The sequence below is a fragment of the Streptomyces sp. NPDC050528 genome, assembly GCF_044457795.1.
Taxonomy (GTDB): Bacteria; Actinomycetota; Actinomycetes; order Streptomycetales; family Streptomycetaceae; genus Streptomyces.
Map to the genome: position 1 here is coordinate 28,241 of NZ_JBITHH010000012.1, position 115,343 is coordinate 143,583.

91 protein-coding genes and 6 pseudogenes (1 of these 97 cut by a window edge) are annotated in these 115,343 nt (G+C 69.2%); 54 read left to right on the forward strand and 43 right to left on the reverse strand.

Annotated features, from left to right (window positions below):
• Window positions 1-161: 161 nt before the first annotated feature.
• On the reverse strand, window positions 162-347 hold the full coding sequence (locus ACIBK4_RS35510) for a hypothetical protein (protein WP_399001539.1): 186 nt from the start codon (window positions 345-347) through the stop codon (window positions 162-164).
• A 154-nt stretch (window positions 348-501) separates the two neighbouring features.
• Here ACIBK4_RS35510 and ACIBK4_RS35515 point away from each other — a divergent pair, with 154 nt between their 5' ends.
• The 5 genes from ACIBK4_RS35515 to ACIBK4_RS35535 all read left to right on the forward strand — a co-directional run bounded on the left by ACIBK4_RS35515 (window position 502) and on the right by ACIBK4_RS35535 (window position 8,328).
• A complete protein-coding gene (locus tag ACIBK4_RS35515) occupies window positions 502-2,763 on the forward strand; it encodes a tetratricopeptide repeat protein (RefSeq protein ID WP_399001541.1) in 2,262 nt (753 codons plus the stop codon).
• Between the two features lie 217 nt (window positions 2,764-2,980).
• Complete coding sequence (locus ACIBK4_RS35520) at window positions 2,981-3,559, forward strand: hypothetical protein (protein WP_399001543.1); 579 nt, start codon at window positions 2,981-2,983, stop codon at window positions 3,557-3,559.
• Window positions 3,556-5,616 carry a DEAD/DEAH box helicase family protein gene (locus ACIBK4_RS35525; protein WP_399001545.1) on the forward strand — a complete coding sequence of 687 codons (2,061 nt, stop codon included), beginning with the start codon at window positions 3,556-3,558 and terminating at the stop codon, window positions 5,614-5,616. The genes ACIBK4_RS35520 and ACIBK4_RS35525 overlap by 4 nt, the downstream gene beginning before the upstream one ends.
• The gene (locus ACIBK4_RS35530) at window positions 5,606-7,528 is read left to right on the forward strand and encodes a hypothetical protein (RefSeq protein WP_399001547.1); all 1,923 of its coding nucleotides are present in this window, start codon (window positions 5,606-5,608) and stop codon (window positions 7,526-7,528) included. Before ACIBK4_RS35525 ends, ACIBK4_RS35530 begins: the two co-directional genes overlap by 11 nt.
• On the forward strand, window positions 7,423-8,328 hold the full coding sequence (locus ACIBK4_RS35535; protein WP_399001549.1) for a TerD family protein: 906 nt from the start codon (window positions 7,423-7,425) through the stop codon (window positions 8,326-8,328). The genes ACIBK4_RS35530 and ACIBK4_RS35535 overlap by 106 nt, the downstream gene beginning before the upstream one ends.
• Window positions 8,329-8,338: 10 nt before the next feature.
• Here ACIBK4_RS35535 and ACIBK4_RS35540 read toward each other — a convergent pair whose 3' ends face one another.
• Together ACIBK4_RS35540 and ACIBK4_RS35545 are read right to left on the reverse strand one after the other, a co-directional pair.
• Window positions 8,339-9,613, reverse strand: a complete 1,275-nt coding sequence (locus tag ACIBK4_RS35540) for a hypothetical protein (protein ID WP_399001551.1) — start codon at window positions 9,611-9,613, stop codon at window positions 8,339-8,341.
• A 937-nt stretch (window positions 9,614-10,550) separates the two neighbouring features.
• On the reverse strand, window positions 10,551-11,072 hold the full coding sequence (locus ACIBK4_RS35545; RefSeq protein WP_329347233.1) for a hypothetical protein: 522 nt from the start codon (window positions 11,070-11,072) through the stop codon (window positions 10,551-10,553).
• A 546-nt stretch (window positions 11,073-11,618) separates the two neighbouring features.
• Here ACIBK4_RS35545 and ACIBK4_RS35550 point away from each other — a divergent pair.
• Window positions 11,619-11,975: a hypothetical protein gene (locus ACIBK4_RS35550; RefSeq protein ID WP_399001554.1), complete on the forward strand. Its 357-nt coding sequence runs from the start codon at window positions 11,619-11,621 to the stop codon at window positions 11,973-11,975.
• Between the two features lie 83 nt (window positions 11,976-12,058).
• Here ACIBK4_RS35550 and ACIBK4_RS35555 read toward each other — a convergent pair whose 3' ends face one another.
• From ACIBK4_RS35555 to ACIBK4_RS35575, 5 genes are all read right to left on the reverse strand, one after another.
• On the reverse strand, window positions 12,059-13,597 hold the full coding sequence (locus ACIBK4_RS35555; protein ID WP_399001556.1) for a sensor histidine kinase: 1,539 nt from the start codon (window positions 13,595-13,597) through the stop codon (window positions 12,059-12,061).
• Window positions 13,594-14,337 carry a response regulator transcription factor gene (locus ACIBK4_RS35560; protein WP_399001558.1) on the reverse strand — a complete coding sequence of 248 codons (744 nt, stop codon included), beginning with the start codon at window positions 14,335-14,337 and terminating at the stop codon, window positions 13,594-13,596. The genes ACIBK4_RS35555 and ACIBK4_RS35560 overlap by 4 nt, the downstream gene beginning before the upstream one ends.
• Before the next feature lie 48 nt (window positions 14,338-14,385).
• Window positions 14,386-16,644 carry a glycosyltransferase family 39 protein gene (locus ACIBK4_RS35565; protein ID WP_399001560.1) on the reverse strand — a complete coding sequence of 753 codons (2,259 nt, stop codon included), beginning with the start codon at window positions 16,642-16,644 and terminating at the stop codon, window positions 14,386-14,388.
• A gap of 17 nt (window positions 16,645-16,661) precedes the next feature.
• A complete protein-coding gene (locus ACIBK4_RS35570; protein WP_399001562.1) occupies window positions 16,662-17,951 on the reverse strand; it encodes a glycosyltransferase in 1,290 nt (429 codons plus the stop codon).
• A gap of 258 nt (window positions 17,952-18,209) precedes the next feature.
• Window positions 18,210-19,106, reverse strand: coding sequence for a helix-turn-helix domain-containing protein (locus ACIBK4_RS35575; protein ID WP_399001564.1), 897 nt, complete (start codon window positions 19,104-19,106; stop codon window positions 18,210-18,212).
• 118 nt (window positions 19,107-19,224) lie between these two features.
• Between ACIBK4_RS35575 and ACIBK4_RS35580 the strand changes: the two are divergent.
• The 6 genes and pseudogenes from ACIBK4_RS35580 to ACIBK4_RS35605 all read left to right on the forward strand — a co-directional run.
• A pseudogene (locus ACIBK4_RS35580) lies at window positions 19,225-19,788 on the forward strand (DsbA family protein); the annotation flags it as partial.
• A gap of 123 nt (window positions 19,789-19,911) precedes the next feature.
• Window positions 19,912-20,673 (forward strand): nuclear transport factor 2 family protein, encoded by a 762-nt coding sequence (locus ACIBK4_RS35585; protein ID WP_399002173.1) that lies wholly within the window; start codon window positions 19,912-19,914, stop codon window positions 20,671-20,673.
• Between the two features lie 31 nt (window positions 20,674-20,704).
• Window positions 20,705-21,028, forward strand: coding sequence for a MoaF-related domain-containing protein (locus ACIBK4_RS35590; RefSeq protein ID WP_399001566.1), 324 nt, complete (start codon window positions 20,705-20,707; stop codon window positions 21,026-21,028).
• Between the two features lie 115 nt (window positions 21,029-21,143).
• Window positions 21,144-22,079, forward strand: coding sequence for a protein-ADP-ribose hydrolase (locus tag ACIBK4_RS35595; RefSeq protein ID WP_399001568.1), 936 nt, complete (start codon window positions 21,144-21,146; stop codon window positions 22,077-22,079).
• Complete coding sequence (locus ACIBK4_RS35600) at window positions 22,076-22,957, forward strand: NAD-dependent protein deacetylase of SIR2 family (RefSeq protein ID WP_399001570.1); 882 nt, start codon at window positions 22,076-22,078, stop codon at window positions 22,955-22,957. The genes ACIBK4_RS35595 and ACIBK4_RS35600 overlap by 4 nt, the downstream gene beginning before the upstream one ends.
• Window positions 22,954-23,334, forward strand: coding sequence for a nuclear transport factor 2 family protein (locus ACIBK4_RS35605; RefSeq protein ID WP_399001572.1), 381 nt, complete (start codon window positions 22,954-22,956; stop codon window positions 23,332-23,334). Before ACIBK4_RS35600 ends, ACIBK4_RS35605 begins: the two co-directional genes overlap by 4 nt.
• A 412-nt stretch (window positions 23,335-23,746) precedes the next feature.
• Here ACIBK4_RS35605 and ACIBK4_RS35610 read toward each other — a convergent pair whose 3' ends face one another.
• Window positions 23,747-24,115 carry a hypothetical protein gene (locus ACIBK4_RS35610; RefSeq protein WP_399002208.1) on the reverse strand — a complete coding sequence of 123 codons (369 nt, stop codon included), beginning with the start codon at window positions 24,113-24,115 and terminating at the stop codon, window positions 23,747-23,749.
• Between ACIBK4_RS35610 and ACIBK4_RS35615 the strand changes: the two genes are divergently transcribed.
• From ACIBK4_RS35615 to ACIBK4_RS35630, 4 genes are all read left to right on the forward strand, one after another.
• The gene (locus tag ACIBK4_RS35615) at window positions 24,081-24,686 is read left to right on the forward strand and encodes an expansin EXLX1 family cellulose-binding protein (RefSeq protein WP_399002176.1); all 606 of its coding nucleotides are present in this window, start codon (window positions 24,081-24,083) and stop codon (window positions 24,684-24,686) included. The genes ACIBK4_RS35610 and ACIBK4_RS35615 overlap by 35 nt on opposite strands.
• Window positions 24,687-25,895: 1,209 nt before the next feature.
• The gene (locus ACIBK4_RS35620) at window positions 25,896-27,842 is read left to right on the forward strand and encodes an RICIN domain-containing protein (protein ID WP_399001574.1); all 1,947 of its coding nucleotides are present in this window, start codon (window positions 25,896-25,898) and stop codon (window positions 27,840-27,842) included.
• 784 nt (window positions 27,843-28,626) lie between these two features.
• Window positions 28,627-29,328, forward strand: coding sequence for a FadR/GntR family transcriptional regulator (locus tag ACIBK4_RS35625; protein ID WP_399001576.1), 702 nt, complete (start codon window positions 28,627-28,629; stop codon window positions 29,326-29,328).
• A gap of 523 nt (window positions 29,329-29,851) precedes the next feature.
• Window positions 29,852-31,795 (forward strand): alpha-L-fucosidase, encoded by a 1,944-nt coding sequence (locus tag ACIBK4_RS35630; protein ID WP_399001578.1) that lies wholly within the window; start codon window positions 29,852-29,854, stop codon window positions 31,793-31,795.
• 140 nt (window positions 31,796-31,935) lie between these two features.
• Here the strand turns inward: ACIBK4_RS35630 and ACIBK4_RS35635 are convergent, their stop codons facing one another.
• From ACIBK4_RS35635 to ACIBK4_RS35645, 3 genes are all read right to left on the reverse strand, one after another.
• The gene (locus tag ACIBK4_RS35635) at window positions 31,936-34,242 is read right to left on the reverse strand and encodes an ATP-binding protein (RefSeq protein WP_399001580.1); all 2,307 of its coding nucleotides are present in this window, start codon (window positions 34,240-34,242) and stop codon (window positions 31,936-31,938) included.
• Window positions 34,243-34,250: 8 nt separating this feature from the next.
• Window positions 34,251-36,533 (reverse strand): ATP-binding protein, encoded by a 2,283-nt coding sequence (locus ACIBK4_RS35640; RefSeq protein WP_399001582.1) that lies wholly within the window; start codon window positions 36,531-36,533, stop codon window positions 34,251-34,253.
• A gap of 188 nt (window positions 36,534-36,721) precedes the next feature.
• The gene (locus ACIBK4_RS35645; RefSeq protein WP_399001584.1) at window positions 36,722-37,510 is read right to left on the reverse strand and encodes a FadR/GntR family transcriptional regulator; all 789 of its coding nucleotides are present in this window, start codon (window positions 37,508-37,510) and stop codon (window positions 36,722-36,724) included.
• Window positions 37,511-37,878: 368 nt separating this feature from the next.
• Between ACIBK4_RS35645 and ACIBK4_RS35650 the strand changes: the two genes are divergently transcribed.
• The 13 genes and pseudogenes from ACIBK4_RS35650 (at window position 37,879) to ACIBK4_RS35710 (ending at window position 49,836) form a co-directional block, all read left to right on the forward strand.
• Window positions 37,879-39,240 carry an ABC transporter substrate-binding protein gene (locus ACIBK4_RS35650; RefSeq protein ID WP_399001586.1) on the forward strand — a complete coding sequence of 454 codons (1,362 nt, stop codon included), beginning with the start codon at window positions 37,879-37,881 and terminating at the stop codon, window positions 39,238-39,240.
• Window positions 39,237-40,151 carry a carbohydrate ABC transporter permease gene (locus ACIBK4_RS35655; protein WP_399001588.1) on the forward strand — a complete coding sequence of 305 codons (915 nt, stop codon included), beginning with the start codon at window positions 39,237-39,239 and terminating at the stop codon, window positions 40,149-40,151. Before ACIBK4_RS35650 ends, ACIBK4_RS35655 begins: the two co-directional genes overlap by 4 nt.
• A 46-nt stretch (window positions 40,152-40,197) precedes the next feature.
• Window positions 40,198-41,112, forward strand: a complete 915-nt coding sequence (locus ACIBK4_RS35660) for a carbohydrate ABC transporter permease (protein WP_399001590.1) — start codon at window positions 40,198-40,200, stop codon at window positions 41,110-41,112.
• A gap of 71 nt (window positions 41,113-41,183) precedes the next feature.
• The gene (locus ACIBK4_RS35665) at window positions 41,184-43,208 is read left to right on the forward strand and encodes a hypothetical protein (RefSeq protein WP_399001593.1); all 2,025 of its coding nucleotides are present in this window, start codon (window positions 41,184-41,186) and stop codon (window positions 43,206-43,208) included.
• Entirely contained in the window at window positions 43,205-43,618 is a 414-nt protein-coding gene (locus ACIBK4_RS35670) for an L-rhamnose mutarotase (protein ID WP_399001595.1), read from the forward strand. The genes ACIBK4_RS35665 and ACIBK4_RS35670 overlap by 4 nt, the downstream gene beginning before the upstream one ends.
• Window positions 43,615-44,205, forward strand: coding sequence for a hypothetical protein (locus tag ACIBK4_RS35675; protein ID WP_399001597.1), 591 nt, complete (start codon window positions 43,615-43,617; stop codon window positions 44,203-44,205). Before ACIBK4_RS35670 ends, ACIBK4_RS35675 begins: the two co-directional genes overlap by 4 nt.
• A gap of 27 nt (window positions 44,206-44,232) precedes the next feature.
• Window positions 44,233-44,370, forward strand: a pseudogene (locus ACIBK4_RS35680) (hypothetical protein); the annotation flags it as partial.
• 72 nt (window positions 44,371-44,442) lie between these two features.
• Window positions 44,443-46,299 carry an RICIN domain-containing protein gene (locus ACIBK4_RS35685; protein ID WP_399001599.1) on the forward strand — a complete coding sequence of 619 codons (1,857 nt, stop codon included), beginning with the start codon at window positions 44,443-44,445 and terminating at the stop codon, window positions 46,297-46,299.
• A gap of 156 nt (window positions 46,300-46,455) precedes the next feature.
• Entirely contained in the window at window positions 46,456-47,355 is a 900-nt protein-coding gene (locus ACIBK4_RS35690; protein WP_399001601.1) for an amidohydrolase family protein, read from the forward strand.
• Window positions 47,356-47,572: 217 nt separating this feature from the next.
• Window positions 47,573-47,791 (forward strand): annotated as a pseudogene (locus tag ACIBK4_RS35695) (diacylglycerol kinase family protein); the annotation flags it as partial.
• 254 nt (window positions 47,792-48,045) lie between these two features.
• Complete coding sequence (locus tag ACIBK4_RS35700) at window positions 48,046-48,375, forward strand: diacylglycerol/lipid kinase family protein (protein WP_399002210.1); 330 nt, start codon at window positions 48,046-48,048, stop codon at window positions 48,373-48,375.
• 154 nt (window positions 48,376-48,529) lie between these two features.
• On the forward strand, window positions 48,530-48,958 hold the full coding sequence (locus tag ACIBK4_RS35705; RefSeq protein ID WP_399001603.1) for an STAS domain-containing protein: 429 nt from the start codon (window positions 48,530-48,532) through the stop codon (window positions 48,956-48,958).
• Window positions 48,959-49,380: 422 nt separating this feature from the next.
• Window positions 49,381-49,836 (forward strand): DUF5959 family protein, encoded by a 456-nt coding sequence (locus tag ACIBK4_RS35710; RefSeq protein ID WP_399001605.1) that lies wholly within the window; start codon window positions 49,381-49,383, stop codon window positions 49,834-49,836.
• A 13-nt stretch (window positions 49,837-49,849) separates the two neighbouring features.
• Here ACIBK4_RS35710 and ACIBK4_RS35715 read toward each other — a convergent pair.
• The 6 genes and pseudogenes from ACIBK4_RS35715 to ACIBK4_RS35740 form a co-directional block, all read right to left on the reverse strand.
• Window positions 49,850-50,645: pseudogene (locus tag ACIBK4_RS35715) on the reverse strand (IS5 family transposase).
• Window positions 50,612-51,886, reverse strand: a complete 1,275-nt coding sequence (locus tag ACIBK4_RS35720; RefSeq protein WP_399001608.1) for a multidrug effflux MFS transporter — start codon at window positions 51,884-51,886, stop codon at window positions 50,612-50,614. Before ACIBK4_RS35720 ends, ACIBK4_RS35715 begins: the two are co-directional and overlap by 34 nt.
• Before the next feature lie 123 nt (window positions 51,887-52,009).
• Window positions 52,010-52,951, reverse strand: a complete 942-nt coding sequence (locus ACIBK4_RS35725) for an SMP-30/gluconolactonase/LRE family protein (RefSeq protein WP_399001610.1) — start codon at window positions 52,949-52,951, stop codon at window positions 52,010-52,012.
• A gap of 98 nt (window positions 52,952-53,049) precedes the next feature.
• Window positions 53,050-53,700, reverse strand: a complete 651-nt coding sequence (locus ACIBK4_RS35730; RefSeq protein ID WP_399001612.1) for an NADPH-dependent F420 reductase — start codon at window positions 53,698-53,700, stop codon at window positions 53,050-53,052.
• A gap of 38 nt (window positions 53,701-53,738) precedes the next feature.
• Complete coding sequence (locus ACIBK4_RS35735; protein ID WP_399001614.1) at window positions 53,739-54,749, reverse strand: SMP-30/gluconolactonase/LRE family protein; 1,011 nt, start codon at window positions 54,747-54,749, stop codon at window positions 53,739-53,741.
• Between the two features lie 51 nt (window positions 54,750-54,800).
• The gene (locus ACIBK4_RS35740) at window positions 54,801-55,580 is read right to left on the reverse strand and encodes an MBL fold metallo-hydrolase (RefSeq protein ID WP_360530005.1); all 780 of its coding nucleotides are present in this window, start codon (window positions 55,578-55,580) and stop codon (window positions 54,801-54,803) included.
• Between the two features lie 129 nt (window positions 55,581-55,709).
• Here ACIBK4_RS35740 and ACIBK4_RS35745 point away from each other — a divergent pair, with 129 nt between their 5' ends.
• On the forward strand, window positions 55,710-56,618 hold the full coding sequence (locus ACIBK4_RS35745; RefSeq protein ID WP_399002178.1) for an AraC family transcriptional regulator: 909 nt from the start codon (window positions 55,710-55,712) through the stop codon (window positions 56,616-56,618).
• Window positions 56,619-56,714: 96 nt separating this feature from the next.
• On the opposite strand, the gene ACIBK4_RS35750 is transcribed toward ACIBK4_RS35745, so the two are convergent.
• A complete protein-coding gene (locus ACIBK4_RS35750) occupies window positions 56,715-58,061 on the reverse strand; it encodes a jacalin-like lectin (RefSeq protein WP_399001616.1) in 1,347 nt (448 codons plus the stop codon).
• 277 nt (window positions 58,062-58,338) lie between these two features.
• On the opposite strand from ACIBK4_RS35750, the gene ACIBK4_RS35755 reads away from it, so the two are divergent.
• From ACIBK4_RS35755 to ACIBK4_RS35770, 4 genes are all read left to right on the forward strand, one after another.
• Window positions 58,339-59,145: an MBL fold metallo-hydrolase gene (locus ACIBK4_RS35755; RefSeq protein ID WP_399001618.1), complete on the forward strand. Its 807-nt coding sequence runs from the start codon at window positions 58,339-58,341 to the stop codon at window positions 59,143-59,145.
• 2 nt (window positions 59,146-59,147) lie between these two features.
• On the forward strand, window positions 59,148-59,558 hold the full coding sequence (locus ACIBK4_RS35760; protein WP_399001620.1) for a nuclear transport factor 2 family protein: 411 nt from the start codon (window positions 59,148-59,150) through the stop codon (window positions 59,556-59,558).
• 26 nt (window positions 59,559-59,584) lie between these two features.
• Window positions 59,585-60,286, forward strand: coding sequence for an alpha/beta fold hydrolase (locus tag ACIBK4_RS35765; protein ID WP_399001622.1), 702 nt, complete (start codon window positions 59,585-59,587; stop codon window positions 60,284-60,286).
• 397 nt (window positions 60,287-60,683) lie between these two features.
• Window positions 60,684-61,787 carry an aldehyde dehydrogenase family protein gene (locus tag ACIBK4_RS35770; protein ID WP_399001625.1) on the forward strand — a complete coding sequence of 368 codons (1,104 nt, stop codon included), beginning with the start codon at window positions 60,684-60,686 and terminating at the stop codon, window positions 61,785-61,787.
• 70 nt (window positions 61,788-61,857) lie between these two features.
• On the opposite strand, the gene ACIBK4_RS35775 is transcribed toward ACIBK4_RS35770, so the two are convergent.
• Together ACIBK4_RS35775 and ACIBK4_RS35780 are read right to left on the reverse strand one after the other, a co-directional pair.
• Entirely contained in the window at window positions 61,858-63,528 is a 1,671-nt protein-coding gene (locus tag ACIBK4_RS35775) for an FUSC family protein (protein WP_399001627.1), read from the reverse strand.
• A gap of 244 nt (window positions 63,529-63,772) precedes the next feature.
• Window positions 63,773-64,837 carry a Glu/Leu/Phe/Val dehydrogenase dimerization domain-containing protein gene (locus ACIBK4_RS35780; protein WP_399001629.1) on the reverse strand — a complete coding sequence of 355 codons (1,065 nt, stop codon included), beginning with the start codon at window positions 64,835-64,837 and terminating at the stop codon, window positions 63,773-63,775.
• Window positions 64,838-64,910: 73 nt separating this feature from the next.
• Here ACIBK4_RS35780 and ACIBK4_RS35785 point away from each other — a divergent pair, with 73 nt between their 5' ends.
• Window positions 64,911-65,411: a helix-turn-helix domain-containing protein gene (locus ACIBK4_RS35785; RefSeq protein ID WP_218967957.1), complete on the forward strand. Its 501-nt coding sequence runs from the start codon at window positions 64,911-64,913 to the stop codon at window positions 65,409-65,411.
• A 268-nt stretch (window positions 65,412-65,679) separates the two neighbouring features.
• Here ACIBK4_RS35785 and ACIBK4_RS35790 read toward each other — a convergent pair whose 3' ends face one another.
• Together ACIBK4_RS35790 and ACIBK4_RS35795 are read right to left on the reverse strand one after the other, a co-directional pair.
• Window positions 65,680-66,924, reverse strand: a complete 1,245-nt coding sequence (locus ACIBK4_RS35790; RefSeq protein ID WP_399001631.1) for a hypothetical protein — start codon at window positions 66,922-66,924, stop codon at window positions 65,680-65,682.
• 371 nt (window positions 66,925-67,295) lie between these two features.
• Window positions 67,296-67,751: pseudogene (locus ACIBK4_RS35795) on the reverse strand (transposase); the annotation flags it as partial.
• A 510-nt stretch (window positions 67,752-68,261) separates the two neighbouring features.
• On the opposite strand from ACIBK4_RS35795, the gene ACIBK4_RS35800 reads away from it, so the two are divergent.
• A complete protein-coding gene (locus tag ACIBK4_RS35800; RefSeq protein ID WP_399002180.1) occupies window positions 68,262-69,179 on the forward strand; it encodes an NADP-dependent oxidoreductase in 918 nt (305 codons plus the stop codon).
• Window positions 69,180-69,453: 274 nt separating this feature from the next.
• Here the strand turns inward: ACIBK4_RS35800 and ACIBK4_RS35805 are convergent, their stop codons facing one another.
• A complete protein-coding gene (locus ACIBK4_RS35805) occupies window positions 69,454-71,790 on the reverse strand; it encodes a glycosyl hydrolase family 95 catalytic domain-containing protein (protein ID WP_399002182.1) in 2,337 nt (778 codons plus the stop codon).
• A gap of 967 nt (window positions 71,791-72,757) precedes the next feature.
• Window positions 72,758-74,923, reverse strand: coding sequence for an NEW3 domain-containing protein (locus ACIBK4_RS35810; RefSeq protein WP_399001633.1), 2,166 nt, complete (start codon window positions 74,921-74,923; stop codon window positions 72,758-72,760).
• 674 nt (window positions 74,924-75,597) lie between these two features.
• On the opposite strand from ACIBK4_RS35810, the gene ACIBK4_RS35815 reads away from it, so the two are divergent.
• Window positions 75,598-76,074, forward strand: coding sequence for a hypothetical protein (locus ACIBK4_RS35815; RefSeq protein ID WP_399001635.1), 477 nt, complete (start codon window positions 75,598-75,600; stop codon window positions 76,072-76,074).
• Window positions 76,075-76,637: 563 nt separating this feature from the next.
• Complete coding sequence (locus ACIBK4_RS35820) at window positions 76,638-76,898, forward strand: hypothetical protein (RefSeq protein ID WP_399001638.1); 261 nt, start codon at window positions 76,638-76,640, stop codon at window positions 76,896-76,898.
• Here ACIBK4_RS35820 and ACIBK4_RS35825 read toward each other — a convergent pair.
• Both ACIBK4_RS35825 and ACIBK4_RS35830 read right to left on the reverse strand, forming a co-directional pair.
• Entirely contained in the window at window positions 76,865-77,563 is a 699-nt protein-coding gene (locus ACIBK4_RS35825; protein WP_399001640.1) for a response regulator, read from the reverse strand. The genes ACIBK4_RS35820 and ACIBK4_RS35825 overlap by 34 nt on opposite strands.
• Window positions 77,560-78,801, reverse strand: coding sequence for a sensor histidine kinase (locus ACIBK4_RS35830; protein ID WP_399001642.1), 1,242 nt, complete (start codon window positions 78,799-78,801; stop codon window positions 77,560-77,562). The genes ACIBK4_RS35825 and ACIBK4_RS35830 overlap by 4 nt, the downstream gene beginning before the upstream one ends.
• A gap of 132 nt (window positions 78,802-78,933) precedes the next feature.
• Here ACIBK4_RS35830 and ACIBK4_RS35835 point away from each other — a divergent pair, with 132 nt between their 5' ends.
• From ACIBK4_RS35835 to ACIBK4_RS35845, 3 genes and pseudogenes are all read left to right on the forward strand, one after another.
• Window positions 78,934-79,500 (forward strand): class I SAM-dependent methyltransferase, encoded by a 567-nt coding sequence (locus ACIBK4_RS35835; RefSeq protein ID WP_399001644.1) that lies wholly within the window; start codon window positions 78,934-78,936, stop codon window positions 79,498-79,500.
• Window positions 79,501-79,800: 300 nt separating this feature from the next.
• Window positions 79,801-80,037 (forward strand): winged helix-turn-helix domain-containing protein, encoded by a 237-nt coding sequence (locus ACIBK4_RS35840; RefSeq protein ID WP_399001646.1) that lies wholly within the window; start codon window positions 79,801-79,803, stop codon window positions 80,035-80,037.
• Window positions 80,038-80,123: 86 nt separating this feature from the next.
• Window positions 80,124-80,748: pseudogene (locus ACIBK4_RS35845) on the forward strand (transposase).
• Between the two features lie 162 nt (window positions 80,749-80,910).
• Here ACIBK4_RS35845 and ACIBK4_RS35850 read toward each other — a convergent pair.
• Window positions 80,911-81,435 (reverse strand): hypothetical protein, encoded by a 525-nt coding sequence (locus tag ACIBK4_RS35850; RefSeq protein WP_399001648.1) that lies wholly within the window; start codon window positions 81,433-81,435, stop codon window positions 80,911-80,913.
• A 249-nt stretch (window positions 81,436-81,684) separates the two neighbouring features.
• On the opposite strand from ACIBK4_RS35850, the gene ACIBK4_RS35855 reads away from it, so the two are divergent.
• Together ACIBK4_RS35855 and ACIBK4_RS35860 are read left to right on the forward strand one after the other, a co-directional pair.
• Window positions 81,685-81,975, forward strand: coding sequence for a hypothetical protein (locus tag ACIBK4_RS35855; RefSeq protein WP_399001650.1), 291 nt, complete (start codon window positions 81,685-81,687; stop codon window positions 81,973-81,975).
• 388 nt (window positions 81,976-82,363) lie between these two features.
• The gene (locus tag ACIBK4_RS35860; RefSeq protein ID WP_399001652.1) at window positions 82,364-83,026 is read left to right on the forward strand and encodes a hypothetical protein; all 663 of its coding nucleotides are present in this window, start codon (window positions 82,364-82,366) and stop codon (window positions 83,024-83,026) included.
• Between the two features lie 278 nt (window positions 83,027-83,304).
• On the opposite strand, the gene ACIBK4_RS35865 is transcribed toward ACIBK4_RS35860, so the two are convergent.
• Together ACIBK4_RS35865 and ACIBK4_RS35870 are read right to left on the reverse strand one after the other, a co-directional pair.
• Window positions 83,305-83,643, reverse strand: a complete 339-nt coding sequence (locus tag ACIBK4_RS35865; protein ID WP_399001654.1) for a thioredoxin family protein — start codon at window positions 83,641-83,643, stop codon at window positions 83,305-83,307.
• 315 nt (window positions 83,644-83,958) lie between these two features.
• On the reverse strand, window positions 83,959-85,098 hold the full coding sequence (locus ACIBK4_RS35870; RefSeq protein ID WP_399001657.1) for a helix-turn-helix domain-containing protein: 1,140 nt from the start codon (window positions 85,096-85,098) through the stop codon (window positions 83,959-83,961).
• Window positions 85,099-85,185: 87 nt separating this feature from the next.
• Here ACIBK4_RS35870 and ACIBK4_RS35875 point away from each other — a divergent pair, with 87 nt between their 5' ends.
• From ACIBK4_RS35875 to ACIBK4_RS35890, 4 genes are all read left to right on the forward strand, one after another.
• On the forward strand, window positions 85,186-86,241 hold the full coding sequence (locus tag ACIBK4_RS35875) for a ferredoxin reductase (protein ID WP_399001659.1): 1,056 nt from the start codon (window positions 85,186-85,188) through the stop codon (window positions 86,239-86,241).
• Between the two features lie 7 nt (window positions 86,242-86,248).
• Entirely contained in the window at window positions 86,249-87,367 is a 1,119-nt protein-coding gene (locus ACIBK4_RS35880) for a fatty acid desaturase family protein (protein WP_399001661.1), read from the forward strand.
• Between the two features lie 554 nt (window positions 87,368-87,921).
• Entirely contained in the window at window positions 87,922-88,413 is a 492-nt protein-coding gene (locus tag ACIBK4_RS35885) for a hypothetical protein (RefSeq protein ID WP_399001663.1), read from the forward strand.
• Window positions 88,414-88,812: 399 nt separating this feature from the next.
• On the forward strand, window positions 88,813-89,925 hold the full coding sequence (locus ACIBK4_RS35890; protein WP_399001665.1) for an aminotransferase class V-fold PLP-dependent enzyme: 1,113 nt from the start codon (window positions 88,813-88,815) through the stop codon (window positions 89,923-89,925).
• 364 nt (window positions 89,926-90,289) lie between these two features.
• Here ACIBK4_RS35890 and ACIBK4_RS35895 read toward each other — a convergent pair whose 3' ends face one another.
• Window positions 90,290-90,766 (reverse strand): hypothetical protein, encoded by a 477-nt coding sequence (locus ACIBK4_RS35895; protein ID WP_399001667.1) that lies wholly within the window; start codon window positions 90,764-90,766, stop codon window positions 90,290-90,292.
• A 338-nt stretch (window positions 90,767-91,104) separates the two neighbouring features.
• Here ACIBK4_RS35895 and ACIBK4_RS35900 point away from each other — a divergent pair, with 338 nt between their 5' ends.
• Complete coding sequence (locus ACIBK4_RS35900; protein ID WP_399001669.1) at window positions 91,105-91,911, forward strand: dienelactone hydrolase family protein; 807 nt, start codon at window positions 91,105-91,107, stop codon at window positions 91,909-91,911.
• Here the strand turns inward: ACIBK4_RS35900 and ACIBK4_RS35905 are convergent.
• From ACIBK4_RS35905 to ACIBK4_RS35920, 4 genes are all read right to left on the reverse strand, one after another.
• On the reverse strand, window positions 91,839-92,132 hold the full coding sequence (locus tag ACIBK4_RS35905) for a DUF1330 domain-containing protein (protein WP_399001672.1): 294 nt from the start codon (window positions 92,130-92,132) through the stop codon (window positions 91,839-91,841). The two genes, ACIBK4_RS35900 and ACIBK4_RS35905, sit on opposite strands and share 73 nt — an antisense overlap.
• A gap of 39 nt (window positions 92,133-92,171) precedes the next feature.
• Complete coding sequence (locus tag ACIBK4_RS35910) at window positions 92,172-92,666, reverse strand: transposase family protein (protein WP_399001674.1); 495 nt, start codon at window positions 92,664-92,666, stop codon at window positions 92,172-92,174.
• Between the two features lie 233 nt (window positions 92,667-92,899).
• A complete protein-coding gene (locus ACIBK4_RS35915; protein WP_399001677.1) occupies window positions 92,900-93,412 on the reverse strand; it encodes a hypothetical protein in 513 nt (170 codons plus the stop codon).
• Window positions 93,409-94,839 (reverse strand): polymorphic toxin-type HINT domain-containing protein, encoded by a 1,431-nt coding sequence (locus ACIBK4_RS35920; protein WP_399001679.1) that lies wholly within the window; start codon window positions 94,837-94,839, stop codon window positions 93,409-93,411. Before ACIBK4_RS35920 ends, ACIBK4_RS35915 begins: the two co-directional genes overlap by 4 nt.
• Window positions 94,840-94,908: 69 nt before the next feature.
• Here ACIBK4_RS35920 and ACIBK4_RS35925 point away from each other — a divergent pair, with 69 nt between their 5' ends.
• Both ACIBK4_RS35925 and ACIBK4_RS35930 read left to right on the forward strand, forming a co-directional pair.
• Window positions 94,909-95,085, forward strand: a complete 177-nt coding sequence (locus ACIBK4_RS35925; RefSeq protein ID WP_399001681.1) for a hypothetical protein — start codon at window positions 94,909-94,911, stop codon at window positions 95,083-95,085.
• Window positions 95,086-95,325: 240 nt separating this feature from the next.
• Complete coding sequence (locus tag ACIBK4_RS35930; RefSeq protein ID WP_399001683.1) at window positions 95,326-97,464, forward strand: ATP-binding protein; 2,139 nt, start codon at window positions 95,326-95,328, stop codon at window positions 97,462-97,464.
• Window positions 97,465-97,474: 10 nt separating this feature from the next.
• Here ACIBK4_RS35930 and ACIBK4_RS35935 read toward each other — a convergent pair whose 3' ends face one another.
• The 8 genes from ACIBK4_RS35935 to ACIBK4_RS35970 form a co-directional block, all read right to left on the reverse strand.
• Window positions 97,475-98,011 (reverse strand): hypothetical protein, encoded by a 537-nt coding sequence (locus ACIBK4_RS35935; protein ID WP_399001685.1) that lies wholly within the window; start codon window positions 98,009-98,011, stop codon window positions 97,475-97,477.
• Window positions 98,008-100,503 carry a tetratricopeptide repeat protein gene (locus ACIBK4_RS35940; RefSeq protein WP_399001687.1) on the reverse strand — a complete coding sequence of 832 codons (2,496 nt, stop codon included), beginning with the start codon at window positions 100,501-100,503 and terminating at the stop codon, window positions 98,008-98,010. Before ACIBK4_RS35940 ends, ACIBK4_RS35935 begins: the two co-directional genes overlap by 4 nt.
• Complete coding sequence (locus ACIBK4_RS35945; RefSeq protein ID WP_399001689.1) at window positions 100,500-101,048, reverse strand: hypothetical protein; 549 nt, start codon at window positions 101,046-101,048, stop codon at window positions 100,500-100,502. Before ACIBK4_RS35945 ends, ACIBK4_RS35940 begins: the two co-directional genes overlap by 4 nt.
• Window positions 101,041-102,699, reverse strand: coding sequence for a hypothetical protein (locus tag ACIBK4_RS35950; RefSeq protein WP_399001691.1), 1,659 nt, complete (start codon window positions 102,697-102,699; stop codon window positions 101,041-101,043). Before ACIBK4_RS35950 ends, ACIBK4_RS35945 begins: the two co-directional genes overlap by 8 nt.
• The gene (locus ACIBK4_RS35955) at window positions 102,692-105,247 is read right to left on the reverse strand and encodes a hypothetical protein (RefSeq protein WP_399001693.1); all 2,556 of its coding nucleotides are present in this window, start codon (window positions 105,245-105,247) and stop codon (window positions 102,692-102,694) included. Before ACIBK4_RS35955 ends, ACIBK4_RS35950 begins: the two co-directional genes overlap by 8 nt.
• A gap of 7 nt (window positions 105,248-105,254) precedes the next feature.
• Complete coding sequence (locus ACIBK4_RS35960) at window positions 105,255-106,952, reverse strand: hypothetical protein (RefSeq protein ID WP_399001695.1); 1,698 nt, start codon at window positions 106,950-106,952, stop codon at window positions 105,255-105,257.
• Window positions 106,953-107,014: 62 nt separating this feature from the next.
• Window positions 107,015-107,422 (reverse strand): hypothetical protein, encoded by a 408-nt coding sequence (locus tag ACIBK4_RS35965; RefSeq protein ID WP_399001697.1) that lies wholly within the window; start codon window positions 107,420-107,422, stop codon window positions 107,015-107,017.
• A gap of 110 nt (window positions 107,423-107,532) precedes the next feature.
• A complete protein-coding gene (locus ACIBK4_RS35970) occupies window positions 107,533-111,606 on the reverse strand; it encodes a beta-galactosidase (protein WP_399001699.1) in 4,074 nt (1,357 codons plus the stop codon).
• 484 nt (window positions 111,607-112,090) lie between these two features.
• Between ACIBK4_RS35970 and ACIBK4_RS35975 the strand changes: the two genes are divergently transcribed.
• The 4 genes from ACIBK4_RS35975 to dctA all read left to right on the forward strand — a co-directional run.
• Window positions 112,091-112,765, forward strand: coding sequence for a GntR family transcriptional regulator (locus ACIBK4_RS35975; protein ID WP_399001701.1), 675 nt, complete (start codon window positions 112,091-112,093; stop codon window positions 112,763-112,765).
• A 457-nt stretch (window positions 112,766-113,222) separates the two neighbouring features.
• Window positions 113,223-114,089, forward strand: a complete 867-nt coding sequence (locus tag ACIBK4_RS35980; protein ID WP_399001703.1) for an amidohydrolase family protein — start codon at window positions 113,223-113,225, stop codon at window positions 114,087-114,089.
• Complete coding sequence (locus ACIBK4_RS35985) at window positions 114,082-114,978, forward strand: hypothetical protein (protein WP_399001704.1); 897 nt, start codon at window positions 114,082-114,084, stop codon at window positions 114,976-114,978. The genes ACIBK4_RS35980 and ACIBK4_RS35985 overlap by 8 nt, the downstream gene beginning before the upstream one ends.
• Before the next feature lie 104 nt (window positions 114,979-115,082).
• Window positions 115,083-115,343, forward strand: the 5' portion of a protein-coding gene (gene dctA / locus ACIBK4_RS35990; RefSeq protein WP_399001706.1) for a C4-dicarboxylate transporter DctA. 1,044 nt of this gene lie beyond the right edge of the window; only the first 261 of its 1,305 coding nucleotides appear in the window; the start codon lies at window positions 115,083-115,085; its stop codon lies off the right edge, out of view.

Sequence of the window (115,343 nt, forward strand, 5' to 3'; positions counted from 1 at the left end):
GGGGTTGTTTCTCGTGTGGGTGGGGGGGGGGGGGGCGGGGGGGGGGGGCCCGCGCGCGGGGGGGGGCGGGGGGGGGGGGCCCCCCCCCCCGGCGCGCCCCCCCCCCCACGACAAGGGACACGATCCTGCGAGGCAGCTGGCCTCCGTTTCACCGCCTCCTATCACCTGTTGAGACGAGACCCCTTGTGTGCCCGCAGCAGCATGCCGAGGGTGCGGTGAGCAGCAGCGCGGCGAGCGGGACGGCGGGACCAGATGGTGGGGAGAACGACACCGAGATACAGGAGAGCAACGGCAACCAGACCGAGTGTTCCGGGGATGATCAGGCTGATCGACAGGGATGAACTCATGCCCATGGAAAGCTCCTGGGGTTGGTGATGGAGGTGAGGCCCTGGTGTGGCCTGGCAGCCACGCTGTCTGTCCAAGGGCGTGTCCAGCAGCCATTCAGTGACCGGTTGAGCGCATGCGCACAGCAACCCTGCTGAGGAGACGTAGAGTTCGCGGATGTCCAGCTGTGTCGTCTGGGACATCGAGGGGGTGGACAGCACAGTGGATGCAGGTGGCGAGGACGCCTTCTTCGCCGGCCTCCAGCGGCTTGGTGCGATCCATGGCACATATTTGGCCCGCCGGGTCAGTCTGCGGGCCTTGTCGCGGGGCGCTGGTGGGCCGGTAGCCACGACGATCGCGGCATGGCTCGACGGGAGCCGGTTTCCCCAGCAGGTCGACGCTCTGGCCAAGGTGGTGGAGCAGTTGCGCACCGCAGCAGTGGCCGAGGGGTTCGAGCCGGTTTCCTCCGAAGCGCATCTTCTTGATCCCCTGTGGTGGCGTGAAGAGCATGCGGCCGTAGCACGGCACCGGGCGGAGACGGTGCGTGCCGGGGTACAGCGGGCCCAGGCCGAAGCCGTGCTGGGTGAACATCGGGCAGCGGCGGCCGTGGGCCGTGCCATCTCGCAACTGGACCCGTTCGACCTGGAAGTCCACCACAGCGTTGACGCGACGCCCGGGACGAACTGGCTTCAGGACCGGCGTCTGAGTTACGCCGTGTCCTCTCTGCCTGCCCTCACCGCCTACATCCCCCGGGCTCACGATGGGCGTCTTCGTGAGCTGATCCGCCGGGCCGAAGCCGGACACAGCGGGATGGCGATGCTGGTGGGCGGCTCGTCCTGCGGCAAGACCCGGGCCTGCTGGGAAGCTGTTCAGGCACTGGGAGAGAGCTGGCGGCTATGGCATCCCTTCGATCCCACACGGCCCGAGGCCGCACTGGCCGATATGCAGAAGGTCGGTCCGCGCACCGTCGTCTGGCTGAATGAGGCCCAGCACTATCTGCTGCCCTCGACCGGTGCCCTGGGCGAGCGCGTGGTTGCCGGCCTCCGGGCACTACTGCAGGATCAAGCCCGCCGCCCCGTCATCGTGCTGGGCACCATCTGGCCCGAGTACTGGGACACGCTCACCGCGTTGCCCCAGCCTCAGTCGCCAGACATCCACGAACAGGCGAGGAAGCTGTTGGCGGGCACCAACATCTCCGTACCCGCAGCGTTCTCAAAAGCGGACCTGGCCACTCTCCAACGTGACGGCGCCCGCGACCCTCGCCTGCTCTACGCCGCCGCACGGGCCACGGACGGCCAGGTCACGCAGTACCTGGCCGGGGCACCGTCCCTGCTGGAGCGGTACCACAACGCCCCTCCCACTGCACGAGCTGTTTTGGAAGCAGCCATGGATGCACGCCTGCTGGGTAATGGTCTCGCCCTTCCCCACCCCCTTCTCGAAACTGCCGCACCCGGTTACCTCACCGACCAGGAGTGGGACCAGAGCAACGACGACTGGTTCGAGGAAGCCTTGGCCTACACCGCACAGCCCTGCCATGGAGCCCGCGGCGCGCTCACCCGGATCAAGCCCCGGCCGGGACAGGCAGCCTTCGACACCCCTCACTACCGGCTGGCCGACTACCTGGAGCAGCACCGCCGCGGAACCCGGTACGGCAGGAACGTTCCCATGGCTCTGTGGGAAGCGGCGTTCCGGCACGCCCGTCCCGAGGATCTGTTCGCCTTCGGCCGCTCTGCGCGCACCATGCATGACACGGACCACCTGAGGTTCCTCCTCAAAGCAGCACAGGCCGGGGACCACGCGGCAGCGTGGGAAGCCGCAGAGACCCTCAACAATTCGGGCCAACTCGCCGAAGCGCTCACCATGTACCAGCTCGCGGCAGACAACGGCGCCTTCGTGACGGCCCGCAGAAAGGCCGCAGGGTTGCTGCATCAGCTCGGGCGCGTCGACGATGCCTTGGAGGAGTACCGCGCGGCAGCCGCCCAAGGCCACCTTCTCTCTGTGTACACCGTCGTCGATGTCATGCTCGGCCAGGGCCAGTCCGCCGCAGCCGCCGTCTGGATCAAACAACTCGCGGAGCAGACGGACCTCGACATCCTCGACACCGCGATCGCCCTGCTCACTCAAACTGGTCAGGACACCGACCTCACGCAATGGCTGCGCCGCCTGGCCGACCTCGGCCGCCCAGGAGCCCTGGGACGCGCAGCCGACCTGATGCTCAAAGCGGGCCAGGCCGACGAGGCGGTGGCCTGGCTCACTCCCCTGGCCAACGACGGGTACCTGGGAGCTGAGCTGCTCGTGGCCGAGATTCTGGATGAGAGCGGACGGCTCGACGAAGCCGCCACGTGGTATCAGCGGGCCGCCCAGTCCGGGTATCCCAGCGCCCGCAGTGCCCTGATCCGCCTCTCCGCCGGACAGGCCGTGGCGGACGAAGCACGGTGACCGAGCAGCAGAAGCTCTGCACGAGACTCGGAGCAAATCCCCTCACCCCCTGCGCTCATGAGGCGCAAGCGTGCGTAGTGCGTGGTGCCCTGTTGGTGAGGTGTCCGTCCCTGTGACAATGAGCTGTTTCAGGGGTGGGTGGGGCCGCTACACGGCAGGTGGGGCTGCGGGGCCTGTACGCGTATGAAGGGGGAATGTGAAGGCGTGGTTTGAGCGTATGGCGGCGATCCCCGGCATTGCCTTTGCCGGTAGTCCAGGTGTCGTGCGTGAGGCGTTGCCGGGAGCAGGGGTTCGGCCCGATGCGTCGTACGGCTCGCCGATGTGGCCGACCGCCGAGGGCAGTACATCTGCGACGCCAGCCAGTCGGCATGTGCCGTTCGACGCGCACGGGGCCGAGTTGGTCACCTGTGTCTGGGAGGCGTTGGAGCTTCCGGGTGCGGCCATGGACTACCACTTCGTCCTGCAAGGCGCGGTCGATCGACTGTGGAGTGCGCGGCGTGCGGCCCCTGAAGGCCTTGAGTTGCTCGAGGTGTTCGCCCTGCTGGATCTGGAGTTGATGGAGGCCGCCCCGCAGGCAGTGTCCTTCGACGAGACCGCCGATGCTCCGGTGACGTTTGTGCGGGTGACGTCTGTGCCGCGATTGATCGCTCTGCTGGAGCGCGAGGGCGCTATCACGGAAGCGCTCGAGCTGGCACGGCGGCTGGCCCGTTTCGGGCAGGGTGAGGACGTGTCGGTCCGGCTGTCGGAGAAGGCCGGTTCGCTGGTCGCCGAGGCGGCAAGGAGCGGACCGGTATGAGTGCTCGGCTGGAGCGGCTGATCCCCGCCTCCTCCTATCTGGAGGAGGCGTTCTTACGGTGGGTGCTCACACCGGCCGTGGATGCGTCGATCGTTTCGCGGGTGCACAGCCAGCACCCGGTCACCGTGAACGAGCGTGCCTACCGGCTGGATTACCTGATCGCGGGTGAGTCGTTGCGGTTGGCCGTCGAACTGGACGGGTTCGCCTTCCACAGTGACCGGGCCGCGTTCACCTACGACCGGCTGCGGCAGAACGATCTGGCCGCCACGGGCCTGACGGTGCTGCGCTTCTCCTACGATGCGGTCCGCGTGGACACTGCGCGCTGTGTGGCCCAGTTGCAGGCGCTGCTGCGACAGGATCCGCTCCTGGCGCCGCTGGTGACTGCCGTGCCGCGTATCGAGATCCCGGACATGGCCGGCGACCCGATGCGGGCGGCCGATCCGCCCCGCTGTGCCGAACTGCCGTCGGGCGGGGCGTACTTCGCCGGTGTGCGCGCCCAGGTGGACCGGGCGCCGCTGCGGGCGTGCCAGGACGAGGCGTTGGCCGCGTTGGCGAACTACTACGCCTGCGCCGGCCAGCACGCGGCTGCGGTGATGGCGGTGGGGTCGGGCAAGACAGCCCTGGGGGTGGCGGCCGCGCTGTCGTTCAGCAGCCGGCGGGCGCTGGTGGTGACCCCGGGCTCGGTCATCCGGGGGACTTTCGCCAAGGCCCTCGATCCGGGGATGCCGGGTAACGTCCTGTACGGACTGGCGGGCGGACCGCTGTTGCCCGGTGCCCGCCCGCCAGCCACGCTCGTCCTGGACGCGGACGACGGGCAGATCAGCCAGGTCAGCCGTGAGCGGCTGCTGGACGCGGACATCCTGGTCACGAACTTCCATGCGCTGGGCACGGGCGACAGGCACGGGGACCTGCTGGCCAAGCTGGAGCCGGACGACATCGACTTCATCGTCGTCGACGAGGCGCACATCGCGGCCAGCGCCTCCTACCAGCGATTGTTCGCCCACTTCCAGGGTGCGCGCACCCTACTGATGTCGGCGTGCTTCCAGCGTTTGGACGGCAAGCCGATCGACGCCGATGTCGTCTACCGCTACCGGCTGGTGGACTCCGTCGCGGACGGGTCGGCGAAGAACCTGCGGGTGCACCGGTTCGCTCCCGAGGTGGCGTCGACGGTGTATGAGGCGGTGTGGCCGGACGGGCGGCGCGAGCAGATCGTGGGCCGTGATGCTTTGCTGGCCATGCTGGGCGACGAGCGGAAGATGGCACGCATCACCGCGCAGTCCGAGGCGCCGATCCGCCAGGTGATGGCCGTGACGCGGGCGTGTCTGGATGTCCAGGCCAAGCTGCTTGCGCCCGTCAAGCCGAGGGTGCTGTTCGCGGCGATGGGCCAGGCGCATGCTGAGCAGATCGCGAGGATCGCCGAGGAGTACGGGATCCCCTGCGCCACGCTGCACCACAGCATGCCCGCCTCCGCGATCGCCTCCACCCGGCGGCGCTTCGAGTCCGACGCCGGGGATTTGCAGGGCATCGTGCAGCTGCGGATGCTCGGCCAAGGCTACGACTTCCCGCCGATCACCGTGGTCGTGCCGCTGCGCCCCTATGGCAGCTTCGGCGAGTTCTACCAGTTCGTCGGCCGTGGTGTCCGCGTCCTGCGCCAGACCTCGGTGTCTGCCGACCGGCAGTACCTGGACGTGGTCTGCCATGCCGAACTCGGCCTGGAGGAGCATCTGGAGGCCATGTGCGCGGACAACGACATGGATCCCGCTGTGCTCCTGGATGTCCCGCTGATCGACGCCACCACTCTGGAAGGGGATCTCACCGGCGGCGGCGCGGAGGGGGCCGGTGGAGGGTTGGGCGGGGTGGACGCGTTCGTGCTGTACGAGCGGGGACGCGTCGAGCAGCGCGTGGTGCACGGGCTGGATCGTGTGGAGGCACGAAGGAGCGAGCGGGAGATGCAGCTGATGGCCCAGCGCTACGCCGTCTATGCGCAGAGCACTGCTGCGCCGGTGCCGTTTGAGCAGTTCGTCGAGTACATGCGGAGGCTGACCGGTGGCCAGTGACCCGACACGCTGGTGGCAGCCGGCTGTGGAATGTAGTCCCGGGCAGGCACTCGCCCTGGAGCGGGCGGCCGGACAAGAGCAACGGTTCGCCGATATCGACGCCTTGGCGGCCGGACTGCTGGCCACAGGGCTCGCCGGACGGCCGGTGGCCACCGTGGTCCCCGGCCGAGGACGCCAGACGCCGGACACCGCCAAGGTGACGGCCCTCACCCGGGAAGAAGAAGTCTTCTGCGCCAACGCCTTCGGGGCCCAGGAGCAGCAGCGGCTCGGCGCGTGGTACCTGCCGCAGAAACTCTCGGTCAAGGCGGGGGCAGTCAACCTGCCGTATCTGCTGCGTGAACGCCCCGGCCACGCTCTGACGCTGGCCGCCGATGACACCGCCCGCCTCACCGCTGTGGAGGGCTGGGACACGGTGCTGCTGTGGGCGCTGCTGGTGCCGCTGTTCGACGCACTGCTTCAGCCCATCCGACTGCGAGCGGCAGGAGAGATCTTCCCTCGCACAGAACAGCAGCGGTTCTGGGCAGTCATCGAGGAGCGTTACCGGCTGCTGGGCGTCGACGAGAGTGCGCTGGAAGCCTTCCGCTTCGGCGGCGGCTGGCACCAACTGGACCGTGCGGGACAGCAGCAGGCCCGCCTGGATTTGCTGGACACCCTTGCCGCCGCCGACCTCGTGCAGCTTGCTGCACGTCACCGGATCCAGCGGTTGCAAGAGCTGATGGCTGGTTTCGCCAAGAAGGCCAAGACGGGAACGGCCCTGGCGCGCCGGGTGCTGACCAAAGAGCTGCAGCCGGTCGTCTCCGCGTACTTCGGGGGCGACTGGCTGGCTGTGCTGGATTACCTTCAGGCTCCCCCGCACCCGGATGAGGAGATCATCACCGCTCTGCCCGAGCCGCGTCTGTACGTCGGCATGACCGCGCAGACGGCCGGCATGGCTGCCGAGGCGGGGATCGCGGAGGACGAGGTCCATGCGATGCTCGCGGCCTTCCTCGGCGGCGGCAGTGCCGTGTCCCCGGTGGAGGAGCGGGCTGCGGCCCTGCGCGACTGGTGGGCGGGCTTCGACCAGGCGCATGCCGTCCAGTCACGGGGAATGCCGTCGTTGTGGGGCCTGGTCGATCAGGACCTGATGATGCTGTCCAGGATCGAGCAGGGGTTCACCCCCCAGTTGTACCGGCAGCGTCTGCCCGCCGATGTCCTCGAACGGGTGGGGCGGCTGTGGGAGAGGGTGACGCTCCAGCGGTACCCCGGCAGCATCGTCAGCAACCCGCGCCCGCACCAGACCATGGCCCAAGCCCTCGGTCCCGCGGCCGAGTTCTGGCACGGCGTGGCCTTGACCGCGTGGTTCGTGTGTGAAGGTCCCTACTCGCGTACCTCCTTGGACCGTGTCGACCGCTACTACAGCAGGCCGCTGGCCGCGCTGCGCGCGGCTGGATGCCCGGTGGACGCCGTCTTCTTCCGCGAGCTGCAAGCCGCTGAAGAGTTGCTGGGGCCGGAGGAGGAGATCACCGACAGCGAGGACAGTACGGTCGAGACCTCGTACGGGCAGGTGACGTTCACCTCCAGCATGAGTCACGGCGCCCGCCGGGACGGTTTCGAGCGAGTGCGGGATCTCATCACCCGGCACCGACGGGCCTGGGCCGAGCAGTATCTCGGTGCCTTCGTGGAGAGCCGCTGGCGCTCCGAGTTGGAGGAGGTCGCCCACCAGCATCACCGCGTCGTCGCCGCCAAGGGCCTCCCCCCACGCTGGCCCAGTTCGCCCGGTTCGCCACCACGGCAGCCAACCACTGGACGGGCGGTGATTTGGGAGCGTTGTACACAGCCATCGGCGAGCCGGCATCTTCCCCGCAGGAGCGGCCCGCCCGCCTGCTGGCCGGCGACGGCTACGACTTCGCCCGCCGGGTATATCAGGAGCTAGGCGGCAAGCCCGTCGACCACAACACCTGGGTGAACAACCCGGAGGAAACCCAACGGCAGTGGCAGCTCAGCCGCCTGGCCACCGAAAGCCTGCGCTACCTCCAGTTACAGGAGGCACTCGGGCGGCCGCCGACCGCCAAGGAGTTCGGCGCCCAGCGGCTGACCTGGCCCTGGCCTGGCGAAGAAACCAAAGGCTGGCCCGTTCTCCAGCATGTTCTCGCCATGCTCACCCGCACCAGTCCACCCTCGGCCATGCCCCACTCCCCCACCGACCCGCCGCCTCTCACCGAGGAGAACGGCACGCGGCGCCTGCTGGCGAAGGGAACCAACACAGTTGTACACACCGAGCCGACCACGGTCCGCATCACCGCCACCGGCGCACCCGTTGATGTGTCCGCTGTTCTTCTCACCCGCAACGGCAAGGTACGCAGCGACCACGACCTCGTCTTCTACAACCACCCCAGCCAGGACGGGGTCAGCGTCGGCGGGGGCACCGTCACCGCCGACCTGGGCCTCGTCCCTGACGACGTCGTAACGATCGCCGTCATCGTCAGCATTGACCTCGAAGCGCAACCCGTCGCGGTGTTCGACCAGTACACCCTCTGGCAAGCAGGCATCACCCAGGCGTCCGGAGCCCACCTGTCCTTCGCCCCGGGACCCTTCTCCTCGGGTGAGACCGTCACCATCGCGGTGGAGCTCTACCGCCACACAACCGGATGGAAGGCCCGTGCCGTCGGGCAGGGCTACGACACCGGTCTGGCGGGCCTGGCGACCGACTACGGCATCACCATCGACACCTGACAGGGAAGAGCTATGGGCGGTTCCAGCAGTCAACTCCCGGTCCTGTGACGGAGTCGAGGTTGAGCGGATGGCACAAGGGCGCTTGGTCCAGGTGGTCAGCCAGGTCGTCTTTACGGTCGGCCAGTTCGCCAATGACGTCCAGGGCATCGGTTTCTGCCACACCCTGGGAGTACTGGATCTTGTGCCAGTTGCCCAGGAACTCCAGCAGCATGTCGACGACCCCCCGTGCGGCATGTGCGGTCATGGCGTCCGCTGGGGCCGTGAACTGCCCGCGGTGGATAGCACTGTTACGTGTGGCGTAGAGCCACTCGAGCAGTGCGTGAAGGACGTCCTGCTGGTCTTTGAGCCAGCCGGCGAGAAGCTTGGGGTCGGCCAGGCGGGCACGCCATAGTGTCAGGGCGTCCTGAGCGTAGCCTCCGGCCTGCCGGCCCAGAGCGTCGATCGCCGCTTGTGCGTCCAGTACATCGCGCACGGTCTGGGGACGTGGGGGCAGGAGGACGTCGAGCCAGCCGTTGACGTCGAGCATCCAACTGCTGAGGTTGAGCGGCTGGTCGTTGTCACCGCCGCCCAGCAGGACTCTGCGGAGTACGGCAGCATGAGAGGTCACTGTCTGTTCCAGCGCACGCACCGCTTGTTCCTGAGACACCACTTGCTCACGTGTCTGACGTGCCCGCTCGGTCAGTAGTGTGTGTGCTGCGCGTGCCGCGAGTTGGGCGTGCTCCTGCGTGTGCCTCATCGCCCGTTCCAGTTTGGCCAGGGCACGCCTGTCGTGGGACAGGCGCATCTGCGCGGAGCGCAGGTGGTTAAGCGCCGAGTCCGTGACCGTCTGGTAGAGGCCGATGAGTTGCTGGCGGATGGAATGCAGGGCGCAGGCCTTTGCAACCAGTTCGAGTTGTGTGGACTCAACTCCTAGAGAGTCGATGGCGCTCCAGGCAAGCACGGAGCTGGCCATCGGAGCGTCGAGCCGGGCAGCAAGATGCGCGCTGCGCAGAGCCGGGCGCAGAGAGACGGGCCAGTGGGTGGTGAGTGGGCGCGCAATGGATATCGAGGCGCTGGTGAGGTTGTGCTGTTCCAGGCGGGTATCGGCGGCGGCGGTGACGGCCCGACGGCCCACAGTCAGGTCGACCAGCCGCTGTCCGGCGGCGTACTGGTCGAGGGCTTCACTGATCTGCCGCCGCGCCCTGGCGACGGCGGTGGCCGGGTCGCCGGCTGTCACGGGAAGGTCGACCATGACCGCAGGGCCCGTGATGGCCGCAGCATAGGCGGTGAGTTCTTTGGCTCCCACGGTGATGGGGTGGGAGGCATGGAGCGGGCTTTGCCGGGCTCCGGAAAGGAGCTGGTCCAGATGCTCGAGTTGGTGTGCCCCTTCGACGACAACCGCAACGCGGTAGGTACGCGGGGCCGGCCACAGTACTGCCGTGATCGAGGCAGCGTCGTGGACAGCCCTGGATCCCTTCCGGATCAGGTCAACGTGCAGGGAGCGGGGATCTCGTCCCTCCAAGGTGATGAGCGCAGCAACCTCTCCCCTGGCTCGCGCCAACACGTCGGGGGGGTAGAACAGGGCCGTCCCACAGGGAGGTCACCCAGGTACGGATGTGGGCGGCAATGGGGCCGATATGAGCGTGGACCTGCGGAGCGTACGTGGCGGCGGTGGCCTTGCTGGTCGTGCCAGTGAGCAGAGCGGGGAGCGAGGCGAGCAAGTCGTGGGCCTGTGTCGCCTGCTGGCCACCGCCCAGCACCTGGTGGACCGGAAGCCCTGCGTCCACAGTGGAGGCAGCCGTTTTCAGGCACCGTTTGAGGAGTCCGAGTTGCGGCTGTCCGCCGGCTGCGTGGCCGTCCAGGGCTTGGTGCGCTCGAGTCAGGGCAACAACGGTGCTGTTGGCGGTGGAGACATGCTCACTGAGGTAGGCGCCTGGTTCGAGGCAGCGCAGGAGTCCCTCGAGAAAGCTCCTTTGCTGATGAGGCAGCTGCCTGCGATCGAAGTTGTCCCTGATCTGCTTGTCCCACACCGAGTAACGCACGTGGGCACCTTACGTTCCAACTACCCGCGGGACAGCAACGAGACGCCTGAGCAGGGCCCCAGCGCCAAGCTCCGGCACCAAGGGCGAGGCCTGAAGCCTGAGGCCGAGCGTGCGCCGGACACAGCATCCTCAGTGCGGAAGAACGCGTGCCGCGCCGACGGAGTTGGCAGAGCGGCATCAGCAGACTGACCAGGCTTGGGCCTACAGGACGGTGCTGAGGCGTTCGATCAGGACCCGTGCGGTTTCCTCGCCCCCGGTCACAGCCCCGGCTGTGACCGCACCTGTGGCGATCGGCGCAAGGTAGCCCTTGAGCGCGGCCACAGCGCGCCGGATCACGCCACGGTCCGGCTCAGGCTGTACGACCTCGTTGAGTACCTCCTCGCCGACCGCCGAGGCATCTTCCAGGTCCTCGTCCGACACGCCAAGGGTCGGGAGCTGCCTCAACGTGTCCACTACGGCCTGGGCGATGGCCTCGAAGCCCGGGGCGATCGGCTTGCTCTGATCCTGGCTCTGGTTCACGGAGTTGTTGCCCCAGGCCAGTTGGGAACCGCGGACGTCGCCATGGATGACCGGGCCGTTGAAGACGTTCGTGTCACCGAAGGACACATCAGGGTCGGCCTGCACCCTGGCAGTGACCGGGTACTTATCCATCTCTCGCTGGATCTCCCCCATCATCTGCCGGATACCCTGCCTGTTGATCTTGAATCCGCTGCTTCGAGCCACGAGGTATCTCCCTTGCCGATCGTGCTCCACTCCAAGTGTCGCAGGGGTCACTGACAGCAAGGCGCGCTCCGTCGCCCGCCCAAGCCCCCAGCAGCGCAAGGCACTGCCCTCCCAGCCGCACTATCAGCAGGCCCTGAATCCCGACACACGATGACGGAGCGGAGAAAGGGCTGACAGACACCCTCACACCCCGCCTCACAGCGCGCTGCGCCTCACCCCTACCAGAATCACGCCATGGACATGACAGTCCCGACGAGCTCGATCACATCCTCCAAGTTCAAAGAACTTACCTACAGGGTTGCAACATCTTCCGTTTGAAATACCGCACCCCAGGTCAGCAACATGATCAAGTCAAGGACGATCATGTAGTGGCAGGTCACACGGGGTGCAAATTCCAGTCGATACAACTACCGCACCCCAGGTCAGAGTTCTGATGATGTTGCAACTTGACAGGTAAGTGACACCCAAGTACCTCTGGACTGATCCTCTGAGGTCGCCCTCGTAGTGACGCCGGCATCGGAGGGGGGAACGTGGGAGCAGAGCATCGTGATCTTCACCTTCGTCTTAACCATCTTGATCGCCAGGGCGGCGCTTTGGGCAGCGGTCTCCATCCACGCCCTGTGGTCCAGCGTGGGCGCGAGCCTGATCATGGGAGTGGCGGTGACCGGCATGCACTACATCGGCATAACCGCACTCTCCATCCAGCTCACCGGCAAGACCGCGATCGACCAGTCGACCAGCAATCTGAGGTTCCTCATGGTCATGCTCATCGGCCCGCTCGCCGTCCTCCTGATCGCCAGCACCATCGTGATGTTCGATCCCGACATGATGATCACTGACGATGACCGGGCGCGGGCGACACCCGTATCGCGCGGGACCGGCTCCGCCCACCCCATGCAGTAGGCGCCCCGTCACCGATCGGCCTGTTCGACCAACTGGTCGACCACGTGCCGGGTTCGTTCCGGCGGCCGTGTACCGCGGGATCTTCAGCGGGGTTCCTGCCCGGAGTCGGCTGCGGGCAGGACCAGGCGGAAGACGCAGCCGCGGCCGGGGGCCGTGTCGAGTTCGAGGCGACCACCGTGGCCCTCGGCGATGGTCGCGGCGATGGCCAGACCGAGGCCGCTGCCGCCGCGGATGCGGGAGCGGGCCGGGTCGGCGCGGTAGAAGCGCTCGAAGACGAGCTTGGCTTCGACGGGTCCGAGGCCCGGTCCGTCGTCTGCCACCTCGATCACGCTGACCGGCACCCCTGCCGGCAGCGGAGGTGACACCGTGGTGCGTCCGGATCGGTACGTGCCTCCGGTTCCGGGACCCGCCTCGGTCGTGCCGACACGAACCTGGACACCGGTGCCCGGCGGGGTGTGGGTACGGACGTTGGAGAGCAGGTTCTCCAGGATCTGACGCAATCGATGCGGGTCGCCGACAGTCTCCGCGAGGCCGAGTTCCTGAGTCCCGGCGGGATCCGCCGGGGTGCGCAGCGGGCCGAGGGCGACGGGGTGGGACGCACTGTGGACGGCGGCGGCGCTGACGGCGTCCGCCGCGAGGGACAGCAGGTCTACGCGCTCTCTGCGGTAGGAGGGCGCTTTGTCCAGGGTCGCGAGCAACTGAAGGTCGTCGACGAGCAGGCTCATACGTTCGGCGTTCTCGGCGATGAACCGGTTGGCCTCGTTCCGTTCGGGACCCGAGCGCAGTTCAGGGCGAAGAGCGAGTTGGGCGTAGCCCTGGATGGCGGTGAGCGGAGTGCGCAGCTCGTGCCCGGCGTCCGCGACGAACCGGCGCAAGCGGGCCTCCGAAGTCTCCCGGGCCACCAACGCCTTCTGCAGGCGGTCGAGCATGGAGTTCAGGACCCGGCCGAGTCGTCCGATCTCGGTACGCGCATCGGTGTCGGCCAACCGCAGGTCGAGCCGGCCCGCCGTGATGTCCTGAGCCGTCCGTTCCATTCTGGTCAGGGGCAGAAGTCCCAGCCGAACCACCCATCGGCCCAGGGCGATCAGGGCGACGATCGTGACAGCGAGTAACACGGCGTTCAGCCACAGGAGCTTCGACGTTGCGCCGTCGACGGTGTCGAGCGGAAGGGCGACCACCGCGCTCATGCCCTCCGGACCGGAGTTCAGCAGCACCCGCCAACGGCCGTCCCCACTGATGGCGGGCACAGTTTCGGGATGCCCGTCCTGCAGTCCCAAATCCGTCGCGTCATCGGCCAACCGAGGCTCCGGCTTGGTCGCGGAGCCCAGGGAGTTGGGCAGACGGCGCCCGGAGGAGTCGTAGAAGAAGATGTGGAAATCCGAGGGAAGCACGTCCTGTCGTCGTCCCGGGTCCGGGAGCCTGTCCTGGAGCGCGTCGTCATAAGCGGGAGCCGGCGGATGGAACTCGACGAGCTGTTCGTCGACGCGGTCCAGCAGCCAGGAGCTGAGCACCACATAGCCGATCGCCTGGGAGGTCATGACCGCAGCGGTGGCGAGCAGCGTGGCGCCGAGGATGAGGCGCCTTCTCACCGACTTGGGCGGGCGGGGCAGAAACCGGGTCACTCGTCCGACGTCCCTGCCTGGTCGCGGGGAAGTCGCAGGCAGTAGCCGACGCCGCGCACGGTGTGGATCAGGGGCGGCTCGACGCAGTCGATCTTCCTGCGCAGATACCGCACGTACGTTTCGATGATCCTGGCGTCACCGGCGAAGTCGTAGCTCCAGACGTGGTCGAGGATCTGGACCTTGCTCACCACCTGTCCCGCGTTCGACAGGAGGTAGGCCAGGAGCTTGAACTCGGTCGGCGACAGGGCGATGTACTTCCCTGCACGGTGCACCTCGTGGGCGCCCTCGTCGAGTTCGATGTCGGCATAGCGCAGAACACTCTCCACTACCTGCCATTCGTCGGCGGGCGCCGTACGGCGCAGAATGGCCTCGATGCGCAGCAGCACCTCCTCGATGCTGAAGGGTTTGGCGACGTAGTCGTCCCCTCCGGCGCTGAGGCCGGTGATGCGATCGTCCGTGCCGGTGCGGGCGGTCAGGAAAAGGATCGGACAGTCGTTACCCGCCGCCCGCAGCCGTCGAGTCACCTCGAAGCCGTCCAGGTCGGGCAGCATCACGTCGAGCAGGACGAGATGCGGTTGAAGGCGTTCGATCTCCCGGAGGGCCGCCTGTCCGGTGTCGGTGCCGCTCACCTCGTATCCGGTCAGGCGAAGTGTTGCCTCCAAGAGGGTGCGAATGCTGGGCTCGTCCTCGACCACGAGGAGCCGTCGTCGCGGCCGCGCGGCTGTGGGCTGCTCGGTCATTCGTCTGCTGGTCCGTTCTGCCGCATCGCGACGTCGCCCGGGCGACGGCTACTTGACGGCACAGTCGTAGAGCACACTGCTTCCTCCGAACCCCATCGCACCGCCGCCGTTGCTCTGGGACGACGTGCCGGAGGTGCCGCCGTACACCGACGCCGGAACCTTGGTGCAGTGGTCGGCGGTCCAGTCGGAGCGCTGCTTGGTGTATCCGCCGGACAGGCCCGGGCCGCCGCCGTTCGTGCCGGAGCCCAGGATGTAGCGTAGTTCGCCGTCCTTGGTCCACTTCGTCAACTGGGCCACCGACGGCGCGTTGTCGCTGTTGGTGAAGCCGCCCATGCCGATGACGATCTCATCGGTGCCCAGGATGAAGGTGCTTGCTGTGAGGGCCCCGCCCTCGACGGCGAGCTTGATACGTGCGTCGGGTGCGTGCTCGACGGCATACCGGAGGATCTTGCGTTGGTCGGCGGTGAGTTTCGCGTCGCCACCACCACCGGGCCCACCAGGGGCTCCGCCCGAGCCGGCACCCGGGGAGGAGGGTGTGGCGCGGTCGTTCGAACCCGATCCCTCAGGTGCACCGGGCATACCACTCGCTCCCCCTGTGGGTATGCCGGAAGGCATTCCCCCGGCCGGCGGTTCAGCGGTCTGTCCGGAAGAGGCGCCCCCGCCCGGGAAGCCCGGCATGTCAGACGGCATCCCGGACGGCATGCCCGAGGGAAAGCCTCCGTTGTTCGCACCCTGCGGGGGCCTGCCACCGCCACCGCCGAACCCGAGGGTCGTCGGACCGGCCGTCGGGTTGGAGCCACCACCCATGCCGGTCGAGGCGGGTACGGTCGCCGCCCAGACTCCCGGTGCCAGCAGGGCGGATGCAACCGCGGTACAACTGGCGACCGTCAGCAGACGGCCACGGCGTCGCGACAACACCAACAGGGCGACGGCGGCGCCGCCGACCAGCAGCACCGGCCACACCAGCCAGCCGTTCCAGTGGGGCTCGCGGCGCACCAGCACCACGGCCCAGGCCGCGCTCACCACGACCGCGGCGGCGCCCACCTGAGGCGCCCAGCGCAGTCCGGCGCGGTGGACGCGGACGAGGGCGGCCATCAGCCCACCGCACAACGCGGCGATGGCCGGGGCCAGTTGGGTGGTGTAGTACGGGTGGAAGATGCCCTTCTGGGTCGAGAACACGGCCGCGCAGACCACCAGCCAGATCCCCCACAGCAACCAGCCGGAGGCCGGCAGCACCGCGGTGTCGGGCACCCTGTCGCGCCGACGCAGTACAGCGACGACGACCGCGACGATCAGAGCCATCGCGCAGACCGGCAGCAGCCAGCTGACCTGACCGCCCACTTGTGTGTCGAACAGACGACGCAGGCCGGGTTGACCGCCGAATCCGCCGAATCCGCCGCCTGATCCGCCCATCCCCTGGGGCGTCCCGTCGCTGGAGCCGAAGACCCGCCCCAGTCCGTTGTAGCCGATCACGAGGTCCCAGGCCGAGCCGTCCTTGCTACCGCCGATGTACGGTCGGTCGCCCGGCCACAAGGCCACCATGGCGACCCACCACAGGGAGGACGCCGCCAGGATGGCTCCCGCGCCCAACAGACGCCGCACCCGCGGTATCCAGGCGCCGCTTCCTCCCACGAGCCAGGCGACGGCGAACGCGGGAATCACCATCCAGGCGGCGAGCATTTTGGTGAGGAATCCGCACCCGGTCAGGAACCCGCTGACACACAGCCACCAGGTCGCAGCCCGCCCTTCGGGCTGCAACGCACGGGTGAGCGCGTACGCCGCCGACACCAGCAGGAGCACCAGCAGCGTGTCGGGGTTGTTGTCGCGGTTGATGGCCACGGTGATCGGCGTCAGGGTGAGAACCAGTGCGGCGAGCAGTGCCGCCCCCTCCCCCGCCCAGCGGCGCACGGTGCGGTGCAGCACCAGCACCCCGGCCACGCCTTCGAGCAGTTGCGGCAGGATCAGCGCCCACCCGTGCAGCCCGAAGATCTTGCTGCTGATCACCTGAGGCCACAGCGCGGCCGGCGGCTTGTCGACCGTGACGACGCCCGCGGGGTCGAAGGAGCCGAAGAGGAAATTGGTCCAGTTCTTCCCCATCGACTTCACGGCTGCCGAATAGTAACTGTTGCCCCAGCCCAGGGAGTTCAGGGCCCAGCCGTAGAGCACGGCCGCCAGCACGAGGACGGCTCCGAGCGCGGCGGGTGCCGCCCAGGCGGGGAGTCGGCGGGCGGCCGTCCTCGTACTCGTGTGCCTCCCCTCGTCTGCCGATGCCGACGGTGCGGGCCTGATGTGCGCGTGGTTGCTCATGTCGGGATTCGCTCTCATCAACGGGTACGGCTACGGGGAGCGGCGAAGACAGCCAGCCGCAGCACGGCGAAGCGCACGCAGGTGACCGCGACGGACGCCGTGGCGAGGACCGCGGTCTCCGCGGCCGGTGAGGCGCCGGGATCGAGCCACTTGAACCACAGCACCGCCGCGGAGGTGACCACGTAGCCGAGCACGAACAGGCCCCCGGCACCGAGGTGCACACGGACGGGCGGGGAGGCTGAGTGCCGGAAGGTGAGGCGACGGTTCGCCTCGGTGTTCAGGACAGTGAGGACGAACAGCGAGATCAGGTTGGCGACAGCCGGAGACCACCAACCGCGCAACAGCCAGTACAGCAGGGCCTGCCCGGCCGTGGAGAGGACACCGATCGCGACGAAACAGCCGACCTCCCACGACAGCGCGCCGCGTCCCTTGGCAGGTGCGAGAACGGCGTCGGGGTGTTCGGCGGCCGGCTCGGGACGCGGCACCACCTCGACCCGGGCCTCACCGGACGCCTTGAGCCGCGCCATCCGCCACAGGCCGCGCAGGTCCTCCCTGGCGGTGCTCACCATATCCACCCGCGTGTCGATGTCCTCGACCCAGTCGACCGGGACCTCGTGGATCCGCAGTCCGTTGTGCTCGGCGAGCAGGAGCAACTCGGTGTCGAAGAACCACTCGTCGTCGCGGGTCACTTCCAGCAACGGCCGGAGCACCTCCGTGCGGGCCGCCTTGAATCCGCACTGGGCGTCGGTGAACCGGACCCCGTGGGTGAGCCGGATGACGCCGTTGTAGCAACGGGAGACGAACTCGCGGCGGGGCCCGCGCACCGTACGTGCGCCGGGAGCCAGCCGGGACCCGATCGCGAGGTCCGAATGGCCGCTGGCCAGGGGCGCGACCAGCGGGAGGAGCCCGTCGAGGCCGGTGGAGAGGTCCACGTCCATGTACGCCACGATGTCGGCGTCACTGGCCCCCCAGACCGTGCGCAGCGCGAGTCCCCGGCCCTTGCGGTCCAGGTGGACGACGCAGACGCCGGGCAGCTCGTCCGCGAGGCGATGGGCGGTTGCCAGGGTTTCGTCGGTGCTGGCGTTGTCGGCGACGGTGATCCGCCAGGGAAAGGGGAAGCCCTGGGACAGGCGGGCGTGGAGGGTACGCAGGCAGCCGGGCAGGGCGCGTTCCTCGTTGTAGACCGGAACCACGATGTCCACCGTCGTGGTGGCGGCGTGCGGGAGGAGCGAACGTTCGACGGGCTGGAAGGGGGCTGGGCGCTCCACGCGGGCGGCGGGTTCGGCGAGGTGGGGGGTGGGGGTCATGGCTTCCTCAGGCATGAGGGGACGGCAGACTGCGGCTCATGGGCCCTGGTCCTGGGCCGGAACCTCACTGTTGCCGTCCCGCCTGTGGGGGCGGGGGGAGAACACCGAGAACTGACGGGGAGTCAGATCTATGGCCGAAAGCGCCCCCCGATTCTCTGGGAGCACAGCTGCCCCACGGTGCGACGGACAGCGGAGAAGTACGACCAGTAGTCGCGCCGCCGCCCATCGCCGAACTGCGCGTACAGCGGGCGATGCGGCTCAGTCTGGCGTGCGTCCGCGGACCGTGTCGCGGAAGGCGATCGGCGTCTGGCCGGTGCGCTGGTGGAAGTACTTGCTGAAGTGCGTGGCGCTGGAGAAGCCGAGCCGTTCGGCGATGCGGGCGGCGCTCCGATCGCCGTGGGCCAGGAGGCGTTTGGCTTCGAGGACGACGCGGCGGTCGATGAACTCCTTGGCGCCCAGGCCGGTTGAGGCGAGGGTGGCGCGGGCCAGGGTGCGGGCGGAGTAGCCGAGCGCTTCGGCGTAGTCCTCGACCCGGCGGGTGCGGGCGAAGTCCTTCTCCACCGCGTCACGGAAGCGCAGGTAGGTGGCGTCGGGTTCGGGGGCGGGGCTGCCGACGGGCGCGGTGAGGTGGGCCAGGCGCAGCACGAGGACGGCCAGCAGGTGGCGCAGGGCCGCGGTGTGGATCTCCAGGGGCAGACGTCCCAGGGCCCGGAACTCGGCGGCGAGATGGTCTGCGGCCAGTCGCAGGGCCTGGGCGTCCTGGGGCTGGGGGCGGCGCAGAACCGGCGCGTGCGGGTCTTCGGTGCGGGCGCCGGCCGTGGTGGCCGAGTCGAGGAAGTCCTGACGGAACAGGACCAGGGTGCCCTCGGCGTGGGCGAGGTCCCCCCACTGCTGCACCTGGCCGGGCCGAACCCACAGCCATGAGCCGGGTTCGAGGGCGTAGGCGGTGAAGTCGACCGTGTGCCAGAGGGTTCCGCCGGTGAGAGCGATCAGGTGGTGGAAGTCCGGGCGCTGGGGGGCGGCGAGCCTCTCTCCGGGGACGCGGTGGCGCAGGTCGGCGAGGGCCAGCACTTCGACGCCGGCGGGGGTTCCTACGGGTGCCGCGAAGGAGATCTCTGGGATCCCTCGCTCGGCATCATGTCGGTTTTTGACCATCACTAGTCGCCAGCGTATCCGATTCACGCAGTTCAGCAGCCATAACTTGGAGCTGTCAGCCCATCCGGCGTCATTCGATGTCGGAAAGCAGCAAGAGAGCAGTAGGAGAGGAGGCCTGATGCCTTCGGCGGAACGGGCCTCCCTGACGTACGCCTTCGACGCGTACTGCGCCTGGTGCTACGGCTTCGGCCCCACCCTGCGGACCTTCGCGGAGGACAACGCTCACCGCATCCGGATCGGCATCGTGTCGGCCGGCCTCTACACCGGCGCCCGGGCGCTGCCGATCGCGGCCTATCCACACCTGTCGGCCGAACGCGGCACCATCACGCGCCTGACCGGGGTCGCCTTCGGCACGGGCTACGACCGCGCCCTGTCGCAGGGGACGGCCGTGCTGGACTCCGTCGCCGCGGCGGCGGGGCTGGCCGCGCTGCACGATCAGCCCGGCATCAGCGCACTGGACGCGACCGAGGCCGTGCAGCGGGCATGGTTCGTCGACGGCCGCAGCCTGTCCGACGCAGAGGTCTACCGGGAGATCGCTGTCGCGCTCAGCCTGGACGCGGACGCCGTGACCTCGACGTTCAGCTCCTCGGCCGGCCGGGTGAAAGCCCGTTCCGGCTTCCGCACGCTGCGCCGCCTGCGCGTGCGCTCCTACCCGACGCTGCTGCTGGACACCGCGCACGGCGCGGACCAGATGGGCGACGCGGGCTCCACAGCCGCATCCCTGACCTCCGCCCTCGACCAGCGGATGAACACGACCACTCCCCAACTCCCCTTCCACTATCTGCCCCCCGCAAGGAGATCCGTCATGAGCAACGCCAAGAACACCGTCCTGACAGCCGCCGGCGAACTCTTCGGCCAGAAGGACCCGAGCGCGGTGGACCGCTGGGTCGCCGCCGACTACATCCAGCACAGCGCGCTGGCCGCGGACGGCCCGGAGGCCCTGCGCCAGCTGGTCGCCGGCCTGCCGGAAGGCTTCCGTTACGAGGGCGCCCGGGTGATCGCCGACGGCGATCTGGTCGCCCTTCACGGCACTTACCACGGCTTCGGGCCCGATCCTCTGGTCGCCTTCGACGTCTTCCGCGTCGACGCCGAGGGCAAGCTCGCCGAGCACTGGGACGCCCTGACCCCGTTGGTCGAGGACACCGCCTCCGGGCGCTCGCAGACCGACGGCCCCACCGAGGTCACCGTGCCCCAGGAGACCGAGGCCAACCGAGCCCTGGTCGCCGAGTTCGCACAGAAGGTCCTGGTCGGCGCCGACTACTCGGTGCTCACCGACTACATCTCCACCGAGACCTACGATCAGCACAACCCCGAGGCCGCCGACGGCCTCGACGGCTTCGGCGCCGCCGCCGCGAAGTGGGCCGAGCAGGGCAAGAACCTCGTCTACAAGACCGTCCACAAGGTCATCGCCGAGGGCGAGTTCGTCCTGCTCCAGTCCGAGGGCGAGTTCGGCGTCCCCGTCGCCTACTACGACCTCTTCCGCGTCCGGGACGGCAAGATCGTCGAGCACTGGGACGTCATCTCCCCTGTCCCGGCCGAACTGCCCCACGGCAACGGCCTGTTCTAGAGCCGTGCGCAGTCCGCGAGGAGACAACGCGATGAGTGAGCTCACCTACGCCGGGAAGACCTTCGTCTTCCGCGTCGACAACGGGGTCGTCTTCCGCAACACCTACGCGGCCGACGGCACCACCCTGCGCTACGAGACCGTCGACGGCCCGACCGAGGGTTCCGAGGAGACCGTCACCCTTCACACCGCCGAGGTGGCCCCCGGCCTGTTCATGCTCGGCTGGGCCGAGAGGTCCGGCATGACGGTCACCCACGTCATGAACCTCAACGCCCTGACGGTCCACGCCTTCTGGACCTACGAGGCGGGCGACGGCCGAGTCGCCGAGCTCCACGCCGGAACCCTCGAACCCGTCTGAGGGGTCCTCACCCGCCGCCGCGCCTTCACCAACCGGGAGTGAGGGCGTGGCGGCGCGCCACCAGCCAGACCCGTCCCACGACGATCCGTCGCAGGCTCACCGCCCGGAGGACCTCTTGTACCCGACGCCGCTGCCGCTCGCCGCCTACCGGAACGCCATCGCCTTGGACGAGCCGTTCGGGCCCGGCGCCGGCCACGACCCGGGCGACCGGTCTGCCGGCCTGGTACGCGAGGCCCTCGGTCTGCTGGCCGACGACTCGGCGGCAGCAAAGGCCGGGTTGCGCCCCGGCGCCGCGGACGGGATCGACGACGCCGCCGCCCGGCGGCTCCTGCGCGCGGTGCTGACGGTCCGGGAACCCGGACCACTGCCCACCGGGACCATCCAGGTACTGGACACGCTCCTGGCCGGCGAACGCCTGGCGCGCGACACCATCGACGCGACCTCGCTGCCCACCGTCCGCGATGCGCTTCCCCGCACCGCGTACCGGGCGGCCGACCGTACGGTGCTGTGGCAGGGCGACCTCACCACCCTCGACGCGGATGCCGTCGTGAACGCCGCCAACCGCGCCCTGCTCGGCTGCTTCGCCCCGATGCACCCATGCATCGACAACGCCCTTCACTCCGCGGCGGGCCCCCGCCTCCGCGCCGACTGCCACACGGTCATGTCCCTCCAGGGTCACCCGGAACCGACCGGCACAGCCAAGATCAGCCGCGGCTACCACCTGCCCGCCCGCTACGTCCTGCACACCGTCGGCCCGATCGTCGACGGCCCTGTGCTCCCGCACCACGAGCAGGCTCTGGCGGCCTCGTACCGTGCCTGCCTCGACCTGGCCGCCGAAGTGAGCGGCCTACGCAGCGTGGCCTTCTGCTGCATCAGCACCGGCGTCTTCGGCTACCCCAAGGCGCCCGCCGCCCGCACCGCCCTCAACACCGTGGCCGCGTGGCTCGACCTCCACCCCGGGCGACTCGACCGCGTGATCTTCAACGTGTACGCGGACGACGACCACGCCGCCTACCTCCAGGCGCTGACCGAAGGAAACCAGCCCCGATGAGCAAGTCCACCCTCGACCTGGAAGCCTCCGCCAGGACGATACGCACCTGGCTCGGCGAAGCCGACCACGTCCTGATCACCGCCGGTGCCGGACTCAGCGCCGCCGCCGGATACGACTACGGCGACAAAGACCGCTTCCGGGAACTCTTCCCCGCTCTGCACCGCCTCGGCCTCCGCTCCCGCTACCTCGTCGGGGTGCCGCTGCCACCCGAGCTGTGGTGGGGCTACTGGGCCGTCCACATCGACGACATCCGCTTCTCACCGGACCCCAACCCCCTTTACCAGCGCCTGAGTTCGCTCGTCGACGGCAAGGACCACTGGGTGATGACGTCCAACGTGGACGCCCTCTTCGCCCGCAACGGCTTCGACCCCGACCGGATCTTCACCCCGCAGGGCGACTACGGCCGCTACCAGTGCACGGCCCCCTGCACCCCGGCCACCTGGGACACCCAGCCCCTCGTCGCACAGCTCCTCGCCACGTACAACCCGGCCACCGGCGCCGTGACCGGCTCGCTGCCCAGTTGCCCGAACTGCGGCGGCGAGGTCGAGATCAACGTCCGTATCGGCCCCGAGTTCGTCGACGCCCCCTATCTCCCCGCGGGCCGCCGCCTCCAGGAGTGGCTGGCATCCACCGTCGGAACCCGCGTGCTCATCCTCGAATTCGGCGCCGGATTCAACACCCCCGGCGTCATCCGATGGCCGGGCGAACACCTCGCCCGCCAGAACCCCCACACCCGCTTCGTGCGCGTCAACCCCACCCGTCCCGAGACCCCCGCCGACCTCGCCGGCCGGACCCTGTCCGTCCCCGTCGGCGCCGGTCACCTGCTCGACGCACTCAACGTGCCGCACCCGGCACCCGACCCCACGGTGGCATCATGAGCGACCCGGAGAAGAACAAGGCCACGGCTCAGGCGTTCTACGACCTGATGTTCAACCAGTGCCGCCCCGCGGAGGCCGTCGACCGGTACACGGGCGACACCTACATTCAGCACAATCCACATGTCGGTGACGGCAAGCAGGCGTTCGTCGACTACTTCGAGCGCATGGCCGCCGAGTACCCGGGCAAACAGGTGGAGGTCAAGCGCGCCTTCGCCGAAGGCGACCACGTGATCCTGCACTGCCACCAGACCTGGCCCGCCGAGGAGTACGCAGGCATCGACATCTTCCGTTTCGACGCGGACGGCAAGATCGTCGAACACTGGGACGTCCTCCAGGTGATCCCACCCACCTCCAAGAACGACAACACCATGTTCTGACCCGGCACAGACCTCCGGCGCCGCTGCCACGTGCGATACCGACGCACCTGGCTCATCGCCTCCCCGCCGATCCCGTCGGCACACCGAAGGCCGACGGGATCGGCGGCGGGTCGGTGTCGGGCGAGCTGGACCCGCGCGGGCCGTGGTCGGCTCCGGGGCGCGGAACAGGGACGCCGCCAGCGGGCGGGCCCGGAGCACGCCCTTCGGGAACGCACGGCGAACGCCCCTGGTGCCTGCCGTCCGCGACCGGGGACGACGTCACAGCGACCGCGTCGAGTACCTCTCCCCTGTTGTCGACTCCTGGGCCCCGACCCGACGAAAAGTCCGACGGCAACCTTTTCGCCTCCGGCGGCCACAGAGCAGTGCAACACCGACTCGCTCTTCCGAACGGGATGAACATGCAAGAGACACGTCAGGCCGCACGGCAACGCAGACGCAGACACAACCTGATGACGGGCACTGCCGCGGCGCTGATCGCCGTAGGCCTTGCCGTCTGCCTGATCATGACGAACCAATCCGGCCCACAGCCCGGTGCCGCGGGCGCCCCGGCCACAGCCGTCGCCAACGCCCAGGAGACCCACCCGTCGGCATCGCCGACGAAGAAGTCCCCCACACCTTCCCCGTCAGCGGTCTCGGCGTCCCCTTCGGCCAGCGCGACGACTCCGAAGCCTTCCCCGTCCAGGTCGACGGCGCGGCCGTCGGCTTCCCCGCGGAGCGCTCCGGTCACGACTTCCCTTGCCGGGCGGATCAGGCCCAGGACCACGTACCAGGGTGTCGCCACGGTCTACAAGGCCGGGGTCGGGGACGGTGCCTGCTCCTACGGTCCGAGCAGCGACATGATGATCGCGGCGATGAACACCACCGACTACGAGACGTCCAGAGCCTGCGGCGCGTACATACGCGTCCACGCGGCGAACGGCGCCTCCGTCACGGTCCGGATCACCAACGAATGCCCGCTGCCCTGTGCACCCGGTCAACTCGACCTCAGCGAACAGGCCTTCGCCGAGCTGGCCCCCGTCTCCACCGGCCGGCTCACCATCACCTGGAGCCTGCTCAGCCCCGACACGACGGGCACGATCTCGATCCGCTACAAGACCGGGTCCAACCCCTACTGGTGCGCCGTCCAGGCCATCGGTCACCGCAACCCGCTCGCCCGACTGGAGGTCCGTGCCGGCGGAGGCTGGCGCCAACTGGCCCGCACCGACTACAACTACTTCCTCTCCCCCGACGGCAGCGGGTGCGGCGGCGCCATCAGACTCACCGACATCTACGGACAACAACTCACCATCGACGGAATCGCCCTACGGCCGGACGTCATCCAACCCACGCAGGCCCAGTTCGCACGACATTGAGCGCTCAGCGATCTCGGAAGCAGAAGGTCCCTGACACACCACGTCGGCACGTGAGGTGAGACGGGGTCCGGCTGGGCCCAGTAGCCCTTCGTCCCGCTCGAACGGTGCAGCAGACGGGCGCCGGTGCCGAAAGGAGCACTGGCGCCCATGGCCCTCCTGGAACCATCTTCCTGGTGAGCACAGCGGCTGCGAAACAGCGTCTTCGTCGACTTGGGCAGTGGCCCGGCTGCTGGCTGCGGGCACGTCCGCGTCGCGGACCTCAACGACCACGAGCGGCCGGGCCTCGTCGCGGGCTCCGACGCGATGGGCGGGACCCTGACCTTCCGTCATCGGATCGCCCCGTACGACGTCCGCCTGAGTGCGCTGCTCGCCCCACCGAGGCAGCCTCTACGGCTTCGGCTCCGGCCATCTCTCGTCCTACCGCGACCGTCCCACCGACACGGTCGTCCGACTGCGCACTCTGAGGCAGACGGTCAGGCAGCCGGGTCGGGACCGGCGGCCTGGCGCCCTCCCATCTCGCCCAATTGATTGAATACATCCAATGTCTAGGTGATCAATCTCAACGTCTCGCGTATCGATCAGTCACGAAATCAGGCTACTAATCTGGTGATTCGTGTCGACCCTCTAGACAGAGCGCAGACCGATGCCGGTTAATACATCCGATGTCACTCCGCACACAGACGCTGTACGTAAAAGCACTTCTCGGCCAGCATGCCGTCCCGCGAACCGCCAGGAGGAGACCTTCGCCAGAGCCGATCACCCGCGAAGTGGAGCCCGTCGGAACGAAGTCCGCCAACGGCTGCGTCCACCCCTACACCCCGGCCCCGCTCCGAAAAGGACAGCTTGATACCCAGCGGGCGCCGTAACGCCCGCGCCGGACACTCCACTTGGGCCGTTCACGCCGCTCATCGCCGGCTTGCGCGCACGCGACACCACGTCCTACGGCGCGGCTCGCCTCGCGGACGACAATGGCGCGGCCCGACAGTCCGGTAGGCCGACCCGCGCGCCACCCCAATCAGCATCCGATGCCGGCCGGGCCTCCAGGGCGGCCAGGCCTCCAGCGAACACCCGCCCCACGGGCCCGCGTCCCGCCGGAGCACCGTTTTCACAGCTCTTTGCGACCCCGGCCCTTTGTGGGCCACGTCCCACCGGGCGCACCCCCGCCACGTCGTCACCGCAAGCATTGTCGTCGACCCGCAGGAGTTTGCCATGTCCTCATCAGGAATGCGTCGCCGTACGTTCCTCGGCGCGGCGGGTGCGGCGACCGCCGCGACCGCTCTGCCTCTCATCCCCGGCTTCTCCGGTCTTCTCTCGCAGGCGTCCGCCGCGGACACACAGACCAACCTGAGCAAGATGGTCGACATGCGGTTCGGCATGTTCAACCACTTCAGCCTGGGCACCTTCACCAACGAGGAGTGGGCGGAACCCAAGCAGAGCCCCGCACTCTTCGCTCCCCCGAGCGTCAACTGCGCGCAGTGGGCCGACGCGGCGGTCTCCGCGAAGATGAGCTACGGCATCCTGACCACCAAACACCATGACGGCTTCGCCCTGTGGCCGAGCGCCTACGGCACCCAGAATGTCGCGAACAGCTCCTACAGGCACGACGTCGTCCAGGCGTACTGCGACGCCTACCGGACGAAGGGGCTGAAGGTCGGGCTGTACTACTCGATCTGGGACCGCACCTTCGGCGTCGAGGCCTGGGAGAGCCGGCACAAGGTGACCGGACTCGACATCGCCGATGCCATCCAGCCCAGCCACATGACCTTCGTGCTCAACCAGATCACCGAGTTGCTCACCAACTACGGCACGATCGACATATTCATGACCGACGGTTACGCATGGCAGATGGGGCAACAGGCCATCTCCTACCAGAGGATCCGCTCGCTCGTGAAGGAGCTGCAGCCGGACTGCGTCATGCTTGACATCGGCGGGCTGTCGGAGCCCTTCCTCAGTGACGCGATCTTCTTCGAGGAGCCGCTGGGCGTCACCGCGCCCGCGGGCAACACCTACGCCGGAATGCAGGGACAGACCATCAGCAACGGCTGGTTCTGGCACCCCTCCACACCGACCGAGAGCCTCATGAGCAGGGCCGCGATCCTCTCGCACCTCGCCGACCTGGAACCGAAGTACACCTCGTTCATCCTCAACTGCCCACCCAACCGCAACGGTCTGCTCGACACCAACGTCGTCAGCCGGCTGGCCGAGGTCGGCGCGGCATGGAGCCCCGACACCTCCAGGCCGCCACTACCCGTCCAGATACTGCGCGCCGAGCATCCCGTCACGCCGGTCAACGCGTACGCCACGGGCTTCCACACCGGCGAAGGCCCGTTCAACGCCATCGACGGACTCAGCGACAACCGCTACGAGACCTGCTGGTCGACCTGGAGCCTGTCGCTGCCGCAGTCCATCACCATCGACCTGGGCGGCGTGTGGAGCAACGTCTCCACCCTGGAGTACCTGCCCAAGCAGTGGAACCGCACCAACTCCACCGACGGCGACATCACCTCGTACACCATCCTGACCAGCACCGACGGCACCGCCTTCACCCAGGTAGCCACCGGCACCTGGGCCGGTGACAAGAAGACCAAGCTGGTCGAGTGGCCCAACCGGAACGTGGGGTTCGTACGAATCCAGGTCAACGCGGCTACCGGTGGCTACGCCAACATCGGTGGTGTCAGGATCGGCGGCCGGTCGGTCAAGCCGGCACTGGTGTCCACCACACTGCCGGGCGACAACACCGTCTGTCGCCTGGTCGCCCGGCACAGCGGCGAGGCCGCCGACGTAGTGGGCCAGCGCACCACCGACGGCACGAAGGTCCAGCAGTGGCCCTTGCTCGACCAGGCGAACCAGAAGTGGACCTTCGTCAAGACTGGCGATGGCTACTACAAGATCAAGGGCGTGGGCAGCGGCAGACTCCTGGAGATCGCGGGCCTCTCCCGAGCGGACGGCGGCACCGCCGGCATCTGGGGAGACGCAGGCGCCCCGCAACAGCACTGGGCCGTCACACCCACCGGTGACGGACACTACTTCCTGATCAACCGTTACAGCGGGCTCTCCCTCGCCGTCGACGAGGGCAGCACCGCTGACGGAGCCGGCATCGAGCAGCAGCCGTACACGTCACAGGCCCAGCAGCAGTGGCGGATCATCACGTCCTGACCGTGTCCTCCGCGGGCGTGGAGCGCTGAGAGACTCCGCGCCCGCGCCTGGTGTGCGGGCAGCCGCGGCGACACGCACCAGCCAACTCGGCATGTCACTCCACTTGTCCGCAGTGGGCAGGCCGCCACCGCAGGCACGTCGGGCACCATCGCCCTGAACCGCGAAATCTTGCCCGAGCGCCGGCGGCGGCCCGTTCGGCCTACTCATCGCGACAGTCGCGCAGTCCGTCCGCGTCGGCCCCGGAGCGAGGAACCACCCTGAACTCCGGGAGCACCTCGTACGCCACTGAGAGCATGGCAATGGGCCGACGGCTTGTTCCCAACGACCAGCTGCGGGTCCGACGCACGGGCCTGGACCACCTGAACATCGTCTACCCGCAAGGTCCGAACGACCAGCGACACAGGGCGCCGACAAACCCACCCCGCTCTCGCCGAACCGTACGACCAGAGCGCGTCCGGGTCCCGCCTACGCTCGTGCGACCGGCCCGCAGGGAAATGAACCTCGGCCGACAAGACGTACCGCCGCCCCTGGCAGCCCGCGCCCTGTCCATCGCCGGGACCCGCGAACGGCGTCGCACGACCTACCGGCACCGGCGATCGCTTTCCTGCCAGGCCATCTGGCTATCATCAGCGTCACCCGTGGGTGTACGGCGTCCAGAGCAGACAGGGCGGAACGAGGAACTCCACCGTCGACACATCCCCGAAGGTCTCTGGGGCGGTCCTCGCGCCCAAAGGCTCATCAGATCGGACACGCCGCCGCAGAACGGCCACGGAAGGAGTTCGCGATGTCCCTGACGGACAAGGCGATTGAGCAGATCCGCGAGCTGATCCGCACCGGTGCACTGCCCCCCGGATCAAGGCTGCCTCCCGAGCCCGACCTGGCGGCCCAGCTGGGGCTGTCCCGCAACCTGGCCCGCGAAGCCGTCAAGGCACTGGCCGTCGCGCGCGTCCTGGAAGTGCGACGAGGGGATGGGACGTACGTCACGAGCCTGCAGCCGAGCCTGCTCCTGGGGGGTCTGGGCGGAGCAGTGGAACTGCTGCAGGGCGACGCGACCGCCCTGCGGGACCTCATGGAGGTACGTCGGCTCCTGGAGCCGGTCGCCACCGCACTCTCCGCTACCCGGATCACCGACGCCCAACTGGCCGAGGTGAAACGGCATCTGGACGCCATGCGCGACGCACGCGAGGACGTCGAGCGACTCAATGCCCACGATGCCGCCTTCCACCGTGCCGTCATCTCCGCGACGGGGAACGAATCGCTGCTCACCCTGCTGGAGGGCATTTCCGGCCGCACGCTGCGCGCCCGTATCTGGCGCGGCCTGGTCGACAGTCATGCCGCGGGCCGGACCCTCGCCGAGCACGAGGCGATCTTCTCGGCGCTCGCCACCCGCGACGCCGCACTCAGTCACGCGGCAGCGTTGCTGCATGTGAGCAGCACAGAACAGTGGCTGCGCCAACACCTGCAGTCCACGCAACCCTCCAGGTGACCGACCCACCGCTCACACAGCACGTCGTCGGCACCCATGCAGCGCTTGATCGCGTGGTCCGCCGAAGACAGTCTCGACGCTTCGGCTCGGCTCACTCCCAGGCAGGGTGGCACCGATCTGTTCGTGGCCACCTGGTCGCCGCCCATTTCACCGGCCAATCCGACTTGGCTGCCGCATCGTCGAGAAAAGCAACGGCGCGGCGGTGAAGCAGTCTCCTTCGGCGGGTCGGCTCTGCGCGTAACTCGTCTCCCGCCGTGCCGCGCTCTCCGTTCGCCGCAGATACGAGCGAAAGATGCCATGTCTACCGGCAGATTAGTCGCTCAATATGTCTGAAAACCAGCAAAGCACCCGCGCCAACAGTCCTTTCATCCCTCCAAACCGTTGACATGTACTGGTGCATGCCCGAGCTTCATGCGTAGCGTCCGGCCCCCGAGACCGTGAGTGCCGCAGCCCCCGCCGAAGTGGATTCAGCTCCTTCGGTACGGCCCCACGGCACCGACCCCACCGAAATGGGAGTGAGAGCATGTCGCCAGGAAGCCTGCGCCGCCGATCAGTGCTCAGAGCCGCCGGCGCTGCTGCCGCTGCGACGGCGCTGCCCGTCGCCCCCGCCTTCTCGAGCCCGGTGCCCCAGGTGGTCGCCGCCGATTCCCAGACCAACCTGAGCGACATGGTGAACATGCGGTTCGGCATGTTCAACCACTTCAACATGGGCACCTTCACCAACGAGGAGTGGGCCACCCCGAACCAGAACCCCGCCCTGTTCGCCCCCACGGACGTGGACTGTGCCCAGTGGGCCGCCGCCGCCGCGGCGGCGAAGATGAGCTACGGAGTGCTGACGACCAAGCACCACGACGGCTTCTGCCTCTGGCCCAGCGCATACAACGAATACAACGTCGCCAACAGCTCCTACAAGCAGGACATCGTCGCCCAGTACGTCGACGCGTTCCGGGCCAGAAACCTCAGGGTGGGGCTGTACTACTCGATCTGGGACCGCACTTACGGCGTGCAGGCGTACGACACGCGGCACGGTGTAGCCGCCGACCAGACCATCCAGCCCGGTGACCTCGCCTACATGCTGAACCAGATCACCGAACTGCTGACCAACTACGGCGCCATCGACATGTTCGTCACCGACGGCTACGCGTGGCAGATGGGCCAGCAGGCCGTCTCCTACCAGCGGATCCGCGAGCACGTGAAATCGCTCCGGCCTGACATCGTCATGATTGACCACGGCGGACTGTCGGTGCCGTTCCTCGGCGACGCGATCTACTTCGAGGAGCCACTGGGCATCACCGCGCCGACTGGCAACACCTACGCCTCCATGCAGGGGCAGACGATCAGCGACGGATGGTTCTGGCATCCGTCCACGCCGGCCGAGAGTCTGATGAGCAAGGCGTCGATCCTGTCCCACCTGACGGACCTGGAACCGAAGTACACGTCATTCATCCTCAATTGCCCGCCCAACCGCGACGGCAGGCTGGACACCAACATCGTCACGCGGCTCGCCGAAGTCGGGCCCGCATGGAGCCCCGACACCTCCAGGGCGCCGTTGCCCACCCAGATGCCACGTGCCGAACACCCCGTGACACCCGTCAGCGCCTACGCGACCGGATTCCATACCGGTGAAGGCCCGATGAACGCCATCGACGGGCTGAGCGACAAAGGCTTCGAGACCTGCTGGTCGACCTGGGGACTGTCGTCGTCCGCGCCTCACTCGATCACGATCGACCTCGGTGGCGTGTGGAGCAACGTCTCGACCCTGGAGTACCTGCCCAAGCAGTGGAACCGCACCAACTCCACCGACGGTGACATCACGTCGTACACCATCTCCACCAGCACCGACGGCACGGCCTTCACTCGGGTCGCCACCGGTTCCTGGACCGGCGACCACGTGACCAAGACAGTCGAGTGGGACGCCCGGAATGCCGGCTTCGTGCGCATCGAGGCTACTGCCGGCACCGGCGGGTACGCCAACGTAGGCGGCGTCCGGATCGGCGGCAGGACCGCCAGACCCACGCTCGTGTCGCGCGTCCTGCCGGGCAACGGAACGGTTTATCGCCTGGCCAACCGCAACAGCGGCCAAGTGGCCGACGTGAGTGGGAACGGAACCTCCAACGGCACCAGGGTCCTCCAGTGGCCCTGGCTGAACCAGGCCAACCAGAAGTGGACCTTCACCGTCACCGGCGACGGCTACTACAAGGTCAAGAGCGTCAGCAGCGGCAAACTCATGGAAGTGGCCGGCCTCTCGCGTACAGACAGCGGCGAGGTGGGCATCTGGTCGGACGACAGCGTTTTCCAGCAGCACTGGTCCGTGACGCCCACGGGCGACGGCTACTACTACCTCACCAACCGTCTCAGCGGACTGTCACTCACCGTCAGCGGCGCCTCCACCGCCAACGGCGCCGGTATCGAGCAGGAGACGTACGACCGGGCACCCGAGCAGCAGTGGCAGATCATCGCCGTATGACACATCGATGGGCGGCGACATCCACTCCTGCCCGCCAGTTCCCCGCCAGGATCGGAGACGGAAGGGCCGCGGGGAACTCCTTGGCCGTCCCATCCCATGCCCTTGCCGGGCAAAGCGGCACCGCCTCGGTCGGGCCAGCCTCACCCGCTGTCGTGGGTGGACAACCTGTGCTCGGCCCACCAAGCCGCGACCTGGGCACGGCAGCCGAAGCCGAGCTTGGAAAGGATCTTCGCGACATGGCTGTCCGCGGTACGCGGCGAGAGACCGAGTGCACCGGCGACCTGTCGATTCGTCAGGCCCTTGGCCACCAGTGCGGCAACCTCTCGCTCACGCCGGCTCAGCGAGTCCGCGGCGTTGGGTTGGACCGTCGCGACGGTGCCGTCGCGGTCCACGACCGTGCCATCGGCAGCGTCCAGGACCAAGGCGATGGCACGGGCGGGACTGTCGTGGCGTCTGCCCTGCGCGAGGGCCTTCTCGTACGCCTCGGAGCCCAGCGCGCCGACGACGGCCTTCTCACAACGCGCCTGGTTCTCCCCGAAGGCGTAGGCGGAACAGACGCCCGTGGCCCGCGACAGCGCTTGAACGGCGCCCAGCAGTACCGCTGCGCGCTCATGGTCGCCGTGGTCCGCCGTGATCCAGGCGATCACCCGCAGGGACATGGCGCTGCCAACGTAGTCGTTGAAGCCCTGAAGGATCTCCAGCGCGGCGCACGTACGGGCCAGGCCTGCCTCCTCGTCGCCGTGGGCCCAGAGTACGAAGCCAAGTGTCCACAGGGCGTAGGAGCGGTACAGGTGCTCACCGTGCCGCTCGGCGAGCTCAACCGCTCGGGCGCTGGTGTCCAAGGCGCCGGGGTCACCGAGATGGACCTGGACGATGGCCTTCTGAAACAGCCAGACCAGTTCTTCCGGTCCGTCTCCCGCCAGCCGATGCGCGGTCAGGGCCCCGTCGTACCGTGCCACGGCCTGCCGCATCTCCCCCCGCAGGGCCGCCAGCGTGCCGCGCAGGCCGTGGACATAGGGCGCGGCAGACGAGTCCTCAAGCCGCTCCCCCAGTTCTTCGGCGGCGTCCAGTCGTTCCTCGGCTCCGGAGAGGTCTCCCTGCAACAGCGTTACCCAGGCAGCGCACCACAGCGCCCTGGCCCGGACCGGGGTAGGGCGCTGGACCGTCGCGAGCAGGCGGTCGAACTGTCGGCGTCCTTCGGCCAGGAAGCCGTCCGCACACCAGTGGAAACGCAGTGCCACCGCCAGTCGCAGCCCGGCCTGGCCGTCGCGGACGTCGGTGTCCGGACACTCCAGCGCCATCACCAGATTCTCGTGTTCGGCGCGCAGCCAGGCCAGGATCTCCTGCTGGTCGAGCCCGAACCACTGCTCGGCGAGGTGCTCGGCGCGGCGGAGATAGAAGTCCCGGTGCCGGCGCAACAGCTGAAGACGCTCGCCGGATGCGACGAGCCGCATACGTCCGTATTCGCCGATCGTCTTGAGCAACCGGTAGCGGGGCGGTCCGTCGTCCTTCGTCATCAGCACGACGGATTGGGCCACCAACCGATCCAGTAGGTCAACCACCTGATGCGCTGCCAGACCGTCGCCGGAGCACACCTCTTCGGCGGCCTCCAGGGTGAACCTGCCGGAGAAAACGGACAGTCGGTTCCACAGCGCCCGCTCGGCGGGAGTGCACAGTTCGTAACTCCATTCGATCATTCCCAGGAGCGTGCGTTGGCGTGGGAGCGTGGTCCTGCAGCCGCCGGTGAGCACCGTGAACCGGTCCTCGAGTCGGCACACCAGTTGCTCCACGGACAGCGTCCGCAGCCGGGACGCGGCCAGCTCGATGGCCAGCGGCAACCCGTCCAGGACGGAGCACAGCCGGGCGGCCTCGGTCTCACCCGCGGCAGTGAGGCGAAAGCCCGGCCGAAGCGCTGTCGTGCGATCCCGCAGCAGTGCCACTGCCTCGTCCGGAACCGACAGCGGCGGAACGGTGAAGACCTGCTCACCGGTGACCGCGAGCGTCTCCCGACTGGTCGCCAGCACGTGGAGTCTCGGACAGGCCGTCAGCAAGGCCTTCGCCAGTTCCGCGGACGCCTCCACCACGTGCTCACAGTTGTCCAGCACGATCAGCGCCCGGTGCCGGGCCAGGTGGTCGGTGAGCTGTTCCAGGGGGGACGGGGAGCCGCGGTCAGGGACCCGGAGCACGCCCGCAGCGGTGGCGGCCACCGTCGACGGGTCTCGCACCGCGGCCAGGTCGACCAGCCACACCCCGTCCGGGAAGGCCTTCTTGGACGCATCGGCGACGACGAGCGCCAGCCGTGTCTTGCCCACTCCGCCGACTCCGGTGAGCGTCACCAGCCGCCCCGCGCTCAGCAGTCGACGTAGTTCGGCGACTTCCGAACGCCGTCCGACGAAGCTGGTCAGCGCGGCAGGCAGGCCGCCCCTACCGGGTGTCACCTCGATCATGGCGCTCGTCACACCCCGACGCGGGCGGCCGGCTCGTTCGCCGTCCACCAGGCCGCGATCTGGGTACGGCTGGTGAAACCGAGCTTGGCCAGGATGCTCCGCACATGACCCCCGACCGTCCGGAGCGACCGACCCAGGGCAGTGGAGATCTCACGATCGCTCATGCCCAGCGCCACACAAGCGGCGACCTCCCGCTCCTTGCGGGTCAGGACTCCGGAGCCGCCCGTCGCCCGTTCGTGGGTGCCCTCGGTACCCAGGGCGAGGGCGACGGCGCGTCCCGGGGTGTCGTAGGAACTGCCCTCCGCGAGAGCCCTGAGGTGCTCGTCCGGTCCGAGGGCACCGGTGATCGCTGTCTCGCACTGTGCGTGGGGTGCCGCGAACGGTCCGCCGTCGGTGGGGCTGAGTTCGCGGGCCAGGGGACGCAGCGCACCGAGCAGGCGTGCCGCCTTCTGGTGGTCACCGAGTGCGGCGGTACCCCAGGCAAGCACCTCCAGTGCCATGGCCACCCCGACAGGATCCTGGAAGCCCTGGTGAATCTCCAGGGAAGCGCGCATCAGCGCGGTACTTTCCTCCGCGCTGCCCCGGCGCCAGGCGCCATAGCCGAGAACCCACAGCAGGTAGGCGCGGATCAGCCGCTCGCCGTGTGCCTCGGCCGCCGCCAGCGCGCGCTCGGCGGTTCTCGTCGCCTGCGGGTCGCCGAGGTAGAGCTGGGCAAGAGAAAGCTGGAAGAGCCAGCGCAATGTCGCCGGTTCCCCTTCCAGCGCCGCATGGGTCGCCACCGCGTACTCGAAGAGCGGGACGGCCTCGTGCGGTCGCCCCCGGTACAGCGCGACGGTTCCGCGCCGACCCTGCACGTGGGCACGGAGCAGTGGGTCGGAGAACCGTTCGCTCAGACCGTATGCCTCGTCCAGCCGCTGCTCCGCGACGTCCAGAGCACCCCGCATCTGCGCCACCCAGGCAGCGGCCCACAGCGCGTCGGCCCGCGCCGGAGTGGGCTCGGGCGCGTCGGCGAGGACCCGGTCGAGCTGCCGGCGTCCCTCTCCGACGAATCCGTTGCAGCACCAGTGGAGGCTCAGCGCGGCGGCGAGCGCCAGGCGTGCCTGGGCCGCTTCGGGGCACGTCGGACCGGCCCGGTGTCCCGGATCCAGTGCTGCCAACAAGTTGGCGTGCTCGGTCCGGAGCTGTGCCAGCAACTCCTCCTGTCCGGAACCGAACCAGTCGGCGGCGGTACGTCGCGCGAGCGAGAGGAAGAAGTCCCTGTGACGTCCCACCAGAAGATCTTCCTCACCGGAGCCCGCGAGACGCTCCCGTCCGTACTCGCGGATGGCTTCCAGCATTCGGTAGCGGGGCGCCCCGTCACCTTCGTCAACCAGTACGACGGACTGGGACACCAGTCGGTCCAGCAGATCGACCACCTCGTACGGGGAGAGGCCGTCCCCGCCGCAGACACCCTCGGCCGCCTCCAGCGTGAGGCCGCCCGCGAAGACCGACAGTCTGTTCCACAGCAATCGCTCACCGGCGACACACAGTTCGTAGCTCCAGTCGATCGCCGCGCGCAGAGTGTTCTGCCCTGGCATCGATATCTCCGCGTCCGTGGACAACAGGGCGAAGCGGTCCTCCAACCGGGCCGTCACCTGCTCCACGCTGAGGGTTCGCAGCCGGGACGCGGCCAACTCGATCGCCAGCGGCAGCCCGTCCAGGTCGGCGCAGAGCCGGGTGATCCGGGCCTCGTCCACGTCGTGGAGCCGGTGTTCCGCTCCGACGCCGCCGACGCGGTCCCGTAGCAGTTCGACCGCTTCCGCCGGTGGCAATGGGGGAACCGTGACAACGCATTCACCCGTGACGTCCAGTGTGCGGCGGCTCGTCGCCAGGATGGACAGTTCGGGACAGGCCGGCAGGAGCCTCCCGGCCAGTTCGGCACAGGCCTCGACCAGGTGCTCGCAGTTGTCGAGGATCAGAAGCGCGCGCCGCCGGGCCAGGTATTCGGTGAGCCGGTCCAGAACCGGCAGGACACCCAGGTCCGGCAGTCCAAGGGCGGTGGCGACCGCGCCCGCCACTGCGGCGGGGCTCCGCATGGCTCCCAGAGGCACCAGCCACATGCCGTCCGGAACGTGTTCAACGTGCTCCGCCGTGGCCTCCAGGGCAAGCCGTGTCTTGCCGACCCCGCCCGCGCCGGTGAGCGTCAGCAGCCGCGAGGCCCGCATGGTCCGCCGGAGATCGGCCAGCGCCTGCCGTCTGCCCACGAAGCTGGTCGTTCCCGAGGGAAGGTTCCCGTCGCGTACATCCTTCATCGCCTTGCAGCACCTCTTCGCGTCGGGCAGCCACAGAATCCGGAGCAGATCGTCATCACTGTGCGTAAAAGGTGTAGGCCATGGGTTACGACCGGGAGAAAACTCAGTCAAAAGGTGGTGTTTCCGGTGCTTGCGAACCCCGCGTCTGCGGCACGATCCACCGGACAGGCCCCTGGCCCGGCCTCTCGCTACCCGAAGAGCCTCCGCTGAATCTCCTGACGGTAGTCCTCGAGCGTCCTGTCGAGGTGCACGGCGGTGGCCTGGGCCGCGGCTTCCGGCCGGCCGTCCCGTACGGCTTCGTAGATGGCGGCATGCTCCTCGACGGCAGCCTCGGACTGAGGACTGAGCGTGTCGTGGATACCGATGGCACTGGACTGCCGCTGCAGCCGACGCGCGTCGCGCACCGCGTCAACCAGGAAGCTGTTGTGGGAGGCCGCCGCGACCGCGGCATGGAAGTCGTCGTCGGCTTGGTTGAACACATCGACCCGCCCTTGGACGAAACCGTGCCGGCATGTCTCCACGGCCACCTCCATCGCCCGGAGTTCGGCAGGGGTCGCGCTCGTCGCCGCGATGCCGGCAGCGGCCATCTCCTGGATCCTGCGGAACTGGAACAGCATGAAGATGTGGTCCAGGTCGGTCGGCCGGAAGAACCCTCCCCAGCGACTGGCACTGAGCATGCCTTCGTCGTCCGAGACGAAGAGCCCGCGGCCCTTGTGCGCCCGGATCCGCCCGAGGGCGGAAAGGATCTTGACGGCTTCGCGCACCACGGCCCTGCTGGTGCCCAACCGCCCGGCCAGGTCGTTCTCCGTCGGCAGCCGGTCACCTGGGACCAGGCGTGACTCGGCGATGAACTCCAGGATCCGCTCCGCGACGAGTTCATAGCCCGGACGGTAGTCGCGGCCCGCGTCCGCCCCTCCGCCCGAAGCCGTCAGCCCGTCGGACGCGGGCGAGATCCCGGTCGCGGACGTGTCGTTCATCTGCCTTACCCCCATCGCTGGTCTCACAGAGTAAAACCGTCCCTTCATAGGCACTCTACTGAACACGCGACTCCATCAAATGAGTCGTACTTATTATGCACCACTCACGACAGCTGACCACTGGATCTCGATGAGCAACCTGTCAGATATCTGGCTATATAGGGCGGACGCAAGGATCACACGGTCAGAAAAATCAAATTTGTGACTGCACATCTCCTTGACCAGAGCTCACATAAGGCGCCTAATTTCGGAGCGACAGCCCGTCACGACCGTCCGCGAAACCTCTCGCGCGACCTCGCCGCTCGCGGCGCCCTCACGTTCACCGATGCCGTTCCCTCCGGACGCCAGCCACGTAATGGAGTCACCCCATGACCGCGATGAAGCAGTCCGTTGTACGAAGCAGAGCGCTGGCCAAACGGCGATCGATCGTCCTCGCAGGGTGCGTGGCCACCGTGCTCGCGACCGCCACGGCCTGCGGTGGCGGCACCACGAGCACGAACAGCAAGGACGGCTTCAACCAGGTGCCGCAGAAGAGCGGAGCCCTGACCGTGTGGGTGGACTCGACCCGCCTGGCCGCCGCGAAGCTCTACCAGAAGCAGCACCCGGACGTGAAGCTGAACATCGTCACCTACGACGGCGACGCAAACGGATCGAACTACCTGCAGACGAAGGTGCAGCTCTTCAACCGCACCGGCAAGAGCTGGCCGGACGTCGTCTTCAGCTCGCAGAACAACGAGGTGACCTGGGCGGCCGACGCCAACTTCGCGGCCCCCTTGAACAAGGGTCTCGTCCCGGCGGAAACCCTCGGGAAGTTCGCCGAGGGCGCCAACGACGTCTGCACGGTGGGCGGCACGGTCTACTGCCTGCGCAACGACCTCTCACAGGCCGTGCTCTGGTACAACGCCCCGCTGATGAAGAAGTTCGGCTACACAGTGCCGACGACCTGGGAGGAGTACCGACAGCTCGGCGAGAAGGTGGCCGCCGAACACCCCGGATACCTCGTGGGCGACGCCGGCGACTCCTTCACTCCGGAGATCTACCTGTGGGCAGGCAAGTGCGGGGCCAACCACATCACCGGCGCCAAGTCCGTCTCCGTGAACACCACCAGCGCCGAGTGCACGAAGATGGCCGCGCTCATGGACGTACTGATCAAGAAGAAGTCCATGTCCATCAGCGGGGTCTTCAGCACGGACTTCGGCAAGAACAAGGCCGACAAGGTGCTGATGATGCCCGGCCCCTCCTGGTACGGCGGCGCGCTGTTCAAGGGCACCTTCAAGGCGCCGGCCAAGCAGATCGCTGCGGCACCCATACCCCAGTGGAGCGGTGAGACCTCACCGTCCACCGGCAACGTGGGCGGCGGTACCTGGCTGCTCTCCCAGCACTCCGAACACATCAAGGCAGCCACCGACTTCATCACCTGGGTCACGACGAACGACGCCTATCAGGGCAAGGTCGCACCCGGCTTCCCGGCCTACGCCCCGGCAGCGGAGACCTGGCTGAAGCAGCAGAACGCCTCCGGCTACTTCGCGGGGGACATCGGCGTACTGAAGGACGCCTCCACCCAGGTCTGGCCGGGCTGGGGCTCAGGTCAGTTCAGCCAGGAGGCGATCTGGGCCGCGACGGTCAAGCCCGGTCTGACGCAGGGCAAGACCATCGTCTCGCTGCTGCCCGCCTGGCAGGACTCCATCGTCAAATACGCCCAGTCCAACGGATACAAGGTCGCGCAGTGACCGTGACCCACTCCCCCGCCGGCTCGGTCCTTCGGCGTCCTCAGGGCGCCCGGCGGCAGAGCCGGGCGGGTGCCGCGTTCGTCGCCGCCTACGTCGTACTGCTGATCGCCTTCGGTGTCGTACCGACCGCCTACGCCGTCTACTTCGCCTTCAGCAACGCCCAGGGCTCGTTCACCGGCTTCGACAACTTCGTCACCACGATGCGGGACTTCCGGTTCGTGCCGGCCCTGGGACATGTCGGGCTCTACCTGCTGTTCTGGCTCGTCTCGCTCGTGGTGATCGTGGTCGGCCTCGCGCTGCTGCTGCACCGGCTGGCCTCCGGCGGCGCCGGAAAAACTCTGAGGTTCCTCTTCTACATTCCCGGTGCCCTCGCGGGCGCCGCGAGCGTGCTGGTGTGGCTGTTCATCCTCGACCCGACGGTGAGCCCGGTGAGCTTCCTCCTGAGCGGGCTCGGATACGACACGTTCGGCCAGGTCATCGCCCCCGGTCACCTGCCCCTGCTGTTCACGGTCATCGCGTTCTGGACCGGAGCGGGCGGCTGGATCGTCGTCATCTACGGGGCGCTCAACAACATCCCCAAGGACGTGATGGAGGCCGCCCGCATCGACGGGGCGGGCGCCTGGCAGACCGCCTGGCGAGTGCAGATCCCCATGCTCCGCAAATGGATCGTCTACATGGTGATCCTCGCCTTCGCCGGCGGCGCCCAGCTCTTCGTGGAGCCACAACTGCTGTCCCTGGCCAGCGTCGGAGTGGCGGGACGCGACTACTCGCTCAACCAGCTCTCGTACGACTTCGCCTTCCAGATGAACAACATCAACGGCGCCGCCGCCGTCTCCGTCGAACTTCTGGTCGTCAGTCTGTCGGCCGCCGCCCTCTTCGTCGCACGGTCGGGATTCTTCGATGCCGAGTGAAACCCCCACGCACCCTGGCGTACGTCCACGTTCCGGAGAGATCAGCGTGAGCCCGAGCCCCGCGCCACGCAGGCCTTCCCGCAACCGTCGTCCCGCCGCCCGGAGCTACGCGTCCCGGGTCTTGGTGGCCGCCGTACTGGCGGCGTTCACGGTGTTCTTCGTGCTGCCCGTGCTCTGGCTCGTCCTGGCCGCCACCAAGACCGACCACCAGCTCGTCCACGGCAACCCGCTCTCCTTCGGCTCCTGGCACGCGCTCAGGGCCAACTGGCACGCGCTGACCGCCTTCCAGGACGACGCGATCCTGCTGTGGCTGCGCAACTCGGCGGTCTACGCCGGGATTTCCCTGGTCATCACGCTGTGCGTGGCCGTGCCTGCCGGTTACGCGCTGGCGATGACGGAGTTCCGCGGCCGTCGCACTCTGCTCGTCGCCACGCTGATCGTGATGCTGATGCCGAACGCGACGCTGGTGGTCCCCCTGTTCCTGGAGCTCAACGCCGCGCACCTGATCGGGACGATGTGGTCGATCATCCTGCCGTACTCGTTCTACCCGTTCGGGGTGTATCTGACGTACATCTACTTCACCACCGCCGTGCCCCGGGACCTGCTGGCAGCCGCCCGCATCGACGGCTGTACGGAGTTCGGGGTCTTCCGGCACATCGCCCTTCCCCTCGCATCGCCCGTCGTCGCCCTCGTCGGCTTCTTCAGCTTCGTGGCCAACTGGACCAACTACTTCCTGCCGTACGTGATGCTGCCGGAGAGCGACCAGATGCCGGTGCAGGTCGGTGTCGGCACCCTGCTCAGCAGCGTGCCCTCCTTCAATCCGACGGTCGGGTCCCTCGCCGTCGAGCGGCCTCAACTCGCCCTGGCCACCTTGGTGGCGATCACTCCGGTCCTGGTCGTCTTCCTGTTCTCGCAGCGTTTCCTGGTCGCCGGAATGCTCGCCGGCGCCACCAAGGAATGAAGCCGCGGACCGTCCTCCCGCCAACCTCCGCGCGCTCGCAGCGCTTTCCCCTCCCGAACGGAGACGTTCCCATGCCCTTCAGTCCTGCCGATCACCCCGCCGGCGAGGACACCGCCTCCTCCGACGGCCCGGTGTCCGCCGCCGGAGTGCGAGCCAGTGTGCCCTTGCTCGAACCTCCCGGCTGGGCGCCGGCGCAGCGCGCCCTGTTCGACCTGCTCGACCACGCCTGGCGCCGTTTCGAGCGGGACTTCACCGGCCCGGACGGGCGCCTGGACTACAACGGACGGCTCACCACCCGTGACGGCGTCGACGACTTCTACGAGGCGTTCTTCAACTGGCCCCAGCTGTATCTGCTCGGCGGCGCGGACGACCTGCTGGCCGCCGCCGAACAGCACTGGGAGGGCGTCACCCGGCAACTCACCGAACTGGGCATGCTCAAGGACGAGTTCGAGCGCGGCTACGACTGGTTCCACCAGGGCGAGAGCCTGCTGCTGCTGTACTTCCTGTGCATGGCGGCCCCCGAGCGCTGGTCACAACGCGCCCTGCGTTTCGCCGAGTTGTACGTAGATCCGGCGAAGGGCAACTACGACCCCGACCACCGCGTCATCCGGCGCCCGCACAACGGCAGCGACCCGGAACGGCGTGGTCTCTCCGACAGCGACTCCTACCCCTGGCTGCCCAAGGAAGCCGAGTTGTACGGCTTTCCGCTCGACTGGATCCAGCCGGCCGACGCCCCCGTCCCTCCGCTCTCCGTGGACCCGCGTCTCGGCAGTCAGATGCGCGACCGCATGGGCAGCGGCGACACCGCCGTCAACCTCGCCGCGGCCGGACTGGTCCTCAACGCCTGGATCCTGTCCGGCGAGGCACGCTACGCCGACTGGATCGTCGAGTACGTCGGCGCGTGGCGTGAGCGCGCAAAGGCCAACGGCGAGGTGATACCCGACAACGTCGGCCCGGACGGCACGGTCGGCGGCCTCCTCGAAGGTCGCTGGTACGGCGGGCACTACGGCTGGTCCTGGCCGCACGGCTGGCACAGCGTGGGCCACGCGGCCTGCGTGGCGGCACTCGCGGCGGCGACGGTCACCGGTGACGACGGCTACCTCTCCATGGTCACGACCAGCCTCGACACCCTCATCGGTCACGGCAAGGTGATGGCCTTCACCGAAGCCGATTCCAGCCTCCCCGCGAAGTGGCTCGCCCAGCTCGGCCCGGACATCCACACACCCACGCTGCACATCCCCTTCCGCCACAACGACTCCGGATGGTTCGACCACAACCCCGTCACCCCCGCCGTGCCGGTGGCGCTGTGGCATCACACGGCGGCCCCGGCCGACCGGGCCCGGCTGGAGGGACTGCGCGAAGCCAGCGGACTCGACTGGCGTGACGTGCGGGCCTTCCGCGCCAAGGAGGAGTCCGGGCACGAAGAGGCGTGGTTCGCCTTCCTCGCAGGCGACGATCCCGGCTACCCCGAACGGATCCTCGCCGCGGCCCAGGCGCAGGTCCGCCACCGGCTCGCCCGCATGGACCGCTACCGCGACCTGGACGTGGCCGAGGAGGACATCCACGTGTGGCAGCAGTCGAACCCCGTGGTCACCGAGGCGCTCGTACAGCTGACGTGGGGCGGTCCCCAGGTCCTCTACAACGGTGGTCTGCAGCAGGCGCGGGTGCGGTACTACGACGGCGAGGCACGCCGCGCGGGACTGCCGCCCGAGGTGGCGGCCCTGGTGACCTCGATCGCCCCTGAGGCGACCGTCGTCGAGCTGGTCAACCTCTCCGCCGATCACGCTCGGACGGTCGTCGTCCAGGCCGGTGCCTTCGCCGAACACACGATCGTCTCGGTGCGCCACACGGCGTGCGAGGACGACTCGTGGGTCGGGGACATGTACGACTACGGCCACGGTGAGCCAACCGTCATCGAGGCGGAAGTGCCCGTCGGCAGCCACCTGCTCACTGTCGCGCTGCCCGCCTCCACCCGCATACGGCTCACGCTCCGCCTGAGCCTGCGTACGCGGACACCCAGCTACCGCACGCCGTTCTCCGCGGATGCGCCCGTGGGGTCCGGCGTCGGCCTGCCGGGCAGGGAGGTCGGGGAGTGAAGAGGATCGCCCAGACCATCAGGCTCCGCCCGGAGCGACGCAAGGACTACCTGGCCCTGCACTCCGCTGTCTGGCCCGCCGTCGAAGCCGCGCTGCACCGCGCCCACGTGCGCAACTACAGCATCTTCCGCCATCACGACGTCCTCTTCGCCTACTTCGAGTACGACGGCGAGGACTTCGAGGCCGACATGGCGGCGATCGCGGCCGACCCGGCGACGAAGCGGTGGTGGAAGCTCACCGATCCGTGCCAGGAACCGTGGCCGGACCGGGGCACCGGGGGCCAGTGGACGGACCTCCCCGAGATCTGGCATCTCGGAGACCCGGGAACCAACAGCCCTCCTAGAACGCAGTCTGCGCACGGAGCTCCCTGCGACGCACTGCGCAACGAGGCAAGGAGAACAACTGCATGAGACCCGCACGGCTCATCGCCGGTCTGCTTCAAACGCTGCTGGTGGCAACAGCCGTCGTGCTGCCCGCACAGGCGGCGCACGCGGCGGACACCAGCTTCTACGTGGACCCCACCAACGGCAGTGACAGCAACTCGGGAACCAGCACATCAGCGGCCTTCAAGACGATCGCCAAGGCCCGCGACGCGGTGCGCACGGTGAACTCGGCCATGTCCGGGGACATCGTCGTGAATCTGCGCGGGGGCACGTACCCCCTCACCAGTCCGGTCGACTTCACCACCGCCGACTCGGGAACAGGCGGCCACAACGTCATCTACAAGGCGTACGGCTCGGAGACCCCGGTCGTCTCCAGCGCCAAGTCCATCACCGGCTGGACGTCGGCCGGCAACGGCCAGTACAAGGCCTCGGTCGGCACCCTCGACTTCCGGCAGCTGTACGTCAACGGCGTGCGGGCCACGCGCGCCCGCTACCCCGACATCGGCTCCGACTTCCAACTGCAGGGCAGCGACAAGACGGCCCAGGTTCTGAAGGTCCTCAGCTCCCAGGTGGCGAACTGGGACCACTTCAGCCGCGTCGAGATGGTGCTGTAACTGCAGTGGGCCGAGAACTATCTGCGGCTGAAGTCGTACACCACGAGCGGCGGCCAGGCGAACGTCTCGATCCAGGACCACGAGGCCGGCATCCTCTTCCAGCGGCCGTATCCGCTGCTGTCCAACGGCTCTCCCCTGCACTTCGAGAACGCCCACGAGTTCCTCACCGAGCCCGGCGAGTTCTACCTCGACAAGGACGCACAGACGCTCTACTACCTCCCCCGGGCGGGCGAGACCATGACGTCGGCCACCGTGCAGGTCCCGACCCTGCAGACGCTCTTCGACATCAAGGGAGACAGCCTCGACTCTCCCGTCCACAACCTGCAGTTCTCGGGTATCACCTTCACCCAGACCAACTGGACCGAGGCGAGCGACAACGGCCTGCTCAACGCTCAGGGCGGCAACTACAACATCTCCGCCGACCCCAGCAACAAGCAGTACGTCAACCGTCCGCCCGCCGGGGTCTACGCCGCGAACGCCGACAACCTGTCCTTCACGGGTGACACCTTCACCCAGATGGGCTCGACCGCCCTCGACCTGCACCACGGCGTCCACAACTCCGCGGTCACCGGCAACGTCGTCCAGGACATCGCCGGCAACGGGATCACGGTGGGCAAGTTCTCGGACCCCGGCGTCGAGTACCACACCTTGTACAACCCGCCCACCTCACCCGCTGGTGAGGACGCACGCGAGGTCGTCAGCGGTGTCACCGTCACCGACAACCTGATCAACCGGACCGGCCAGGACTATCTCGGCACCGCCGGCATCAACGCCGGCTTCGTGCACGGCACCACCCTCGACCACAACGACATCTCCGACTCCCCCTGGGCCGGGATCTCCCTGGGCTGGGGCTGGCAGTCGGCCGCCAACGCGGAGGGCGACAACTCCGTCAGCTACAACCGCATCGGCAACGTCGTCAACCAACTGTGCGACACGGCAGGCATCTACCACCTCTCCAACGACCCGGGGACGGTGATCAACAACAACTACATCCACGACGTGGTCCGCACGCCCACCGCGTGCACCTCGGGTGCGGGCGGCATCTATCTCGACGAGGGCTCCAGCAACATGACCGTGGCGAACAACGTCCTGTCGCACACCGACGACTTCGTCATCCGCAACGCCAACGGCCCGAACGTCACCCTCTCCAACAACACGACCACCGGCACCTCGGTGATGCAGGCCTCGGGTCTCCAGCCGGCCTACCGAGGACTGTCCACGAAGATCGATCTCGCCTACGGCAGGACGACCACCGCGTCCTCCGTCTACAGCTCCAACTGGGCACCGGCCAAAGCCGATGACAACGACCCGGCGACCGGCTGGTCCCCCACGGGGAGCGACACCTCGGCGTGGTGGCAGGTCGACCTCGGCAGTGCCTACGAGCTCGGCCAGTACTCGTTCACCACCCGCCAGGACATCGACCAGCCCGAAACCCGCGGCAACTTCGAGATACGCGGCTCCAACGACCCCACCTTCGCCGACTACACGGTGCTGGGACGCCAGGACGCCACGACCCTCCCGTACAGCGCGACACTGACGGCCAAGATCGACGCACGCCAGAAGTTCCGGTACGTACGAGTCGCCAAAACCGACGGCGACTACTTCTACATCGGCGACTTCAGCGTGCAGCAGGCCGGCGGCGCGCTGACGAACTCGACCACCGCGCCGTCCTTCAACGCGTCGACGTACTACACGATCAAGAACGTCAACAGCGGACTGCTGGCCGATGTGTATCAAGGTTCGACCGCGGACAACGCGAGCGTGGTCCAGTGGCAGGGCAACTCGGGTACCAACCAGCAGTGGAACATCGTGCAGGTCAGCGGCAACCTCTACAAGATCACCAACCGCAACAGCGGCAAGGTCCTCGGCATCGCCAACGGCTCCCACGCCAAGGGTGCGGCCCTGGTCCAGACGACCTACAACGGCGGCAACAACCAGCTCTGGTACTTCGAGCCGACCAGCAGCGGGTACGTCATCCGCAACGTCGAGAGCCGACAGGCCCTGGAGGTACCCGGCAACTCGACCACCGCGGGGACCGCGCTCGGCCAGTGGACACCGCTGAGCCAGACCAACCAGCTCTGGACCATCCAGTGACGCGCTTCGCGTGACGACACCGGGCCCGCTGCGATCGGCATACATCGACGGCCGATCGCAGCGGTTTCCCAACCCACGAACGACCTGCCGCACTCCGCGTCCACCGTGTGCCGAAGCGGTATCCCCGCCGTCCGTCACCGCCCTCTGGAGATCCCCTTGCCCGCAGTCGAACCCTCGCTCCTCGTCGACGCCCATCACCACCTCTGGGATCTCGATCAGCGACCGCAACCATGGCTCGGGGAGGCCGCACTCGCCCCGATCCGCCGCAGTTTCACCCTCGACGATCTACGCGGGCAGGCGACCCGGTCCATCTCCGGGCGCACCCTGGGGACCACTGTCCTCGTACAGTGCGTGGCCTCTGTCGCGGAGACAGAGGAGTTGCTCGCGTTCGCCGAGGAGGAGTGGCTCGTCGGAGCCGTCGTCGGCTGGGCGGACCTCGCCTCTCCGGCGATCGGCGACACACTCGACGCTCTGCTCGCGGGACCGGGCGGCACGTACCTGCGGTCCTTGCGGCACCTCGTGCAGGCGGAGAGCGATCCATGCTGGCTGCAGCGTCCTGACGTGGTGTGGGGGCTACGCGCTGTGCGCGAGCGCGGCCTCGCCTACGACGTGCTGGTTCGAGCCCATCAGCTCCCGTCCGCCGTCCGCCTCGCCGAGCGCCACCCGGAACTGCCCCTGGTGCTGAACCATGCCGGTAAGCCACCCCTCACGGACGGCGATCTCGCCCGCTGGGAGAGGCAGGTGCGGCGGCTCGCGGCCCACTCCCAGGTGACCTGCAAGGTGTCCGGGCTCGTCACCGAGGCCGACCACCGCGCCTGGACGACCGACGACATCCGGCCCGTGTGGGACGTCCTGCTGTCCGCATTCGGCCCCAGCCGGCTGATGTTCGGCTCGGACTGGCCACTGTGTGTCCTCGCGGGCGGTTGGGACCGCTGGGCAGCCGCGGTCGAGGAACTCCTTGCCGGGTGCTCCGCCACAGAGACCGCGGCGATCCTCGCGGGAACTGCCACGGACTTCTATCAGGTTCAACCCGCGGTCAGGGATTCGAACTTGTGACAGGAGCACTCGCAGCCCGCCATGCATCAGCCCGGCCCCGGGGCCCGGACACTGCACAGCCCCCGGTGCCCCGGAGAGGTCGAACTGACAGTCCGAAGCGGGCGTGGACCGGAGCCGCCCACATGGCGTAGGCAGAGGTGTGGGTCTGATCGCGGTCGTCAACGGCGATGCCGTCGGTGACACCCCGGCCGAGGCCAAGCTACGGATCCTCCTGCCCATGGCGGACATACGGCTCTGCGTGAGTGGCGTCGACCTGCACCTGGTGCTCGACCAGGCCGCCAAGGACGTACTCGCCCACGGTGGCGCACTCGGCGTCACCGGCGGCGACGGGACGGTCAACGCGGCAGCCGTCCGGGCCACCGGGAGCGGGCTGCCCCTGGCCGTGTTCCCCGCCGGCACCCTCAACCACTTCGCCGCCGACCTCGGGCTGACAACCCTGCAGTCCACCACCGACGCCGTGGAAGCGGGTCGCGGCGGAACCGTCGACCTCGGCCGGGTCACCTCCGCGGGGACGGGATCGGCACGTACTTCCTCAACACCTTCAGCATCGGCGTCTACCCCGAACTCGTCCGCGCCCGGGAAGCCCGCGAGAGGCGTCTGGGCAAGTGGCCCGCCCCGTGTGTCGGCCTGCTCCGGGTACTCGCCGACGGCACACCCCGCAAGGTCGTCATCGACGGGCGACGACGGCGGTTGTGGCTGCTCTTCGCCGGCAACAGCCGTTACGACCAGCCCGGCTTCGCGCCCTCCTACCGCCGCAGTCTCAACGACGGCCTCCTCGACATCCGCACCGTGGACGGCAGCCACCCCTTCGCCCGCACCCGTCTGGTCGCCGCCTTAGTCACCGGCACTCTCGCCCGCTCCCGGGTCTACCAGGCCACCATGGTCACCCGGCTGCGCATCGACGGAACGAGTGCGGAAGAGGACTACACCCGGGACGGCGAGGTGAGCCCTGCCGCCGACACACTCCACCTCGACAAAGCGACCCATGCGCTCACGGTCTACCTGCCACCGCCGCGGTGACCCGCGGAGGGGCCGGGCCGGTGTTTGAGTTCCACGAGGTGGGCTACCGGACGGACCCTGCTGGGCGCGGCACATACCGGGGCCCACCTCGGCCCCACCTCCAGGGACCGATCGGCCCTTCCGCACGGACTTCCACTACGGCTTTGATCGCACCATGACCGAAAACCGCACGAGGTCCGCACCATCGCGCACCGTACGCAGCATCGACGGGGCGACCGTCGTGACGTGGCACGGCGAGATCGACCTCGTGACGGCGATCCCGTTGGCGTCCCGCCTCGACGCCCTGACCTCGGGCCCGCACCCCGATCTGGTTCTCGACCTGCGGTCCGCGTCCTTCATCGACTGCTCCGGGCTCAGTGTTCTGTGCCGGACCCGGAACCGGGTCCTGGCGCGGCACGGCCGGCTGCGACTGATCACCGACAGCGACAGCTTCCTGCGGGTCCTCCGGGTCACCGGCCTGAGCGGAGTGTTCGAGATACACCCACACCTGCCGTCTGCTGGAGGCGAACGCCCCCGCCCCCTGCCGGGAACCGGTCCCGAGCGGTCCTTCGGCAACGCCTCGTGGGCCCAAGCGACCGCGTGACCGGGGTTGCCACCCTGGACGTCATGACGACTGGAGAGGTGCTGGGCCATGGCAACTGCACGCCGACAAGGAAGCGGCGTTCCGTCGGCGCCGTGCCTCTCAGCAAGGCGCCGACCTGCGGTGACCCGTTGGGCCTCGGGTGACAAGATCCCGACGCGGGTCCGCCGGCCCGTTCTCGACTGCTTCGTGCACCGACAGGTCTCGCGCAGGCCGCCGCCGAGGCGGGCTTCCCGAACACCCTGCCTGACTTGCCCTCACCGGCGCCGTCAATATCGTGGGCACCGTGGGACGCCGTCGGCTCGAACAGCGGCACGTCTAAGAACTCCGAACAGAATGATCAGCGCCCGTTCTCCCCTGGGACCGCTCTGCCGAGGACGTGTGCATGATGAGTCGGCACATGCAGACGGCCCAGGGGATATGACATGACCGAGCGCGGTCCGGTGGACCTCATCCACCTTGCTGATGAAGAGAACAGCGTGATCGTCCGGGTGGCGGGGCCAACAACCCGAGTGCTCCCGTGGGACGGCTGCCTTGACGTCGACATCCTGGTGGCCAGCGAGTTCGCGAAGGGCCACCTCACAGAGGTGTGCCTGCTGCCCGAAGACCTGGACGATTGGGCAGTGGCGCTCGAACTGCTCGCCGAGGGCCAGCCGATCCGCTGGATGGATGACGGTCGAAACCCGGAGATCCGGATCACGCCGGAGGGGCCGTACATCTCGCACGGCGAGGTCCTCAACGCGATCGAGGTGGTGGTGAGGGACACGGCGGTGTCCCTCACCTCGGTTTGCGTATTGGTGCGCCTGCCCGCCGACTGGGTCGATGCCCAGCGTCTGCGACTCGCCCAGATCCGCGCCGCGTGGCCCTTCGGGCGTAGTTGAGGACGGGAGGCTCTCAGCTGCAGGTGAGAGCCTCACATGCGATGAGGCGCCTCCAGCAGATGAGCACGCAGCCGAGCGTGAGGACGGCTTCGTGGACGTCGTCGCGCACCTCCGAGCGGATCCGCAGGCGGCGAAACCAGTGCAGGTGGGCGAACGCGCGCTCCACGACCCAGCGTTCGGTGCCCAGGCCGGAGCCGTGCTCGGTGCCGCGGCGGGCTATGACCGGCTTCACACCGAGGTCCCAGACGAGCCGGCGGTACTTGTCGTGGTCGTAACCGCGGTCCCCGAGTACGACTTCCGGGCGACGGCGCGGTCGGCCGCGCTCGCCGCGCACGGGCGGTACCGCTTGAAGCAGTGGGATGAGCTGGGTGACGTCGTTGCGGTTGCCTCCGGTCAGAGTGACCGCGAGTGGGATGCCGGTGGCGTCGGTGATCAGGTGGCGCTTGCTGCCCGCCCTGCCCCGGTCAACAGGGCTTCGTCCCGTCTTGGAGCCCCCTTTAACGCCCGGATGTGGGAACCGTCGCCGCCGCCCGGGAGAAGTCCAGGGCGTCCGCGCCGCGGAGCTTGGCCAGGAGGACCTCGTGCAGCCGGGGCCACACACCAGCCTCGGTCCACTCGGCCAGGCGCCGCCAGCATGTCATCCCCGAACCGAAGCCGAGCTCCTGCGGCAGGTACTCCCAGGCGATCCCGGTATGCAGCACGAACAGGATGCCCTGGAACACCAGCCGGTCTGAATGACGCTTGCCCCGGATGAAGATCATTTCGTTAGGAGTTCTTACTGGGCCAGCGGGTCCGAAATGGGACGCCATGGGTGGCAGAGGGCCAGGAAGCAGACCGTCGCGGCCAGCGCGAGGCCGAGCACCGACAGGGCCATGGGCAGGGCGGTGCCCTGGTCGCCGAGACCGGCGAGGGCGGGCGCGAGGGCTCCCATGACGAACTGTGTGGTGCCCAGGAGCGCTGAGGCGCTGCCCGCCGCGTGCGGGGCCCGCTGGAGGGACAGGGCGGTGGTGGTGGGAAGGATCATGCCGACCGGGCAGGCCGTGAAGAACAGCGCGCCAGCGATCCAGGGCAGGCCCACGTGCGTGAGGGTGGCCAGGACGACCAGGGCGGTACCCGCGGTGGCGAGTACGGTCAGGCCCGCCCCCAGGATGCGATGCGAGGGGAAACGGCCGAGGAGCAGTTTGCCATTGAGCTGGCCGGTGGCCACCATGCCGACCGAGTTGAGGGCGAAGAGCAGGCTGTAGGTCTGCGGGGAGGCGCCGTAGACCTCTTGCAGGGTGAAGGAGGAGCCGGCGATGTAGGCGAACAGGGCGGCGAAGCCGAGGCTTCCGGTGAGCAGATAGCCCGAGAAGCGGCCGTCTTTGACGAGGTCGCGCATGGTGCGCAGGGTGTCGGGGAGCCCCCCGCGCCGGCGCTGGTGTGCCGGCAGGGTCTCGGTCAGCAGGGTCGCGGTGGCGGCGAGGATGACCAGGCCCAGCAATGTGAGGGTGACGAACACGCCGCGCCAGGAGGTCAGGCGCAGCAGTTGGGCGCCGAGCACGGGGGCGAGGATCGGCGCGGTGCCGGAGACGAGCATCAGCGAGGAGAGCAGGCGGGCGGCGCCGAGTCCGTCGTACAGGTCACGGACGACGGCCCGGGCGATGACGATCCCGGCGGCGCCCGCCAGGCCCTGGACCATGCGCATGCCGATGAGGACCGTGGGATTGGGGGCGACGGCGCACAGGAGGCTCGCCGCGACGTACACGGTCAGGCCGGTCAGGAGGGGACGGCGCCTGCCGAGGGTGTCGCTGAGGGGCCCGATGACCAGCTGGCCCAGGGCGATCCCGATCATGAAGGCGGTGAGGGTGAGCTGGGTGACGGCCTGTGAGACGTGGAGATCTCCGCTGACCTGAGGCAGGGCAGGGAGATAGAGGTCGATGGTGAGCGGGCCGAGCGCGGTCAGGGAGCCCAGGACCAGGACGAGGGGCAGACGGGGCGGATGAGGGTCCGGGGACGGCGCGTGGAGGGTGTCTGCTGTCCTGGCGCTGCTGGTCGGGGAGGGTTCGGACATGTCGGTTCCAGGGCTGTCGGAGAGGGCGGCCCGTGCGGACCAGTGTGCTGCCGGTTCTGCACCGGCCGGCGCCGCGCGGTCGGCGCGGCACCGGCGCCGGTGGGATGCGTCCCGCCGGCCGCGTCAGCGGCCGAGGCGGGCGATGAGCAGGTTGGGGTCCTTGCCGGTCATGTAGGCGGCGCTGGGGACGTACACCTTGCTGCCGTGGACCGCGATGGATGTGGGGGTCTGAAGACCGTCGGCCGGGGTGAGGACGGCGGTGTGGGTGCCGTCGGGGCGGACGAGGTCGACCTGGTTGTCGTCGCGGGCGGCGAGCAGGGTGTCGCCGTGGCCGGTGAACGCGAAGTCGTCGATGGACGGCATGCCGGTGGCCCGGACCTGGATCTTTCCGGCGGTGCCCTTGGCGGTGACCGGGATGCGCAGGACGGTGCCCTGGTCGAGGTTGGTGGCCCAGACGGAACCGTTGTGCAGCTTCAGGCCGTTGGCGCCGGCGAACGTGGTGGGCTCCAGCTGCGTGCCCTTGGCCCAGACGGTGGCCTTTCCGCCACATGTGGGGAGGCGGTAGATGACGCCGTGCACGGAGTCCGTGACGTAGAGCTTGTCGGTGTGCTGGTCGAGGGCGAGGCCGTTGGGCAACCCGTCGGCGGGCAGGGCGGCGATGCGATGCGGACGGCCGCCGGGGCGGACGGCCCAGACGCCGGTGAGGTCGGCGGTGCCGGTGGCGTAGGTGACGTACAGGGTGCCGTCGTCGGCGCGGGCGATGCCGCCGACGAACGCCTTGCCCAGGTTGGGGGTGTTCGCCTTGGCGGGGGCGGGCAGTGTGGCCAGGACGTGCGGCCGGCTGCCCGGAGTGACGCGGACGATCTGCCGGGCGAAGGAGAAGGTCAGGTACGCAGCCCCGGTGCGGTCGACGGTGATGTTCTCGGGCTGCTGCGAGGCCGCCAGCTGGAAGTGGTTGGTGATGTGCGGCGCCGAGAGCGGCTGGGTCGCCGCGGTTGCGGTGGCCGCGGAGGCCAGCAGGACCGCGGTTGCGGCGAGGGTGGTCAGGGAGGTACGGACACGCATGGGGTGGCTCTCCTGGTGGGGTTCTGCTGACGGTCCACTGCCGGCCCGTGGGGGTCGCGGGCCGGCAGTGGGGCTCGATGGGGTGGTACTGCTACGGCTCAGGGGGCGACGATCTTGATCGTGCTCGCCCAGCCGTGGCCCGCTTCGCGGATCTGCAGGGCCATGTGCAGCAGCTGGAAGCCCTCCAGCTCGCGGGCGTGCCTGAGCGCGCCGACGTCGACCGGGTTCAGCCCGCCGGAGGTGACCAGGTCGGCGACCTGCTTGCGGGCGGCCTCGTCGTCACCGGCGATGAAGACGTCGAGCACAGTGCCGTTCACCTCGCCGGCGATCAGGGTCGTGGCGAACGTGGTGTTGAACGCCTTCACGACACGTACGTCCGGTCCGGCGGCCTCGGCGATCTCTTCGGCGGCCGAGGTGCCCGGGGCGACGACGAGTGCGTCGAGGGAGGCGTCGACGGGGTTGCTGATGTCGACCAGCACCTTCCCGCTCAGCTGCTCTCCGTAGGCGGCGGCGAGTTGCTTGGCGGCGTCGAAGGGGACGGCGAGGACCACGATGTCCGCGGTGTCCACGGCAGATGCGTCGGCGGCGGCCATCCGGCCCTCGCCGGTTGCCTGCCCGCGCAGTTCGTCGACGAGTCGTACGGCCTTGCCGGGGTCCTTGGCGGTGACGGTGACCGTGTGTCCGCCCGCCAGGGCGCGGGTGGCGATGCCTCGGGCCATGTTGCCGGCGCCGATGATGGTGATCTTCATGAGGATGGTGTCCTTTCTGGCGCTGTGCCTGCTGGCTGTCAGGCGTGGACCCGCACCACGTTGAACGGGAGCACCGGATTGGTGATCTGGAACTGGAAGTTGACGATCAGCAGGTCGTGGCCGTCGACGGCGGCCGTGGAGGGGCTGTGCATGCCGTGGCCGTGGACCGTGCGCACGAGTTCGGCCTTGGTGTAGTCGTGGCTCAGCTTCAGGACGCTGATCTGGCCCTCGGGGTGGTCGAGTTCGGTGACGGCGGTGAGGGTGTTGCCCCTCAGCAGGAGGCCGTCGCCGGAGACGCCCTTGGCGCTGCCGAGGTCGATCGGGACGACCTGGTGGGTGTGCAGGTCGACGCGGTAGAAGGCGTAGTCGTTGTAGTCGGCGAGCAGGACGTAGCGGCCGTTGGCGGTGACCACCAGGCCGTTGCCGTTGAAACCGTCGTCGTAGACCATCGGGGAGTTGGTGAGGTCCACGCCCACGTGCAGTGGTTGCTGGACCTGCTTGCTCTTCAGCTCGGCGGCGGTGAGGTGCCACAGCGCGGGGTGGATCGAGTCGGAGATGTAGGCGTCGCCGTTGGGGGCGAGGGCCACGTCGTTGAGGAAGGTGTCGGTACGGCCGGTGTCGAACACGTGCAGCAGGGCGCGGGTGCGGGTGTCGTAGACGAAGACCTTGCCGGTGGCGCCGCCGGCGACGATGAGCCGTCCCGCGCGGTCGGTCTTCATGCCCGCGACGGAGGTCCGTCCGTCCTTTCCGCCCGGCAGGAACACCTGGGTCGCGCTCTGGTGGACGTCACCGCGGTAGATGGTGCCGTCGCTGGTGCTGCCGACGTAGAAGAAGGGTGTGCCCTGCTGGCGTGCGATGCCCTCGGGGTAGGTCTTGCTGCCGGGAATCGTGTAACTGGTGGGCAGCGGTGCGTGGTGGTGCCCGGAGGCGGCGGTGGGCCTCCCGCTCGCGTGCGGGGTGGCGAGAGCCGGGGCGGCGGCGCCCATCACGAACAGCGAGGCCACCGCGACGGCCGCAACGCGGGGGTGGCGCAGACGAACTGACGGCATGACAAGTCCTTCTGGGTGGAAGGGAGTTGGAGGAAAGGGGGAGGCGGGTGCTCAGTTACCGGTGGGGAAGAGGGACCGGTTGGCGATGTCGATGATGAACGGGCCGACGTGGGAGGGATAGCGGTCCACGATCGCCTTCTTGTACGCCTGGCCGTCGTCGCCGAGCAGTTCGCGGGCGTCGTCGAGGTAGCGGTGCACCTGCGCGTAGACCTCCGGCCCGGTGGGCAGGCCGTGGCCGGCGAGGATCGTGTCGTAGCCGGACTCGGCGGCCAGCGCGTCGACGGCCCGCTGCCAGCCGGTGATGTCGTTGTTGCCCAGGTAGAGGTGGACGTCGTTGTAGACGAGGTCCTGGGCGATCAGGACGCCCTGCTCGGGCAGCTTGACGAGGAGTTCGTCGGCGGCCTCGCCGCCGGAGACGGCCTCGAAGACGAACGGGACGCCGTCGATGACCTCGATGCCCGGGATGAGCGCCACGTCCGGGGTGAAGTCGGCGACCGGGATGACCAGGCCGGTGGGCAGCTGGCTGTCGCCGCGCGCCAGGATCTGCTCCCGTACCTGGGGCAGCGCGTGGACGGGGGCGCCGAAGCGGGCGGCGCCGTTGTAGTGGTCGGGGTGGGCGTGGGTGACGATCAGCCGGTCCAGCGGCTTGCCGAGTCCCTTGGCGTACGCGACGGCCTCGTCCGCGTAGGCGGGCAGGAGCTGGGCGTCGATCGCGATGATCCGGGTCGGCGTCTCGATCAGCTGGGTGGTGGTGTGGAAGGTGTCGGCCGGGGACATGTAGCTGTGGATCCGCACCGTGCCCTTGTCGAGGACCGTGACCGTACCGTTCATGGGAATGCTCCTTGCGGTGGATGACGGCCTTCCGCCGTCTCGCTCACCTCCACTCTTGCCGCAAAGCCGCAGGCAGGCGAGATACCATGAAGACACGGCATGGTAATTCGAGGACATGTGGAGATCGCGATGTTTCCCGCCGACCCTGACACGGCCGATCTGTCGGGAGGCGATGCCATCCTCCGGCTCGACTTCAATCCTCCCCAGGAACGCGTCCCCGGCTTCGAGATCATCGATCTCGCGACCCTGCACGAACGGCGCCGGCACAGCGGCAGGCGGTCCGACCTGGTGCACCGGGTCGACTTCCACACCCTCACCCTCATCACCCAGGGCAGCGGCGAACACGCCATCGACTTCGTGACATATCCCTGCCGCCCCGGCACCCTGCTGTGGGTCCGCCCCGGCCAGGTCCAGAGCTTCGTACGGCCGGGCACCGCCAACGGCACGCACCTGCTGTTCACGCCGGCCTTTCCACCTCACACCAGCAGTGCCGACCGGCTGGTGAACGAGTGGTACGGGCCGGCGTGCCGGCAACTGGGCGCGAGCCCCATCTACGCGGTGCTGTCCACCCTGCTGGGTCAGCTGCGCGCCGAGTACGACCGGCCGGAGCAGGCCGTTTCGGCGGAGATCCTGCAACTCCTGCTGGCCACCGTGCTGTTGCAGATCGACCGGCTGCCGCAGCCCGACAACGGCGCCGATCCGCACGCGGGCGGCGAGGTCTACGCCCGCTTCCGCACCGAACTGGAGCGTTCGTATGCCACCACCCGCCGCGCCGCCGAGTACGCACACCGCCTCGGATACACCGTCAAGACCCTCACCCGCGCCTGCACCGCCGCCACCGGTCAGCCTGTCAAACACGTCATCGACGGCCGCGTCGCTCTGGAGGCCCAGCGCCTGCTCGCCCACACCGACGAGCCGGTGGCGACCATCGCCCGCCGCCTCGGCTTCCCCGAACCCACCAACTTCGGCAAGTTCTTCACCCGGCACACCGGTGTCACTCCCGGTACGTTCCGTCAGGCGCATCGGAGTCAGCAGTGAGGGTCGGCGTCGCACAGTGGTCGCATGGTCCCCTCCGCCGCGCCATGCGGCGACGGCCCTGAGGCCGTCGCCGCATGGTCGGTGCCGGGTGTCGGCTCAACGCTTCGCGTAGATGAAGCCGAGCTTGTCGATCTCGTCACCGGAGCGTCCGTGGAAGCCGGCGATCTGCCATCCGGACGGGGCGGTGCGGGTCACGCAGTCCGACGTGGTGGATCCGCCGGTCAGGGTGTTGCCGAGGTTGGTGGTGAACCTGGCGTAGAAAATCCGGGTGTGGCCGCTCTTCTGGCCCTGGCACAGTTGGGCGGTGGTGACGTACTCGCCGCTGCCCAGTGCCAGGGACGACGCCGTGCCGCCGGTCCCGCCGTGGGTGAGGACCGTGCCGTTGCCGAGCGTCAGGCCGACGGCGTCCACCCGGGAGCCGCTGCGCAGCGAGAGGCTGACGGGACGCGCGCCCGACGGTATGGCGTCGATGTCGGTGTAGTAGTCGCCGTGGGGGCCGCCGAACTGGTCGCTGAGCTGGAAGTCGGGGTTGCGTGACCAGGTGAAGCCGACCGTGATCGGGTCGTGGTCGGAGAGCATCTTCCCGTCGTCCGTGAGGAACTTGGCGTGTTCGTTGTTGTACGAGGTCGCGTTCAGGGACACCAGCTTGCTGCCGCGGTAGAGGACCTTGTCGACGACCTCGCAGGTGTTGGGCACGGTGGTCCCGGTCTGGTCGCACACGAGCGCGTCGCTGCCCTTGGCGGGCGCGGTGCCGCCGCGGATCAGCTTGACCCAGGCGTCGGTGAGGCCGTTGGCCGCGCCGAACTCCGCGATGGTGTCGGCGGATCGGGTGTACCGGGTGTTGGTGTCGCCCATGACGACGACCGCGTTGCCCGCCGAGTGGGACTGGATGAACGAGGTCAACTGGCTCAGGTTGTCCGCGCGGGATGCCTCGTCGCCGTCATTCGTGCCGGCGTTGGTGTGCAGGTTGTAGAAGTCGACGTACACGCCTTCCGCCAGCTGCTCACGCATGAACGTGAACCCCTTGGGGGTCAGGCAGTCGCCCGAGTCGTACTGGCAGGAGTTCCAGTGGACCCGCTCGAAGTCGTCGGTGTCGTAGGGGAGTTTGGACAGGGTGTTGAGTCCGCTGCCGATGCCCGCACCGCCGCTTGTGGGGGTGCGGTAGGTGTGCGCGGTGTCGCCGGCGTAGAGGTAGGCGTGGTAATTGAAGTCCTCCTCGACGTTGACGATGTCGTAGGGCGCGATGCGCTGACCGATGGCAGTGGTGCTGGACTCGCGGGGCGTGGACGCGCTGGAGAGGATCTCCGGCAGGCCCGCCACGTTGTAGGTCAGGGTGCTGAAGGACCCGGACGACGGGTCCGCGGCGGCGGCCGGGAACGCGTTCGCGACGAACCCGACGCAGGTGATGGCCGCGGCCGTGAGGCACGCGAAGAGACGGCGCATGAAGCGGAACTCCTGTGAAGTGGGGTAGGGCAGCGGGAACTTACCGCCGGTAACCCGGTTCTGTCCCCGGTCCGGTCCGGGGAGATCGAAACTTGACCGCGTGGTCCAGGCCAGGGGGCTCCGCAAGGGGCAGCCGCCGGGACGCATGTCGCCGTTTGACCATGCCGAGTCGCTCTTTCACCTTGCCGACAGTTACCCGCGTGGCAAGAGTGACCATGTCACTGTCTCCTCCTGCGTCGCCCTTGTCCCAGCCTCCGACCTCTCCAAGGAATCCCCGATGAGCACCCTCTCCTTCAACGTCTTCGACCTGGACTTCCCGGTCGGCAGCAGGAACAAGACCGCGACACTGGTCACCGGCGAGAAGGAGGCGCTGCTGGTGGACGCCTGCTTCACCCGCGCCGACGGCCACCGCCTGGCCGCAGAGATCCTCGACTCAGGCAAGACTCTGACCACGGTCTTCGTCTCCCACGCCGACCCTGACTTCTACTTCGGCGCCGAGGTGATCGCCGACGCCTTCCCCGACGCGACGTTCGTCGCGACGCCGATCGTCATCGAGCACATCCAGCACTCCTACCAGGGCAAGCTCACGGCTTGGGAGGCCCTCGGCCCGAACCTGCCCACGCGCCTGGTCGACCTCGAGCCCCTGACCGGCGACCTCACCCTTGAAGGACACCGCTTCGAGCTCAAGGGCGGTCCTGCGGGGCTGCCCGACCGCCATTACCTGTGGCAGGCCGAGCACCGCGCCCTCCTCGGCGGTGTCCTGCTCTTCCAGCAGGAGCACGTCTGGGTCGCCGACACCCCCACCCCCGACGACCGCGCCGCCTGGGTCACCCTGCTGGACGAGATGGCCGCCCTCCAGCCGGAACTGGTCGTCCCCGGCCACCGCCTGCCCAACGCCCCGGCCAACGCATCCGCGATCTCCGCCACCCGCGGCTATCTGCTCGCCTTCGAGGAGGAGCTCAGCAAGGCCGCCGACGGCGCCGCGCTGACCGAGGCTCTCATCGCCCGCTACCCGGACAACGGCATGCTCATCGCCGCCCAGATCGGCGCCAAGGTCGCCAAGGGCGAAATGAAGTGGGGCTGACCATGACCGACTTCGCAACGTCCACAGCCCCCGCCGACGTCGTACGCCGCCAGTACCTGGCCTCCGCGGCCGGTGACCTGGAGGCACTTCAGGCCACCCTCGCCCCCGACGTGGAGTGGACCGAAATGGCCGGCTTCCCCCTGGCCGGCACCTACCGCACCCCCGACGGGGTCACCGCCAACGTGATGGAGCAGCTGGGCAAGGAGTGGGACGGCTGGACCGCCCACGACGACACCTACGTCGTCGACGGCGAGAACGTCGTCGTCCTCGCCCGCTACACGGCGGCCAACAAGGCCACCGGCAAGACCATCGACGTCCGAGTCGCCCACCATTTCGTCGTGCGCGGCGGCCTGATCGTCCGTTTCGAACAGTTCGTGGACACCGCGCTGGTCCGCGACGCCATGACCGACTGACCCTCCGCTACTTGAGGACAGCTCAGATGAACCCCACTGTCGTTCTCGTCCACGGAGCGATGCACACCCCGTGGATCTTCGAACCCCTGCGTGAGAGGCTCAGCGCCCGCGGCATCGCCTCCCGAGCCGTCCAACTGCCCAGCAGCAATCCCGACAGCGCGGCCGCCCTGGGGCTGTCCGAGGACGTCGAGGTGGTGCGCGCCGCCGTCGAGGCTGTCGACGGACCTGTGGTGCTCGCCGCGCACTCCTACGGCGGAGTGCCGGCGACCTGGGCCGCCGCAGAGTCGGACCAGGTGACGGAGCTCGTCTACATCGCCGCCTTCGCCCTCGAAGCGGGCACCTCGATGATGGAGTGGATGGGCGGCGACTTCCCGCCCACCTGGAACCACTCGCCCGACGGCCTGGCCGTCAAGGCGGGAGACGCCGAGGAGTCCATCTTCAGCGGAGTCGACCCCGCCCTGACCGCCGAGGCCGTCAAACGCCTCAACTGGCAGGGCATGCGCGCCTTCACCGAGAAGCTGGGCGCCGCACCGACCGAGGTGCCCCTGACGTACGTCGTGGCCACCGAGGATCGTGCGCTGCCGCCCGCTGTACAGGAACAGTGGGCCGCGCGCGCTGCCCACAGTGTTCGAATTCCCTCCGGGCACTCTCCGCACCTGTCCCATGCCGACGAGGTGGCCGACGTTCTCGCCCAGGCCGTCGCGCGGGCCTCGTCCAACAGGTCCTAGTGATCCACACGGCTGGCTCCTGGCGTTCACCGCCAGGAGCCAGCCTTTCGTCATCAGACCGGCCTTGATCCCTAGGTCAGGGCCGGTGGACATCTCAACGTCGACATCGCCACGAGCCGTTTCCCGCGCCCCCGGCACTGCCGGGGCACAGACACCGAACAAGATTGTTGAACGATGCTACGATCCTGCATCCAGGTTGCTGTGGCATTCGGACAGTGAGAGGAAGCCCGTGACAAGCGACGAGGACCACCGAGCACCCGCCTCCTCGGATGTCGTGCGCGCTTGTGCCGTCCGAGCCAAGCAGGGTGGCACCGCTCTCATCAGTGCCTCGGACGCCGAGATCGACCAGGCGCTGCGCGGCATGGCGGAGCGTCTGGGATCGGTGCAGTCGGCTCTCATGGCCGCCAACGAGAAGGACCTCGCGGCTGCTGTCTCCGCGGGCATGTCGCCCGCGCTGCAGGATCGCTTGCGACTGAGCTCGACGCGGTTGGAGGCCATGGCGGCGGAGCTGCGCACGCTGGCGGATACCGCGCATGAGCCGAGGGACAGGGTCGTCGAGGTGCGCCCGGACGGCCTCACCCTGTTGGAACGCAGGCGTCCGGTCGGGGCCATCGGCGCCAACTTCGAGGCTCGTCCGAACGTCACGCTCGACATCGCGTCCCAGTTCCTCAAGTCGCGCAACGCGGGTGTGCTGCGCACCGGATCGGCGGCGCTCGGCTCGTCCCGGGCCTTGGTGGATCAAGTCATCGCGCCGGCACTCGCCGAGGTGGGGCTGGATCCGGACGCCATCCAGCTGGTGCCCAGCGAAGACCGCTCTGCGGCCTACGCGCTGGTGGCCCTGCCCGAACTGATCCCGCTGGTCATCCTTCGCGGGAGCGGCGACAGCACCCGCGACCTCGGCCAGGAAGGCGCACGTCACGGTGTGCGGACCCTCGCCCATGCCGACGGCGGCGGAGTCCTGTACGTGGACTCTGTAGCCACCGAAACAACAGCGCACCGGCTGATCACCGACAGCCTCGACCGCCTGGGCGTGTGCAACCGGCTCAATCTGCTGCTCATCGACCGGCCTGTGTACGAAGAGCGGCTGCCCGGCATTCTTCAGCTCCTGCACCGTCTGGGCATCACCGCATCTCTTCCACCGCACACCCATCCGCGCGGGTTCGAGTGGGCACTCGACTCGGAGCGTGCGGCAACCGTGACGATCGATGCCGCCGACGGTCCGTCGGACGCGGCGCGGATCGCGAACGAGGAGACGTCCGGGCTGGCCGCCGCCATCGCGACCGACGACCCGGCTGCCGCTACCCGGTTCATTGATGCGTACGGCGGCTCCGGGGTCTTCTGGAATTCCCCCACGCGACTTCTCGACGGCTTCAAGCTGCTGCGACTGCCGGAGACCGGTATCAACATCGACCGGGTTCCCGGTCCACGTGGGCCGGTGAGCTTCCGCGACCTGTACCTGCGGCAGTACGTGGTCGTGCCCAGTTCAAAGAATCCCGGCTAGAACCCCAGCTGCCGGAATGCTGGCCGCCGGTGGGTGCCAGGCTGAGGGGCCGTCGGGTTTGTCGTCCCGGTCATGCTCGGGCGTCCTGTCCTGTGGTGCCCGCGCCCGGGCCCAGGGAGGCCGGACTCTGACGTCGTAGCGCCTCCGTCAGCATCTGGTGTCCGGACTGCTCGGCGTGCACGACTCTGTCGCTGGGCAGGGCGTGCTGCCACCACTCGCCGGCTGCGGTGTCGGCCGAGGCGCGCAGTTCGACCAACGCGGCGCCGAGGCGACGTCGGGCGGCGTTCAGCGCGCCGGGCACGGGATCCGGCTCGGCAAGGAGAGCCGCCGTGTGCGCATGGGCGTGCTCGAGGGCGGTGAGCGCGTGCTCGAGGCGGTCCCCTGCGCGCCGGTTGGTGACTGCCAGGGCTGCTGCGAAGCCGACGAGCGTACCGACGAGAGTGTCGGCGATCCGTCCGGTGATCAACTGGACGGAGTCCTGCACCCGAGCGAACTCGGTGATGAGCAGGGCCATCGGGGTGACGCAGACGGTATGGAGCCAGTAGTTGGGGCCGATCAGTGCCGCCGCGGTGAAGCAGAAGGCGAGGAAACACAGCACGAGGGCCGCCGGATGCAGATGGGCGACTGGAACGACAGCGGCGAAGGCGAGGACGCCGATGAGGTTGCCGACGACCCGCTCAACTGCTCGTCGCCGAGTGAGTGTGAGGTTGGCCTGGTACAAGGAGGCGGCGGTGACGAGGGCCCAGTACGGGCGCCCGATCCCGAGGGCGAGGGAGGCGTATCCGGCAAGCGCGCAGCCGATTCCGGTGCGCACCGCGATGGGGGCGAGCAGATTGTGCCGGCTCCACCAAACCGCCTGGGGTGACACGGTCGTCTCGGCGTCGACGTCGAGGAGTTCCTCACTGTCCGGCACTGGGAGGCCGACGTCCGGGACCGGGCCCGAGCCGCGCAGGTTGCGCGCCCACGCCTGCAGACGCTCCGGGTCGGCATCTCCAGGGGCGGTGACGGCGACCTCGGCGCAAGCGACGAGCCGTCTGAGGGAGCGGCGTGTGAGGTCGCCTCGGGCGCCGGCGGCCGGCATGCACTGCCAGGCGGCATGCACAGCCGCGGCAGCGGCAGCGCGGGCCTCGACCCGGACCTCGGCCGTCTCGCTCACGGCGACGTACCCGGCGACCGTGTCTAGGGCGTGGGCAGTGGCGCGACGCTCGGGTCCGTGGGGGCGCAGCAGGCCGGGCGCCATGCAGACCAGCCAGGCCCAGACACCCCCCAGCAGGGCCAGCCCGACATGGCCGGGTACCTGAGCGGGAGTCTGAGGCAGGAACAGAGCGGTCGAGCTGATGAAAGTCAGGACCACACTCGCGGGCGGGCCGATGCGGGTGGCGTCGCAGACGGCCTTCTGTAGAGCGGCCATGAGAGCGCCGACACCGACCAGGACAGCTGCGTTGGTGGTGAGCGCCGCCGTGAGCAGCGCGACGGCGAGGCCGCCGACCATGCCGAGCACCACCCAGACCAGGGTCTGGCATCGGGCAGCGTATGGGCGGTGGTGACAGTACAGAGCGGACATGGCGCCAGCTATCGGGTACATCGCCAGGTCGAGCCTGCCCAGCACAAGCAGAGACAGAGCAGGCAGGGCGGTAGCGGCGACCACGCTCAGCGCGGGCTTGAACCAGATGTCGGAAGGCCGAGCGCATCGCAGCACCCCGGCCTGGGCCACGCGGCACACGGCCGCACACGTACTCATCGATTTTCTCCGTGAGAGGCGCCGTCCCCCCTGGAGGGGCGATCGGCGCTTGGGGTGTCGTGCCTGCGCGGTGAAATACGAGCCAGGAAGGGGGGCGAACGCAGCCGGTTGTGAGCCTCACGCCGGGGAGGCGCCACGACCGGAACAGTTCTCAGATGCCGGTGCACGAGCACGACCCGGCGGGCGAGGGTGTCCGCAGCAAAGAGGCGCCCCTCAACCGGCGGGCCGGTCGTCGAGCAGAGAGCTATCGCCCGGCGGCGGCCAGAGCGCGCTCCGCGATCCGGTTGGCAGCTGCCAGGGTGGTTGTCGCCTCTTCGGCACTCCGCCGCAGGATCTCGGCGGTCGTCGACTGAATCGACCCCAGCCGGTCCCGGGACTGCTCAGGGCTCAGGTGGTGCAGTTCGACGCCGGTCCCGTACATCACTCCGCCGGCATTGGCCACGAAGTCGGGGGCCCAGGCGATTCCTGCCTTGGCGAGATCGGCGGCCACCTCGTCGGTGGCCAGCTGATTGTTGGCCGAGCCGACCACGGCGCGGCAGCGCAGCGCAGCCGCCAGCCCACTGGTGAACACTCCGCCCAGTGCGCACGGCGCCAGGATCTCCGTCTCCAGCGTGTAGGCGCCGTCGAGTTCCACCCACCCTGCTCCAGCCGTCTCCGCGGCTGCGCGACGGGTGATGTCGATGTCGGTTGCCCTGACCGTGGCTCCTGCGGCCACCAGGCGTCGGGTGAGTTCCTCCCCCACGGCCCCGAAGCCGACGACCACGACGTCCCGGCCGTGCAGATCGGCGGCACCCCACAGATGCTCGGCAGTGGCCAGCATCGCGTGCTCCACGCCCGCAGCCGTGCCGAACGTTGTCGCACCCAGTCCGTTCTCGGTGGTCGAGTAGCCGCCGACGTACGGCGTGCGGCGACGGATGCGGACCATGTCGGCGGTGCTGCTGCCCACGTCCGGCGCCACGTGGTACGCGCCGTTGAGTTCGTGCACCACTTCGGCCAGGTCCATCAGCAGTCCATCTCGCAGCGCCTCGTCCAGTTGCTGCGGGCCGCCGGGAAGCAGCGGTACGACAGCTTTGCCGCCGCCCGTGCCGTTGCCGACGGCGGCGGCCTTGTACGTCATGCCCCGGCTCAGCCGAAGGCAGTCGACGAACGCGTCGGCCGGGGACGCGTAGCGGGTTATGCGGACGCCGCCCACTGCGGGCCCGAGGCGGGTCGAGTGGATGGCGATGATCACAGGGAGGCCGGTCCGGCGGCCTGACCGGACCACCACCTGCTCGTGATCGAGAGTTGCTTCCAGGGCTGCAGCTGACACGGGGAAACCTCCAGAGGTGGGCGCGATGGCTGACTTAACGTACCTTAAGTCAGGCTGCTCGTAGAGTGGAGTGGTGACGTCATCCCTGATTGGCCTGCTGGCCGACCGCGACAGCTGGCGGTCCGAGCGCTGTTCCGCCGCTCGCGCCCTGGAGGTGCTCGGCACCCCGGCGAACCTGCTGGTGCTGCGCGAGGCGTTCTACGGCACGACGTACTTCCAGGACTTCGTGCGGGAAACCCCGCTCAGCGAGCCCGCGATGTCCAAGCGGCTCAAAGAACTCGTCGACGTCGGGCTCCTGACCCGGGTGCCTTACCAGGAAGCCGGCCAGCGCACACGGCACCGCTACGAACTCACCCCGCCCGGCGAAGAGCTCATGGTCGCCTTCTTCGCCCTCATGGAGTGGGGCGACCGGCATGCCGCCCCTGACGGAGGTCCGGTACGTCTGCGACACCGGGATTGCGGGGCACCTGTCCACCCCCGGCTTTCCTGCGCCGAGGGCCACATCCTGCCGCCGGGCGAGGTCGAAGTGGTCGCGGCACCCACCCTGCTGAGCACCGTGGCAGCCGATGACTGACCGCTGCCACGAGCACCCTGCCTGCCGCACGAGACGTCACGTCCAAGCGATGCCGGGGCCGGCGCCGTCCGGGTGAGTGTCGGTCCCAGGACGCTCTTGTCTCCCAGGGAACCGAGCCCTCCGGCCAGCACCCATCTCCAGTCTCGTCGCTAGTGGCCAACAAGATCGCCCGGACAGATCCCACTGGTCCTTTCATGCCCTTTCTGACGGCTCGGATGGGTTCCGGACTGTCACGGAGACAGGCAGCGTTTCCCGACCATCTCTCGGCTCACTTCCGTCTCGGTCGGCCTGGACGGGAGCCAGCGGGACGCAGTTGGGTGCCGTTCTTGAGGAGCGCGAGGCGGATGGTGGCGAGAGTGGTCTCCTCCAGGTCGGCGATGACCTGGAGTGAGAGGCGGTCGCGTTCGTACCACTGGCGCCACTGTGCTGTCCGGGTGGCAGTGTGTTGGGTGCGCCGGAAGCGGGGCGGGCTCCAGTCGACGGGGTGCTCGGAGAGCAGGTGGACGACGTGGGCGGTGGTCATCTTAAGGGTGCGGGCGAACTGGGCTATGGAGAAGTCGCTGCCGGGCACGGCCTGGTGGAGCCGTTCGGGGCTGATGCTGTGCGGGTCGGGCCCGGGCAGTTGGAGGCCGTACAGCGCGCGGTCGGGGAGTTGGGGCGTCCACTGGAGGGGTTCGTTGATGCCGTGCTCGTCGAGGAGACGTCGTGCGGTGTGTCGGAGGAGTTCTGCTTCGGCGGGCAGGATCCGCCAGCAAAAGCGCTGGTAGTGCTGGCGTTGACCGGGGGTGGCCGGCGCTATGTCGGGGTGGGCATGGTGGGCAGGTGAGCCGGTCAGCGTGTGGAAGAGCCAACGCTGAGCGTGCACCGGGTTGGGGCTGGAGTTCGAGCGCAGTCTCCGCTGCAGCTCCAACCATGCCCGCGCGTCGATGAATTGAGGGCGGGTGGTGAACAGTGCCCGTCGGCGTGCGTAGTCGATCGGGGCGCCGTTCGTGTCGAGGTGGTCGGCGAGCAGGATCACCGCACGCAGGACGTCGGCGCCGTCCAGGTGGCGGGTGAGGGTGGCGAGGAACGTGGACACGTTGTGGCTGCTGACGGTGGTGCCGGTGAGGCGGACCGCATCGCGGATCGGGGTGGTGGTCCCGGCCAGCAGGCAGGCGACGGCGAGGAGTTCCTCGGCGCGTTGGGCGACGGGCCTGCCGCTGGCGTGCCGTGAGGTGAGCCGCAGCGTCCACTCCGGCCACAGGCGGGCTCTGGCGTTGTGGTCGGTTGGGGGCCTGGTGGAGTAGACGCCGGTGCGGTGACGCAGGCGTGCCACCGGCATCAGCTTGCTCTCCCTGCTGCACCGCAGGGTGGCTTCGAGCGCGGGCGAGATCGCTCCGCCGAGGGCAACGACGTTGCCGGGGTACAGAGGTCTGCCCGATGCGGTCATCCGGCCGGTCAGCCACTCCGCGGCCCGGGCGGCGGAGCGGATGTTCTCGGCGCGCAGGATACGAAACGCTGCCGAGACTGCCACGGCCGTCGCAGCGGCGTCGCCGGGAGCGACGTGGCTGTGCAGATCACCATGGCGGGTGTCCAAGTGAGCGTTGTGGAGCCGACGGGCAGCGCGTGAGCGCGGTGGTGCTCCAAACGGTCCAGGACATTGGGTGCTGCGAGCGGGCCCAGGTCGTCGGGGGTTGCGTGGTTGAGGACGAGTGCTCCCAGAGTCTTCGTATCGCGCAGTACCACCTTCAACGGAGCGCCGCCGAGCCCGTACAGCGGCCAGCGCACCCGACGGCCCGGCGCGGTGAGGGTGGTGTCGATGAAGCGTTGGGCCTCGGCCAGATCCCCGTCGGCCGGGATCGCGGTGGCGGGGGTGTCGGTGAGGGGGTGGTGGCAGCGAGGTGGTCGTGGTCCGCTGTCGGGGGCTGCGCTGGAGCTCTCTTCGGGGCCGGCCTGGGCCAGTGCGGCCGGGCAGCCGAAGGCCTGCAGCAGCGCCGGCACCGCCGGGTGACGCAGGCGGGGGCCCAGGACCCGTTCAAGGGCCGGGGGGATCGAGGCCAGCAGTCCGCGCAGCCGGTTGGAGATGCGGGTGGCATCACCGGCCGGGTCGTCGTCATGGCCCAGCACCATGGCCGGTTCGGCCCGGACACTCTCGTCCGGCGTGATGCTTCGCAGCAGGTGGGGCATGGTGCGGGCGGCATCGGCGATGACGAAGGCATCGCGGGCGTCGGTCTTGCCGGAGCCCGGGTGAAGATCAGCCAGCCGTCGCATCGACAGGCCCGGCAGACAGGCCACCTCGCAGCCGCTGGCGCGGGCCACCGCCACCAGCAGCGCGCCGATCGAGGCCTCCCGTTGGTCGACGGGCATCGGGCGGCCCGGATCTCCCCCATGGAGCCCGTCGGACAGGCAGCCGCGACCCGGCCGGCGGCTCGTCTTCCGGGTCCTCTTGCGTCCCACCCTGCGCTGCTGCCTTACGGCCGTGCCCGGAGGCGGCGCGGCGGGCCTTCCCTACGGCCTGGCTGACAGTGTGGGCGACGCCCTCGACGCTCTTCACCCCGTGCTCCGCGTCCGACCGGCAGCGGACCGCTGTCCGCAGCGCCTTCGACAGCCCATGGCGCCGGTCTGGGCTGATCCGTTCGACGTACAAGCCGAATCCCAAAGTGGCCCATGGATTTGCCATGGAAATGGACCATACCCCTGGGCTACTCCGCTCTTAAAGTCGGAGACATGACGACGGGCGCACAGCAGTCCGGCCGACGCAACCCAGATCGCCGGCCGCGTCCCGTCCAGCCCGCAGCGGTGATGCCGAGCCGGCTTTCCGCCCCTGCGGAATTTCCGCCGAAGACACAGATGATCGAGGAAACGAGTCCCATGAAAGCGATCGTGGTGACAGACCGGGCCGCAGGAACAGCCGGGATGACGCTGGCCGAGCGACCCGAACCGCAGGCAGCCATCAACGATGTCGTCGTTCGGATTCACGCGTCGGGATTCGTCCCGACCGAGATGGAGTGGCCATCGACCTGGACCGATCGCGCGGGCCGCGACAAGACACCGTCGATCCCCGGCCACGAGCTGGCCGGAGTGGTCACCGCCCTCGGCTACGGCACCACGGGGCTCTCGGTGGGGCAGCGAGTGTTCGGCCTCGCCGACTGGCACCGTGACGGCACCCTGGCGGAGTACGTGGCGATCGAAGCACGCAACCTCGCACCGCTGCCCGGCGACGTCGACTTCACGACAGGCGCGTCCCTGCCCATCTCAGGCCTGACCGCCTGGCAGGGACTGTTCCGGCACGGCCGCCTTCAGGCCGGACAGACCGTCCTCGCCCATGGCGCGGCCGGGGCGGTCGGGACGACGGTGACCCAACTCGCACGTGAGGCCGGCGCCCATGTCATCGCCACCGGACGCGCCGCCGACCGTGCCAAGGCACTCGACTTCGGCGCGCACGAGTTCGTCGACCTCGAGAACGACACGCTGGAAGACGTCGGCGGCGTCGATCTGGTCTTCGATGTGATCGGTGGCGACATCCAGAAGCGGTCCGCTGCCCTTGTCAGGGCTGGAGGAACACTGGTGTCCATCGTCGGCCCGGTCGAAGCGCGGCCCGCTGCCGGCCTGGCGGTGGACTTCGTGGTCGAGGCCGATCGTGCCGGACTGGGCGAGATCGTGCAGCGGGTGCGGGACGGGCGACTGCGCACGAACATCGACACCGTCGCACCCCTCGACGATGCCGTCGCCGCCCTCAATCCGACCGAGCGACGCAAGGGAAAGACGATCATCCGGGTTCGTCCGTGACCGGCGTTGAGGGCCGACGGCCAGTGACCGCCTCGACCAGTACGCCTCCGGCGTGGGTACTGGTCGGAGTGGTTTGCGTCCGGACCAGTCGGACGGCCGCATGTCGGCAGAGGTACCGCTGTACGTCGTGGCGAGGGGCAACGGCCCCGTGTCCCGGCTGAACCGGCTGACCATCGGGCCCTCACCGGCGATGTGAGGAAGCGTGTCGCCGAGTCCGAGGCCGGCCAGGTGGGCCGCCTGACACTCGACGACACGGCCACGTCCTCCGGCTTCGCTACGGCAGGCCCCAGGCCGCCCCCGGCTCACTGACGGCAACGGGTGCGATCACGAGATCGGGGCGAGAACCGGCGTGGACCAGAACCTCACGCCCCCGGGGAAGGTCGATGGCGAGGGTGCCGTCGCCCAGATCACGGGTGTGGGCGGGGGTGCCGTCGTCCAGGAGCACGGTAAGAGTCCCGGTGAGACCGTGCCGGAGCTTGAGCGGCTCGCCCGCCAGGCTTCTGATCCTGATGAACCGGGTCGCCCCGGCCTTTCGCACGGCGCTGACCAGGAAGGCGCCCTGGGTCCGGAAATCATGCAGGGTCACGTCCGCCCAGGAGGAGGGGACGGCCGGGAAGACACGGATCACGCCGCCCCAGCTCTGGCAGAACATGTCGTGCAGGGACTGCGAGGCGGACAGCGGCGTCTCGATGACCGGTCCGGCCTCGGTGTAGTGCGTGTTGGCACGGCAGGGGTAGCGCGTGGCGGGATCGAAGAACTTCCGCAGGTACGTGATCGCGGTGTCTCCCTCACCGGTCATCGCGTACATGGAGGCGGCGCCGGTGTAGCTGTAGCCCCGGTGGGCGCCGGTCAGGGCGTGCCAGTGGGCGACCGACTTCGTGATCAGGTCGCGGCTGCCGGGCTGGTCCCAGTTGACGAGATAGAGCGGGTACACCATCAGCAGGTGTGAGTAGTGCCGGTGGGACTGCGCGTACGGGGTGTCGGCGCCGATCATGAAGCCGTTGTCGTCCACCGGGTACGGCGTGAGCCTGGCCAGCACCTCCTGCCAGCGTGGGATCAACTCGTCGTCGATTGCGAGCAGTTGGGCGGATTCGATCAGGGTCTGGCAGCCCCAGCGGATCAGGGCCAGGTCGTAGTTCGTGTCCTGCGGCGGCACGACGGGGTATTCGGGCGAGAGTGTGCTGGGCAGGTGGAGTCTGCCGTCACTGCCCGGGGCGAGGAAGTGCAGGTAGTAGTTGATCGCCCGGCGCAGCACGGGATAGATCGTGTCGCGCAGCAGCGCCTTGTCCATCGAGTGCCGGTAGGACAGCCACACGTTGTGCAGCGCCCAGGTGAGGTCGCCGGTCTCCGCGCCTGTTCCCGGTCGTCCCACCTCGCGATTGGCGAACATGTCGGAGCTACGGCCGATGCCGGAGCTGTCCGCCCGGTAGGCGGTGGGCACGTTGGCGGCGAGCTGTTCCTGGTTCTGGCGCAGCGTGGTGGCGAGCGAGTCCAGCTCAGGGTGGTTGAAGCCGTGGATGAGCCAGTACTCCAACTGGACGTTGAGGTTCCACCAGACCGCGGGCCAGGGTGTGGGCTCCAGCCAGGGCCCGGAGGTGGCCATGACGGGGCCGCCGGCGCGGCTGGCGGAGGCGACCTTGTAGAGCTGGATCCAGTGGAAGCTCTGCAGGCGCTGGTCGGGGAACGAGACGAAGCTCTTGCGGTAGAACGTGTGCCACCACTGGGTGTGCCGTCGTCTGAGGGCGGTGTGCGAGGCCGCGCGCCGGATGTTGCGTAGCGAAGCGGTTGCGGCCGCGGTGTCGGAGGGCGAGCTGTGTCCGACGCTGAGCAGCAGGTCGTGGCCGGTGCGGCGGTAGGCGGTGGCGGTCTGACCGCCGGTGAGGGGCTGGAGCACCTGCTCGATGCCGTCGGCGGAAGTCCGGGTGGTCCAGGGCGGGTTGGCGGTGTAGCCGGCGGGCGGGGCTTCGCTGATGCGCCGGGGGCTGAGTGCTTCTTCGGGGTGGAACGTCCAGGTGACCCGTTCGTCGCCGCCGGCCGTCACACGGGCGGCGAAGACCTCGTCGTGGATGAGGGCGGAGAGCGTGAGTGTGCCCGCGGTGGTGGTGACGGTACCGGTGAGCTCGGCGTTCCACAGGCTCAGCCGCCAGTCGACGGAGGTGATGGTGCCGACCGGTTCGAGTGTGAGGTGGCCGACCGGCAGGCGACAGGTGCCCCAGCCGCTGCCGAACTCGGGCCGATGGTCCTGGACCCGGCCGTGCTGGATGGTGAAGCGGATCTGGTTGGTTCCCGGCTCCTGGTACACCATGCTGCCGAGCTGGCCGTCCCCCAGGAACGGTCCCTCGTACCAGAGGGTGGGCAGTCTGCTCCACAACAGATCCTGGCCCCGCAGAAATTCTTCCCAGGCACCGTCGGCACGCATGGTGTCGCGGAGTCTCCAGGGGGTTCTGCCGGTTCTGGCCGCCGGTACGACGTCGGCCGCCCCGTCCGCCCGTACGGGCTCGTCGGCGTGGGCCGTTCCACCGGGCAGGGCCGCGGTCGCAGCTCCTCCCAGCGCGGTGCCGAGTAAGACTCTGCGGGGCAGCGGCGAGTGGTTCCCCGACTGCGAGGTCATCATTGTCCTCCAGAGCTGACGGTCATTGATACATCGGGTGTATCGAGGAACCTAGGCATCCCCTAGGCACCTGTCAATGACCTCGACCGACAGCCATCCACGCCGAACAACCGGTTAGTTGCGGCTATTTGGGAAGACTTTCACACACCGGCAATCCCGCCCCGAGTTCTTGACTCATCCGATGTATCGCACTTACCTGCAGCCGCGCCGGCCCCGCCATCGGCCGACCTTGCTGGACCGGCACCTGGGAGGACGCCACATCCGCGACCACCACCAACCTGTCGGCCCGTCGGTGCGCAACGTGATCCACACGGCGTCGTGGGCCGCGCGGCCCACCTCCGCGCCTCCGACCGGCTCGGCACGGCGCCGCAATAAATCGACTCCACGACCGTCGCCGCACAGGAATCCACCGCCCCGAAAGACCCCAACTCCGCAGCTCGGACGACGCGTTCAATCTCCTTCCACAGCGCCCCACCCCTCACGGTCCCGGCCAGCCATGACGCCGTGAGCGCCCGGTCCTGTACAGGTGTCCTCGGACACCAACCTGCTGGGCAGCCCGTACAGGCCCCAGGACTCGGGCCCGGCGGCGTATCACCGCTCCGCCTTGCATGCCTCACCCCTCGCACCGGTCCGTGATCACACGGGGGGGGTAGGTCAGCACCGCATACGCCGGGACCACCCGCGCCTGGTACCACCTGCCGAGCGCGAACCACCGCCGACCCGACCGGCTCACCAACCGCCTGCGCCGACTGCCCCCGCACGAGCGCTTCGGCGTGCTGAACGCAGGCATCAAGGGCAACCGCGTACTGCTGAACGGCACCGGCCTCAGCGCCCTGCCCGGCTCGACCCGACCTCCACTCCCCCACCGAAAAGGACGCCCATGAACACGAGATCACTCATACGGGCCGGTACCGGCCAGGGAGCGGAGCCGGAGCCTGCTGTCTCCCACGACAGCGCATACAGACCGTCAACCGCTGGTCGTGAAGTCGGTGAAATCGTCTTCGCTCGGGTAGCCCGGGCTGGCAGCGGTGCCGAAGAGGCCTACGTCCTGGACAGGGGCGGCGGAGGGAACGTTCACGGTACTCAGCTGGGTCCACGTGATGCTGTCGGTGGAGTAGTAGCCGGTGAAGGTGGTGCCGGATCGGACCAGCCGGATCCAACTGGGCAGGACGGGCTTGCCGACGCCGGAGCCGTTGGGTGCGGTGCCGGCGTCGAGCCGTCCGTCGCCGTCGGTGTCCCACTGCATGAAGTAGCCCTTCTTCGCGCTCACTCCCACGGTCACGAAGCCGGGCGAGTTGCTCGCGGCGGTGATGTCGTTGCGCACCATGATTCCGGTCTTGGCCCCGGAGTTCTGGTACCGCTGCCAGGTGACACGAACCGTCGTGACGGAGCCGTCGTGTTCCGCGCCGGGGACATAGAGCGCGCCGTACTCGTTCTTCGGTCCGTAGACGTCGGCGCCTGCCGCGTGAAGGCCGAGGGCGGAGCCGACCTGTGAGAAGTTCGCCGGCTCCGGCGTAGAGGAAAAGGTGTGGAACGGGGCCCGAACGGGCTCGTCGAGCAGAACGCTCGTGTGTCCGGCAGCCGAGCCGGCGCCCCGTGCCCCGGTGCCGGTGTTCCATCGGAAGCGGGCGAGGGCGCCGAGCCGGACCGTCGGGAAGAGCTGGGTGATGGACGCCGGTGGCGTGACACGGTAGGTGGCGCGGACGGTCGCGCCGGGCGCGACGGAGGCGAAGGAGGTGGGTGAGACGGGGGTGGCCGTCCAGCCCTTCGGGACGGACAGAGCCACGTGGACGCCGGTCGCGACGACGGTGCCCCAGTTGGTGAAGTCCGCGTTGGCCGTGGTCGGTTGACCGGTCCCCAGGGTGCCGGGGGCGGTCACGGTGAGGCCGGTCTGCGGGCGTCCCGGCGCCTTGCCCGCGGCCCACGGACGTACCCGGAACAGCGCCGCGCCGTGCACGGGGACCGAGGCGGCGACGGTGGCGCCGGATGACCGGGTGACCTCGTGCGTCCACACGTTGTCGAGGCGGTACGAGGAGGACGCGGGCAGGCCGGCCGTGTCCGCGGCGATGGAGACGGTCTGTGCGACGGACCCCGTGTTGAACAGCCCCAGGATCACATCGCCGTTCGGCTCCGTTTTCGCGAAGACCTGCGTGGTCGCGCTCTTGCTCACCCGCGTCGCATTGACGGTGTCCTGGTCCACGGCGATCACGTCACGATTCGCCAGCAGCCTCAGATCAGCGGCGTCGAGCCTGGTCAGGTCCGTGCCCAGGAGCAAAGGGGAGGAGGCCAGCGACCACAGACTCAGCTGGGTCTGCCGCTCGTCGGGGGTCAGCCCGCCGTCGCTGCCGTTGCCGACCTCGATCGAGTCGTAGTCGTTGAACGCGCCGGAGCCACCGAAGGGTTGCCAGGCGGCGACCTGGTCGAACCGGGCCGACGTCCGCTGCCAGCTGGTCAACGGGGTACTGGATCCGTTGACGCCGCAATAGCACTCGATGTCGCCGCCGGTGCGCCAGCCGTTGCTGGTGGCCTGCCAGGTGGCGGCATCGGCGATGCTGAGCGAGTTGGAGAGCTCCAGGTGCATCGGACGACCGGTGGCGACGATCGCCTGGTGCCACACCCGCAACTCGGGGCGGTTGTCGGCGGGGACGAGGCCGCCGCCGGGGCCGACGAAGTCCATCTTGATGTAGTCGACGCCCCAGGAGGCGAAAAGGTCGGCGTAGCCCTGCACGTACTCCTCTGCGCCAGGCTTGCCGAAGTCGATGCGGTAGGAGTCGTTGTGGGTGTTGCCGGGCTGTGTCGGGTCCGCGATGTCCTGCATGTGGTAGGCAGTGCCCTGGACCGGCAGGTTCTTCTGATACGCCTCGATCGGGATGCCCGGCGTGAGGTAGATGCCGAACTTGAGCCCCAGGCGGTGCAGGTACGCGGCGAGGGCGGGGATTCCGTCGGGGAAGCGGGTGGTGTCCCAGGCGCTTCGTCCGTAGGCGTCCAGGTGGTCGGACCAGCCGGCGTCGATGTTGATGTAGCGGTAGCCGTAGCGCCGCAGCTTGTCGTGCATGACCCGCGCCTGAGCCTTGATCCCGTCCTGGGTCAGGCCGCTGCCTTCGCGCAGCGCGCTCCAACTGCTCCAGCCCATGGGCGGTGTGGGCGAGATGGGGGTGGCTGCGTCCGTCGGGGCCGCGGATGCGGGCGCGGCCGCCGCGGGCGACGTTCCCGTCGCGAGCCCAAGGAAAAGCAGTAAGGGCAGCAGACATCTGATCAATCTCGCGCACATCGAACGGCTCCTCAGAGTGGCCAGCGGAAACGTGCCTTGTCCTCACCGGTCGAACGGCACATGTTCTATGCGCGATAGACAGCTACGTCAACACATTCATCCGATGAATCACTCAGTGACGCCGCATGACGGCCGTGCAGGATCACTTTTCACGCCGGGCACCGGGACGGGCGCGGGGCGCAGCTGCCGCGGGCGCCACCCCTGCCGTCAGGGCGGTGGAACGGGGCGAAGTCTTCGCGTGTTCGGGGCAGGGACCCACGATCTCGTACAGACCGCGCAACCGTCCCGCCGTGCACACCGGTCCCGCAGTCTCTTGGCGCACCGGGCAACCCTCGTCGCTGATCCGATCTGCAGCCTCGCCTACACAGTCGGCCAGATTTCAACTATGCCGTTCCGTGTTGCTCGCGTATCAATGGGGATCGCAAGTTCCGACGGACCGTCAGATTCGATCCCCCGCAGTGTGCCCGCACCCACTCGGCCCGGGGTCGCCATCCCACACATGGCACTCCCACCACCGGGAAGGGACCACGATCCCCATGAAGCGATTAACCACAGGTGCGGCACTCACAGCCGGGGTCATCGCCGCCACGACGCTGGCCTTCGCGCCCTCCGCGTCCGCCGCGGTCACTCCGAGCTCCGCCACCATCACCGCCGCCTGCGGCATCTTCGGCGGCGGCACGGCCACGCTGACCGCGACCCAGGTCAGCAGCACTTCAGCGACCATCACCCTCAGTTCCACCGCCATCACCACGCCGCTCGCCCTGTCGGCGAACTCCATCACCTCAACGCTCACCATGACCAACTCCACCGGTGCCAACCGGGTGTTCAGCGGCACCGTGAACCCAGCCATACCCGCAGGCGGCGCCGTCACCGTCGGTCCACTTCCCGGCACCGTGGCCGTCGGCGACAGCCTGGACTTCTACAAGGGCTCGCTGAAGATGGTCATCTTCGGCATCTCCGTCACCTGTACGTCGAACGCCGCCCAGTCGCCCGGACCCTTCGTCTTCAGCTGAGCCTGCCGTGAGTGAGTGATTCGTTCCGGATGCCGCAAGAACTGACGGACCTAATGCTCTGTCATGCTCTTGCGGCATCTCCACCGACTTCCACGACCGCTGCACCCGCACCTGCGGAGAACCGAACTGTCGCTCCGGGCGGACGACGCCCTGCCCGCACCGGGATCAGACCCAGGCAGCCTTCCACCCGGAGCGATGCCCTACCGGCCGCGAGATTCCCACGGCCGGCTGCCGCCGGGAACACCGCTCACCACGAACACCGGGAGAGCCCTTCCGCTCTGGGTTCCGGTCGGCTGCTCCGGGCCGTGAACCGCCCGCGCGGAGGGCAGCACGTCCACGCCGATGCAGCTGCCGCGCTCCCGCAACGCCTGTGACCGCTCCCCTGAGCGGTATGCGCAGCCCGGCGTCGATGCTGTCGTCCGACACGTCGCCGAGCGCACCCCCTGAGGCCCGACGCCGCAGATGAAAGCACCGCCGAGCTGCACGACGAGCTGTCGACGATCTACGCCGGCATCCTGGTCGATGACGATCCCGATACCGGAGTCCTCACCGTCATCAGTGCGTTGGCGCACTGGAAGAGCTACCTGGAACAGAACCGGCGTGGCGAGCTCTACGAACTCGCCATCCATTCCGTCGAGGACGTCGAACACCAGGTCTCCGCCGACCTCGACGACATCCTCGCCACAGCGGAGATGGCCGCCGAACACGAGCGCATGCGCCGCCTGCTGGACCCCGGCACGAAGTGGGGACTCCGGACACACTGGCCACCGGGCGGGATGCTCGTCGCCGCTCAGTCCCCGGCCCGTACCAGTCCGCTCTCGTAGGCGAAGATCACCGCGTGGACACGGTCCCGGAGGCCGAGCTTGGTCAGGATCCGGCCGAGGTGGGTCTTCACCGTCGTCTCCCCGACGAAAAGCCGGTCCGCGATCTCGCCGTTGGCCAGTCCCCGGGCCACCAGCCCAAGGACGTCCCGTTCCCGCTCGGTGAGAACCGCCAGGCGGCCACGCTGGGCGGACACGGACGCGGGGGCATGCAGGACGAAGCGCTCGACCAGGCGCCGGGTCAACGACGGCGCCACCATGACCTCGCCCCTCAGCACCGCACGGACGGTCACCAGGATCTCCTCGGCGGGGGCGTCCTTGACGAGGAAGCCGTTTGCGCCGGCACGGAGGGCCGCGTAGGCATACTCGTCGAGGTCGAAGGTGGTGACGACGAGTATGAGAGGCCCGTCGGGCTGGGCGCAGAGGTGTTCGGTCGCCGCGAGTCCGTCCAGACCGGGCATGCGAACGTCCATCAGGACGAGGTCCGGCTTCAGGGCGGCGACCTCCGCGATCGCCGCGGCGCCGTCGGCGGCCTCGCCCACCACGGTGAGGTCGGGCTGGCTGTCGACGACCATCCGCAGCCCCATCCGGATCAGCTCCTGGTCGTCGCAGATCAGCACCCGGGACGATGACACGGTCCGCTTCGGAGTCGGGGCCGGGTCGCTCATGGGGCCGCCCTGGTGGGCCCGGCAGGGCGCAAGGTCGCGGCGACCCGGTAGCCGCCGTCAGGTGTGGGCCCGGCGTCGACGCGCCCGCCGTACAGGGCGGTACGTTCGCGCATGCCGACCAGTCCGCGACCGGACGGGAGCAGCGGTGCGGAACGCCCGGCGGCTCCGGCCGAGTTCTCCACCTTGACGCGGACCAGCCGCCCGGGCCCCAGTCCACCGGTGTCGACCCGCACATAAACCGTGGCGTCCGGCGGCGCGTGCTTGACCACGTTGGTGAGTGCCTCCTGCACGATGCGGTACGTCTGCACCATGAGATCCGCCGGAAGGCCGCCGCGCGCTCCACGAAGGTCCAACAGGGCGCGCCTGCCGCTCGTGTTGAGACGTTCGACCAGCCGCCTCAGATCAGCCGCGAGGTGTTCGCCGGCCGCACCGGAGCCGGAGTCGCCGATCGAGGAGTCCGCGTCGGGGGTACGCAGCACCTCCAGCAAACGGCGAAGTTCGCCCAGTGCCTCACGGCCGGTCGCGCTGATGACGCCGAGCGTGCGATCGACGACGGCGGGGTCGACCTGCCGCATCAGCCTGCCGCCCTCGGCGTTCAGCACCATCACGCTCACACTGTGCGCGAGGACGTCGTGGATCTCCCGGGCGATGCGCGCCCGCTCCTCGGCGACGGCGACCTTGGCCAGGGCGAGGTGTTCCGACTCGGCGAGCACGGCCCGCCGCTCGAACTCGGCGATGTAGGCGCGTCGGGCACGGACGTACTCGCCGAACACCCAGGCCCCGGCCAGCAGGAGCCCCACCGCGAGCGGAGTGAGCAAGGCCCCCCGGGCGCCCGGGCCGCCGTAGTCCCGCTGCCACGCGGGAATCCACAACAGAACACAGCCGGCGGCACAGACCACTGTCGCCGCGGCAGCCATACGCAAGCCACGCACCGTGAGGGTGGCCAGGACCGCGGCCAGGGCGACGGCGCCGCGACCCGGTTCCTGACCCCAGACCTGTCCGAGGTACTGCGCCCAGAACCCGGCTGTCACCAGGGCCGCAACGAGCACCGGCCGACGCCGACGCCACAACAGGGGCAGCACCAGGACCATGTAGACACCCGCCTGCACCCAGACCGGCCGCCACCCCGGCTGGGGTCGGATCACCGGGGGCACGGCAACCAGCACGATCAGCAGCAGGTCCGACAGCCACGGATAGCCGCGCCGCAGGCGGGACAAGGTCTCGATCAGCTGTTGCACCGCTTCACGCTACGGCCGGAGAGCGCTCGCCTGCATCGTCCTGGCGGGCGTCACGGGGTCCTCCCCCAGTCGTACGGACACCGGCCGGGCATACGACGTGCGGCCACCCGGGGCGTTTCCAGCATGGCCGCCATGTCGATGACCACGGAGTTCCTCAGACGCCCCCTCATGACCGGCGCCATAGCGGCCAGTTCACGACGGTTGGCCCACGCCATGACCGAGGGAATCGGCCTGGAGCGGGCCCGGACCGTTGTCGAACTCGGGCCGGGGACCGGGGTGTTCACCGACTCGATCCTCGCCCGGCTCGGACCCGACGCACGGCTCGTGGCGATCGAGCTCAACCCGGTGCTCGCGGCACGGTTGTCGGCCACCCGGCGCGACACGCGCCTGACCGTGATAGCGGGTTCAGCCGCCGAGTTGACCGCGACGGTGGGCGAACCAGCCGACGCGGTGGTCTCCGGACTGCCGTGGACGGTCATACCGCGGGAACAGCGCGGGCACATCCTGAACGCCGTGGCCGAAGTCCTCACGCCTGGCGGCCGGTTCACCACCTTCGCCTATCTGCACGCGGCCTGGACTCCGCCCGCCCACCACCTCACCGCCGAACTCGCCTGCCGCTTCGACCGGTTGGAGCGCTCGAAGACGGTGTGGGCGAACCTCCCGCCCGCCTTCGTGCACCGAGCCACCAAGAAGCACTGACGAAGGCGTCGTGGAGTTCGGTTCGGCGTTCCCCGGGGACGGCGAGACGGTTGATCTGATGGAGCAGGGCGAAGGTCTGTTTCACGACCTACTGATCTTTTCGGGCTGTTGCCGGGTGCTGATCCCTGCGGTGGGCCGGTGGTATGCGGTACGTGCAGGGCGGCGGGTTGACCGCCGAGCGGCGACAGTTTCGTGAGCGGATCCGGTGCGAGGCGGGCGAACGGTTCACACGCGGCGAGAGGGCATCGGTGATCGCGAGGGTTCTGCGGGTGAGGGAGCGGTCGGTGGAACGCTGGCGGCATGCCTGGCGAGAAAGGCCGGATGGATGCCCTCGCCACCGCAGGGCCGCCGAAACTGCCCAAGCTGTCCGACGACCAGTTCGCGGAGTTGGAGAAGGAGTTGGCCCTCGGGTCCGCCGAGCACGACTGGGAGGACCTGCGGTGGACCCTGGCACGGATCAGAGTCCTGATCGCCTTCAGGTTCCGGATCGGCTGTTCGATGGCGGCGGTATGGCGGCTGCTGCACCGCCACGGATGATCCTGGCCGTCTCCCGCGCGCCGGGCCATGGAACGCGACGAGCATGCGGTCGAACTGTGGAAGAAGGATGTGTGGCCGCAGGCGGAATGACTGCGGCGGCGCTCGGGGCCTTTGTCGTCTTCGAGGACGAGGCCGGGTTCTCGAAGACGCCGCCACGGGCCCGCACCTGGGGCCGGCGTGGGCATACGCCCGTGGTGCGGGTGCGGGTGCGGGTGCGGGTGCGGGGCCGGTCCTGGCGCCGCTGGTCGATCGCCGCCATGTGCTGTTACCGGCCGGGTGAGGCGTCCCGGCTGATCTACCGGCCGCGCCGCCATCGCAAGCACAAGGGCACAGAACGCGACAGCTTCTCCTGGCGTGACTACCGCGACCTGGTCGTCCGCGCCCACACCCGAATCGGCGCGCCCATCGTCTTGATCGGGGGCAATCTCAACGTCCACCGGGCCACCGGGATGCATGAGTACGCGGCCGCGCATGACTGGCTCACTGTCATGCAACTGCCCTCCGATGCCACGGACTTGAATCCGGCGGAGGGCATCTGGTCGCTGTTACGGCGCGGCCCGGTGGCCAACACCGCCTTCACCGACGACGAATCATCTTGAACGCACTCCGCGCCGGGTCCTGCGTCATATCCAGCTCCGGCCCGACCTCATCGACGGATACCTTGCCGGCACCGGACTCACCCTCACCCAGCACCGGACAGCAATCCGATGAGCTCAGTAGCTCCTGTGCCCTTCTCCAACGCCCCGCACTCGTCCTCGCGATGCTCAAGAACATCGCCCGCGTGGAGGCGCTTGGTCTGCCTCCCGAGAGAGAGCCGAGAGGGGCCGGCTACTCCCGGAGGAAGAGACCGACCCCTACGTCGAGCGGACGGGATCAGCTCAGGCCGAGGTCGGACAGGGCGGTCGTCCAGTCGGTGATGATCGCGTCCTGGGCGTCGGAGAGGGTGACGGTGCCGGCGCAGACGGCCTTCTTGAGCTTGTTCTCGACGGTGTCCTTGTTGGCGGCGGTCTTGGTGCCGTACTCCGGCTCGGGCCAGAGATTGAGTTCACTCTTGGGGGCGCCGCCGAGTTCGAGGGGGAGGAAGTGGTCCTCCTCGTAGTCCGAGGTACTGGTGTCCGTGTAGCCGTACTCGACGATCTGCTTCTTCTTCAGCGCGGTGGTGTAGGAGCTGGAGGGCCGGACGGTCGCGGTCCACCCGGAGACGCAGATGGTGGAGTCGATGGTGGACTGGGTGACGTCCGGGTTGAAGTCGCCGGGCTGGCAACTGGGGTCGGGGAGGGGGAGGTAGTCCTGGCTGCAGCTCTGCGCGTGCGCGGTGCCGGCGGCCACCGTGAGGCCGGCGGCGGCGAGGGCGAAGGAGGAAAGGGCGGTGACCACTGAGCGGGATATTCGGGGCATGGGGGGGATCTCCCGGAGCGGTGCCCGGCAGGAATTCCGGGCGGTCGTGAGCATGACAGCACCGGGATCATCTATGCGGGTAGAGCCCTTTGCCGGTCGCGGAGATCCCTTTGTTGAATGTTTCAGTACGCCGGGGCCGACGGAGGGGAACTCATGGCCCGCGCTTGGTTGTCGGCATCGCGCGCCGGGCCCGGTGACGGCCCCCGCCCAACGTGAGGCCCATGACCAGGTTGACTGCATCCCGGCGCCATGGGCGCGAAAGTCGGCGGCCAGGCGCCCCGTTCGGGAGCCCGGGTGTTGTACGCCCCCACCGGCCGCGGCCTCGCCAGCCTCCAACGGGCCCAGGAGGTAGACCTGGAGGCCGCCGAGTCCCTCGAATCCGCCCCGGCCGCAAGCGACTACGTCCAGTTGGTCTGCCTGCCGCACGCGGCGGAGGACGTGGCGCACGAGATCCTCACGCACCCCTTCCGAGGCGCGTACACCGAGGCCAACGCCATCAGCCCGGACCCGGCTCATCACCGCCGCCTACGCCGAGCGTGACGTACTCATGCTCGTATCGCACACCACCGGCCTACAGCGGGGATCAGCACCCGACAACAGCCCGAAAAGATCAGTAACGGAGCTTCCGCAACTCCTCGCGGTGGGGGTTGGAGCCGTGGCCCTTGTCGCCGACCAGCGAATCCGGCCGACGGCGTGGCCGGCCGGGACGCCGGGAAATCACCGCACGTCACCCCGGGCTCCCTGCCTGGCCGCCCTCGCCCCCCTTCAGCAAGCCGTGGCCGTCGCCAGGCGAAAGGCATTGCGTACGGTTCCTTTCGCATCGCGGCCGCGGTCAAGTGGCGAGGTCACGTTCCGCCGGTGAGTGCGTCAGGTGTCATGCCGAAAAACCAGGCAGCGGGGAACCATGCAGCGCCGGGATACTGAGCTGGTGAGCAACGCCATGACCAAGTACGAAGTGGATACTGAGCAGTTGACGCGAAGGGTCTACCTCGGCCTGCGCGAGGACAGCCTCAACCCGCAGGACGTTGTCGCTCTCGCCTGCGAACTGCTCGACTGGTTCCACTGCACCGACGCCATCCTGGAGGTCGTGGAACGGAACCCGGCCGAGGTGCCGCCGGCGGAGATGACAGCCCTGGCCCGGCGCATCCTGGACGACGCGGGCTTCGAGCCCGGCTTCGACCTCGCTCCCGAGCGTTTGGAGATGTTGCGCGCCGCGCTGCGGATCGTGACCCGCGACCTGTCCACGCGCGGGATCGAGGGCGAACCGGAGATCGAGATTCTGGAGGACTGGTTCCCGGTGGGAGCCGGTGTCCGCCTGGCCGACGGCGGACGGCTCAACTGGGGCGGCCCCATCCTGCCGAACATGTGCGACGACCCGACCACGGCGCTGACCAGCCTGGCGATCCTGATCCAGGAGAGCCTGCTCGAATGGACCTGGCAGGTCTGGCCGGTGTGCCCCCTACATGGCCTCGGCGTCCACGGCTCGGAGCGGGAGCGCGAGGCTGTGTGGTGGTGCGCGGGCGATGGCGGACACGTGCTCGCGCCCGTCGGTGAACTCACACACGCTCTCGGCCGCCGTCGTCCCAAGTAGGGCTGGCGGTGGTGCAGTTCGTTGCGAACGAGCGCCGGTATCCGGCGGTGGGTGCCTAGTTCCGCCGACCGGGTGCGGGACAGAGGCGTTCGCTTTCGCGGTCTGAATTGGTGACCAGGTCAGGCGTGGCCGCGCGGGCGACTTCGCAAGGTGCCGCCCGGCGTGTGAAGTGGAATCGCCAGGCGCGTGCTCCGATGGCCTGGGGCCCGCCCTGCATGCGTTCTGCCTCCCCTGGACGAGACCTGACAGGCGTCGCGGCCACGTGCCGCAGCGGCCTCTCAGAGGTGGTCGTCCAGGAACTTCCGCATCTCGCTGATGGTCATGGGCCCCGTGCCGTGCGCCACCGCCTCGCCCTCCTTCAGCAGGACGTAGGACGGGGCTCCGGTGATCCCGTATCGCTCGGTTGCGGCCGGACAACGCGTGATGTCGGCGCGAACGGCCGTCAGGCGGCCCGTGTAGTCGTCGGCGATGCCACCCACGACGAGGTCCATCACCCGGCAGGGCTCGATGGCCTTGGGCCATGTCCCGGTGAAGTATGCGAGGACCGGAACTCCGCTCATCCCGAGGATGAAATTGAACTCCGCGTCCTCACGGGGTCGGTGAACCCGCGTCGCCATAGAAGCTCCTGACCTCGCATTCCGTCATTCCATCCCCATCATCCCCCGCGCGGTGTGCCAGGTCGGCCCGGTCCCCTTGCCAGGAGAGCACCCTCCACGACCACATGAACGCCGTTCTCCAGAGCACAGCTGCCCAGAACGCCGACCAGATGCTCGACGAGCGCGACGACGAGCGGGCCGGTCCTCCCATCAGCCCCGGTCTCAGCCGGCTCATACCGCTCTTCGACGGGCCGCACGAACCAGCTGATGGCACCGAGAACGAGGCACGATTCCTGGACCGTTCGCGGACGCGGTCGTGGACCATCTACGTACGCGTCAACCGACCCCAAGGCCGACCGCCAGCGTCAGCTCAAGGACCCGGTGTGGCGATGCGAGATCGGGAAACAGCTCCCGCAGCTGCGCCATCCGGTACCGGACCGTCTGGGGATGGACGAACAAGGCCGCCGCCACCTCGTCCCGTCTGCCCTGGTGCAGCAGCCACTCCCGCAGCGTCTCCTCCAGCCGCCGTGCGGTCGCGGCAGGCAAGGTCCGCAAGGGGGCGAGGGCTCGGGCACGCAGGTCCGCGAACGCCTCCGCGTCGGCGCTCAGCACCAGCTCGGGCAGATGGTCCTCGGTGTCGCGAATATCGGAGGAGAGCAAGCGCGCGCGTGCGGCCCGTGCGTACGAGGCGGACGCACGAGTCCATGGCCGGGCCGGGCCGACCACGGCGGTGCGGTCGGTCAACTGCCGCAAGAGATGGGAGCGGTCGGCATCGGGGACGAGCAACACCCCGGTGGCGTCCGGCAGATCGTCGAGGACGAGGGTGCTCGGGTCGAGCGCGCGGTAGGCGGGCCGGGCCTGGGCTGCGGGCAGCAGTATCGCGGTCAGCGACACCGGAGGCTGCCACCCGGCCCGCTGAGCGGACGCCAGCAGCACGTCCGGGCTCGCGCCGGCGAGGAGGTCGCGGGCCAGGTGTTCCAGGTGGCGCTCGTGGTCCCTGCCCCGGGCGGTCAGTTCGTCGGCGTGGCCCGCGGCGCTCGCGGCGGAGAGCTCGTCGATGTAGGCGAAGGTCAGTTCGGCGAACTTGGCGACCTCGGCGGCGGGCAGACCTGCGGGTACGGCACCCGCCGCCAGGCATCGCCAGGCCACGCGGGCGCCGACGCGGTAGGCGCTGAGCAGGGCGTCCATCGAACGGCCGTCCCGGACCTCGCCGCGGCCCAGCTCGTAGGCCGCGTCACCGGCGTCGCCGCCGGTGGCGTTCCCGCTCGCGAGGTCCAGATAGTGTCCCAGGGCGGTGCGGACGGCTCGGCGGATGGTGGCGCCCATGCTGCCCGAAAGGGCGTTGGCGTAGGAAGGGACCTCGTCGATGATCGCCTCGACGACCTCGTCGGCGGTGGTCCTCAGCGCGGCCCGAAGTGCGGTGACCGTCGTCTCATCCAGGGCCAGTTCGCTGGCCCTTCGTATTGCATGGCTCACGTTTTTGTTCCCTGCGAACAATTCTGCCGACCAGATTTACGTCCTGCGGTCAGGACTTTACGCCTTGAGGCGCAGCAGGCTGGAGTCATGACGAGTACAGCCCTCCGCACCAGGGCGTGGAAACTGCTGGAGATGGTCACGACGCCGCTGCTGCCGTCGGACTACCTCGACCTGGTCAGCCCGCTGCGCGCGGGAGCCGACCTGCGCGGACGCATCGAGGCCGTACACCCCGAGACGGGTGACGCCGCGACCATCGTGATCAGGCCGGGACGGGGCTGGCGCGGCCACAGAGCCGGTCAGTACGTGCGGATCGGGGTCGACGTCGACGGGGTGCGCCTGTGGCGCGCCTACTCCCTCACCTCGCCGACCGACCGTCAGGACGGCCGCGTCACGATCACCGTGAAGGCGATCGACGACGGCAAGGTCAGCAACCACCTGGTCCGCAGGGCACAACCGGGCACGCTGGTCCAGCTCGACCAGGCGACCGGTGACTTCGTGCTGCCGCAGGCCAAGCCCGCCAAGGTGCTGTACCTGACGGCCGGCAGCGGCATCACGCCCGTGATGGGCATGCTGCGCGACACCGAGTTCGATGACGTCGTCATGGTCCACTGCGCGCCCCGGCCGCAGGACGTGATCTTCCGCGACGAACTGCACGATCTGGTCGCGGACAAGAAGCTGCGGCTCACCGAGGTGCACACCGACACGGACGGCAAGCTCGACATCGCCCGCCTCGACGAACTCGTGCCCGACTGGGCCGAGCGCGAGACCTGGGCCTGCGGGCCCACGGGCCTGCTCGACGCCGCCGAAGAGCACTGGAGCGAGCACGGCGTACCAGAGCGCCTGCACACCGAACGCTTCCGCCCCAGCATCGTCACCGCCGGCGACGGCGGCGAGGTCACGTTCAGCGCCACCGGCAAGACCGTCGACGCGGACGGCGCCACGCCGTTGCTGGACGTCGGCGAGGAGGCCGGCGTACTCATGCCGTCGGGGTGCCGCATGGGCATCTGCTTCGGCTGCGTCACGCCGCTGAAGACGGGCGCCGTCCGCGACCTGCGCACCGGCGAGATCACCGAGGCCGAGCCGGGCGTCCTCATCCAGACCTGCGTGTCCGCCGCCGCGGGTCCCTGCGACATCGAACGGTAGGAGCACCTTGACCGCCACCGACCCCACCGCCCACCTGACCGCGCAGCAGATCGAGGAACTCGGCCGCGAGCTCGACGCGATCCGCGACGAGGTGATCGCCGGCCGCGGCGAGAAGGACGCCGCCTACATCCGCAAGGTCATCTCGGCGCAGCGCAAGCTCGAACTGGCCAGCAGGGGTGTGCTGTTGTTCTCGCTCTTCCCGCCCGCGTGGCTGCTCGGCACCGCCGGCCTGTCCGTGGCGAAGATCATGGACAACATGGAGATCGGCCACAACATCCTGCACGGCCAGTGGGACTGGATGCGCGACCCGAAGATCCACTCCACCACCTGGGAGTGGGACCACGTCTCCCCGTCCGAGCAGTGGAAGCACTCGCACAACGAGCTGCACCACACGTACACCAACGTGATCGGCAAGGACAACGACCTCGGCTACGGCATCATGCGCGTCGACGAGGACCAGAGGTGGCACCCCTTCCACCTCGGCCAGCCGCTGTGGAACTTCCTCAACGCCTGCTTCTTCGAGTACGGCATCGCGGCGTACGACCTGGAGCTCGGCAAGAACCTGCAGAAGCGCCGCCGCAAGAACCCGGAGTTCCGCGAGCGGGCCAGGGCCGTGGGCCGCAAGATCCGCAAGCAGGTCCTCAAGGACTACGTGATCCACCCGCTGCTGTCGGGCCCGTCATTCCTCCCCACGCTCGCCGCCACGTTCACCGCGAACCTGGTCCGCAACATCTGGACCCACTCGGTGATCATGTGCGGGCACTTCCCCGAGGGCGTGCAGGTCTTCGAGCGCCGTTCCATCAACGGCGAGACGCGCGGCCAGTGGTACCTGCGCCAGATGATGGGCTCCGCGAACATCAGCGGCAGCAAGGCCATGCACTTCATGACCGGCAACCTCTCCCACCAGATCGAGCACCACCTCTTCCCCGACCTGCCGAGCAACCGGTACGCCGAGGTCGCGGTGAAGGTGCGCGCGCTGTTCGAGAAGTACGAGCTGGAATACGTCACCGGGCCGCTGCCCAAGCAGGTGTTCTCCGCGTGGCACAAGGTCTTCCGGCTCTCGCTGCCGAACAAGAAGCCCAAGGTCAAGACGCCGGACCGCGAGCAGGAACTCGTCGCGGCCTGAATCCCGGCACCGGTCCAGACCTCTCGGCCGTACCGGCACAACCGCCGGGTTCGGTGAGATCCGTTGCGGACAGTGGGCGGCCGCGACATCAGACCGTAGGACACGAGATTCGGGCAGCCCGGTGTCCGGCCACGCTGGCTGGCCGTGCGCCAGGCGCTCGGCACACGGCCCCGGCGAGGAGCTGTGGCGCTGGTGGCGCCGACCTTCCGTGGTCGGGGCGGTAGCCGCGTGCGTACGCGCGCTCGGTTGTGTAGTCGCCGGGACCGCGCAGCTGCCGGACGGGGCGAGCCGGTCGTGCGGGATGGCGTGGGCCGCCTCGCGTTCGAGCGGCTGCACAACCGACCTGCCCGGCACGCTGCCGGAGCGACCCGAGCGTCGGAAGAGCGGCCGGCCCACTTCGTCGCGTTCGATCTGCTGCGGCTGCCCGGGACGGACACGGTCTCCTGGCCGTACCGGCGGCGCAGGGCCGCGCTGGAGTCCGTGTTCGCCGCCTGCCGGCTGTCGGAGCCGTCGAACAGCACGAGACCGGTTCGGCGTCCGGCACGACGACCCCGGTGCAGCAGCTCGGTGGCGCCTTCGGCGTGGCCGTCCTCGGCACCGTATTCTCCGGTCTGCTGGGCGGCGGGATCGCCGGCGCGGTCGACCACCGCTCGGACGACCCGCGCGGCCGGCTGACTGCGGCACACGCCGCTCCGGCGACGCAGGACCACATCGTGGCCGACCTGCGCCGCTGCGCCTCGGACCGCGCCACCGTCAAGGACCCCGCCGCGACCTCGGGGTCCTGCGCACTCCTGGAGAAGGACACCCGGTCCGCTGTGACCACGTCCGAGGCGGGTGCCCGGATACCCGCCGCTCTGGAGGCCACCGCCTCGTCGGCCTTCCCCAGCGGTTTCGCTTACGTCATGCAGACGCTGCTCCGGATCGTCGACGGAATGCTCGCGCTGACCTTCCTGCTCTCCTTCCTCCTGCCGCGCCACGCCCGCCCCGAGGGAGCCGCCGGACACGGAGTCCGGCCTCTGCAATCAGCGCGCACCGGGCGGTCGTAGCCCCTTTCCGGGAGGGGCTACGACCGCCCGTGTTCCACGCCGCACGACAAGCGGTCGGTCGGGCCTGTGGCGGGCGGTTCGGGACCGGGTTCTGCCGCCCGCATCCCTGCCGGCACCGGAGAGCACTCAAGAAGTCGGCGGACCATTCACCGGCCGCGGCCCGCCGGGCGGTCCCTTTCGCCGGTGCCGGCGGCAACTCGCCCGGTGCCGGTTCGTCACGACGGCCGGCCGCTTCCGGGATGCCCGGGCGCCGTTCACCCCGGTCAGGTCCGATCCGCGGGCGCCGCGTACCGTGCGGGCGGGTGGGAGCACGCACGCGATGGCCGGAAGGGGGCACCGCTCGCCGGCCTCGCGACACCCACCCCGCCGTAACCGCGCACCCTCCCGGAAGGAAGCCCCGTGCTCACGTCGTACGCAGACCACTTCGACACGCCTGCGGGATATCTCGACTTCGCGCGGTTCGGTCCGCCGTCGCGGAACGTCGTGGCCGCGACCGCCCGGGCCATGGAGGAGTCCGCTCGCGCCGACCACACCACCGTCGACGGGCTGATGGACGCGGAAGCCGTGGCACGCGACACGGCCGCCCGCCTGGCCGGTACCGACGGCCCCCACACGGTGCTCCTCCCGAACGCGTCCACCGGGCTGTTCCACGCCGCTCTCGGAATCCGTGCGGGCGTGGTCCTCGCACCGCGCACCGACTTCCCGTCCAATCACTATCCGTGGCGGCGCAGCGCCGATCTCGGCCGGGCCACGCCTCGCTGGCTCGATCCCGCGCCCGCTGAGGGAGTCACCCCCGACCTGGTCCGCGCCGCGCTGACCGACGACGTCGTCGGTGTGTCCGTCAGCGCCGTCGACTTCCGCACCGGCTTCCGTGCCGACCTCGCCGCGCTGCGCGAGGTGATCGGACCGGACCGGCTGCTGATCGTGGATGCCATTCAGGCGTTCGGGGTGGCGCGGATGGCGTGGGACGCGGCCGATGTGGTGGTCGCGGGCGGTCAGAAGTGGCTGCGCGCCGGATGGGCCACCGGCTTCGCGGCGCTGTCCGACCATGCCCTGGAGTCCCTGGAACCGGTCCTCACCGGCTGGACGGGTGTGGAGGACGTCGGTGTCTTCGACGGGGCCGAGCACGCGCCCGCCGTGGACGCGCGACGGTGGTCGATCACCAACCTCAGCCCGGTGACGGCCGCCGCGTTCGCCGCCGCCCTCGGGCTCGTCGAGCGGTACACCGTCGCGGCGATCGAGGCCGCGATCGCCGTGCGGGTCGCCGAGTTGACCGAGGTCGTCGAGAAGCACGGCGGTCGCGTCCTCTCCCCCGCCGACCCGGTGCGGCGGGCGGGTGTCCTCGCCTTCGCGATGCCGGGGCACGATCCGTCCGTCGTCGCGAAGGCGCTGCACGGGGAAGGGGTCACACCGACCGTCCGTGCCGACTCCCTCCGGTTCTCCCCGCACGCCTCGACTCCCCCGGAGGCGTGCGCACGGGTGGCGGCAGCACTCGCGTCGTTGAGCAACTGACCGCGCGAGCGTCCGTGAACCTGGCGGAACCGCCGCCGAACGGGCCTGGCCGGCTGCACGGCGGGTCTGGCCTTCCTCCGAACGACTCGACGTGCGGCTCAGGGACCACGCCGTCGAAACGTGTGCGGTCATCGCCGACTTCGGCGAGTGGCCGGGTGCCGGTCAGCACGGCGAGACCCGGAAGTCCGCGGTGGTCTCCGCGTCGGGGGCGGGGCCGCCCTCACGGTTCGAAGCGGCGTACCGTCGTCCGTGATCGGTGTCAGGACGATTCCCAGGTCCCGGGCGGCGGTGCCCGCGGCGGTCTCGGAGAGAAGGTCGTCGCGGTCCGCCCAGCGGCGCGGCAGCCGGTAGCGCTGCGCGAGTGTCAGGCTGAGGTCGCCGAGCGGGAGCGCGCCGGCCAGTGCGGCGAACGCGGCCTGGCCGGTGTCGGGGTCACGCCCACCGCGGCGAGGTCGTCGAACCTCGCCGTTGTGTGCGCCGGACCCGCCCGGTCGGCGGCGGCCAGGCGGGGCGCCCGTGCTGCGGCGTCCGGGGCCGCGAGCCGGAACTCGGTCCAGCGGTGCAGCGCGTCGGACGGGTCCGGTCCCCCGAGCAGACCGCCGAGTCCCGGTCGGCCGAACGGATCCCACCCCGTCTTCCTCAGGGCGCCGACCAGCGCGGCCGGCAACCAGTCGCCGTCGTCCGCGGGCTGACGCAGCGTCACAGGTACGACACCCGTACCCCTCCGGCCGGCCACCCTGGCCCTGGACCAGCCCGGCACCGGCAGCAACGGCCGGATGACCTGCCACTCCGACTCGCTCCTGTCCGAGCCGTAGCGCGAGGCCCGGTCCGTCCGGTCCACGCGTTTCCCAGCCGGTGCGCGAGACAATCGCACGACGAGACGCGGGAGTTGCACACCACAGGCGTGGCCAGGCAAGACTGCGACAACAGGGTCTCCTGTGTGCTCGTGTGGCTGATCCAGAACCCAGTTCGACTGACCACGCCCATCGACCGGTATGCGGAAGCCGTCTGAACGAGAGACGGGGCAAAGTGGCAACGGGATGGACGGCTGCCCTGGGGACGAGGTTTGTGACGGTTCTTGTGAGCCCCCGTCGTGCCTTCAGGGGGGATACCCGTGCTGCTCTGCCAGCGGCAGAACAACAGCCGGACCGGGCTCAACGATCACTACAGTCCAGGCTCATGACGACGATGACGACGCGTACGGTCGAGTACCCGGCCGACGGTGTGACGATGATCGGGCACCTCGCGCTCCCGGCCGGTGTCGACCGCCGGCCCGCAGTGCTGCTCGGGCCAGAGGGCATGGGGCTCAGCGACGTCGAGCGCCGCCGGGCCGATGCTCTCGCCGAGTTGGGATACACAGCGCTGGCCTTCGACCTCCACGGCGGGCGCTATCTGAGCGACCCCGCGGAAATGCTGGCCCGTTGCATGCCCTTGCTCGCCGATCCCGACCGGATGCGGAGCATCGGCCGTGCGGCACTCGACGTGTTGCGCACCGAGCCGCGGACCGACCCCGACCGGATCGCCGCCGTCGGCTACGGCACCGGGGGCGCCATCGCGCTGGAACTCGGGCGCGACGGCGTCAACCTGCGCGCGATCGGGACAGTCAACGCAACGACTACGGGCCGACCGGGCGAGGCAGCCCGCATCCGCTGCCCGGTGTGGGCCGGAGTCGGATCCGAAGACCCGATCATGCCGCCCGCGCAACGCGAGGCGTTCACCGCTGAGATGCAGGCCGCGGGCGTCGACTGGCGCCTCACGCTATACGGCGGCGCCTTGCACGCCTTCCACCATCCGCCGGTCGACCATCCCACGGTCCCCGGCATTGGCTACCACCCGCGGCACGCGCAGCGAGCCTGGCGCGACGTCGTCGACCTGCTCGCCGAGTATCTGCCCGTGACGGAGGACGACCTCGGTCAGTCGAGGCCTTCGACGATGCGGAAGTCGCGCTCGACGCCGTCAGCAAGCGCGGCCAGAGCCTCCTGGTAGGCCGCGCTCTCGCGCGCCGCGACGGCCTGTTCGAAGCTGTCGAACTCGATCAGGACGGTGCGCTCGGCGATTCCGGCGTCGTGCGCCACGACCCGACCACCACGGGTGAGGACCCGGCCGCCCCCGGCCTGGACGGCCGGAGGGGCCAGCTTGTTGTAAGCAGCCAGCTTCTCAGGGTCCGAAATGGTGCGGTAGACGCTGACCCAGTAGCCCTTGGGCATGGAACCTCCAGTGTTGGGATGAGTGAGGTTTTTCCAACCTCACGCTGATGCGTGGTGCAGGACGAAGACTGCCTTCACCACGTTGGTGATTCGGTTGGTGCCGCAGCGGAGCTTCCGCAGGAGGCGTCGGCCCTTGAGGGTGGTCATGGCCCGCTCGCCGAGGCAGCGGATCTTGGCGTAGTACGGGGTGTCGGCGACGATGCGGCCTATCGGCGGCAGGGTGCCGGCGAGGATCACGAACGCCTTCGTCCGGATCGTTTTCATCGCCTCGGCCAGGGACGCGGCGAGGGCGGCCAGGGCCTCGACGGCTTCACGTATGTAGCGGTAGACGGTCGCGATCCCGATGCCGAACCCGGCAGCGAGCTGGGCGTAGGTGTCACCGCACCGCAGGTGGGCCAAGGCGAGCAGTGCCTGACGTGCGGCGGGAAGGCGCCGCCACCGCGTTCCGATCTCCTGCCGCCGGGCTGCCAGTTGTCCGGTCAGGAACCGCAGCGTGCGGCTGGACAGATCAATCGAGGACGGGTGGACAAGCACGCGAAGCTCCTGGCGGACACGGGTGATCTTGGTCGAGAAACCGTCTACCAGGAGCTTCGTCGTTGCACAGGACAGTCCAACTCGCGGTCAGGCACCACAGCTTGAAAAGGGCTCAAGGTCTCGCTCCTTACGCTTCGCAGGCCATGACCTGGTGGGTGACCGGTTCGAAGAAGCTCAGTGAAGTGGCCCACCGCGGCAAGGCCTCGGCGGGCCACTTCGGCTGTACCGCTATGTCATGTGCTGCTCGTGGTGGACGACTGCAGCACGGTGCACTCGGAATCCCACCAGGGAAGGTCTTTGCGTACCTCGTTCAGAGTGCGCTCAGAATAGTCCGGTGGAGCTTCCGGTGTTCCGTCGACATCGAGGAGGTGGAAGTCCGCTGCCTTGCCGCTGACGGAAAGTTCACCGTCCGGGAAAAGGCCTATGCGCATCTGCCATAGGCGCCGGGACGTCGCGGGAGCGCTCGACATGATCGTGAAGGCGATCAGCGTGCGCTCGAGCGGCTCTTCGCTCCATTGGAAGGAGTGCAGTCCGCGTACCACCAGCAGCGCAGCGTTCCCTGTGCGGTATTGCAGGGCTGTACGCATGTCCAGGAGCAGCCCGGCACGGCCGGTCAGGGGACACATTCTGCAGTCGAGGAGGCCGACTTCCTGCAGAGCGTCGGGCTCTTGCAGGGGGTCCCAGTCGATGGGGTCCGCTGATGCGCCGTCGGCGGCGCCGGTGAAGAGGTCTTCGATACGGGTCATGGGATGGGGATGTGGTTGTAGGGGTCAGCGTTGGAGATGCCGACTTTACCCGTAATGGGGTTCATGGATTGGCCGTCAGCGTTCATGTAGATCACGTATCCGTTGGGATGCTGGTACTTGCCCTTAGTGACGGGATCCATCACTCGGACGTACGCCACCTTGGGGTCGAGGCCGTTGGCGACAGCCTCGCTCTTCTTGATCTCGTAGACCCAGCCCTTCCCCTTGTCGCTGACAGCGACAGCTTTACGCCCCTTGGGGAGCCAGAGCTTCTCGCCCTGGGGACCGATGACGTCGGCGATGAGGCATCGGCTGTTGTGGACCAGGACGGGGATGTTCCCGGCGAGCACATAGTACGAGTGCAGGCCCTCGACGGTGAGGTTGTAGGTGCGTGCGTGCTGGTAGAAGAACCGCGTGGCCTGGACGGTGACGGTGTCGCCGTCGTCCGTGCGCAGCGTCATGCCGACCTTGAGGTCGGCCGCGGCGACCCACGCCTTCTCGGACTCGGACCAGAAGGGGTGTTCTTCGGTGGCTGTCAGTTTCTCCTCGCCGTGAGGCGTGATGAGGAGAAGTTCGGTGAAGTACTTGTCGTCCTCGGTGACGATCAGGTCCGTGACCTTGCGTGGTCCTGACTGCCGTGTGACGGGGTCCGTGGCCAGTACCTCGTCGCCGACCTGGACGGATTCGATGTTCTTCGTCGAACCGTCGTCCAGAAGGACCTTGGTGCCGGCGAGGAAACACTCCGCGCACTTCTGGGCCATGCGCGCGGCCCGGCTGCTGTCGATCGCTCCCTCGACACCTTCGACGCTCTTCTTGAGGAGCTTGAGTTTGCCTACGGGAAGGACACTCATCGCTGCCAGGGCGCACTGCCCCAGGTGCGGATTCTCGATGCACTTCTTGGCGTCGTTGAGGCCCAGGATCTCCCAGACGATTTCCTTCATTGTCGGGTCGATCGTGGGGAACACGAGGTCCTGGCCGGCCAGAGCGCACGGTGGAAGGCTGTCGCGGTTCACCGGGATGTAGCACTTGGGCCTGCTCTCCCGCTCCTTCTTCCGCCGTTCCTCAGCGAGGCGACGCGCCTCGGCTTCTTCCGCCTCCCGCTTGGTCACCACGTCCTGCCATGCGGCGGAAGCGTCCTTTGCCGCCGCCTCAGAACTCTTGCCCGCGGCGATCGCATCGGCGTGTGCCCGGTCGCTCGCCTCCTTCGCCTCGTACGCCGAGGTTCGTGCGTAGTCGGCGGAGAACTCTGCCTGGGCAGCGGACTCCTCGGCCGCCGCGGCGTCCTGGCCGGCTCGGTCGGCGGCGGCGCGTGCGGTGGCCGCGGATGCCTTGGCCTGGGTGGCGCTGGTCTCGGCCCACGGATCGCCTTCGCCGGCATCGGCCGCGACCTCCAGGTCGTCCTCACCAACAGCACCGGCGGCACCAAGCACGGCATCCGCGCAGCAGACGGCAGTTGGAGCGCCTTCGCCAGCCTGAACGGCAAGCTCGGCGCGGACACCATGATCAGCGTCGGCGCGGCCGCGGTGTCCGGGGAATTCCAGACCGCCGTCGTCACCCCCGACGGCAGGATCAGGCACACCCTGCGCCACGCGAACGGCAAGTGGGACGCCACCGAACAGGTCATCGGCTACCCCGGCACCCCTCAGAGCGTCGCCCTCACCGGCAGCGCCGGCTGACAGCCCGACGCGGCCAACACCGCCCCGGCGACCAGCCGTTGCCGGGGCGGCACCGTACGGACCATGGTCTGGGCGCATGAGCGAGACGACCAGGCATACGGCATCACGGCCAGACACTGTCGGACTGTCGATCCCCGTCGAGGGGTAGGTCTGGGAGGGCCCGTCCACGCCCGTCCCGAGCCGCTGGAGCGAGCTTCCCCGGGAGTGGACCGAGCCGCCGGCACCGTGGGAGGGGGAGCAATGGCGCGCGACGACAGGGCGGGGCCCCATCCGCCCGGTGTGGAGAACCGGCTCGACGGACGGGCGGGCGCCGTCGTACAGACGGGTGTGATCCGCGGCGACGTGCACATCCACGCCGAGCGCACCGCCGCCCCGGTACCCCGACAACTCCCCATGGGAACACGGCGTTTCACCGGCCGGACGGCGGAGTCGGCATGGCTCGACGCCGTCGTGGCCGACGCTTCCCCATCGCCCGCACTGGCCGTGGTGTCGGGCACCGCGGGCGTGGGCAAGACGGCGCTCGTCGTCGCCTGGGCCCACCGGATGGTCGACGCGTTCCCCGACGGCCAGCTGTACGTCGATCTGCGCGGCTACGGTCCTGACCAACCGGTGCCGGCGCACGCGGCGTTGGCCGGGTTCCTCCGGGCTCTGGACGAGTCGGGATCCGAGAGCGACACGACGCTCGCGGACCGTGCCGCGCGCTACCGGACCGCCGTCAGCGGTCGCCGGCTGCTGATCGTGCTGGACAACGCGGCCTCCGAGGAGCAGGTGCGCCCCCTGCTGCCGGGGGCGTCGTCCTCGGTCGTGGTCGTCACCAGCCGCCAGCCGCTGACGGGTCTGGCGGTGCAGTACGCGGCGAGACTCCTCTCCGTGGGCAGGCTGCCGGCCCACGACGCGGTCGAGTTGCTGGAGAAGAGTCTGGGCGAGCGGGTCTCCCGGGAGCGCGAGGCCGCGGCGTCGCTGGCACACCGCTGCACGGGCCTCCCCCTGGCACTGCGGATCGCGGCGGAGCACGCCGCCGACCGGCCGACACTCCCCCTGACCACGCTCGCCGCGGAACTCGACGACGAACGCACCCGGCTGGACGTACTCGACTCCGGCGACGACCCACGCTCCGCGGTGCGGACGGTCTTCTCCTGGTCCTATCACCGGCTGGGGGACGCGGCCGGCGGGCTCTTCCGCGCGCTGGGACTCCATCCCGGGTACGGCATCGACGCGTACGCCGCAGCGGCCCTCATGGGCATCGACACAGGCACCGGCCACCGGACGGCCGTAGCCCTGCTCGTGCGGCTGGCGCGGGCCCAGATGATCGCGGAGTCGGCCCCCGGCCGGTTCGACGTCCATGACCTGCTGCGCGTCTACGCCCGCGAACTCGGCGAGGCCCTCGACGACGACACCGCCCGGCAGGCCTCGCTGTGCCGTCTGTTCGACTACTACCTGCACACCGCCGACCGGGCCGACCGCGTCCTGAACAGGCATCGGTACCGGATGCCCCTCGACGGCGTGCCCTCACCGGGACCCCCGATCGACGCCTACGGCGACGCGTTGGCCTGGCTCGACGGGGAGCGGCGCAATCTGGTGGCCCTGTGCCGCCTGGACCGACCGGAGTTGGACGGACGGCGCTGGCAGCTGGCCTATGTTCTGCGCGGGTACTTCTTCCTGACGAAGCGCTGGGACGACTGGATCGAGACCCACTCGCTCGCCCTGGCCGCGTGCCGGCGGTCCGGAGACCGGGGCGCGGAGGCCATCACCCACAACAACCTCGGACGGGCGATGCTGGAGACGGGCCGGCACGACGAGGCGGCCGAGCACTACGCGTGCGCCCTGCGGCTCTACGAGGAAGTGGGTGACCGGCACGGTCTCAGCGACATGCTGGCCAACCGGGCCGTCATGCTGCGGGGGCAGGGAAAGTACGCGGAAGCCCTGCGGGACAACCACCGGGCGCTGGACTTCTACCGGCAGGAGGCGGCCGCCCGGAAGATCGCCATCACCTTGCGGGCCGTCGCGCTCAACGAGTTGGGGCTGGGCCGCTTCGCCGACGCCGTGCGCCATGTCGAGGAGGCACTGGACGGCTTCCTCGATCTGGACCTCCACCAGGAGGCGGCCAAGGGTTTCAGCACGTTGGGTCTGATCCTGCACCGGGCGGGCGAGGACGACCGCGCCGAGGAGGCATACCTACGGGCACTCGACGTCGCCCGACACTGCGGCAGCACCTACGAGGAGGCCCGGGCGCTGCACCGGCTCGGCGCCGTGGCCGCCGCCCGCCACGACACCGAGGCGGCACGCCGTCACTGGACGCAGGCCCTGGCCCTGTACCAGGGACTCGGGACCGCGAAGGCGGACAGGGTCGCGGCGGACCTGGCGACGCTGGACCGGTGAGGGGAACGGTTCACTCGTCGTCGCCGTCCTCGATCCGGCCGTGGATCCACTGGTGCAGCGCCTCGGCGATCCGCACGGCGTCGGGGTCGACGGCTCCGGGCGACATCGCGAGTTCGACCAGTCCGTCATGGGCGTCGTCGATCAGCACCTGTGCCGCTTCCAGCTGTCCGTCCAACTGGTCCGCGGCGGCCAGCGCGTGGGCGAGCAGACACGTCGCCAGCAGCGCCCGCGGATGATCGGGCCCGTGGCTCGCCGTCTCTTCCTCCTGCAGCGCTACGGCCCGTTCGAGCGCCTCCGCCAGCAGGTCGACGTGATCCCCCTCCAGCCTGACCCCCTCCGGGCCGGTTCCTGGCGGTAGTTCGCTCGGCACCGGCCGGTTCGCCGCTGCCGCGTCCTGGCCGGCGGGGTGGGACAGCCCGTGTCCCAGCACATTCAGCAGTGTCGTCACGCTGCCGGGATGCCCGGCGCCCTGCACATCGAGCCGTCGCGCGTAGAGGGCCACATACGGGTTCCCGCTCCCGGCGACGCCGTTCTGTTCCGATGTCACGACAGACCTTCCTCCGCGATGATCGTGTTCTCCCAGGCGTCGAGGGTGTCCGGGTGGTGTTCCCCCAGAACCGCTCGCCGCCCCTCCCACACCGTGCGGAAGGCGTCGTGTGCCTCGTCCTTCTCCCCCAGCTCCAGAAGGTTCTTCCCGAGGGTGTTCATGATGTCGAGCGCGCCCAGCGCCTCCCAGGACTTCGGCCCCTTGGCCTTCGCGGCGCGCCGCCACAGGACGTGGGCCCCACGGGCGTACCGGACGGCGGCCATCCGCATCCGCCGGCGTGTCGCGTCGGTGTCGCCGCACCGTCCGACGGCGATGACCAGGTTCCCCAGTACGCGGAGTGTGTCGGCGTCCGTCGGTCCCGTCCCGTCGCGCAGCGCCCGGTAGACCTCGGTGTGCAGCAGGCGCGACGCCTCGTGCTCGCCGAGCGCGCCGAGGGTGTTCGCCAGGTTGTCCTGAGCGGTGAGGGTTTCCCGTGCGGCGGGCCCGAGCAGGGCCCGCATCCGGGGTACGACGTCCTCCTGGAGACTGCGGGCCGCCGAGAACTGCCCGTACCGGAAGTGGGCCGAGGCGAGATGGAGCCGGACGACGAGCCGGGTGTACTCGTCGCACTCGGGTGCTTCCTCGCAGGCCTCGGCCAGCGGGATGTAGAGCCGCAACGAGGCCTTTCCGTCGCCCAGTTGCTCGTACGCCCGACCGGTCTCGTCGAGCAGGTATCTCTCGTCGGCGCCGATGCTCCACTGGTCCATGCCCGCCAGCAGCCCCGTCACCGCTCGTACGTGCGGCAGACTGCGCGCGACCGCACGGTGGGTGAACGAGTGCCGCGTGGCGCTGAGGGCCTGTGTCAGCGCGACCACGGCCGCGTCGCGGAGCTTTCGCCGTGTCGGCGGTGGATTCAGCACCCGGGTCGCGCGGGCGATCAGCGGGTGCACCGCGCAGGCACGGGGGTCCGGTGCGCCGTCCGAACCATCCGTCAGTTCCGTCAGATCGGTGGATTCCGTCAGTTCTGCCAGTCCGTGGCGCACCGCGTGTGCGAGGCCGTCCGCCACGCGCGCCGGTCCGCCGGGAGCGCCGGATCCGGCGAGGATCTCGTCGAGCAGCGTGAGCGGCACCGGTTCGGCCGCCAGGACACCGGCGGCGGACAGCACGTCGCGGCCCGCGTCGGTGAGCCCCCGGAAACTGCGCAGCATGGTCGCCGCGAACGGCCGCGCGTACCCGGCGGGGAGTTCCGCCCCCAAGTACTGGACGAGCTCCAGCAGGTCGTCCTCCGGATCCGGCGTCGCGAGTTGTCGGTACAGCTCGGCGTATCCCTCGAAGTCGTCCCGGGTTGTCAGCCCTGCCGCCAGGGTCAGGCCGAGGGGGTGGCCGTGCAGGAGCTCGGTCAGGAGCTTCGCGGCCGTCGTCTCCTCATCACGTGCCGCCGGCGGACGGTGACCGGTCAGCAGGGACAGCCCGTCGTACGCATCGAGGCCGCCGAGCGTGATCTCCGCCGACACCCCCTTCGTGAACCGTCCGCGGGTGGTCAGCAGCGTCCTGCCGTTCCCGGACGGCGCGCACAGCTCGGGGAGCAGTTCCACGTCGAAGCCGGAGGGGATGTCGTCCACGATCCACAGGTACGGCTGCGCGAGGTTCTTCAACCTGGTGCGCAGCGCCCCGGGGAGACGGTCCGACGCCAGTTCGTCGGCGGTCAGCCCGAGCTTGCGCCCGATGGCCCGCAGCCCCTGCGCGAACTGGGCGCGCACCGCGTCCGGCGAGGCCCGGACGCGCCGGTCGCTGCCGGAGAGCCGGACGAGGAACACGCCGCCGGGGTGGTCCAGGGCGAACAGCCGGGCGTACTGGGCGCACAGCGCGGTCTTGCCCTGCCCGCCCACACCGCTCACCGACGCCACGGGGTGTCCCATGTTCCGGGCCTTGTCCTTGGCCCGCAGTCCCTCGTGGATCTCCCACAGTTCGGCGTGCCGGCCGTGGAAGTGCCGGCTGCCCGGCAGATGTTCGGGGAACCAGTCGGGGGACGACGGCAGGGGGGCGTCGCCGAAGGTGCCGTCGTCCTCGGCCGCGAGCGCGCGCACCCGCTGGGCGATGCGGACGGCCAGTTCCTGGGCGCTCCTGCCCTGGCGCGGGATGCGGTACCGGCTGAGTTCGCTGGGCCGGATGTCGTCCGGCCGCACCCCCGAGGTCACGGCCATGACCCGGTCGGTGCGCCCCAGCCGGAAGGCGCAGTCCAGCGCGAGGTGCACTTCCTGCCGGCAGTGGACACTGCGCGGAAAACCCGCAGTGACCAAGGGAAGCAGCGTGCGGGACGCCAGGAGCGCCGCCCGGATCTCGGGCGCCATCGCGTCCCAGTCGTCCATGCTCCGTTCGTCCTGGAAGACATGCAGACCGATTGCGGTCAGCGCCTGGTGAAGTTCGTCGGCCAGCTGCTTGGTGTCGTCCCAGCGGTAACAGATGAAGACGTCGTACGGCCGCTCGCCGGCATCCGGCGACGAAATGGTCATCGCGCGGGCCGGGGCGGGTCGGTGAACCGGATCGAGCCGCCGACGGACAGGGACAGCACCTCGGCGGCGGCCGCGACCGCGGTGGCGAACTCGGCGTAGTCGCCGGGGTGGACGTCATGAGCCAGATGATCCGGCAGCGGGCTCGCGTCGTGCCGTTCGAGGACGAAGCAGAGCCCGGTCGACGCGCTCCCGCCGATCGATCGGACGGTGAGCACGCCGGCGAGGACGCGGGCCACCCAGGCGGTGCTGCGGGGCAGTCCCATGGCGTCCACCAGCGCGGCCGCCGTCACGGCGTGGAGCAGTGCGCGCCGGTTCTCGGTCCCGGACACGTCGATCCACCAGTTCTGGCCGTGGATCTCGAAGAAGCCCGGGGGCCGGGTGCGTCCGTCGTCCCAGGACCGGGCGCAGACCTGGGTGGTGGCGTCGATGAACTCGTCGGGGTCGAGGCCGCTGACGGTTCGCCCGACCGCTTCCAGGTCGGCGTGCCGCAGCAGTGGCGCGTCCACGTCCGCGCCCTTGAGGACCGCATCGAGCGGATCAGGCATGGCCGTTCCCCAGCGCGTCGAAACTCACGAACGATTCGGTGGCGAGCAGATGGCCGATCACTGCCGTGGCGGCGTCACGAACCGGCTCGAACGGTGCGAGATCGCTGCTCAGCCGAGGGCCGAGCCGCCTGCCCAGGTACTCGACCATGAGCGCCACGGTGACATCCTCGGCCAGCACCAGCCACCAGGCGGTGCCCGCGGTGAACAGGAGTGCGGCGCGGCGGCGGCCGGTCTCCTCCACGGTGATCGTGAGGGCGTTGACCTGTCGTTCGTCCCTGACCCAGGCCGGGACGAACCGGTCGGGCTCCACGTCGGCCAGCACGAACAGCGGCCCGAGGGCGCCGAGTGGCTCCAGCCAGCGCCGCGTCCAGGCGGTGTCGACCAGACAGCTCGCGCTCACACACGCGGCGAGCGGGCCGCGGCCGCCCCAGCGCTCGGCCAGTTCGGACAGCGCGTCCGGCTCCGGCACGAGCGCGTGTCCGACGACCTTGTCCGGATCGGTGCCGTCCGCTGTCTCGTTCTCCGTGTGGTCGACCACAACGCGTACGGCGACCAGAGGCTCGCCCGAGGGCTCCGGCAGGGTGTCGTCCGGCCACCGGTAGAGGGCCGCGAGCCGCCGGACCGGTCGGGCGTCCACGATCAGCGCCGGCCGGTCGCCGTGCACGGGCCGCCGCGCGAGTACGTCCACCAGGTCGGCCGGGGTCCGTTCCAGCAGCCGCGCCCGGTGCCGGTCCCCCGCGGCGAGATCGTGCCGTACCTGTTGGAGCACCGAACTGGCCACGGCGGCATCGTCCTGCCGTTGTTCGTCGCTCATCGGGACGCGCAGCCCGATGTCGCCGTGGACCGCCTCGACCGAGCCGATCAGTGCCTCGGAGCTCTCCCGATGGCCGTTCAGGTCCAGCGTGCGGGCCCCCGTCGCGGCGATCAGGGACCGCAGATGTTCGTACGCCGCTTCCTCCCAGGCGTCCCACGCGGCATCGTGGACGCTCGCCGTCGACTCGTACAGGTCGCCGTCGGGCCCGTCGGTGGCCGCCGCGGCCGGGCCGAAGCGCTCGGCAAGCACGCGATCGGCGGACTCGGCCGCGGCGGAGAGCGCGGCCGGGCCCTGGCGGGCGAACCATCTCCAGCGGCTGTCGGGCCGGTCCGCGTCGGGCACGTCGGCGAGGCGGAACGCTTCGAGACCGACCTCGTCGACGGTTTCGAGGACCGGGGTCTGCATGCACAGCCGCGCCAGCGCGCTCACCGCCAGTTGCTTGCGACCGGGCCCCGGAATCCCCTGGACCAGCCGCGTGACCGTGCCGTACAGCCCCACGTAGTCCGGATAGGCGGCGAGAACGCCGTCGAGCACGCCGTGCCGGGCGGTGGCGAGCCGCACACTCGCGAACGTGGCCAGCGATTCGTGGGTGGTGCGGCAGGCGTCCAGCAGGGGGACGAAGGCCTGGCCCGCGGCTGCGGGGAGGCGTGCGTAGACATGTAACGCGCTCCCCCAGGCGGTGACGTCGTTCAGCGTCGCGTGATGCACCTCGTGCAGGTAGACCACGTGGTCGGTGGACTGCTCGACGCCCTGGAGCCGCAGGGTGTAGGCGTGCGGGGTGTAGCGGCCGGTGCTGCCCAGCCCCTCGAAACACAGCCGGGCCAGATGGTCAGTCATCGTGGTCCGCCTTCCAACGGTCGAGGTGGGCGCGGACACGGTCACGCGGCTCGTCGTAGTGCCCCGGCCGACGCACGGACAGAGCATCGTAGATCGAGAGCGACTCGTCCCACAGGTGTCCCACCTCCGCCCCCTTTCGCTCGTTCTCGGTCAGGAGAAGACCGAGATTGAACAGCGTGCCCGCCAACTGCGACCGGTAGGCGTCCGGTCGGGCGGCGGCCAACTCACGGCGCAGGGCGAGGGTTTCGCGACCGAGCCGTTCGGCCTCTTCGGGGTGGCCGGTCAGATGGGTGACGATCGACAGGTTGTCCAGAACGTCCGCGTACAGCGACCGGAATCGCGTCGGCCGCTCCGCGTGCAGGGGCTCGACGAGCCGGCGGGCCTCGGTCGCGGCCGCGAGGGCCCCCGGCATCGCGCGGACCCGGCGGAGCCGGATCGACTGGTTGTGCAGGGCTGTTGCCAGCGCCGCGGCGTGCCGGTCCCCGTCCGGCAGGGCGCGGTACTGGGCGACGGCCGTCTCGCCGACCGCGACGGCCTCGTCCCTGGACGACGGATCGCGGTCGAGTGCCAGCGCCAACGCGGCGTGTGCCTCGGCCAGTTCGGCGTCGACCGAGCCTCCGGCCACGGACTCCACGTGCGCCGACTCCCTGACCGTCAGCGCGCTCAGGGCTCTTACGGCCGAACGAGCCGCTTCCACGGCGTCCGAGGGGCGTTCCCCGAGGTAGGTCAGCCGCACCGAGAGCTGGCGAGCCAGCCGGGCCGTGGTGACGTCACCCGCGTCGGCGTCCCGTGCGCCGAGGGCGCGCTCGGTCGCGTCCACGGCGAACCGGGCGAGGGCGTCGCTGCGCAGCGGCAACGCATCGACTACGGCGGTGAGTTCGCCCTCAGGGATGCGGCCCAGGGCGCCGGACATGGCCGAGACCAGGAGCTGGGGTTGAGGTAGGGAGGGCAGCACCGTCATCGCGAGGGGCAGCAGTCGGCCGGGGGCGGCGGCGAGGAAGTCCTCGACAGGACCGCTGATCCGGGGATGGCGCTCCAGACAGCGGCCCAGGTTCCGCAGGGCCCGCCGTGCCTGCTCGTCGGAGACGCCGTCCAGGACGTCCGCGAGCCGGTGGGCGGAGTCCAGGAACTCCGCCACGAACTCCTGCGCCAACTGCTCGGGTTGCAGCGGATTCAGCGGAGCCGGCCCCGGCAACACGGTGCGCAGGAGGTCGCGGCAGGAGTCGACGGTATGCAGCGGCCCGCGCCGGAACGCCCGCAGGGAGGTCAGCAGACGATCCGCCTCCGGCTCGGAGTCCGCACCGAACAGCGTCACCGTCGCCATGACCTCCGCCAGGACGCGATCGCTCGACACCGGCAGCCCGAACGCTGTCCCGGCCTCGCGCCAGTACGCCCGCTCCAGCCCCAGAATCCGGCGCAGGGGTCGGTCCAACGGCGTGTCGGGGGACGTGACATGGGTGAGTGCGGCGGCCTGGAGTTCGAGCAGGGTGGGTGTCTCCGGCCGGTCGGTGGGGAGGGGCGGGAGGGGCAGTCCGAGATGCCGGGCGAACGCGCCGCACGCCGTGGCGAAGTCCTCCTCGGCCGGCCGCGGCAGTGCCAGCGACAGCGGCACGATGCTGTCCACGAGGTCCGCGACCGCGTCGTCGGCGTCGTCGCGCAGGCCGCCCAGCCAGTCACCGCCGGAGCGCGCCAACAGCAGCAGCCGGGCCGGGGCTTGGGGCGCCGCGGCCAGCGAGCGCAGCGCCGCGCGGACCTGTAGCGGACGCGCCTCGGCGTCGTCGAGGACGACCAGGCACGGACTGCCGATCTCTCCCAGCCGGTCGAGACACTCCGCCGGAGCGGTCACCGACAGCAGTCCGCCGGGCCGCCCCGACGCGCGCACCTGTGCGGCCAGCCGGAGCCCGAGCCGGGTCTTGCCCGCGCCCAGGGGACCCACGACCAGCTTGACCCGTGGCCCGGCCGGCGCCGAGCACCATTCGGTCAGAAGGTCGAGTTCGCCGCGGTGCCGGAACGGGAGGACCTGATGCTCGGCGCGGAGCAGCGCGGGCCCGCTGGCCTTCTTGGGCGGGGCCGGGTCCATGAGCGTCACCAGGACGAGTTCGGGTACCAGCCGCTCCACCTCACCGATCAGCCGCAGCAGATCGGTGTCGACGGTGCGCGGACGCATCCGCAGGGCGATGTTCCGCGTCAGGGGCGCGATGTCGGCGGGCAGTTCGGCGGTCCTGGGCATCTCCGCCCCGTCCAGCAGCACGGGCAGTACCTGCTTGCCCTGCTTCAGGGCGCGGGCGATCTCCCGCCGGACCCAGTCGTCGGGTTCCCGCAGCAGACGCAGGTCCTCGCCCACCCACGGCGGGTCGATGAGGGCGATGAGCAGGTCGCACTCGTCGACCCGCCGGTCGATCTCGGTCGGGAAGTGGACGGCCGGCAGATTGGACCGACCGGCCTGGAACACGTTCTCCGGGCCGAACCGGCGGGAGAGTTCCCGATCGACGAGCATCGGGGCGTACGACCGCTCGATGTTGCGGTAGCTGAGGAAGATTCCCGGCATGGTCCCGTCAGTTCCCGTGGTCCACCAGGGCGCGCAGATCGACGTACGACTCGGTCCGCAGCAGGTCGATCAGGACCAGCCGGAAGGTGGGCTCCGCGACCGTCCAGTCGGCGCCCGTCATCCGCAGATCGATGCCCGGCAGGTCCGCCAACTGCCCGGTCAGCAACTGGATGCCGACGTCGTCGGCCACCGCGAGCCACGCCCCTGCCTGCCCGGACACCTTGAAGGCCACCGCCCGTCGCGCGCCGGTCGGGTTGGCGCCGAGATCCAGGTAGACGCCGTGCACGGTCCGGCCGCCGGTGAACTCGCCGGCCAGGGACGCCACGGGGACGTCGATCAGCCAGATCACGGGGGCCGTGTCCTGGAGGACGGGCAGCCACTGTGTGCGCCATCGCTCGTCGGAGAGACAGCTCGCGGCCACGCAGCAAGTCACGTCCGCGCCGCCGTCCAGGGCGGCGGTGAGCTCCGCGACGTCCGCCGGATCGCGGAGCCGGACGTGCCAGACGGCGTCGGTGTCGCGGTCGGTGCCGTCGTCGGCGAGGGTCCGGAGCGCGAGGACCGGCCCGTCGAGACCGGCGAGTCGTGCGCGGTCGCTCTCCGGGAAGGCGTAGCCGGCCAGCAGCCGGTTCGGCAGGCGCGCCCCGAGGACGACGTTCGGACGCCCTGCCACCCGGGTGGTCGCGTCCACGACCCGCACCACCTCGTCCGGGTCGACGTCCTGCCCGAACGTGATCAGACGCGCGGGCCGCGGTTCCGCCGTCAGCCACAGGCGGGCCTGGCGCAGCACTTGGGCGACCATGCTCCGGTCCGGCGGGTCCGGATCGAGGTCGACGGTCAGTCGTAGTCCGGGAACGGTCGCGGCGACCCGTGTCACCAACTCGGCCGTGGCGGGGAGGTGTTCGTGACTGCCGAGCACTGTCGCCCCCGCCTCGGTCAGCCGGGCCGCGAGCGCGGCGAACACGAGGTCCTCCCACCGGGCCCATGCCTCGTCGAAGCGGTCGTCGAGCGCGGCCGCCCCGGTACCGGGCAGGTCGGCGGACAGGGGCGAGGGCCCGAACTCGGCGGCCACCGCTTCGTCGGCCGCCGCCACCACGTCGACGGGCAGCCCGGCCGGGTCGCGGTACAGGGTGCGCAGACGCCCGTCCGGTACGTCGATCTCGCGCAGCTCGCCGGGTGTCAACGCCTGGGGCCAGGCCGCGGCCATCTGTCCGATCACCGGCGTCTGCATACAGACCCGCGCCAGGGCCGTCGCCGCGAGGGAGCGCCGGTGTTCGCCCGGAATCGCGGCGAGATGGCGGTCGAGCCGGTCCACCAGACCCACGTAGTCCGGGTACGCGGCGAGTGCCGCCTCGGGCGACGCGGTGCTCGCCGCGACCACGCTGCAACTCATGTACGTCGCGAACGACTCGTGCGTGGTGCGGCACAGCTCCAGCAACTGGTTGAACAACTGCGCCCATTGAGGCACCTGCGACGTGAGGACGAGAGCGGCACCCCACGCGGTGGTGTCGGTCAACAGGACGTGCTGCGCTTCGTGATGATGGACCAGCCGTTCGGCGTCGTCGCCCCGGCCGCGCAGATAGAGGTCGAAGCCACCCGGCAGATACGCCCCACGGCTGCCTCCATGGGCCGGACCGAGGAACAGCCTCGCCAGGTGACCCGCTGTCTGACCGTCCGCTGCCGGATGTCCCGATGTCCGCTGCTCCACGCCCCGCCCCCTCGTGCCCGTGTTCCCGTCAACAGCGCGTGCCGCGTGGCCCGTTGGGGCGATCAGCCGAAGTGCAGGTCCCCGGTGATGGTGTGGGCCTGGATCACCGGGCCCCGCACCTTGGCGCCGGTGATGACGTTGTGCACGGAGCCCGGCTGATCGGCCGCGTGCGCCACCAGCGCCCTCAACTCCTCGGCCAGCGCCGGTTCCTGTTGCAGCAGTACGAGCAACCGCTCCCGCCAGTCGGAGGTGAGCGCGACCAGGCGCGGATCGTCGTCGCGCCCGCCGCTCGACGCGACGATGATCCGCGCCTGGTCGAGCGCCGCCCTGACCGACTCCGTCCGGTCCGCCGCCCCACGGCCGAAGAGCGCCAACACCCGCTCCCTGACAGTCGTCCAGGCATCCTGAGCCATCAACTGCACGACCGTAGAAGCCCCCGACGCGGCCAGCGCGGCCAACTCCGCATCCATACGGCCCCCTTCGCCACTCACACGCTCCGTAACCAACAGAGTACGTGCCTCCGTGGCCGCCGCCCCATCAATGGCGTCGGCCACGGCAGGCGAACGAACCTGACGCTCCATCAGGAGCACGTCAGCGTGGGTGTCCCCCAGTCACCGTGGTCGTTGCCGTTCCCGTCACCCGCGTCACCGACCTTGAGGTCGATCACCTGGGCACCGCTGACGTCTACATCGATCGGCACCGCGGCCTGTTTGCCGCGGATCGTCGGCGTGGTGACCAGTTCCTTGCCGTCGGCGATCACGGAGAACGTCACCGTGCCCGCACCGCCCGTCTCGTCGTCGACGCCGACGTCCGCCGTCAACCGCGAGCACTGTCCGGCGAGATAGAGCTCGACGTCGCTGACGGAGTTGGTGCCCAGCCCCTTGGCGTAACCGACGCCGGCGATGGTGATCGGACGGCCGTCGCCGGCCGCCTGCTCGCCGACGCTGGTGTCCCGTTCCACCGGGCCCCACCCGTTGGTGGACGAGAGGAACGGCAGGTCGCTCACCGCGCTCTTCCCGGCAGGCGGAGCGGGCGGTATTCCGCCGACGATGCGCTCGTCGGCGCCGACGGCCTGGCGTCCGTTCTGCCGGTAGTGCACCGTAGCGGCGAGTGCGGAGGCGGACGGCAGTGTTCCGGTCGGTGGCTGGACCTGCCAGGTGAAGGTGGTAGATGTGCCGGGTCGCAGGCGCTTGACCGACGTGGGGCTCGGGTCACTCACGCTCCAGCCGTCGGGCGCGGTGAGCGACGCCGTCAGTGCGGAGGCGGTCGGTCGGTCCTTCGGCACCCGGACCGTCGCCCGCGCGGTGAAGGCCTGTCCCGGCTGGGCGGTGTCCGGCACGTCCAGGGTGACGTCCGCTCCCCCACGCTTCGGCATGGCGTAACTGCGGGGGTCGTAGGACGGGCTGTCGTTCTGCGCGACGCGCAGGGAGGAGGCGTAGCTGCCGTAGTCGGTCAGTGCGACCTTGCCGAGGCCGCCGGTGCTGCCGTCGAGGTTCCAGACGGCGATGGCGATGCTGTTGTGGCCGTTCGGGTTCAGGATGCCGTTGGGGACCGGGAAGGTGTGCTGCGGGCCGAGGTAGTTGACGTAGTTGCCGACCTGCCAGCCGTTCACGAAGATCGTGGCGCGGTATTTGCGTGCCGGGTCGTCGGTGAACGTCAGCCCGAGCGAGGTGTCCTGGCCGTGCGGCAGGTTCAGCTCGGCGTCGGTGCGGTACCAGGAGACTCCGGGTGTCGTGTCGGTCGTGGGGAGGGACACGCGACTCCAGTCGGCGTCCGGGTAGCCGGGCAGGGACCAGCCGGCCCGCTCGCCGTAGAGGCCGCCCGTCGACAGCGGGCCGCGGACGGTGTCCTGGAGGTCCTCGCCGCCCCGTACTCCCTGGAGGCGCCAGGTGACGGACGTCAGCGGCGCGCCGACGAGGGAGGCGCTGGTCAGGCCGCGTGCGGTCTTGTTGCCGTTGGTGGAGTTGTAGTCCTCCTCGTGCCCCATGTTGACGGTGAGGACGGAGAGGACGTTGTCGCCGCTGGACTTCACGGAACCCGCAGGGAAGGTGAAGTTGCCGCTGCCCGTGGTGGAGCTACCGAGGAAGGTGCCGTTCAGCCAGGCGGAGAACGCCTGCGCCCCTCCCCCGGAGTCCGAGACCAGGTGGATGCCGGTCTCCTTGCCGGTGGCGCGGAAGCGGCCTCGGTACCACGTGTTGCCGGTGTGGAAGCCGTAGTCGTCCGCGTAGAGCACCGGCAGCGAGTTGACGCCGGAGACGCTGTTGGTGGTCGCCTTGTCGGCCACCTGCCAGCTCGCGTCGTCGAAACCGGGGGCCGCTTCCGGCGATTCCTCGGCGTGCTTCCAGTTGGTCAGCGTCGGCAGGTGGATCGGGGCGGCCACAGGGATCTTCCCGGTGAGGCTTCCCGTGTCGGTGGGCCGGGTGCTCAACACCCTGCCGTTCCAGGTGACTTGGGTGGCCGCGGTGAACACCTCGATGTTCTTGTCGTCGGCGTTGTCGCCGGTGAGCGCCACGGTGTGGCCGCCGTGCAGGCTGGCCGCCGTCCGCAGCAGGTGGGTGCCGCGCACGAGCACCGGGCCGCTCGCCGTGTCCTGCCGCCAGAAGGTCTTCGCCGTGGCCTTGTCGCCGACGAGCAGGAGCAGCGGGCGCTGCCCGTCGCCGCTGATGCTGATGCGGATCAGGCCCTGGTGCGTGTAGTTGAGCCGAAGGTCACCGGTCGCCGGATCCCAACTGGTCGTGACCGTACCGCCGTTGGCGGTCACGGTGGGCTTGGCGGCGTAGCGCAGGACGGTTTCGCCGTCGCTGCCCTGGTCGCCGTAGAGCACGGCGACGTCCCGGTCCCCGATGGTCGCGCTCGTCATGATCTCGGAGGTGGAGTACTGCAACTGGGCTTCGCCGAGGCGGTAGTTGGCCACGATCACGTGCGAGTCGCGTCCGTCGAGCGTGATCGCGGTGCCGGGCTGCTGCGGCACGACCGGGTACGTCGGCTCCGCCGCCGCGTCGCCCGTCGGTACGTCGATGGCGTCGACCGCCACATAGTTGTCCGTGGATCCGGAACCGTGCGTCCCGGCGACGACGATCTTCAGGGTGTGCGCGCCGGGGGCCAGGCCGGTCTTCTGGAAGAGCACCCCCTGGCTCTCGCTGCCGGAGTCGTCGACCGTCGCGACCTTGGTCCCGTCGAGGTAGACGTCGGCGTTGCCGTGATTGTTGGTCTTCGAGCCGATCCAGCGGATCGCGGTGCCGTCGAAGGGGACGGTGAGCGAGTCGCCGGCCTTGTTCGAGAACGACTCGGTGTGTTGGTAATCGCCGCCGGTGTAGCTCGTGTTGGCCACGTGCGACCACGAACCGGCGTACTGCAGCGCGGAGTCGGGGTCGTCCCAGGTGTAGGTGGTGTCGGCGGACGGCTGGGCGTTGAAGTCGAGTGAGATGTGGGTGCTGTCGACGGCCGTGGACGTGGAGTTCCCGTGGCGCAGGACGTGGAACTGCGTCTTGGTATCGGGGTTCATGCGGGCGGTGTCGACGACCGCGGAGTCGTCCGGCGGTGTGGCCCTGATCGCCTCGGTCTTGGTCAGCGGGGCGACCGACTGCGTGAAGTACCCGATGAGCTTGTCCTCGTCGTACTTCGGATCGAGCTGGCGCGTCTCGCGGATGGCGGCCCCGTAGTCGTACGACGTGTAGTTCTCGGGCATGCCCAGCCAGCCCCAGTTGGTGCCGCCGTAGGTCATGTAGAAGCTCTGCGCGGTCGCGCCGACGGCGATGTTCTGCTTGTAGAAGACGTTGGCGAACTGGTCGTTGATGAGCTGGGCGCACTTGTCGTAACCCGGTCCGCCCCAGGGGTCGAAGGCGCCGCCCTGGAACTCCGGTGAGTACAGCGGTTTTCCGGCCGGGTGGTCGTAGCTGATGTCGGGGACGCCGTTCCACTTCGTGGGGTTGGAGCAGTCGAAGCCCTGTGGGTAGGAGTCCGGGCCGTCGACGTCCAGGGCGCCGGTACCGGAGTTGAAGGTGCCGTTGTTGTTGCCGGTCAGCGGGACCGTGATGCCGTCGGCGCGGGCCTTGTCCTCCAGGTGCTGCATGTAGGAACGGCCCGCCGTCGAGCCGTTGTAGTACTCGTTCTCGACCTGGTAGGCGATAACTGACCCGGTGCCGTTGGTCAGTTGATGCCGGGCGATGATCCGGTCGATCCGGGTCAGCCACTCGTCCGCGTACTTCAGGAAGTGCGGGTCGTCGCTGCGGTTGTTCCCGGCCTTGGTGGTGAGCCAGCCGGGCAGGCCGCCGCTGTCGACCTCCGCGTTGATGTACGGCGCCGGGCGGGCGATGACGTAGAGGCCGGCCTCCTGGGCCATGTCGAGCAGCTTGTCGACGTCCCGCACCCCGGTGAAGTCGTACACGCCCGGCTTCGGTGAGTGGTAGCCCCAATCGAAGTACAGGGACGTGGAGTTGAAGCCGGCGGCCTTCATCTTCTGGAAGATGTCACGCCACAGGTCCGGGCTCGGAAGCCGGAAGTAGTGGAACTCGCCGGACCACAGGTAGGTGCGCTTGCCGTCCACGAGGAACGAATAGCCGTCGAGACTCACCGTGTGCGCCTGCGGACCGACGGCCGGTGCGGCGGCGGACGCCTGCCCGTCGCCGTCGTACGCCGTGGCGGGCGCGGTCATGCCCGCCGCCAGGGCGATGGTCGCGGCCGTCGCGAGGACCGCCCTCCACCACCGAAGACGGCCGGGTCTCGCACCTTCTGAACCGATCCGACTACCCCGCACTGCGGCCTCCAGACCGACTGGGCGAACAGCATCAAACAGACTCAGGCAAAGTCGAACAGTAAGGGTGTGGCGGGCAGACCACAATGGGGCGGGAGAACATGGTTCGGACGTCGGCGGCGGCCGAACACCACGGCACTCGGCCCGGCCAACAGCCGGGCGCGTTCGGGCAGTTCGACGCTGTGGCCGTTGCCGCCGGCCGCCGAGACCGGCCGCGACAGGACCCGACGGACCGCAGCCAGGTCACCAGTCGGATCCGTATCGAGCCCGGGCCAACCGTCAACAATAATTGCCGACAATATCTCCGATGATAAAATCGGCGACCTGATCCGACGCCTGTGACCACGGCGGCGGATGTTCGCGTGCGAGAGAGGAACGACAGCCGGTGACCAGCACGCGCATCCAGGGGGCGGCTGCCCGAAGCCACGTGAGCGCGTACATCCGCGACGCTCTGCGGGACGGCAACCTCGTGCCGGGGCAGCGGCTGGTGGTGCAGGACCTGGCCGACGATCTCGGGGTGACCCGGAGCTCCGTACGCGAAGCGCTGGTCGACCTCTCCTCCGAGGACCTGGTGGAGATCGTTCGCAACCGCGGGGCGCGGATCAGGCTGATCTCGATCGAGGAGGCCGTCCAGATCACCGAGTGCCGCTCGGCGCTGGAGCGGGTGTGCGCGCGCAGGGCGGCGACGCACGCGACCGAGGCACAGCGTGCCGAACTCACCGAGGTCGGCGCGCGGTTGCGGGCGGCGGTCGCCGAGAACGCGCCCGAGACCTACTCGGCCCTCAACCGAAGGCTGCACGACCTCATCATCGAGTTCAGCGGCCAGGTGGTCGCCAAACGTCAACTGGAGCGGCTCAACACGCAGATGGTGCGCTTCCAGTTCCGCCTCGCGATGCGGCCCGGGCGTCCGCAGCAGTCGCTGCCCCAGCTCCTGTCCATCATCAACGCCGTCGTGGCCGGTGACGCCGACGCCGCCGAAGCGGCTATCCAGGCACAACTGTCCAGCGTGATCGACGAACTGCGCACGACGGGGGCCGCCCGTTCCGTCACCCCTGGGTGATCTGCCCCAAGGGGTCGACGAGCGCAGAGCGGCTTGCCTCCTGGGCAGAAGCCGGTTGCCTCGACGAGGGGGTCAGCACCTGGTGTGCGCCCCAGGGCCCGCTCGTCGCGTTCACCCTGACCGGGAACGCGAGACCTGCTGAACGTGCACGCCGCTGAACCCGGCCTGGGCCCCGCCGGCCCTGGACACGGACACAGCTCTGTCGACTGAGGATCAGCTGACGGAGATTCCCCCACGTCAGGGCCGACTTCGCGTCGTCCCGGGCCGCGTGTCACCCCCCACCCCCACGGCCGACCGGCACCTTCGCCGACTCATCACTGCAAAAATGTTCGGATGACATTGTTGACAATCTTGCCGCCCTGGACTTCAGTCGGTGCAGTCGGTGCACGGCTTTCGGCCATGCCGAACGACCGACACCGATCCGAGAACCACCGATCCAAGGACCCTGGGAGGCCTGATGGAGATCGTGGACACGCACACTCACGTCATCTCACCGGACACCGCGCGATATCCCCACGCCCCGGTCGGGGGGCGACAGTCCGCGTGGTCACAGGCCCACCCGGTGGACATCGACGGTCTGACGCGCGCACTCGACGGGGCGGGGATCTCAAGGGCGGTGGTGGTGCAGGCGTCCACGGTCTACGGCCACGACAACCGCTACGTCGCCGAAGCGGTCCGCTCCCACCCCGACCGGTTCGTCGGGGTCTACTCGATCGACGCCCTGGCGGACGACGCCGTGACCGAGATCAAGAAGTGGCAGGACCAGGGACTTTCCGGTTTCCGCCTGTTCACCACCGGGACCACGATGCCCGGCCAGGCGGACTGGCTGGGCCATGAACGCTCGTATCCCGCATGGGCCTACGCGGAGGAGAACGACATCCCCGTGTGTCTGCAGATGACGATCCAGGGGCTGCCCGCCCTGCGGAACCTGCTGGAGCGCTTTCCCGGTGTGCGCGTACTGCTCGACCACTGCGCGCGCCCCGACCTGTCCGACGGCCACCCGTACCAACTGTCGAGAAAACTCTTCGAGTTGGCGATCCACCCCGGTGTCCACCTGAAACTTACCCACCGCGCCCTGGAAGCCTCCAAGGCCGGCAAGTCCACGACCGAGGCTTTCCTGACGGACCTGGTGGCCTCGTACGGCGCCGGACGTATCGCGTGGGGCTCCAACTTCCCGGCGGCACAAGGGACTCTCGCCGACATCCTCGACGAGGCCCGCGGCGCGCTGTCCAGCCTCTCCGACGACGACCTGAGGTCGGTCTTCGGCGGTACGGCCCGCGCGTTCTATCCGTCCCTCGCGACGACGGGCGAAGCCCGTGCCTGAGCCCGCCGTCCTGCGCACCGTCCTCGCCGACCACCCGCACACCGCGAAGCTGAAGAGCGGCGAAATCCGTGACGAGCGGGTCACCCTGTCGTTCACCGACGTCGCACCGATCCACCGGGCCTTCGCACCCATGGTGCGTGAAGAGGCCTACGACCTCAGCGAGTTGGCCGTCGTCACCGCCTTGCAGGCCATCGCCTACGGCCGCCCCGTGGTCCTGTTGCCGGCCGTGGTGGCCGCGCGCTTCCAGCGCGGCTGTCTCATCGCCCACGCCACACGGCCGGTCGCACCGGCACACCTGGCCGGCACACAAGTCGGGGTGCGTTCGTACTCCCAGACCACGGGCATGTGGGTGCGCTCGCACCTCGCCGAGGACTTCGGTCTGGCGGCACGCGACATGCGATGGATCACTCACGAAGAACCCCACGTGGCCCAGTACACGGACCCCGACTTCGTCAGGCGCGGGAGCGGCGGAGCGTCGCTCCCCGACATGCTGCGCGAGGGCCGGATCGACGCCGCGATACTCGGCAACGACCTCCCCGAGGGCGAGGAGTTCGTTCGCGTCGTCCCGGACGCCGACGCTCGCGACGAGCGGTGGTGGCGCCGGCACGGGTACATGCCCGTCAACCACATGGTCGTCGCCGGTGCGTCGGCCTGCCGCCGGGACCCGCAGGCGGTCCGCGCGGCGTATCACCTTCTGCGCAGGGCCGACGCGGCCGTCGAGCGCCCCGACGACACACCGTCCCCGACCCTGTTCGGCTTCGACCGCCTGCGTGAGCCCGTCGAGCACATCGTGGGGGCCTGTCTGGAACAAGGTCTGCTGCCCCGAAAACTCACAGCGGACGAGGTCTTCGAACCGGCAAGGAGCGTTCTCGGCAACGACGCCGCCTGAACTCCCGTGCGCCGGATGCTCCGGCCGGACTCCCCGTTTTCCCCACCGGTGCTCCCCGACCGGTTCTCCCCACCAGTCTTTCAACGAAGAAACTGGAAACGACGATGAGTGAAGCAACATCCACGGCCACACCCGTGCAACCGGTCCCACCGCGCCACCGCTTCTACCAGGACCTCGCCTTCCAGGTGCTCACCGGAGTCGCACTGGGCGTTGTCGTGGGCAATTTCGCCCCGTCCGTCGGACACCATCTTCAGTTCCTCGGCGACATCTTCATCCACCTCATCCAGATGGTCGTCGGCCTCATCATCTTCTGCACCGTCACCCACGGCATCGCCAGTGTCCGTGATCTCGGCAAGGTCGGCCGT

Bases quoted from the DNA above. Each gene is read 5' to 3' on its own strand.
- ACIBK4_RS35650 (WP_399001586.1), top strand. From the start codon at position 37,879: ATGACCGCGATGAAGCAGTCCGTTGTACGAAGCAGAGCGCTGGCCAAA.
- ACIBK4_RS35510 (WP_399001539.1), bottom strand. From the start codon at position 347: ATGAGTTCATCCCTGTCGATCAGCCTGATCATCCCCGGAACACTCGGT.
- ACIBK4_RS35630 (WP_399001578.1), top strand. From the start codon at position 29,852: ATGTCGCCAGGAAGCCTGCGCCGCCGATCAGTGCTCAGAGCCGCCGGC.
- ACIBK4_RS35950 (WP_399001691.1), bottom strand. From the start codon at position 102,699: ATGACTGACCATCTGGCCCGGCTGTGTTTCGAGGGGCTGGGCAGCACC.
- ACIBK4_RS35945 (WP_399001689.1), bottom strand. From the start codon at position 101,048: ATGCCTGATCCGCTCGATGCGGTCCTCAAGGGCGCGGACGTGGACGCG.
- ACIBK4_RS35725 (WP_399001610.1), bottom strand. From the start codon at position 52,951: ATGCGTGTCCGTACCTCCCTGACCACCCTCGCCGCAACCGCGGTCCTG.
- ACIBK4_RS35740 (WP_360530005.1), bottom strand. From the start codon at position 55,580: ATGAACGGTACGGTCACGGTCCTCGACAAGGGCACGGTGCGGATCCAC.
- ACIBK4_RS35810 (WP_399001633.1), bottom strand. From the start codon at position 74,923: ATGGGCTGGAGCAGTTGGAGCGCGCTGCGCGAAGGCAGCGGCCTGACC.
- ACIBK4_RS35525 (WP_399001545.1), top strand. From the start codon at position 3,556: ATGAGTGCTCGGCTGGAGCGGCTGATCCCCGCCTCCTCCTATCTGGAG.
- ACIBK4_RS35765 (WP_399001622.1), top strand. From the start codon at position 59,585: ATGAACCCCACTGTCGTTCTCGTCCACGGAGCGATGCACACCCCGTGG.
- ACIBK4_RS35645 (WP_399001584.1), bottom strand. From the start codon at position 37,510: ATGAACGACACGTCCGCGACCGGGATCTCGCCCGCGTCCGACGGGCTG.
- ACIBK4_RS35925 (WP_399001681.1), top strand. From the start codon at position 94,909: ATGATCAGCGTCGGCGCGGCCGCGGTGTCCGGGGAATTCCAGACCGCC.
- ACIBK4_RS35940 (WP_399001687.1), bottom strand. From the start codon at position 100,503: ATGACCATTTCGTCGCCGGATGCCGGCGAGCGGCCGTACGACGTCTTC.
- ACIBK4_RS35855 (WP_399001650.1), top strand. From the start codon at position 81,685: ATGGGCGCGAAAGTCGGCGGCCAGGCGCCCCGTTCGGGAGCCCGGGTG.
- ACIBK4_RS35805 (WP_399002182.1), bottom strand. From the start codon at position 71,790: ATGACCTCGCAGTCGGGGAACCACTCGCCGCTGCCCCGCAGAGTCTTA.
- ACIBK4_RS35900 (WP_399001669.1), top strand. From the start codon at position 91,105: ATGACGACGATGACGACGCGTACGGTCGAGTACCCGGCCGACGGTGTG.
- ACIBK4_RS35930 (WP_399001683.1), top strand. From the start codon at position 95,326: ATGGCGCGCGACGACAGGGCGGGGCCCCATCCGCCCGGTGTGGAGAAC.
- ACIBK4_RS35875 (WP_399001659.1), top strand. From the start codon at position 85,186: ATGACGAGTACAGCCCTCCGCACCAGGGCGTGGAAACTGCTGGAGATG.
- ACIBK4_RS35600 (WP_399001570.1), top strand. From the start codon at position 22,076: ATGAGCAAGTCCACCCTCGACCTGGAAGCCTCCGCCAGGACGATACGC.
- ACIBK4_RS35955 (WP_399001693.1), bottom strand. From the start codon at position 105,247: ATGCCGGGAATCTTCCTCAGCTACCGCAACATCGAGCGGTCGTACGCC.
- ACIBK4_RS35755 (WP_399001618.1), top strand. From the start codon at position 58,339: ATGAGCACCCTCTCCTTCAACGTCTTCGACCTGGACTTCCCGGTCGGC.
- ACIBK4_RS35760 (WP_399001620.1), top strand. From the start codon at position 59,148: ATGACCGACTTCGCAACGTCCACAGCCCCCGCCGACGTCGTACGCCGC.
- ACIBK4_RS35980 (WP_399001703.1), top strand. From the start codon at position 113,223: ATGGAGATCGTGGACACGCACACTCACGTCATCTCACCGGACACCGCG.
- ACIBK4_RS35915 (WP_399001677.1), bottom strand. From the start codon at position 93,412: ATGACCCGTATCGAAGACCTCTTCACCGGCGCCGCCGACGGCGCATCA.
- ACIBK4_RS35815 (WP_399001635.1), top strand. From the start codon at position 75,598: ATGAAGCGATTAACCACAGGTGCGGCACTCACAGCCGGGGTCATCGCC.
- ACIBK4_RS35705 (WP_399001603.1), top strand. From the start codon at position 48,530: ATGACCGAAAACCGCACGAGGTCCGCACCATCGCGCACCGTACGCAGC.
- ACIBK4_RS35775 (WP_399001627.1), bottom strand. From the start codon at position 63,528: ATGAGTACGTGTGCGGCCGTGTGCCGCGTGGCCCAGGCCGGGGTGCTG.
- ACIBK4_RS35635 (WP_399001580.1), bottom strand. From the start codon at position 34,242: ATGATCGAGGTGACACCCGGTAGGGGCGGCCTGCCTGCCGCGCTGACC.
- ACIBK4_RS35565 (WP_399001560.1), bottom strand. From the start codon at position 16,644: ATGAGCAACCACGCGCACATCAGGCCCGCACCGTCGGCATCGGCAGAC.
- ACIBK4_RS35515 (WP_399001541.1), top strand. From the start codon at position 502: ATGTCCAGCTGTGTCGTCTGGGACATCGAGGGGGTGGACAGCACAGTG.
- ACIBK4_RS35750 (WP_399001616.1), bottom strand. From the start codon at position 58,061: ATGCGCCGTCTCTTCGCGTGCCTCACGGCCGCGGCCATCACCTGCGTC.
- ACIBK4_RS35590 (WP_399001566.1), top strand. From the start codon at position 20,705: ATGAGTGAGCTCACCTACGCCGGGAAGACCTTCGTCTTCCGCGTCGAC.
- ACIBK4_RS35575 (WP_399001564.1), bottom strand. From the start codon at position 19,106: ATGGTCAAAAACCGACATGATGCCGAGCGAGGGATCCCAGAGATCTCC.
- ACIBK4_RS35605 (WP_399001572.1), top strand. From the start codon at position 22,954: ATGAGCGACCCGGAGAAGAACAAGGCCACGGCTCAGGCGTTCTACGAC.
- ACIBK4_RS35970 (WP_399001699.1), bottom strand. From the start codon at position 111,606: ATGACCGCGCCCGCCACGGCGTACGACGGCGACGGGCAGGCGTCCGCC.
- ACIBK4_RS35745 (WP_399002178.1), top strand. From the start codon at position 55,710: ATGTTTCCCGCCGACCCTGACACGGCCGATCTGTCGGGAGGCGATGCC.
- ACIBK4_RS35675 (WP_399001597.1), top strand. From the start codon at position 43,615: ATGAGACCCGCACGGCTCATCGCCGGTCTGCTTCAAACGCTGCTGGTG.
- ACIBK4_RS35720 (WP_399001608.1), bottom strand. From the start codon at position 51,886: ATGTCCGAACCCTCCCCGACCAGCAGCGCCAGGACAGCAGACACCCTC.
- ACIBK4_RS35905 (WP_399001672.1), bottom strand. From the start codon at position 92,132: ATGCCCAAGGGCTACTGGGTCAGCGTCTACCGCACCATTTCGGACCCT.
- ACIBK4_RS35625 (WP_399001576.1), top strand. From the start codon at position 28,627: ATGTCCCTGACGGACAAGGCGATTGAGCAGATCCGCGAGCTGATCCGC.
- ACIBK4_RS35560 (WP_399001558.1), bottom strand. From the start codon at position 14,337: ATGACCGAGCAGCCCACAGCCGCGCGGCCGCGACGACGGCTCCTCGTG.
- ACIBK4_RS35770 (WP_399001625.1), top strand. From the start codon at position 60,684: ATGGCCGCCAACGAGAAGGACCTCGCGGCTGCTGTCTCCGCGGGCATG.
- ACIBK4_RS35865 (WP_399001654.1), bottom strand. From the start codon at position 83,643: ATGGCGACGCGGGTTCACCGACCCCGTGAGGACGCGGAGTTCAATTTC.
- ACIBK4_RS35800 (WP_399002180.1), top strand. From the start codon at position 68,262: ATGAAAGCGATCGTGGTGACAGACCGGGCCGCAGGAACAGCCGGGATG.
- ACIBK4_RS35710 (WP_399001605.1), top strand. From the start codon at position 49,381: ATGACCGAGCGCGGTCCGGTGGACCTCATCCACCTTGCTGATGAAGAG.
- ACIBK4_RS35730 (WP_399001612.1), bottom strand. From the start codon at position 53,700: ATGAAGATCACCATCATCGGCGCCGGCAACATGGCCCGAGGCATCGCC.
- ACIBK4_RS35835 (WP_399001644.1), top strand. From the start codon at position 78,934: ATGTCGATGACCACGGAGTTCCTCAGACGCCCCCTCATGACCGGCGCC.
- ACIBK4_RS35965 (WP_399001697.1), bottom strand. From the start codon at position 107,422: ATGGATGCGGAGTTGGCCGCGCTGGCCGCGTCGGGGGCTTCTACGGTC.
- ACIBK4_RS35665 (WP_399001593.1), top strand. From the start codon at position 41,184: ATGCCCTTCAGTCCTGCCGATCACCCCGCCGGCGAGGACACCGCCTCC.
- ACIBK4_RS35640 (WP_399001582.1), bottom strand. From the start codon at position 36,533: ATGAAGGATGTACGCGACGGGAACCTTCCCTCGGGAACGACCAGCTTC.
- ACIBK4_RS35585 (WP_399002173.1), top strand. From the start codon at position 19,912: ATGAGCAACGCCAAGAACACCGTCCTGACAGCCGCCGGCGAACTCTTC.
- ACIBK4_RS35620 (WP_399001574.1), top strand. From the start codon at position 25,896: ATGTCCTCATCAGGAATGCGTCGCCGTACGTTCCTCGGCGCGGCGGGT.
- ACIBK4_RS35520 (WP_399001543.1), top strand. From the start codon at position 2,981: ATGGCGGCGATCCCCGGCATTGCCTTTGCCGGTAGTCCAGGTGTCGTG.
- ACIBK4_RS35735 (WP_399001614.1), bottom strand. From the start codon at position 54,749: ATGCCGTCAGTTCGTCTGCGCCACCCCCGCGTTGCGGCCGTCGCGGTG.
- ACIBK4_RS35825 (WP_399001640.1), bottom strand. From the start codon at position 77,563: ATGAGCGACCCGGCCCCGACTCCGAAGCGGACCGTGTCATCGTCCCGG.
- ACIBK4_RS35685 (WP_399001599.1), top strand. From the start codon at position 44,443: ATGACGTCGGCCACCGTGCAGGTCCCGACCCTGCAGACGCTCTTCGAC.
- ACIBK4_RS35850 (WP_399001648.1), bottom strand. From the start codon at position 81,435: ATGCCCCGAATATCCCGCTCAGTGGTCACCGCCCTTTCCTCCTTCGCC.
- ACIBK4_RS35840 (WP_399001646.1), top strand. From the start codon at position 79,801: ATGCCTGGCGAGAAAGGCCGGATGGATGCCCTCGCCACCGCAGGGCCG.
- ACIBK4_RS35570 (WP_399001562.1), bottom strand. From the start codon at position 17,951: ATGACCCCCACCCCCCACCTCGCCGAACCCGCCGCCCGCGTGGAGCGC.